Consider the following 115343-nt stretch of genomic DNA (forward strand, 5'->3'; position numbering starts at 1 on the left):
CGGGCACCATCGGCACCGATCTGGGTCACACCGTGACCGGCACGCTGGGCGATGTCGGCGCGACGGTGGGCACCGTGGTCTCCGGTGTCACCGGGGCTGTGGGCACCACCACCGGCGATCTGGGTTCGGCTCTGGGTGGCGCGCTTTCCGGCGTCACCTCGGCGCTGGGCGGGACGACCAGCACGGCGACCGACGCTGCTCACGCCGCGACCTCCACGCTGGGTAGCACGCTGGGCGATGTGGGCACGACGCTGGGCAATGTCGTCACCGGCGTGACCGGCGCTGTCGGCACCACCACCACCGATCTGGGCTCGGCCGTGGGTGGCACGCTTTCGGGCGTCACCTCGGCGCTGGGCGGGACGACCAGCACGGCGACCGATGCCGCTCACGCCGCGACCTCCACGCTGGGCAGCACGCTGTCTGATGTGGGTTCGACGCTGGGCAATGTCGTCACTGGCGTGACCGGCGCTGTCGGCACCACCACCACCGATCTGGGCTCCGCCGTGGGTGGCCTGCTTTCGGGCACCACCTCCGCGCTGACCGGAACGACTGGCACGACCACCGGCACCGCGACCGATGCCGCTCACGCCGCGACCTCCACTTTGGGCAGCACGCTGTCTGACGTGGGCTCGACGCTGGGCAATGTCGTCACCGGCGTGACCGGCGCTGTCGGCACCACCACCACCGATCTGGGTTCGGCCGTGGGTGGCCTGCTTTCGGGCACCACCTCGGCGCTGACCGGAACCACTGGCACGACCACCGGCACCGCGACCGATGCCGCTCATGCCGCGACCTCCACGCTGGGCAGCACCCTGGCCGATACCACATCGGCGCTAGGCAGCGTGGTCACCGGCACGACCAGCGCTCTGGGCACGACGGTCAGCGATGTGGGCTCCACGCTGGGCAACCTGCTGGGCGGCACCACCTCGGCGCTGACCGGCACGACCACCGGCACCGATGCCGCCCATGCGGCGACATCCTCGCTGGGGTCGACGCTGGGCAGTGTCCTCTCGGGCACCACCAGCGCGCTGACGGGCACGACCACGGGGACAACCGCCACCGACACGGGCTCCACCCTGTCGAGCTTGCTGTCGGGCAGCACTTCGGCGCTGTCTGGCACGACGGACACCTCGCATGCCACCACCTCGCTGAGCGGGCTGCTTTCGGGCACGACCTCGGCGCTGAGCGGCACCGCCGCCAGCACCGGCACCACCGGCACGGCCACCGATACCAGCTCGAGCCTTTCGAGCCTGCTGTCGGGCACCACCGGTTCGCTGGCCAGCGGCGCCACTGGCGCCACCAGCGGCACGACGTCCTCGCTGACCAGCTCGCTGCTCAGCGGAACCTCCGGCGTGGTCAGCCCGGCCAATGACACCAGCAGCCTGTCGCATGCCACCACCTCGCTCCTCGGCTCGACCACGAGCGGGCTGACGAGCGGTCTGGGCAGCACGACCAGTTCGCTGGGCAGCAGCCTGCTGACCGGCACCACCGGCAGCGCGCTGGGCACCGGATCGGTGGCCAGCAGCTCGACCAGCGCCTTGACGGCCATCACCAAAACCTTGGCGACCACCAAATCGCTCATCGGAGTCTAGCGGGGTCACGAATGCAAAGATTAGTGCTTGCCAGCCGGCCATCGCGCGCGGTTCTGTTCACTGCCACTCTGGTCATCAACCTGACCGCACTAACCCTGCCCATGGTGGCCCGCCAGATCATCTCTCGCGGGCAGCAGAACCCCCATGGGTCCACGGTGATCGTGCTGGTAGCACTTGTCATTGCCGCGGCCGCCACCGAAGGCGTGCTGAAACTCAACCGGAATCTGGTGATCGCGCATACCGATCGCCTGTTCCTCACCCAGCGGTTGCATTGGCTGATCGACCGGGTGGTGCGGGCGCGGCGGCTGGAGTTCAAATCCGCCGCCGCGGCCAGTCTCGATTACTCCGGGGCGATCCATCAGCTCAAGGGCATCGCCAATGGCGAGGTTCTGCTGGCCAAGGCCGAGATCGCTTTCGCCCCGGTGATCCTGCTGCTGATCTATGTGATCTCATGGCGCAGCGGCATTGTCGTCACGGTGTTTCTGGGCTGTCTGGCCGCCTTCACCTGGCATTCGGCCCATCGCTATTCGCTGATCGCGGAAAACAGCCGCGACGCCATCGAACACCGTTTCGACATGCTCTTCACCATTCTGGAGCGCATGCATCTGGTCAAGGCCATGGCCGTCGAGCCGCAGATGGTGCGCGTTTATGAGCAGGCCCATGGCGAGGCCATGCGCAACAATCTGGAGCTGGCCAATTCGGCCTCTCGCCTGACCCATTCCAATGCCATCGCCGGCATGCTGCTCAACATCGTGCTGCTCTTCAGCTGCGCTCTGGCCGCCGAGCGCGGCGCGATGAATCTGGCCATGGTGATCTCCACCATCCTGCTGGCCAGCCGGTTGATGGAACCCATCCAGCGCGCCGTCTTCATGCATATTCAGGCCCGCGACCGCGATGCCGCTTTCGTGAAGATCCGCAAGCTGGACGAGGACACCCGCATGGACGCCCCCGCACAGGGCGGCGCTCATTTCGAAACGCTTCGGCAATATCGGCTCGATGGCGTCGTGCTGGCGCCTGTCTCGCACACCAGCACGGGCCCCGTGCCCCTGCCCGCGCCCATCGATCTGGTAATCGAGCCGGGCGAATGCATCGCCATCTCCTCGCCCAGCCGCAAGGAAGCGCGCGCCCTGCTGCGCGCCATGGCGGGCCTCGACGAGCTGGCGGGCGGCGCGGTGAAGATCAACGATCTGGCCTTCGAGGCCTATGGACCTGCGGATCGCAACCGCATCCTGACCTATCTCTCTTCCGACCACCGCCTGTTCGACGGCACCATTCAGGACAACATCACCCGCTTCGGCGAAGTCTCGGTGGAGGGGGCCTATGAGGTCGCGCGGTTGCTGGGGATCGACAAGCGGCTCGATGAGCTGCCCGGCGGCATGCAGACGCCGGTGGGCGATTCCGCGGGCGGCACGGTGGCGCCGGGCCTTGAACGCCAGATCGCCATTCTGCGCGCGCTGACGCATCGCCCCCGCATCATCCTCTTCGACCATGCAGATCAGGGGCTGGACCGCGACGGCTATGCCCGCCTCATCAACTTCTTCAGCCAGGTGCGCGGCATGGCCACCGTGGTGATCGCCAGCGAGGACGCCAACCTCGCCTCGCTGGCCGACCGCGCCTTCCGGCTGGAAGACGGGGCGCTCTCGCCCTGCGACACGATCGTGCCCTTTTCCCTTCCCTATCGCTCGCTGGTGCTGTGATGCAGACGACAACGGTTTCCAATACGGCGCTGACGTCCTCGGGCGCTCCGACAGCCGCTTCGTCGCTGGCCACCATGCTCAGCCGTTCGGCGCATGGGGCGGATCACGATCCGGCCTTCTTCAACCTGCTGGCCCTGCTCTGCACGCGCTTCATGCCCAATGTGCAGATCAAGGATGTGCTGGGCATCGTGCCGCGCAACCATCATCGCGGCACCGGGCAGCGCCTGCTGGCCGCCGCGATGAATCTGGGCTTCACCGTGCGCGAGCACAGGTTCAGCCTCGACCAGTTGCGCCCCTGGGACTGCCCGGCGCTGCTCATCACGCAGGACGGGCAGGAAGCCTTCCTGCTGCTCTCCACCGAAAGCACGATCACCGCGCTGGATGGCGAGGGCAAGGAGCGCGATCCGGGCAGCCTGCCCAAGGGCAAGATCCGCAAGCTGCAGCTTGAGCCCGCCGCCAACCCGCTTTCGCCCGAAAGCCGCAAGCATACCGGCTATAGCTGGCTGCGCGCGCTGGTCAGCTCCTTCGGCTCGATGCGATGGATCGTGGTGGCGACCACGCTGGCGGTGGTGATCGTGACGATTGCCCAGCCTTTCGTGATTTCTGCCTTCTATCGCTCGGTGTTCACGCGTGGCGACGAGCTGGCCATGCCATGGCTGCTGGCGCTGCTGATGGTGCTGGTCGTCACCATGTGGGGCATGCTGGCGTTGCGATCCCATGCTCTGGCGTGGTTCGCGGCAAGGCTCAACTATGTGGTCGGCTGCGCCACCTTCGACAAGATGATGCATCTGCCCGCCTTTCTGACGCAAAGGCTGGATGCGAAAGACCAGTCATCCCGCGTGCGATCCTTCGAGAACGTCAGCGACTTTCTGACCAGTCCGCTGGCGGCGATCCTGCTCGATCTGCCGGTTTCGGTGCTGGGGCTGATCGCGGTGCTGTGGATGATGCCGCCAGCCGGCATCGTGCTGGTGGGGGCGGCGCTCTGCTATGGCGGGCTGTTCTTCTTCTGCGACCGCCGCATGGGCGTGCTGACCAGCATGCTGGCCGATCAGGCCACCGAACTGCAGCATGTGATGGTCGAAACCTTCGAGAAGCGCGATCTGATTCGTGAATGCGGCCTTCAGCACCGCTGGGCCGATCTGCAGCAGCGCCGCATCGAGCGTGCGCAGATCGTGCAATATGCCATGTCGCGCCTGATGGCGATCGTGGAGGGCATGGCCAGCTTCTTCTTCGCCGTGGCCTTCATTCTGGTGATCGGCGCGGTGGCCCTGTATTCGGTGAAATACGAGCTGGGGCCTGCCGAACTGCTGGGCGTGGTGCTGCTGACCTCCAGCGTGCTGGCGCCGATGCATGCCTTGTGCCTTGCCCTGCCCCGCTTCGAGCAATGCGGCAAATCGGTCGAGCAGATCAATGCCTTCATGGATCTGGAGACCGAGGCCGTCACCGATGTGCAGCGCCGCCGCCTGCCCCAGATCCAGGGCAACGCCACCATGCGCAACATCACCATGCGGATCGGCAATGGCCGCCCCATGCTGTTCGGGCTCGATCTGGACATCAATGCGGGCGATCTGATCGGCATTCACGGCTCGGCGGGCACCGGCAAATCCACCATACTGCATCTGCTTCAGGGGCTGACCCAGCCCTCCTTCGGGGTGGTGCAGATCGAGGGCGTGGATATGGAGCAGCTGCCCGTGCGCACCCTGCGCAGCGCCATCGGCTACATCCCGCAGAACCCCAGCCTGCTGCCCGGCACCCTGCGCGACAATCTGGATATGGCCAATCCCGTGGCGTCTCCGGCGGATATCGAACGTGTTCTGGCGGCGGTCGGCCTGCAGAACATCGCGCTGGATGACATCGTCATCACTGAAAACACACAACTTTCCGAAGGTTTCATCTGGCGCTTCGCCCTTGCTCAAGCCTTGCTGTCGGGCAGCGGACTTCTCCTGATAGATGAAATCCCGAATGCCGTGGTTAATGCCGGTTTTGACAAGATATTCCATAATGTTCTTCGCTCAGCGAAAGGACGTGTCAGCGTGGTCTTTGTTTCCGGTCGGTCCGATCTTCTTGCCCTGGCTGACAGGGTGGTGGTGCTGCGCCAGGGCCGCGCGCCCGTGGTCACCTCGCCCGAAGCTCTGGCGGATGCTGCCTGATGCCGGCCCGCCTGCATCTCGTTCAGGCTTCGAAAGAAGCCTTTCCCGGCACCGACACATCGGGCGACGCTTCGGAGCTGCCCGAACTGCTGATGCCGCTGGGCGCCAGCGACGCCCATTCCGGCCGCATCCTGCATGGCACGCTGATTGCGATCAGCGCCGCCGTGGTGGTGGCCATCGGCTGGGCCGCCGTGGCGCAGGTCAGCGATGTGTCGCAGGCCGTCGGCACGCTTGAGCCCGACGCCCATGAGCGCCGGATCGAACATGTCGATGGCGGCCAGATCTCCCGCCTGCTGGTGCATGAGGGCGACAAGGTGGTGGAAGGCCAGCCGCTGATGGAGCTGGATGGCGCTCAGGCAGCGGGCGATGTCGCCTATGCCAAGGAGCGCGTGGCGATGATCACCAGGCAGCTGAGCACGGTCAACGCGCTGGAAAACAAGGGCGCCGCCGTGAAGGGCGACACCGCAGAAAGCCAGCGCGCCGCCTTCCTCGGCGCGGAGAACCGTGCCGCCGCCGCCCGCGCCCAGCAACAGGCCGCCAACATCGCGCTGATCCGCGCCCAGCTCACCACGGCTGAATCCGCCGCTAAAATCGCCCGCGACGACCGCGACCGCGCCCAGCGCCTGTTCTCCGCCGAAGCCGTCACCCGCTCCTCGCTCAACCAGCGCGAACAGCAGCTCAACGATGCCGATGGCCGCGTGAATGCGTTGCGCCAGCAGCTCTCGGTGGCCAGCGGCGGCTTCGAACAGGCCACCAGCGAGGCGGCCAGCGTGCGCTCGCGCCAGGCGGTCGATCTCTATCAGGAGGGCAACACGCTGGCCCTGCAGGGGATCGAGGCCAATGTGCTGCTCAAGCGCGCGCAGGACCGCACCAACCGGCTGGTGGTGCGCAGCCCCGTCACCGGCATGGTCAAGGCTCTGACCATTGCGCCGGGCAGCGTGGTCGCGCCTGGCGGCCTGCTGGCCGTGGTGGTGCCCTCCAATGAAAAGCTGATGATCGATTCGCAGATCCCGGCCAGCAACATTCATGATGTGCGCGCCGGGCTCGATGCCCATGTGCGCATCAACGGCTTCGACCTGCCCGGCAAGGGCTGGATCGACGGGCAGGTTCATTCGGTCTCGCCCTCATCCTTTGGCGACGATCGCGGCAACCGTTTCTACAAGGTGCGCATCGCGATCACCGACAAGGATCTGGATCGCCGCACCATGGCCTCTTTGACCCCGGGTCTTGAGGCCCATGCCGACATCATCACCGGCCATAAATCCGTGCTGTCCTTCCTGGTCAGCCCCGTCCGCCATGGGCTTGACGCCGCCCTGACCGAAAAGTGAGGCCAGCATGAGCGCTCTGCCCGACTTTCAAAGCTTCGATGCCGCCGTTAACCATGGGCTGGACGTGCCGCAGCCGCTGCCGGAAGCGCCCCCGCAGCCTGCCGCTGTCGCGCCCCGGCCGGGCGGCAGCCCTGGCATGCGCGTTCTGCTGGTCGAGGATGACCGCATGGCGGCGATGATGGTGTCGTCCATGCTTAGCGATCTTGGTTATCAGGTGGAAACCGCCCAGAACGGGGCCGAGGCCTATGCCCTGCTGCGCGAGGCCCCCACCCGCGCCGATATGGTGCTGACCGACCGCTTCATGCCCGCGCTGGACGGTCTGGGCCTGACGCGCCGCCTGCGCCGCGAGCCCGCCACCCAGCATATGCCGATCATCATGCTGACCGGCACCGGCGATTCCGCCTCCATCGCGGAAGGGATCGAGGCGGGGGTGCAGCAATATCTCACCAAGCCGGTCGATCCCAATCTGCTGCAGCAGGTGATGCAGGCCACCACCCGTCAGGTCGAGCAGCGCCGCGCCGCCGCGCGCACGCTGCAATCGCATCAGGCGGGGTTCAGCAACATCCAGCGCATCGATTTCCACCTGCGCACCATGGCCGAGATCGCGCCCGTCGCCAGCCTGCTGGCCAGCCTTGCCGACAATCCGGAAAAGGTTCTGGTGGGGCTGCGCGAGCTGCTGACCAATGCGGTGGAGCATGGCATCTATCGCCTCGGCGGGCAGGCCAAGGCGCAGCATCTGACCAATGGCACGCTGGACGCCGAACTCGCCCGGCGCGAGGCTGACCCGGCTTATGCGGGCGTGGCCGAAGCCGCCGCCCAGCGCCTGCCCGACGGCATCAAATTCGCCTTCCGCGATCCCGGCCCGGGCTTTGCGTGGCAGCGCTTTATCCGCCCCGATCCGGCGCAGGGCATCGGCCTGACCGGTCGCGGCATCGCGCGGGCCGCGCTGATCTTCAACAAGGTGGAATTCCACGGCACCGGCAATCTGGTCACCGCCACGCTGGCCTCGCGCGCGGCGACCATATGGTGACTCTGCCCGGGCGCTCCACCTCTTCCGCCCAGCCATCCGGTTTTCTCCCAGCAGGCAGCCCCATGAGCATCTTCTTCAAGCGCCATCTGATGGCCATCGTGCTGGGCTTTGTCGGCCTGCTGGCGGTGATCTTCACGGCCTCGGCGCTGACGGGCATGAACCGGCTGGGCCGCGCCCAGTTCCAGGCGCAGGCGCAGGCCCATGAAACCGAATTGCGCACCCAGATCGACCATCTGGTGGTCCGGCTGAAAGACGCCGCCAATTACGTCGATGCCGGTGTCGAGACCTATCCCGCGCCCAAGCTCTCCGGCAGTCTGACAGGCACGCCCTATGTGCTCGATCAGGGCTATCTGGCGGTTGCCGATCACCTGCGCCATTCCGGCATGAACCATGGCGCGGCGCCGTCCGAACAGGCGACGGGCGAAATCGAGCATCTGCGCGCCATGACGCAGGCCACCCCGTCCTTTGTCCATGCGGTGGCGGCCAAGCAGTTCCCCGCCCTGTTCGGCATGGAAAAGCCCGATGCGCTGGTGCTGCTGCAAAGCCAGCCCGTGCCCGGCCCCGCCGACCGGCTGACCTATGTCGTCTTCGATTTCGCGCGCCTGTGCCGCGATCAGGCGCGCCGCAGCGATTTCGCCAACAGCTGGTCGATCCGCGCCGTCAGCACGCCGGGCAGCGAGGCGGTGGATGTCGGCTGCGCCACCCCGCGCGAGAATGCCTCCGCCGGGTTTTTCATGCCTTCCGAAGACATGATCCACACGCTGCCGCTCACCCGCGGCGTGGGGTTTGAAATCCACACCGAGCGCCTGCTGCCGATGAAGGGCAGCGTGGTGACCATGTTGCTGTTCAGCCTGATCGCGGTGGCCGCGATCGCCGTGGCCGCAGTGCTGTCGCGCCGCTGGCAGCATCAGGCCTCCGCCGAGCTGATGGAGGCTGTCCACACCGCTCAGGCCGCCGCCGCCTCGAAGGACGAATTCCTCGCCAATATGAGCCATGAGATCCGCACGCCCCTCAATGGCGTTCTGGGCATGGCCGAGCTGCTGGGCCGCCGCAACCTCTCCGAGACCGACATGCGCTATGTCGACCAGATCCGCAATTCGGGCTCGGCGCTGCTGGCGATTTTGAACGATGTGCTGGATCTGGCCAAGATCGATCAGGGCATGCTGGCGATCGATCCGATCCGCACCAATCTCTATCAGCTGCTTCAGGATGTGCTGGGGCTCTATGCCGGCAAGGCGCATGAGAAGAACGTCAGCCTGATGATCGATGTCGATCCGCAGGTGCCCAAATGGGCGATGATCGACCCCACGCGCCTGCGCCAGATTCTGGGCAACCTCGTCTCCAACGCCGTGAAATTCACCGAGAATGGCGAGATCATGGCGCAGATCGCCACCACCGCCTCACACGGACGCGAATGGCTGACGATCTCGGTGCGTGACACCGGCATCGGCATGACGCCCGAACAGCAGGCCAGCCTCTTCGAACGCTTCACGCAGGCGGAAGCTGGCACCGCGCGCAAGTTCGGCGGCACGGGTCTGGGGCTTTCCATCGTGCGCCAGCTCTGCACGCTGATGGGCGGCGAAATCTCGGTCGAAAGCCAGTATGGCCGGGGCTCGACCTTTATCGCCCGCCTGCCGCTCGACCGCCTCGACGGCGACACCGCCAGCCAGCCGATGAGCGCGCAGGGCGTGGGCCTTGTCACCCCCTCGCCCTTTGTGCGGCAGGTGGTGGAGCGCGTGCTGGCGAAAGCCGGGCTGCGCCTGCAGGCCTTCGCCTCGATGGATGAGGCGGTGCGCGCTTTGGTACCCGGCAACAGTCTGGACCTCTCCGGCCTGATCCTCGATGAGGCGCAGGATGTGCATGCCGCCTATGATGGCTGGACGCGCATCGCCGCGCAGCATGTGCTCAATGGTCAGGGCTGGGCGATCCTGCTGGCCGACAAGCAGATGCACCAGCGCTACAGCGGTTTCGACAAGGCGCTGTGCAAGCCCTTCCTGCCCGAGGATCTGGAGCGCGCGCTCAGCGTGCTGATCCAGCGCGGTGGCGGTGCTGTGGCCCCCGCGACCCCTGCCGTAGCCACGCCCGCCGGCCCGGAAAGCTGGCCCACCGTGCTGGGCCCCGATGCCAACAGCACCGTGCGTTTCGACGGCAAGACCTGTCTGGTGGTGGACGACAACACCGTCAACCAGCTGGTGATTTCCGAGCTGATGCAGGATTTCGGCTTCGCCATCACCACCGCCAGCGACGGGCGCAAGGCGCTCAACGCCGCGCAGGAGCAGAAGTTCGACATCATCCTGATGGATTGCCGCATGCCGAACATGGATGGCTACGACGCCACCCGCAACCTGCGCCAGATGATGAAGGCGGGCACCGTGCCGCACACGCCCATCGTCGCCCTGACCGCCAACGCCATGAAGGGCGACAGCGAGAAATGCCTGGCCTGCGGGATGGACGCCTTCCTCTCCAAGCCGGTGCGCGTGCCCGAGCTGATCGACGTGCTGGTCTGCCTGCTGCCGCTGACCGATGACGCCGCCTCGGGCGATGTGATGTGGCTGGATGCGCCCAGCCCCGCCCCGGCAGCGGCTCCTGTGGCCGCGCCTGCCGCCCCAGCTTCGGTCTTTGCCGCGCCGCAAGCGTTGACGCCTGCCGCTCAGGCCGCGCCGCCGGCCTTTGCGCCGCAGCCTGCCGTGGCGCCTCTGGCGCCGCCTCCGCCCGTGGCCGTTCCAGCGCCTGCCCCGGTTCAGGCCCCGCAGCCAGTGTTCACCCAGCAGCCCGCGCCCGTGACGCCCGCTCCGGTGTTCGCAACACAGGCTGCCCCTCCTGCTGCGCCCGCCCCGGTGTTCGCGGCCCAGCCCGCGCCTGTTGCCCCGGCGCCGATCTTCGCCGCGCCGCAGCAGCTGACCCCTGCTTCGCCATCTTTTGCGCCACCGCCTTTGGCCGAGCAGCCCCCTCTGGAGATGACGGAAGCCATGGTGCTGCCGCCCATGGCTCCGGTTCAGCAGCCCGCTCCCGCGCCGATCCAGCAGCCGCGTCCGGTCCTGCAGGCGGTCGTGCCGCCGCCTGCTCCGGCCCCCGTTGCGCAGATGCGGCCTGCGCCCGCCCCGGCGCAACCCGCGCCGCAGTCCAACTCCGTGTCGCTCTTCGACGAGGCCACCTTCGAAACGCTGCGCACCACCATGCGCAGCTTCCCGCAGCTGATCGCGCTCTATCGCACCGATACGCTCGATTATCTCGATCAGATCGAGAAGGCGCTGGCGCTGGGCGAGAAGGAAGAAGCCGTTCTGCCCGCCCACACGATCAAGAGTTCGAGCAAGATCGTGGGCGCCAGCGGCATGGCGGCCCTGTCCGAGGTGATGGAAAAGCGCCTGCGCACCGGTCAGGGCGACAGCATTGCCGAAATGACCGAGCTGCACAGCCGCATGAAGACGGTCTATGGCCAGACGCTGCAATGCATCGACATGCTGCTGGCCCGTCAGGGCGGCAGCCCGCCACCGCCCCGGGCGGCAGCGGGTTAAGGGTCAGGCACCCAAAAAATCAGGCGGAAGCCATCGCCCCCAGACGGGCGGCCACGGCTTCGGCCTGAGCCATGATGCGGGCGATCAGCTCGGCGCAGGTCGGGATGTCGTGGATCAGGCCCTGCGATTGCCCCGCCCAGACAAGGCCACCTTCGATATCGCCGCTTTCCAGCGTCTGGCGGCCTTTTTCGCCCGCCACATAGGGGCGCAGCATCTCGAAGGTCACATCGCTCTGGCGCTGCAACTCCACCACCTTGCCCGACACCGGCGTGAAGGCCACACGCCCGGTGTTGCCGATGCCGCGCAGGATGAGGCGGGTATCGCGCTCGTCATTGTTCAGGATCACCTGTTTGACATTGGCATGGATCGGCGCCTCCTGCGTGGCGCAGAAACGCGTGCCCATGGTGATGCCCTGAGCCCCCAGCGCCAGCGCGGCGGCCAGCCCGCGCCCATCGGCAAAACCGCCGCAGGCCAGCACCGGGATCTGCAGCGCATCGACCGCCGCCGGGATCAGCACCAGACCGCCGACATCGTCCTCGCCGGGATGGCCCGCGCATTCGAAGCCGTCGATGGTGACAATATCCGCCCCCATTCGCTGCGCCGCCAGAGCATGGCGCACCGAGGTGCATTTGTGGATCACCGTGATGCCATGCGCCTTGAAATCGGCGATATGCTCATGCGGGGAGTGGCCGGCGGTTTCCACCACCCTGATCCCGCTCTCGACGATGGCGCGGCGGTATTCGGCATAGGGCGGCGCGCGGGTGATCGGCATCAGGGTGAGGTTCACGCCGAAGGGCTTGTCGGTCAGGGCGCGGGTGGCGTCGATGGCGCGGCGCAGCTCATCCGCCGTGGGGTAGATCAGCGCCGTCAGCAGGCCCAGCGCGCCCGCATCGGACACCGCCGAGACCAGCTCCGGCTTGCCGATCCACATCATGCCGCCCTGAACAATCGGATGGTCGATGCCCAGCATCTGCGTGATCCGGGTGGAGATGGGCATGGCGTTTCAAACCTTTGACTGATGTTCGGGAATGGGCTGGACGATCAGCGTGGAGGTGGCCGTCGCCAGATCGCGGCCCTGCGCGTCGCGGATGACGCCCTCGGTGACAACCACCTGACGCCCGCCCTTCTGCACCTGCCCGATGATGTCGAGCGGGCCGCTGCTGGCATCGATGGCGCGCAGAAAGGCCACCTTGATTTCCAGCGTCAGGCAGTAATGCCTGCCGTCCAGCACCGAATGCGCCGCCGCCCCGCAGGCATTGTCGAGCAGGCTGGCGATATAGCCGCCATGGGCGATGCCCACCTGATTGTCGAAACGGTGGTCAGGCGTGGCGCGCATCACCACCTCGCCGGGATGCGCGGAGATCACCTCAACCTCCAGCAAACGCATCATCGGCGAGCGGGACATCACCTCTTTCAGCGCCAGCACCTGATCCACACCGCTCATCAGAAATGCGCCTCATCCAGCGCCATCATCGAAGCCTTGCCCGATTTGATCGCCAGATAGCAGGCGGCGGTCTGCGGCAGGATGCGGTCGTAGAAGAAGCGGGCCGTGGTGATCTTGGACTGGTAGAAGTCCTTCTCCGGCGTGCCGCCGGCCAGAGCCTCCGCCGCCAGCTTGGCCGATTGCGCGAAGCAGAAGGCGATGGCGGTGAGGCCCAGCTGGCGCAGATAATCGGTGGCGGCGGCGCCTGCTTCCTCGGGATCTTTCAGGCCCCGCTGGGCGATGATCGCGGTGGAGCCCTGAAGCGCCTCGAACGCCCGCTTCAACCCGGTGACGAAGGGCTCGATCGGGCTTTCCCCGGCATTCTCCTCGATAAAGGTCGAGACCGGATGGAAGAAGCTGCGCAGATAGCGGCCCATATGGGCGCTCAGCTTGCGGCCGATCAGATCGAGCGCCTGAATGCCGTTGGTGCCCTCATAGATCATGCTGATGCGGGCATCGCGCAGATACTGCTCCACGCCGCTTTCCACGATATAGCCATGGCCGCCATAGACCTGCACCGCATGGCTGGCGCTTTCCAGCCCCAGATCGGTGAACATGGCTTTGACCACCGGCGTCATCAGCGCCACGAAATCCTCGGCGCGCTGGCGGGTCTCGGGATCGGCGGCATGCTTTTCAGCATCGAGCGCCCGGCTGATCCAGCCGGACAGAGCGCGGCAGCCTTCGTTGTAGGCGCGCATCGTCATCAGCATGCGGCGCACATCGGGGTGGACGATGATGGGGTCTGCCGCCTTCTCGGGATATTTCGGGCCCGAGAGGCTGCGGCCCTGCAGGCGGTCCTTGGCGTACCACACGGCGGATTGGTAAGCCGCCTCGCCGATGCCCAGACCCTGAATGCCCACGCCCACGCGCTCGGCATTCATCATGGTGAACATGGCTTCCAGGCCCTTGTTGGGCTCGCCCACCAGCCAGCCGAGCGAGTCCTCGAACTGCATCTGGCAGGTGGCGGAGGCCTTGATGCCCATCTTGTGCTCGATGCCGGTGCAGGCCACGCCATTGCGGATGGCGGGCTGGCCATTGTCGTCCAGCAGCAGCTTGGGCACCAGGAACAGGCTGATGCCCTTCACGCCCTTGGGCGCATCGGCCAGACGCGCCAGCACCAGATGGACGATGTTGCCCGACAGATCATGCTCGCCCGCCGAGATGAAGATCTTCGCGCCCGAGACCTTGTAGGTGCCATCGCCCTGATCCACCGCCTTGGTGCGCAGCAGGCCCAGATCGGTGCCGCAATGCGATTCCGTCAGGCACATCGAGCCCGACCATTCGCCCGAGACCATCCTGGGCAGCCAGGTCTGCTTCAATTCCTCGCTGGCATAGGCGGTGAGCGCCGCAATGGCCCCGCTGGTCAGCCCCGGATAGAGGCTGAAGGCGACATTGGTGGCGCAGACCATCTCCTCCACCATCTTGCCGACAGCTTCGGGCAGGCCCTGACCGCCCCATTCGGGCGGGGCCACCAGCGAGGACCAGCCGCCCTCGACAAACTGGCGATAGGCCTCCTGAAAGCCCTTAGGCGTGCGCACCACGCCATTTTCGAAATGGCAGCCCTCGGCATCGCCGGAGGCGTTGAGGGGCAGCAGAACCTGCTCGGTAACGCGGGCGGCTTCTTCCAGCACGGCGTCGATCAGGTCGGGGGTGAACTCCTCGTGGCCGGGCAGATTGCCGAAGCCATCGCCCTGATGCAGCTCATGAAGCACGAAACGCATATCGCGCAGGGGAGCGGTGTAGACTTGCATGTTGATCCTCTCCGGCGGGCTGCTGCCCGCTCGACTTCAATTTCGCGCCTTAGTTTCTCAGGGGTTTGCCGGTGGCCAGCATCGTTTCGATGCGCGCCAGCGTGCGCGGGTCGCGCACCAGCGCCACGAATTGCCCGCGTTCCAGCTCCAGCAATTGCTCCTCGGTGACGGTGTCGACCAGATCGGCCTCGCCGCCGCTCAGCACATGGGCCAGCCGGCCCGCGACAACCTCGTCATAAGGCGTGGCAAGGCCCCTTGCCCGGAAGCCCTGCACCGCAAGATCCAGCGCGGCCTTGCCCCCGGCGCCCGGCAGGCGGAAGACCGGCGGCACGGGCGGCTGATAACCTTCCGCCAAAGCCAGAGCCTTCGCCTTGGCGTCAGCAAGCAATCGGTCGCGGTTCATGGTGATGCCGTCGGAGGCGCGCAGATAGCCCACCTCCTTGGCATTGGCCGCCGATTTGGCGACGGTGGCGGTAGAGATCGTCTCGAAGGCCTTGGCCACGGCGGGCATCGGGCCCTTGGGCAGCTTGGCGTTTTCGGCGAAGCGCTGCATCATCTCGCCGCAGCCGCCCCAGCCGGGGATCAGCCCCACGCCGCATTCGACCAGACCGATGTAGGTTTCGGCATGGGCCTGCACGGCGTCGGCATTGAGGCAGACCTCGCAGCCGCCGCCCAGTGCCAGCCCGAAAGGCGCAGCCACCACCGGGAATGGAGCATATTTCAGCGCCTTGTAAGCCTGCTGGCCACCGGCCACCAGTTTATCGACCTCGCCCCATGCCGCGATGTTGAGCGCGAAGAGCGCCAGCCCCAGATTGGCCCCGGCGGAGAAGTTGCGGCCTTCATTGTAGACCACCAGCGCCTTGTACTGGCTGGCTACCAGCGGGATCGCCTTGCCGATCAGCGTCATCACATCGCCGTCCAGCGCGTTCATCTTGCCGGTGAACTCCAGCGCGACAACACCGTCGCCCACATCCCACAGCGCCGCCGAGCCATTCTTCAGCAGAGGCTTGGAACCGGCCTTGATGTCCTCCAGCAGCAGCACGCCTTCGGGACGGGTGATGGCATGGTAGTCGCCATCCAGCCCGAGGAACTGGCGCTGGCCACCTTCCACACGGTAGAACGGGCGTCCCGCCGCGATGCGCAGGATTTCGGGCACCGCGATGCCCTCGGCCTCCAGACGCTTGGCGAGGGCTTCGCTGCCCAGCCGGTCGATCAGCTCGAAGGGGCCGTAGCTCCAGTTGTAGCCCAGCTTCATCGCCGTATCGATGGCGAGGACATCATCCGCCGCCTCGCCCACCAGAGAGGCCGCATAGGCCAAAGTTGGCCCCAGCACGGCCCAGGCGTAAGCACCCAGCTTGCCCGGCAGGCTGACCAGCGCGCGCAGATCCTTCTGCGCCGCGCCCGGAATGGAGACCGGCTTGGCGGCCTTGCGGTACTCGCCGGTCGCCAGATCGATGGCTTCCTTCACCTTCCCCGCCTCGCGGTTGATGCGATAGAAGCCGCCCTTGCCCTTGCGCCCGGTGTAGCCATCACCGATCATTTTCAGGATCAGCGGATGATCCTTGGCGATGGCCTGATAGGGGTCATCCTTGGGCAGGCTGCGCGTCAGGCTGGTCTTGAGGTAAGGCATCAGATCGATGCCCACCAGATCGACAAGCCCGAAGATGCCGGTCTTGGGCACGCCCATCGGCTTGCCCGCGATGGCATCGGCGTCCTCCACCGAGACGCCCAGATCGAAGGCCGCATTGATCGCCGACTGCAGCCAGAAAGTGCCGACGCGATTGGCGATAAAGCCCGGCGTGTCGCGCGCCGTCACCACGCTCTTGCCCAGAGCGCGATCGGCGAAGGCGCTGATCCCGGCGACCAGCGCGGGATCGCTCTGCGGCCCGGCGACCACCTCCAGCAGGCGCATATAGCGCGGCGGGTTGAAGAAATGGGTGATCAGGAAATCGCGCTGGAAGGCCTCGCTGCGGCCCTGCGTCAGCACGGCCAGCGGCATGGTCGAGGTGTTGGAGGAGACCGCGCTGCCGGGGCGGCGCACCGCCTCCAGCTTTTCGTAGAGCGCCTGCTTGGCCTCAATCTTTTCGATGATGGCCTCGATCACCCAGTCACACTCCGCGACCTTGGCCAGATCGTCCTCGATGTTGCCGACCTCGACCAGCTTGGCCGCCGCTTTGCTCATAAAGGCAGCCGGTTCGGCCTTGCCCAGCTTCTCCAGCGCCTTGCGGGCCACCACGCTGCGGTCGGGGCCTTCGGTCACCATATCGAGCAGCAGCACCGGCACGCCCGCATTCGCGACCTGAGCGGCAATCCCCGCCCCCATCGTCCCTGCGCCAATGACGCAGACTTTTGACACGCCGCTCATCACACCGCCTCCAGAACCGTGGCGATGCCCTGCCCGCCGCCGATGCACTGCGTCGCCAGAGCATAACGCCCGCCCGTGCGCGCCAGCAGCGAGGCCGCCTTGCCCACGATGCGCGCGCCCGTGGCGCCCAGCGGATGGCCGATGGCAATCGCCCCGCCATCGATGTTCATCTTCGAGGGATCGAGACCCAGATCGGCGATGCAGGCCAGTGCCTGGCTGGCGAAGGCCTCGTTCAGCTCGATCACATCGAGATCGGCGGCGGTGATCCCGGCGCGCTCCAGCGCCTTCCTGCTGGCCGCGACCGGGCCGATGCCCATGATCTCCGGGCTGCAGCCGCTGATCGCCACCGCCTTCACGCGGGCCAGCAGCGGCAGATTATGCGCCCCTGCAAAGGTGCCGCTGGTCACCAGCACCGCGCTGGCGCCATCGGTCAGCGGCGAGGCGGTGCCAGCTGTCACGCTGCCGGTGGCGCTGAAGGCCGGCTTCAGCCCGGCCAGCGCTTCCGCCGTGGTGCCTGGGCGCAGGCAGCCGTCCTTGTCGACCACGCCCGCCTTGGTGGCGATGGGCACGATCTCATCACTCAGGCGTCCTTCGGCCTGAGCCTCGGCGGCCTTGCGCTGGCTTTCCACCGCGAAGGCTTCCTGCTGCTCGCGGCTGATGCCGTATTGTTTCGCCACATTTTCAGCCGTATCGCCCATGCCGATATAGGCGGCGCTGCGCTTAGCCAGCTCGGCATTGGGCAGCGGGTTGAAGCCCATCATCGGCACACGGCTCATCGATTCGACACCGCCGCACAGGAAGGCCTGACCTGCGCCCAGAGCAATCTGCCCCGCCGCATAATGGATCGCGCTCATGGAAGACCCGCAGAAGCGGTTCACCGTCATCCCGCCCACCGAAAGCGGCAGATCGGACAGCAGGCCGACCAGACGCGCAATGTTGAAACCCTGCTCGCCCTCGGGGAAGGCGCAGCCCAGCACCAGATCCTCCAGCGCGGCGGCATCGATGCCCGTCCGCTCGACCAGCGCGCGCACCACGGCGGCGGCCAGATCATCGGGGCGGGTACGGGCCAGAGCGCCCTTGCCCGCCAGATGGAACGGGGACCGGGCATAACCGGCAATCACAACATCCTGGCTCAACTCAGCCATCACATCTCTCCACATGGCGTCCGTGAGTCGCATGCTCCGGACCATCTGCATTAATGGTGCCCAAATTGACCTATACGTCAACACAGTTTTGATGCATGATGTGATTCGCCAATTCGGAAAGTTCTGGCACAAAGCGAAAGGGGGCGATCACAGCCCTCTCGCTTAAGAGGATGGAGATACCCATGAGCCTGATGCTGATGGCAGCAGCCCTGATGGCCCAAAGCGCGGCGCCAGCAACCGCGCCCACCGCCGGCACCGCCAACACGGCGATTGGCCGCTGGGCCACGCCGACCAAACAGGGCGTGGTGGAAATCCGCCATTGCGGCCCTTCGATCTGCGGCACGCTGGTCGATTCCGAAGGCATTCGCGCCAATTCGGACCTGCGCGACATCTACAACAAGAACGAAGCCCAGCGCAGCCGCGTGCTCAAGGGCATCGAGATCCTGCGCGATTTCCGCCAGATGCCCTGGGGCTGGGACAAGGGCACCATCTACAACGCCGATGACGGAGGCACGTACAAGGCCACGATCACCGTTATGGATTCCGATACGCTCAATGTGAAAGGCTGCATCGTCTGGCCGCTCTGCAAGAGCCAGACCTGGAAACGCATCAAGTAAATCAAGGTTTTGGGTGAGCCCGGGCAACGGGCCACCCCCATATTGGGAGAAGAATGATGAAGGCATTTGCCACCCGTCGGCGCAAGCCGACCTCTGACAATCGCCGTCTGCTGCTGGCCGGCAGCCTTGTGGGCACCATGCTGGGAGCAACCCCCGCGCTGGCCGGGGGCTTCTATCTTCAGGATCAATCGACCAAAGCTTCAGGCCGCGCCTTTTCGGGCGAAGTGGCCGATCAGGGCGCGGAAAGCCTCTGGTGGAACCCGGCCTCCATCGGCGGGCTGGAAGGCGGCAGCGCGGCGATCAGCGTCACGGCCATCCTGCCCCGCGCCGATGTCACCAACACCGGCACGCTGATCGTGCGCCCGGGTCAGGCGCCTGCCGCCGTGGGCGGGGACCAGACCACGCATAATCCCATCAACAATGGCGTGCTGCCCTCTGGCGCCATCGCGCATGGCATCGGCTCGCATCTCTCGCTGGGTCTGGCGATCACCGCGCCCTACAACTTCACCACGCAATATTCGACGACCAGCTGGGCGCGCTACACGGCGATGACCACCCGCCTGCGCACCATCGACATCCAGCCCTCCATCGCTGTCGAACTGGCCCCCGGCTTCAGCCTCGGCGCCGCCGCCAATCTGGAGCGGGCCAGCGCCTATCTCAGCAATGCCCTGCCCAACCTCTCACCGCTGCTGCCCGATGGCAGTCAGGCGCTGAAGGGCAGCGGCTGGGATGTCGGCTATTCGCTGGGCGCGCAGTATCGCCATGGGCCGCTGAGCCTTGGCGTCAGCTACAAATCCTCTATCACCCATACGCTGGATGGTTCGGTGACCATCGGCGGCCTGCTGGGGCCGCTGGCCGGGCAGAACACCACGCTCAACACCACCGCCAAGTTCAGCACGCCATGGCAGCTCAACATGGGCGCACGCTACAAGATCACGCCGGGCCTGACCCTGAACGGCAGCGTGACGCGCTTTGGCTGGGCCAAGTTCCAGAACATCTATCTGGGCTCGCCGCTCAACACCGCCATGCCCGAGAACTATCGCAACACCTGGAGCTATGCGGCGGGCTTCGATGCCGATCTTTCGCCCACATGGACGGTGCGCGCCGGCGTGCAGCGTGACATGACCCCCGTGCGCGGCGAGCAGCGCGACGCCCGCGTGCCCGACAGCAACCGCTGGAATTTCGCGGTGGGCGGCACCCATGCGGTGGGCAAGGCCTTCAAGATCGACGCGGCCTTCAATTACCTGACGCTCGACAATGCGCCGGTCAACCGCACCACCGCCGCCTATGCGGGCACCGTGGTGCAGACGCCCATTCTGGTGAGCGGCGCGGTCAATTCCCCGCATGTCTTCATCTTCTCGCTGGGCGGGCGCGTCAGCTTCTGACGCCTCCACCTCACACAGCATAGCAAGGCGATTCCCCCAACATGGCCACCAAAGCCCCTCTTCCCCAGGTCGAACCCATCCCGCACAATTGGGAGTTCGAGCCCCGGCTGGTCACCGATTTTCTCGACCATGCCGTGCTCGAACATGCCGAGCGCCCCGCCGTCGATTTTCTGGGCCGCACATGGGCCTATAAGGACATCGGCATTCTGGTGGAGCGCACGGCACGCGGCCTGCAGGATCTGGGGCTGGCCAAGGGGGATCGCTTTGCCCTGTGTCTGCCCAACACGCCCTATTTCATCGTGCTGTACTTCGCGGCGCTGAAACTGGGCGCGGTGATCGTGAACATGAACCCGCTCTACACCGAGCGGGAGATGGAGCATATACTGCGCGATTCCGGGGCCCGCATGGTGGCCGTACCCGATATCGCCTCCATCCATGAGAAGCTGCGCAATGTCGGCCCCGGCGCGGGGGTCGAGAAGATCATCATGTGCCCGATGGCCGCGATCCTGCCCGCGATGAAGTCCCTTGGCTGGCGCGTGCTGAAAATCCGCGAGCATGCCCATTTCACCGAGGATGGCCTCCATGTGGCTTACAACCGGCTGGTCGAGCGGCGCGAACCCCACGATCCCGTCGAGGTGCTGCCCGATGATCTGGCGGTGCTGCAATACACCGGCGGCACCACCGGCATCCCCAAGGGCGCGATGCTGACCCATGCCAACCTCACCGCCAATGCCCTGCAGCAGCGGGCGCATATCGGTCAGGGGCTGAAGGGGCCTCAGCGCACTTTGGCGGTCCTGCCGATGTTCCATGTCTTTGCGTTAACGGCGGTGCTTAATTTCTCGGTGGAGATTGCCGCCGAGCTGGTGCTGCTGCCGCGTTTCGAGATGGGCCAGTTCCTCGAAACCATCAAGCGCAAGCCGCCCTCTCTGTTCTTCGGCGTGCCGACGCTGTTTATCGCCCTGAATGCCCTGCCCGAGGAGCAGCGGCCCGATTTCTCGGGTCTGCGCGCCTGCATTTCGGGGGGCGCGCCGCTGCCGCTGGATGTGCGCCAGACCTTCGAGGAACTGATGGGCGCGCATGTGTGCGAGGGCTATGGGCTGACCGAGGCCTCGCCCATCGTCGCCTGCAATATGGTTGACGGCTTGGTGAAGGAAAACAGCTGCGGGCGGCGCTTCCCCGGCACGCTGATCGAGATCCGCGATATGGAAGACCCCAGCCGCGTGCTGCCCGTGGGCGAAAAGGGCGAGATCTGCGTGCGCGGTCCTCAGGTGATGGCCGGTTACTGGAAGAAGCCCGAGGAGACCGAGAAGGTCTTCGTCGATGGCGCGCTGCGCACCGGGGATATCGGCTATCTCGACGAGGACGGCTATCTCTTCCTGATCGACCGCATGAAGGACATGATCCTGTGCGGCGGCTACAATGTCTATCCCCGCGTCATCGAGGAAGCGGCCTACCAGCACCCCGCCATCGAGGAGGCCATCGCCATCGGCGTGCCCGATCCCTATCGCGGCCAGGCGCCGAAACTGTTTGTGAAATTGCATGAGGGGCAGACGATCACCCCGCCGGAAATCCGCAGCTTTCTGGAAGGCTGGCTCAACCGCATCGAGCTGCCGCGCGAGGTGGAAATTCGCGAGAAGCTGCCCAAGACGATGGTCGGCAAGCTGTCCAAGAAGGAGCTGGTGGAAGAAGAGCGGCTGAAGCGCGAGAAACCGGGCTGATCTGTGCCCGAAAACTGCGCATTGACGCTTAGGTTAACCACCTTTACGGCATCGATCAGGCATGGAAGGGACGCCATGGACGAGATTGCCCATACATCCGGCACAGCGGTGCCATCCACGCGCGGCCCCCGCTCTGCCTCCTCGCTGCGCGGCATTCAGGAGGTCGCCGAGCATCTCGGCGTCACCCATCGCACCTTGCGCTTCTATGAGGACAAGGGGCTGATCGAGCCGCAGCGCGTGGGCAACACCCGCATCTATGCCAAGCGCGATGTGGCGCGCATGCAGCTGATCCTGCGCGGCAAGAATCTTGGCTTTTCGATCAAGGAGATCAAGGACTTCCTCGATCTTTACGATGCCGATCCCCAGCATATGGAGCAGAACCAGATGTTGCTGGGTCAGGTCCGCAAGCGCATCGCCCAGCTGGAGCAGCAGCGCGAGGCCATCGACAAGACGCTGGCCGAACTGCGCGCCATCGAGGCGGAAAGCGACGCCTACAGCGGGCAATAGCCGGAACCCGGGCCGGCGCCTCAGACTTTCTCCTGCGATGACTGATCTTTCCGCCGCCTTCTTCGACCGCGATTCACCCTCTGTCGGGCGCGATCTGATCGGGGTGACCCTGCTGGTGAAAGGCGTGGGCGGCACGATCGTCGAGACCGAGGCCTATGACCCGCTCGATCCGGCCAGCCATGCCTTTCGGGGCCCCACGCCGCGCACCGCCAGCCTGTTCGGGCCTGCGGGACACACCTATATCTACCGCAGCCACGGGCTTCACTGGTGCCTGAATATGGGCTGCGGCAAGGGACGCGGCGTGCTGATCCGCGCGCTGGAGCCGCTCTTTGGGATAGAGGCCATGATCGAGCGGCGCGGCTTTGCCGAAAAGCGCCAGCTCTGCTCCGGACCGGGCAAGCTGACTCAAGCGCTGGGGGTGGATCACAGCCTCTATGGCCGCCCGCTGGACCAGCCACCGTTCCGTCTGCTGGCCGGGGAACCGGTGGAGGTGATCGCCGGGCCGCGCATCGGCATCAGCAAGGGCGTGGAAACGCCGTGGCGCTTCTGCCTGAAGGGCTCGCCATGGCTGAGCAAGCCCCATCTTTAAGCAGCTTCAGCCCAGCACCATCCACAGCGCCATCGCCACCATCATCACATTCTCGGTCAGCGAGAGGAAACCCAAAGGCACGGTGCTCGATCCGCCGACACAGGCGCATTTCAGCTCGCGCTTGTCGACATAGACCGCCTTGAACACCGAGATCGCGCCGATCCCGCCGATAAACAGCGCGATGGGCGCGGAGAGCCATGTCAGCACGCCGCCGACCATCAGCACGCCCGCCAAACCTTCCGCAAAGGGATAGATGCGGCCATAGGGCACCCACTGCCGCGCGAGCAGATCGTAATTGAGGAACATCGTCGAGAAGCGCTCGATATCCTGCAATTTCAGCAGCGCCAGAACGCACATCGAAAAGCCGATAAACCATTGCACCGCCTGCATCGTGAACGGCGTGCCCGAGACCGCCTGACTGACGCTCAGCGCCATCAGGGCCGTCATCGCGAAAAGGGCGGCCACAGGCCGATAGCTGGTTGCCTTGGGATCGGGCACGGAGAGGCCCAGATGGCGGCGCAGATCGTCATGCCCACCGATGCGCTGGCCACCGATGAATATCTGCGGCGTGGTCTTCACATCATGGGCGGCTTTGAAGGCATCGGTCTCTTCGCGGGTGGTCAACCATTTGTCCTCCACCACATAGCCTTTGCTGCGCAGCAGATGGCGCGCCTTCAGGCCGAAGGGGCACATATGGCCGGGCATCACCATGCGATAGAGCGTGGCCACCGGAGCAGATGAGCGGGCGGAAGAGGACATGGCACGGGTCTTTCCTGTTAGACAGGCCTGCCTTATACGCCCCGTACCATGGTACGGAGTCAAGCACATGAGTGACATGACGATTTCAACGCTCGCCCGCGCGGGCGGCGTCGGCGTGGAAACGGTGCGCTTCTATCAGCGCAAGGGCCTGCTGGAGGTCCCGCGGCAAGGCCCCGCGCATGGCCATGGCGGCAGCATCCGCCGCTATGGCGCGGCAGATGCGCGGCGGTTGCGCTTTATCCGCCAGGCGCAGGCGGCGGGCTTTACGCTGGAGGAGATCGGCGAGTTGATCGCGCTGGACAGCACGCAGGACCGGGCCCGGGCCCGCACCATGGCGCAGGGGCGGATTGCCGCGCTCGATGCGCAGATCGCTCAGCTGACGGCGGCGCGCGATGCGCTTTCCCGGCTGGCGCATGATTGCGAGCATGGCGATGCAGGCCCCTGCCCGATCCTCGCCGCTTTCGAAACGCGGCATTGCGAGACAGCGCTTGGCGAAGATCACGTCCGTTGATAGAAAAGCCATGAAAACGAAAGGCATGACCATGCGCGGATGGGGTTTGGCACTGGCTGCCGTGGCGGCGTTCGGCGCAAGCTCGTCAGCCATGGCGAAACAGGGGGTGATCGCCTCGGTGAACTGGCCGGGCTCGGCATGGCGCCTCACCGCGACGCAGGGGCCCGATGTGCCCGATCCGGTGATGGATGGCGATCCCATCCCCGGCGTGATCCGCCTGTGCCTCAGCAAGGATGGCGGGCGTCATTGCTCCCCCGCCCTGCCCGATCTGCTGGCAATCTCTGCCGACATTTCTGCCAACAAGGACGATATCTACAGCGAGGCCCATGATCTCCATGACGCGCGCATCGTTTACCCGCGCGAGGGCAGGCCACTGCTGCTGGTGAAGGTCTCCAGCGTGCGGTCCGTCGATGGTGACCAGCGCGTGGGTTTCGCGGCGCTCGGTTATGACAAGGCCAAGGATGGCTTCACTCTGGCCTATCGCGCCAACACCGGGCACAACAACAATCAGGAAATCCGCTATATCGAAAGCGGCCCCCTGCGCGGCGCCATCATCCGGGCCGAGCCGACATCCAACGCCCCCTTCGGCTTCTGGATCACCGTCAGCAAGCTGGGGCCGACGGGCACCTATGTGCAAGCCCTGCGCTATCGCAGCGCCACCCGCTATGGCGACGGCAACCCGCTGGCGGTGATCGATTCCGAAATGCCGAATCTGATGGGCAGGCTGGGCCTGTGGCATGCGGGCCAGAAGCTGCCTGCTCCGGCGAAATGCGCCAATCCGCATCTCAAGGCGCAGGCCCTGTGGTGCTAAGGCTCAGCCGAAAGGCGCCGCCGCAATCTCATCGAAAGCGCGCACCTTGTGGCGCTTATGCACGTCAATGTCATGGCCAAGTTCATCGCGGACCTTCTTGATTTCATACATCATCCGGTCGGCGGCGTTGATGACTTCCTCCACCGAGGCCGTGGTGCCCGGCATCAGCACCACCGCGCCTGAACTCACCCCCACGCGCCAGTCGGCATGGGCGATGCGCGCGGCGATCGCGTCGTTCAGGCGGCGCAGAATGCCGTCGACATCCTCCATCCCAGCACCGGGCAGCAGCAGCACGAACTCGTCCCCCGCGATGCGATAGAGCGTATCGCCCGCGCGGATCGCGCCCTGAATGCCCTTGGCCACCTCGATCAGGCATTCATCGCCCACCGCATGGCCCAACCGGTCATTGACCTGCTTGAAATGATCGAGGTCGAGATAGGCCACCGCCAGGCTGCGCGGCGCATCGGGCAGCCCCCCCATCTCGGTGGCGAGGCGCTGCAGCATGGCGCGGCGGTTGGGCAGGCCGGTCAGCGCATCGCGCAGGGCAAGGTTTTCCGCCTCCTTGCGCTGGGAGATATCCTCCACCACCGCGAGGTAGAAGTCGGGCGTGCCATCCTCCAGCGCGACCATCGAGACCGTAAGGTAAGTCCAGATCGCGCCGCCATCGGGCAGCAGATAGCGCTTTTCCAGCTGGTAATGGTCGATCTCGCCCGCCGTCAGCGCGGCCATCTGCTCCAGATCGATGGACAGATCGTCGGGATGGGTGATGTCGCGGAAATTGCAGGCGCACAGTTCCTCGGCGCTGCGACCGGTTACCGTGCAGAAACGCTCGTTGACGCGCAGGAAGCGCCCCGCCGTATCGACATGCACCATGCCCACCGCCGCCTGATCGAAGGTCGCCTCGAAACGGCGGGCCAGCGCCTTGTGGCTCTGCGCGGTTTCAAGCTGGGCGGCGCTGGCGATGGAGCAGGCGATGGGCGCCACCAGCAGCCGCGCCACCAGCACATCGTCCTGCGAGAAGGCCTCGGGCGCATCGGAAAACACCTTCAGCACGGCGACATTCTCGCCCTGAAAGGGGATCGGCACCACCACCATCGAGCGGACATGCGTGGCCCGGCACGCCTCGCGGTTGACGCGGTTGTCGGTCTCGCTGTCATGGCACAGCTGCGGCTCGCCGCTTGTCAGGCAGGTGCCCGAAAGGCTGCCCGCCAGCCGCAGGCGCAGCCCGATCTTGTCCTTCAGCATGGCGCCGCTGGCCGCACGATAGACGATCTCGTCACCGTCGCGCATTTCGATCACCGCGCCCGAGGCTTGCGGCATCGCCACGAAAGAGCCTTTGACCACCGCTTCGAATGCCGCATCGATCTGATCCGCCACGGCGATGATCGAGGCATGGGCATCGAGCAGGCGGTCGATCTGGTCTTGCCAGTCTTTCACCTGTTTACTCCATATCCCTCCACCCCCGGCCATGCCCGTTAAGTGGTTAAATCGAACCATCGGAGTGTGATTAACAGCATGGCAGGGGTTGCGGATCAGCCACTTGCGCTTGGCATGCCAATCCCTCACAGCGGGAAAAATCGCGATTCTGCGGAAAACAGAGGCTTGGCTCATGGTGTGGCTGGAACGCAGAACCCCCGAAACGCCCAAAAGCTTCGATGCGCGCTCGGCGGGCGATGTCGATTACGGGCGGGTGGTGCATTCGGCCTCGTTCCGGCGGTTGCAGGGCAAGACGCAGATCCTCAATCTGGGCGACAGCGATTTCTACCGCACGCGGCTGACCCATTCGCTGGAGGTGGCGCAGATCGCGGGCGGCCTCATCAAGCAATTGTGCCACAACCATCCCGGCCACCCCGCGCTGGAGCATCTGCCCGAACATGCGCTGATCCAGGCCATCGCCTGCACCCATGATCTGGGCCATCCCCCCTTCGGCCATGGCGGCGAGGTGGCGCTCAACTATTGCATGCGCGACAATGGCGGTTTCGAGGGCAATGGGCAGACCTTGCGCATCCTCTCCCGGCTGGAGAAGTTTTCCGCGCAGCATGGATCGAACCTGACGCGCGAAACCATGCTGGGCGTGCTGAAATATCCCGTGGCCTACAGCGCGGTGGCCAATCCGGCGCTGCGCCCGGCAATGCATGACAACACCAGCGGCACGCCTTTGCTGGACCGCGATGCCTCGGTGCCGCCCAAATGCTATCTCGATGGCGAAAGCGATGTGGTGGACTGGGTGCTGGCCCCGCTCTCGGCCGATGATCGCGCGCGCTTCACCGGCTTCGATCCGCGTGAGGGCAAGCATGGGCGGGCGCGGCACAAATCGCTGGCCTGCTCGATCATGGATCTGGCCGACGACATCAGCTTCGGCATCCATGATCTGGAGGATGCCCTGGCGCTCAGGCTGGTGGATGCCGCGCAGTTCCACCAGCATCTGCCGCCCGAGCGCTGCCGGGGCCTGCTCGACTACCTCGCGACGCAATATCCCGGGCAATATGGCAATGATGTCTACAAGGCGCTCAGCAAAAAGCTGTTCGGCGATGGAGGCACCCGCAAGCACCAGATCAACCGCATCCTCAATTTCGTGATTCCCAAGGTCTGCTTTGCGCAGGATGACGCTTTCGAGGAACCACGCCTGCGCTACCGCGCCGCCCTGCCCCGCCCGGTGGCCGAGTTCCTTCATGCGGTGACGGCGTTTGTCTATCAGACCGTGATCCGCAGCCCCAGCGTGCAGCATCTGGAGTTCAAGGGCCAGCAGATGGTGATCGCCGTCTTCGAGGTGATGAAATCCGAACCCGCCGCATTCCTGCCGCTCGATACGCAGAAGAAGCTGGAGCACGCCGCAGACCCGCTGCGCGTGATCTGCGACTATGTTTCGGGCATGACCGATGCGCATCTGCTGCGCACTTATGAGCGGCTGTTCGCGCCCCGCATGGGATCGGTCTTCGACAAACTATAGCAAGGCTTTCGGCGTAAACCGCGCCATGGCCACCGCGCCATGGAAATGGTCGACATCGTTCAGCCGCGCCCCCACGCTGCAGCGCCCCGGCCCTTGCGGCGCGAAAGGAAGCGCGGTTTCCATCTGCAACGCGCCATTGACGAAGCTGCGGTAATGCTGCCCGTCGAAGCTCTGCGCGACATGGTGCCATTGCCCCAGCGGATAGAGCTTTGTCGGCACGATCAGCGTCTGCTTGTAACCCGGGCCGGTGGCGAAAGCATCGAGATACCAGCCCCCATCGGTGACGCGGATTTCGAACAACATGCGCGTGGTGCCGCTGCCCGGTTTCAGCCCCGGCTCGGTCAGGCTTTCCAGATGGAACCAGCGCTGGGCGAATGCGCCACCATCGGGGCGGAACAGAGCCTCGAAGGTGAAGGTCTTCGCGCCCGCCAGCGGGTGATTGTCGATCAGCAGCGCATCCCTCACGCCGTCGAACAGCACGGCCTGCCCCCAGGGGCTGGCGGTCAGGCGCGGCTGGCCCACCGGTGTCACCGCATGGCCGCCGATCCGCGCCAGATTGTCGAACCGCCATTCCTGAGAGGCAGGCGCCGGCAGCGCCCTTGCCGCAGCGGGCATCATTCCCAAGGCGGCACCTCCCAACACCACATCGCGACGGTTCACGCGCACAGTCCCTCTCCCCGATCTGTTATAGACACCGGTGGACAGTGATGGCGCAAAACGGCCCGGCGATCCAGTCTTTCAGCGCCGGCTGTAGCGCAGCACCAGCGCCACCACCGCAATCGAGAGCCCCAGCGCCAGCGCCGTCGCCCCCACGCCGTAACGCGCCGCCGCCTGCTCCAGCACCGGCCCCAGCGCATAGCCCAGAGAGGAAAACAGGGTTCCCCAGACCGTGGCCGCCACGATGTTCAGCGCCACGAAATGCCGCGCGGGCATGCGCGAGCTGCCCACCGCCACCGCCGTGATCGCCCGCAGCCCATAGGCGAAACGGAACAGCAGCACGAAGCGCGCGGGATGCCGCTCGATCAGCCCCAGAGCGCGGCGAAACGAAGCCCGCTCGACGATGACGCGCACCACCCGGCTGCGCTGGGCGTTGCGGGCAAGATGGAACCAGAATTGATCCACCAGAAAGGAGCCCGCGATCGCCGCCGCCATCACCGCATAAGGCGACAGCCAGCGCCGATGCGCCAGCACCCCGCCCGCCAGAGCGAAAGGTTCTCCCTCGATTCCCGATCCAAGACAGATCGCGATCAGGCCGTAACGGGCAATCAGGGCCTCCAAGTTCGTCTCCTTCAAGGAAGACAGGCCGTTAGCATCCGATCCTGCGCCTGCGAAGCGCCGAAGCGACAATCCGTGCGATGTTTCACCGTCACGAAACCGTCACACCATGGTGTGAGAGGCTCACCACTGTCATGAGCGCAATCAGGGTTCTTGTGGTCGAGGACGACCCAGCCATTGCCGGGCAAATCTGCCACGGCCTGATGGCGCGCGGCTATGCCACCGATCTGGCCGCCACCGGAGAGGCCGCCTTCAAGGCCTGCACCGGCGGGCAATTCGACGCCATCGTGCTGGACCGCATGCTGCCCGACACCCATGGCGATGCCCTGCTGGCCCGTCTGCGCGAGGCGGGCCCGGTGCCCGCCGTGTTGATGCTTTCCGCGCTGGGCTCGGTGGAGGACCGCGTGGAGGGTCTGGTGGCGGGGGCGGACGATTACCTCGCCAAGCCCTTCGATATGAGCGAGCTGAGCGCCCGCCTGGTGGCGATCTGCCGTCGCGGCACCCGCAAGGCGGAGGAAAAGGCCGAGGACAACAGCGAACAGGGGGGCGACCTCACCGTGGGCCGCCTGCGACTGGAAAGCGCCAGCCACCGCGCCAGCTTCGGCGGCGAGGCGATCGAACTTAACCGCAAGCAGTTCTCGCTGATGGCCTATCTGATGCGCCATGCCGACAAGGTGGTCACCCGCGCCATGCTGATCGAGAATGTCTGGGCCTACAGCTTCGATCCGGCCACCAACATCGTGGAAAGCAACCTCTCGCGCCTGCGCACCCGCCTGCAACTGCTGGGCTGCGACCCCATCGAGACGCGGCGCGGCGAAGGCTATGTTTTGCGGGCTGATCTGTGTCGCTAGAGCATCGCGCGAAAAAGTGGGCACCGGTTTTTCGCAACAGCGATGCGACAACCAACTCTGCCGCCCTTCCCGCCACCCCGCCGCGCATCGGGCGTCTGGCGGTTCAGGTTGGCCTCGCCTTCGCGCTGGCGATGGGCGTGGCGGGCGGCATCGCCTTTCTCGCCGCGCGCTACCAGCTGATGCAGGAGGCCGATGAGGCGCTGGCGCATGAAAGCCGCAAGCTGATCCTCAAGGGCTATCCCAATGACAGCGCCACGCTGGCGCAGCGCGTGATCGCCCGGCGCGCCCAGAAGATCCTCGCGAGCCGGGGGCATATCGTTTACGCCCCCGATGGCCGCCTGCTGGCCGACGGGCTGGACATTCCACCCCTGCCCGATGGCTATGCCGAAACCATCTACCGCGATCATTCGCGCAAATGGCATCAGGGCCGCGCGCTCAGCCTGCGCCTGCCCGATGGCGGCCATCTGGTGATCGTCGAGCACAGCGAGGTGGATGCCACCATGCGCGAGATGATGCTGATCGGCCTGATCGCACTGATCGTGGTCGGCGGGCTGGCCGGAGTGACCGCCGCATGGGTGCTGACCCGCCAGATCGCCCAGCGGCTGGATCTGAGCGTGGGCGCCGCCGATGCCATCGCGCAGGGCGATCTCTCGCGCCGCATCTCGCTTGACGGGCTCGACGGGATCTTTGCCACGCAGGCGGGAAGCCTCAACCATATGCTCGACCGGATGGAGCAGATGGTGCGCAGCCAGCGCCATTTCGCCAGCCATCTGGCGCATGATCTGCGCACGCCCCTCACCCGCCTGCGCGGCCTGCTTCAGGCCGAGGCCGATGCAGCCACCACCGACCGCCCCCTGCTCGACAAGGCGGAGCGCGAATGCCGCTCGATCATCGCCATTTTCGATGCGCTGCTGCGCCTTTCCGAGATCGAGGCCGGGCGCCGCCCCACGGCCATGGCCCCACTGGCGCTCGATGAGGCGATCCTCGATGTCGCCGAGACCATGGAGCCGGTGATCGCCGACGCTGGCAGCCAGCTGGCGCTTGCCCCCCTGCCCCCGGCCACCGTGTTGGCCGATGCCGGGCTGGTGCAGCAGCTGCTGGTCAATCTGCTCGACAACATCGCGCTGCACACGCCCGCCGGCACGCAGGCCAGCGTCGCCCTCGCCGTGGAGCGCCACGAGGCCACCATCACCATCGCCGACAACGGCCCCGGCATCCTCCCGCCGGAGCGCGAGCGCGTGGTGCGCCCCTATGAAAGCGGCAAACCCACGCCCCGTCGGGATAACAGCATGGGCAGCGGGCTGGGTCTGGCCATCGCGCAGGCCATCATGCGCTTTCACAATGGCGCGCTGGAGCTGGTCGATAATCGCCCCGGACTGATGGTGCGGCTGCGGTTTCCGGTCAGCAACTAGGCAAGGAAGAGAAATGCGAGGGGGTTACACCCTCGCGCTCCCAGAGCGTCTCCCGGCGATGGGGTAGCGGCGCCCCACCCTTGCACCGGAACTCACCACCTGCGGCTGACAGGGCGCGATTGAAACGCCAAGCCCTGTGCAGCCGGAAACACCTCACATTGCGCCGCCACCCCTCCCAACATTCTAAACATGCAATGTTGGGCCTTCCCAAAGCCATCGTAATACAGCCGTCACATGCGCTTCCTACCCGCCACTCAACGTTCCGCAGGCCATAAAGGCCCGGAAAGTCGAATGGGGTTTTCATCACGATGCGTGCCAGACTGTTGGCGGCGGCTGCTTTTGCGGCCTGTTGCCTTGCACCCTGCGGATCTCCGCTCTCGGCCAAGACCGAGGCCGATCATCTGACCTATCTCGATCCGGCGCTTTTCGCGCCCGGTCTCAACGTGCCCGCTCCGCCGCCGCGCGGCTCGGCCGAGGAAAAGCGCGAACTCGACGCCCTGCACCGCCTGATCGCCGGAGCCACTCCGGAGCGCATCGCCCGCGCCAGGGCCGATGGCAAGACCGAGAACCCCTCGCTCTACAACGATGCCGTCGGCGTCGATCTGAAGAGCCTGCCCGCCACCTGGGATCTGCTCACCACGGTGCAGCGCGAGGGCGAGGTGCTGACCGACGAGGGCAAGACCTTCTTCCACCGCACCCGCCCCTACCGCGTCGACCCCACGCTGGCCGTCTGCGGCCAGAAGACCGACAGCAGCAAGCCCGCCGACCGCGCTTACCCTTCGGGCCATTCCATGCTGGCCTATTCGGTGGGCTGGACGCTGGCCCGGCTGATGCCGAAGAAGGCCGATGCCATTCTGGCCCGCGCCCATGATTATGCGCTCAGCCGCCAATATTGCGGCGCTCACTTCGCCAGCGACACCGAGGCCAGCCATGTGATCGGCACGCTGGCCGCCGAGCAACTGTTCAACGATCCGCGTCTGGCCAGCAAGATCGCTGCCGCGCGGGCCGAACTCTCCAAACTGTGACCTTATCCAATCCGGGGGATACCTTGATGACCACGTCCTATCGCCGCGCTCTGCTGCTGAGTGCCTGCGCCTTTACGCTCAGCCTTGCCGGCACGGCCCATGCCGCCACCGCTCCAGCTGCGCCCGCCGCCGGAGATCCCACTGACGATCAGATCCGCAACACCGACGACATTCTCGTCACCGCCACCAAGGTGAACGAGAGCACGCCGATCACCGCCTCGGTCCACACCTTCGAGCCGCAGGCGATCGTCTCGCGCTCGATCATCGAGAATTCGGTCGCGCCCACGGCGGACATCTCGCAGGTGGTGATGCTGACCCCCGGCGCCTCGCTCACGCCCAGCAGCGGCAATGGCGTGGGTCTGGCCGACAGCAAGATCGTGCTGCGCGGCTTCCAGGACGGCCAGTACAACATCACCTATGACGGCGTGCCCTTCGGCGACTCCAACGATCCCACGCACCACTCGACCTCCTACTTCCCCAACGGCACCTATGAGCGCATCATCGTCGATCGCGGTCCGGGTGGCGCCACCGATCTGGGGCAGGCCAGCTATGGCGGTCAGGTCCATATCGTCAGCCGCGAACTGTCGGACAAGTTCTTCATCGAGGACCAGTTCGTCTATGGCAGCTTCAACACCTTCATGGACCGCTTCACCGTCAACTCGGGCCGCATCGACAAGCTGGGCGGCCTGAAAATCCTCGGCATTGCCGAATACAAGCAGACCGACGGCGCGCTGACCAACCAGGGCGGCTCGTGGGTCAACGGCTTCGTGAAGGCCGAACTGCCCATCGGCAACAACGCCAAGTTCTCGGTGCTGTCCAGCTTCAACAAGAGCCCCTTCCACTCCTCGGACGCCGCCGGCGGCGTCACGGCGGCGCAGATGGCGGCCTATGGCAAGAATTACGGCGCGATCAGCCCGGCTCAGGCCAATGGCTCGGGCTGGACGAACGCCCGGTCCGACTGGAACTGGGCGATCAAGACCACCGATTTCGAAATCGCGCGCCTGCAGTGGGATGTGGCCCCCAACATCACCATCGACAACAAGGCCTACACCTACTTCTACAAGAACTTCACCCTGTCCACCGAAGACGCCACCACGCCCTGCACCACGCTCTCCACGCTGGATCAGTGCAGCGGCACCGGCTATTCCAACGTGAAGGCCATCGGCACCGGCGCTGGCGGCGGTGGCGGCAAGACCATCGCGGGTGACATCCCCGGCTATACGAAGGTCAACCAGTATCGCAACACGGGCGACATCTTCACAGTGAGCTGGAAGAACGCGCTGGGCATCCTGAAGGGCGGCTTCTGGTACGAGCATTCGCAGTCGCACCGCTATCGCTGGGATTATGATTTCACCACCGCCAGCCGCGCGGGCGGGATCAGCAATTACAGCTTCGATTTCAGCATCATGAACAACGGTTCCAACTACAACTACAAGGAAACCGACAAGGCCGCCAACGTCATGCTGAACGGCCAGTATGTTCCGGCCTACATCAAGTATGAAGAATACACGAGCTGGGACCAGATCCAGGGCTTTGCCGAATATGCCTTCAAGCTGTTCGACGACCGCTTGACCCTGACCCCGGGCGTGAAGGCCATGGACTTCACCCGCAAGATCAACACGCCGGTCGCCGCGCAGAGCAGCCGTCAGGGCATCGCCGCCCAGCAGAGCTACAAGCCCGTGCTGCCCTATGCGACGGCCAACTTCCTGATCAGGCCTGATTTCTCGACCTATTTCCAATATGCCAAGGGCTTTATCATCCCCTCGCTCTCGGCCAGCCTCGAAACCGCCGGGTCCAGCAACGCCGCCGTGCCGCTGAACCCGCAGCCCACCAAGACCACCAACTATCAGGCCGGTTTCGTCTTCGCGCGTGACCGTCTGAACATCGACGCCGATGGCTATTACATCCAGGCCAGCAACTCGACGACGATGGACCCCACCACCAATCTGGTGACCATCAGCGCCAATCCGGCCACCTACAAGGGCCTTGAAGGTCAGGTCAGCTATGTGCTGGCCAAGGGGCTGACCGGCATCGTCAACGGCACGGTGATGTCCTCGCTGGATGACGTCACCCATCTGTGGCTGACCAAGGCGCCCAACTACACCGCCATGACCGGCCTGATCTTCGGCGACGGCCCCTTCAAGCTGAGCTATCTGCACAAGTTCACCGGCCGCCAGTGGGCCGATGCGGCCAACACGATCCGCATCGCGCCCTACAGCTTCGGCGTGCTGTCGGGCAGCTATCGCTGGCGCAATCTGACGGCGGGCATCACCATCAACAACCTGTTCAACACCACGCCGATCGTGGCCCGCTCGGGCAGCGGAGACGCCACGCAGTACATCTTCCAGACGCGGCGCAGCTATCAGGCCTCGCTCAAGGTCCGGATCTGATCATCCTGTCCGCCAGTGCCCTTGCGGCGGATGGAAGGGCCGGGAGCGATCCCGGCCCTTTTGTTGGGCGCGGATCAGGCCAGGGGAAATGTCACGCTGACCTTGAGACCGGGCCGGGCATCGCCGATCTCCAGTTCGACACCATGCAGATGGGCAATCGCATGAGCCATGGCCAAACCAAGCCCTGCGCTGCCCGCGCTGCGGCTGGGATCGGCCTGATAGAAACGCCGCACCAGATGAGGGCGCTGCTCCGACGAGACGCCGGGGCCATTGTCCGCGATGCTCAGGGCCACGCGCGGGCCCTGAACGCTCACTGCCACGCTCACCTGCGTTCCGGCGGGGGTGTGGATGATGGCGTTCTCGATCACATTGGCCAGAAATTGGGCCAGCAGATCGCCATCACCCAGCACCATGGCCCGATCCGCGCCGATCCGGGCGACCAGCGTATGATCGCTGTCACTGGCGACCGGCTCATAGGTTTCCACCAGCGCGCAGGCCAGCCGCCCCAGATCGACCGAGGCGAAAGGCGCGCGGCTGCCTCCGCCCTCGACCTGCGCCAGACGCAGGATCGCGCGGAAGGTGCCCAGCACCTGATCGGTCTGGGCCAGCGCATCTTCCAGCCCGGCTTCGATACCGGGCTTGCCGCGCGCCTCTTCCTGCAGACCTTCCAGATGCTGGCGCAGGCGGGTGAGCGGCGTGCGCAGATCATGCGCCACATCGGTGGAGACCTGACGCAACCCGGCCATCAGCCCGTCGATCCGGTCCAGCATGCGGTTGAGGTTGCGGGCCAGATCGTCCAGTTCGGGCGCGAAGCCGATCATCGGCAGGCGCTGCTCGGTGCGACCGGCCATGATGCGGGCGATGGCGACATTGGCGTCCGCGAGCCGCGCGAGGAAAAACCACCCCGCCACCCAGCCGCCCAGCAGCGCCAGCACCGTCACGCTGATCGCCCACAGCTTGGTGAAGCGCGCCATATGGCCGCTCAATTTGTCGATGTCGAAAGCGTCGGTGGCCACCACCAGCAGCGATCCGTCGCTCAGCCGCGTGCCCAGCATGTGCAGCTCTTCAGGCTCGGCCACGCGGCGCGCCAGAGGCCCGCGCTCGAGCATCGTCACCTTGCCCCATCCGGCATGGGCAGCGGTCGGCGAAATGGTCCCCGCCACCTGCCGCCCTTGCGGATCGAGCAGCAGATAGGAAAATGTGCCCCCGCTGTCCGCGCCGATGCGGCGGCGGATTTCCTCGGCCAGATCGGTCTTGTGGGCCAGCAGCGTGCGGGTTTCGGCGGTCAGCGATCCGGCCATGGCCTCATGCGCGTAATGGCCGACCTGATGCCGCACCATGCCCAATAGCAGCATGGAGGCCAGCGCGAAAACCCCGGCAATGATCAGCGCAAAGCGGAAGGCCGCGCTGTTGAAAGGGCGAAACCTGCGGCCTAATCCCATCAGCGCCAGCCCGTCATCGTGCAAGATCGTCGATACGATAGCCCGCGCCGCGCACGGTCTGGATCAATTCCTGACCGAAGCCGCGATCCACCTTGGCGCGCAACCGGCTCATATGGCTTTCGATCACATTGGTGCGCGGGTCGAAATGGAAGGACCACACGTTTTCCAGCAGCATGGCGCGGGTGACCACCTTGCCCTCATGGCGCATCAAGTAATCGAGCAGCTTGAACTCCTGCGCCTGCAGATCGATGCGCTTGCCCGCGCGGGTGACGGTGCGCTTCACCCGGTCCAGCGTGAGATCGCCGATGGTGCTGACCACCAGCTCCTGCGCGATCGGCGGGCGGCGAGACAGCGCCGTCACGCGGGCCAGCAGTTCGGCAGAGGCGAAAGGCTTGACCAGATAATCATCAGCGCCCGCTTCCAGCCCCTCCACCCGGTCATCGATGCCATCCATCGCGGTGAGCAGCAGAGCGGGCGTGCGCACCCCCGCCGCGCGCAAGGCTTTCAGCACCGAAAGCCCGTCGATCCCCGGCACCATGCGATCCAGGATCAGCACGCCGTAATCGCCCTGGGTCGCCAGAAAGATCGCGTCGGGGCCATTGCTGCACTCCTCCACCACATGGCCCGCGGCGGCCAGCTGGCGCGCGGCCTGGGTGCGGGTGGCATCATCATCTTCCAGCAGCAGCAGTTTCATGAGGGCCTCTTTGCAGGCCTGTGCCCATGCCTCTTGTGCCCTGTTCCGCGCAAGTTGGCGATTCCCAATGTTGCCCCAACTGGCAGGCAATGTGGCGCCCGCCATAAGGCGCCCGAAAGGAAAACCCGTGTCACGATATCCTTTGCTGGTTTTGGCCGGGCTGGCCCTGCTGCCCTCCGCCTGCGCCAGCTATCATCCAGCGCCGCTGCGCAAGGCCAACGCCGTACTGGCCGATCCCGACCGCGCGGTGCTCTGCGCCGATGCGGCGGCGCTGAAGCGCCCCTATTTGAGCGCGCAGAGCATCGATCTGGAGGCTCCCCTCACTCCCGATGCGCTGGCGCTGATCGCTCTGCTGGAAAATCCCGATATCAAGGCCCAGCGCGTGGCGGTGGGCGTCACCGATGCGCAGGCCTTTGCCGCAAGATTGCTGCCCGACCCACAAGTGCAGGGCAGCATCGACAAGCTGATCGCCGGCCCCGACCCCTATAACGCCTATGGCACGCAATTCGCGCTGGACCTCAGCCAGTTGCGCAGCGCCCGCGTGATCCGCCAACAAGGCGAGGCGAGCAAAAGGCAGGTGCGGCTCGATCTGGCCTGGGCCGAATGGCAGGTGGCAGGTCAGGCCCGGCTGCAAGGCGTGCGGATCGCCGCGCTGGAAACGCAGCTGGGGCTTGCAGAACAAAGCGCCCAATCCGCCGAAGCGCTGCTGACCAGCGCCATGCAGGCCGCATCGCGCGGCGATCTGGGCGGCGCGGATGTCGATACGCGGCGTCAGGCCGCGCTGGATGCGGGCGCCAAGCTGCGCGCCGTGCAAGGCGATCTGCTGACCGCGCGCGGAGAGCTCAACCGCCTGCTCGGCCTGCCGCCGCATCTGGTGCTGAAGCTGGCTGCGGTGAGTGATCCCCGCCCCGCCCCCGATGCCGATGCGCTAGTGGCCAAGGCTCTGGAGCAACGCCTCGATCTGGCCGCCCTGCGCGCCGGTTACGACAGCGCCGAGGCCAGCGTTCACAAGGCCGTGCTGGACCAGTTTCCCAACCTGTCCATCAGCATGAGCGCATCGCGCGACACCAGCGCCAACACCACGCTGGGGCCATCCGTGGGCTTCACCCTGCCGGCGTGGAACCGCAATCGCGGCGGCATCGCCATCGCCAAGGCCACCCGCGCCCAGCTTCAGGCCGAGTACGAAGCGCGCCAGTTCCAGACCCGCGCCGAGATCACCGCCGCCGTGCGTTCGCTGGCCAATCTGCGCCGCCAGAAGGCCGATCTGCTGGGCCGCATGCCCGCCATCGCGGCTTTCGCGCAAAGCTCGCAGCTGGCCGCCAGCCATGGCGACCTGGCCCGCGCCACCGCGCTGACGGCCCTGCAGAGCCTGCGCGACCGCCAGATGGCGCTGGCGCAGATCGACCAACAGATCGCCGAACAGACCATCGCCCTCGAACTGCTGTCGGGCGGGCTTATGGCAACCGGCCCGACAGCATCGGACAAGCTGCAATAAGATTTTGTTTTACCGCGTTTTCCGAGCCGCCGGGTGAAATACCCGGTTCGAAAACGCTCTAGCCAAGGTTGGCAAGCATGAAACAGATTTTCGCCCTTATCCCGCTGGCCCTGCTGGCTGCCTGCGGAGGCGCCGCTGCCGATGACGAGGCAGGCGCCAAAAAGGAAGACCCCACCGCCGCCGTGCGCACCGCTGTTGCAGGCATGGGGGCTATCGGCGCCCAGACCCCGATCTATGGCACGGTGGAACCCGGCCCGGGCGGCGAGTTCTCGCTCGTCACCCCCGCGGAAGCCGTGGTCGAACACATTCTCGCCCCCAATGGCACCCAGGTTGCGGCGGGTCAGGCCATCGTCGTGCTCAAGCCCAGCCGGGCGAGCGCGGGCGATCTGGCCAAGGCCTCCAGCGATGCCGCCGCCAGCGGGGCCGCCTATCAGCGCGCGCAAAGGCTGCGTGCCCAGGGGCTGGTCAGCGATGCCGATGTGGAAACCGCGCGCGCCGCTGCGCAAGCTGCCCAGGCTGCACTGGCGCGTTTCGGCATGGGCACGGGCGGCCTAACCCTGCGCGCACCGCATGCAGGTGTGGTGCAAAAGCTCACCGCACGCGCGGGCGACCAGCTTGCGGCGGGCGCCCTGCTGGCCAGCGTGGCCACCGGGCATGATCTTCAGGCGCGCTTTGGCGTCGACCCCGCGCTGGCCCGCCAGATCCATCCCGGCCAGACGCTCAGCCTTGCCAATCCCAGGGCCGGTCTCACCGTCAGCGGCGTGGACAGCCAGCCCGATCCGGCCACCCATCAAATCTCGCTCTATGCACGCGTTCCTGCGGGCCTTGCGCTGGTGTCTGGTCAGACGATCACAGCCGCGCTGGGGCTTGGCCATGCCGAACAAGGCGTCAGCATTCCCTATGCGGCGCTGCTCGACGATGGCGGCAAGAGCTATGTTTTCGTCGTGCGCGGCGGGCAAGCGCATCGGCAGGATGTATTGCCGGGCAATTCCTCGGGCGAGACCATCCAGATCATCAAGGGGCTAGCGCCGGGCGACCGGCTGGTGATCGAGGGCGCCTCGGGCCTTGATGACGGCATGAAGGTCCGTGAACAATGAGCAGCTGGATGGAAACCCATCGCCGCTCGATCTGGCTGGCGGCGATGCTGGTCACGCTGGCCGGGCTGGCGGCGGCGCTGAAGCTGCCCGTCGCGCTGTTCCCGCATATCGACTACCCGCGCATCGTCGTCTCCATCGACGCGGGCGAGCGCGATGCCGCGCAAATGGCCGCGGACACCACCCGCCCCGCCGAAGTGGCGCTGCGTGAAATCCCCGGCGTCACCACCTTGCGCTCCACCACCAGCCGGGGCGGCGCCGAGATCGCTCTGGGCTTTGGCTGGGGGCAGGATATGCCCGCCGCGCTGCTGGCAACGCAAGGCGCGCTGGCCACGATCCAGCCCGATCTGCCCGCAGGCACCCGCTTCCGCGTGCGCCGTTCCGACCCGACGATCTTCCCGGTGATGGGCCTCTCGCTCACCTCGCGCAAGATGGACGGGGTGGCGCTGGCGCAACTGGCCAGACTGCGGCTGCGCCCACTGCTCGCCTCGGTGCCCGGCGTCGCCGGCGTGGACGTGCTGGGCGGCGCGGCCCCCGAAGTCGAGGTCGAACCCGATCCCGCGCGCCTCACCGCGCTGGGCCTGACGATGAGCGATGTCGCCAGCGCCGTCACCGCCGCCAACACGGTGGCCGCCGCCGGACGGATCGAGGACCGCCACCGCCTCTATCTGGCGCTGGTCGACAACAAGATTTCCAGCGAGGCAGAGCTGGCCGCCATTCCGGTGAAGGCCGCATCCGGCGTGGTCACGCTGGGCCAGATCGCCACCATCCGCCGCGCCCCCGCCCCGGTGTGGACGCGGGTGACGGCCAATGGCACGCAGGCCGTGCTGGTCAACATCCGCCAGACGCCCAATGCCGATGCGGTGAAACTGGTGCAGCAGGTGGAAGAGCGGATGAAGGCCGCCGGTCTGCCCGCCGATGTGCAGGTCTCCACCTTCTACGACCAGTCCGAACTGGTGACCGGCGCCGCCAATGCCGTGCGCGATGCCATTCTGCTGGGCGCGGTGCTGGCGGGCGTGGTGCTGTTCCTGTTCCTGCGCTCATGGCGGCTGATGGTGATGACGGCGCTGCTGCTGCCCGCCGTGCTGGCCGCCAGCTGTCTGGCGCTGCTGTGCCTTGGCATGAGCTTCAACATGATGACGCTGGGCGGCATGGCCGCCGCGGTCGGCCTTGTGGTCGATGACGCGGTGGTGATGCTGGAGCATCTGATGCGCCGCCTGCAAGAGGCCGAGGGCGAGGCGCACAATGTTTCCGGGCGCCCCTCCATGCTGGAGGCCGCGCGCGAGATGGGGCGGCCCCTGCTGGGCTCCACCATGGCGACGGTGGTGGTCTTCCTGCCGCTGGGCTTTATCTCGGGCGTGACCGGCGGGTTCTTTCAGGCGCTGGCCGTCACCATGGTGGCCGCGCTGGGCGTCTCGCTGATCTATGCGCGCTATGCCCTGCCCCTGCTGGCCGACCGCTGGCTGACCTTGAAGGACGCTCACGCCGCCGACCGCGCGGGTCGCATGACCGATGCGCTGGGGCGTGGCTATCTGCGCCTTGGCAGCAGGGCCATGGCACGGCCCGCGCTGGTGGCGGGGCTGGTGGCCACGCTGCTGGTGGCGGGTGGCGCGCTTGCCTGGGCGCATCTGCCCAGCGGCTTCATGCCCGCCATGGATGAGGGCGGCTTTATCATCGACTACAAGGCCCATCCCGGCGTCGCCCTCTCCGACACCGATCATCTGCTGCGCGAGGTGGAGACGATCATCCGCCAGACGCCGGAAGTCGCCAGCTATTCGCGCCGCACCGGCGCGCAATTGGGTGGCGGCTTGAGCGAGGCCGATGAGGGCGATTTCTTCGTTCGCCTGAAAGGCGGCAGCCGCCGCTCCATCGACGAGGTGATGGCCGAGATCCGCGGCAAGATCCAGACGCAGGTGCCCGGCCTTGAGATCGAGACCGCGCAGCTGATGGAGGATCTGATCGGCGACCTGACCGCCGTGCCCCAGCCCATCGAGGTCAAGCTCTATGGCGACAATGCCGAGGAGCTGGCCGGATCGGCAAAGCAGGTGGCGCAGGCCATCGGCAAGATCGACGGCGTGGTCGAGGTGGTGGATGGCCTGCGCGTGGCGGGCGACGCCATCGATATCCGCGTCGATCCCGGCAAGGCGGCGATGGCGGGGCTGACGCCCGACGCGGTGGCCCAGCAATTGGGCGGCGCGGTCGATGGCACGATCGCCACCCATCTGCTGGTCAATGAGCAGGTGATCGATGTGCGCGCGCGTCTGCCTCAGGATCTGCGCGGGCGGGCCGATGCTTTGGCGCGGCTGACCTTGCGCGCTGCCGATGGGCGGGTGACCGCCCTGGGCAGCATCGCTCAGGTCGGCATTCTGGCCGGGCAGCGGCAGATCACGCGCGAAAATCTGGCGCCCTTCATCGCGGTGACCGCGCGGCTGGAGGGCAAGGATCTGGGCTCGGCCATGAGCGAGGTGCGTTCTACGGTGGCAGGACTGCATCTGCCTGCCGGCGTGCGCGTCGATTACGGCGGGCTTTACGCGCAGCAGCAGCAGTCCTTCCACGATCTGGCCACGGTCTTCATCGCCGCCCTGCTGCTCTGCGCCCTGCTGCTGACGCTGATGTTCGAGCGCTGGAGCTACACGCTGGCGGTGCTGGCCACGGTGCTGCTCTCCACCGGCGCGGTCTTTATGGGCCTGTGGCTGACGGGCACCCAGCTCGACATTTCCGCGATGATGGGGCTGACCATGGTGGCCGGGATGATGACCGAACTGGCCATCTTCCTGCTGGCCGAACTGCCTGAAGGGCGCGCCATAACCAAGGCCGATCTGCTGGCGGCGGGTCAGGCGCGGCTGCGGCCCATCGTGATGTCGGCGCTGATCGCCATTCTCACCCTGCTGCCGCTGGCGCTGGGGCTCAGCCGGGGGGCCGGGCTTCAGGCGCCGCTCGCCACTGCCATCATCGCCGGGCTCGCCATTGGCGCGCCGCTGGTGCTGGGCCTGCTGCCGCTGCTGCTGGCGCTGGGCCAATCGACAACAAACACCTCATCGGGAGAACCTTCATGAACGCCTTGCATATGCCGCGCGTATCCCTGCGCTATTGGCTGACGATCACCATGGCCAGCCTGTTTGGCACCAATATGGGCGACCTCTATGCTCATGAGCTTAAGCTGGGCATCGTGACGGGCGTGGCCGTGCTGGCCGCGCTGGCCGCCGTGGTCTTTGTGGCCGAAAAGCGCGATGCCGCGCCGCGCCTGCTCTATTACTGGCTCGTGATCGTGATCATCCGCACCGGCGCCACCAACATCGCCGATTATGAACGCCACCATATCCGCTGGCCCGAACTGTTGGTGTGTTTTGCTCTGGCCGTGTTGATTGCGGGTTTCGGGGCGCTGTCTCTGAAGGGCAAGCCCGCGAGCGGGGACGGTTCGGCCATGCCCAGCACCGGCGCGGCCTATTGGGTCGCCATGCTGGGCGCGGGCATCTTCGGCACGGTGTTGGGCGATTTCTGCTCGCATGCGGTGGGCCAGGGGCTGGCCTCGCTGGGGCTGGGCGCGGTGCTGTTGCTGCTGGTGGCGCTCTGGCAGATCGGCGAGCCGCTGCGCTTTACGCTCTATTGGGTGGTGGTGGCCGTGGCCCGCACCGCGGGCACATCGATGGGCGACTGGGTGGCCGAGAACGATATGCTGAACATCGGCCTGCCGCTCTCCACGGCGCTCACCGGGGCGGCGTTTGTGCTTTGCACGCTGGCGGTGGCGCGGCGCCAGCGTGCGCTTGCGGCGGCTCCGGCGGCCTGACGGGCTGGACCCGGGCCTCCGCACAAGGCAGAAGCTGTTTGACCGAACTCTTCGAGAAAGCAGCCTTATGCCTCACCCCGTCAAGATCGTCGCCGTGTTGACCGCCCTGCCCGGCAAGCTCGATGCCCTCAAGGCCCTGCTGGACGGCATGCTCGCCCCCAGCCGGGCCGAGGCGGGCAATCTGCGTTACGACCTCTGGCAGGATCAGGCCGATCCCGCGCGTTTCGTGCTGGATGAACTCTATGTCGATCAGGCGGCGGTCACGTCTCATCGCGCCACGCCGCATTTTCAGGACTATCTCTCGCGGATCGGTGATGTGGCGGAGCGCGGCGCCTTTGTGCTCGATCCTGTGGCGATCACCGCTTGAAGCATCAACAGTAAAACGCGCGCCAATCTCTTTTGCTTTTGTAAGAAACCTGCCAGAAATTCATCTCGACCGATGGTGGGGCAGGATCGCATGATGAAGAGATTGGCGCTGTTGGAGCGCAAGCGCCGACTGGCCTGGGGCACGGCGACACTGGCCGGCGCCGGCTTGCTGGCCGGGGGCGTGGCCTGGGCCTGCGCCGATTCATCCTGCTACCCGGACTGGCGGCTGAGTCTGGCCTCCTATGACTGCGCCGGGCAGGCCATGCTGAGCCCGGGCAACGATACACGCGTCAACATGCTCTGGCTGATGCGCAGCCTGAGCGAGACCGCGCCGCGCGGCCCAGCCCCGACCCCCTCCGACGAACGGCAATTCGGGCAGACCTGGCTCTCATGGAGCGGGCTGCGGGCTGCCCTGTGGCCTGCGCCAGAGGCCAAACCTGCCGAGGATGCCCAGCCCGCCTCTTCCTGCCAGACCTTCGCCACCGCCGTCCCCGCCTTCAATGAAGCGCTGGCCGCCGACAAGGGCGTGCCGGAGGCCGAGCGCAAGGCTTTGGGTCAATGGCGCGCCAAAGTGGGCTGCGGCGATGTCGCATGGGACGGCCCTTCCATCGCCAGCCCTGCGGGGCGAGATTATCTGGCCTATCTGAAAGCCTCCCAGGCCTTTTACAGCAGCGACTGGGCCGGAGCGCGGCAGGGCTTCGCCCCGCTGGCCCGCTCGAAAAGCCGGTGGATCGCGGAAACCGCCGCCTATATGCCGATCCGCATCGCGCTGCGCGCCGCCATCGCCGGGGCGGTGGACAAATATGGCGATTTCGCGGGGACGGATAAGGTCGATCCCGCCAGCGTGGCTGCCGCGCGTGAAGCGATTGCCACCTATCTCAAGGCCTGGCCGCAGGGGCGCTATGCTGCCTCGGCGACCGGATTGCTGCGCCGCGTGGCGTGGCTGGGCGGCGATGATGCGGGTCTGGCCCAGACCTATGAACAGATGCTCGCCACCACGCCGGGCGACAGCGAGGCCGCTGCGGACCTCGCCGAAGAAATCGACATCAAGCTGTTCGAACGCCAGAATGCCGATGCCATCCTCGACAGGCTGAACAACGCGCCGCTGCTGCTGGCCGTGGCCGATTTCAAGCGCATGCGCCGCTTTGATGATGGCACGGCAAGCACCAAGGGCGGGTTGCCGGACGGGCAACTGGCGGCCCAGAAGGGGCAATTCGCCCAGCATCCCGATCTCTATGGACTGCTGGAGGCGACCCGCGCCTTTTACGCCGGCGACAATCCACGGGGCATTCTCACCATGCTGCCCGATGCGGCGCGGGCGAAAAGCTTCACGCCCGTCGCCTTCAGCCGCCAGATGCTGCGCGGCATGGCGCTGGCCAAGGCCCATGATCCCAATGAGGCCGGTTTCTGGCAAGAGCTGCTGACCGGCGCGAGCCCCTTCTACCAGCGCCCGCTGGTGCAGATGGGGCTGGTGCTGCGCTGGCAGCGCGATGGGAAACTGGCGCAGGTCTTCGCGCCCGGCTCGCCCATCACGGACAGCATGACGCGCGAAATCCTGCTGCAGACCATGGCCACTCCGGCGATCCTGCGTGGCAGCGCGCAGGATGCCTCACGGCCCGCGCATGAGCGCGATATCGCCCGCTTCACCTTGCTCTACAAGGATCTGGCCAAGGGCGCTTATGGCGATTTCGGCGGCGATCTGGCGCTGGTGCCCGCCCATGCTTCCGCCGAGGACCATCTCTGGAATTTCTCGATGCAGGAGACGATCCCGGTCGGGCTGTTCAGCAAGGGCAAGTGGGCGGACGGCAACATCGCCTGCGGGCCGCTGAGCCAGACGGCGGCGGCGCTGGCCCGTTCGCCGGTGGACCGCAAGGCGCAGCTTTGCCTTGGCGAGTTCTATCGCCTGAACGGTTTTGATGGCTTCTCGCTGTACCGGCCTGACCCCAAGCGCCCCGGGCTGGGCAGCGGGCCCGAAGGCTTCCCCGGCAGGCTGTTGTCGCGCGGAGAGCTTTACGCGGCGGTGATCGCCGATCCCAAGGCGCTGCCCGATGAACGCGCCTATGCGCTCTATCGCGCGGTGATGTGCTATGCGCCCTCCGGCTACAATGGGTGCAGCGCCTCGGTGTCGACGAACTCACTGCCGCCAGAGGTGCCCAAGGAGCAGCGCAAGGCGTGGTACAATGAGCTGAAGCAGCGCTATCCGGCCAGCACATGGGCCAAATCCCTGCGCTATTACTGGTGAGACCGAGGCGCTTTTCCAGCGCCCTGCTGCTGGCGTTCTGCCTGCTGCCGGGCTGTCATCGGCAGCAGAGCGCGGATGGGCCGCCAGTTAAGGCTTCCGCCTATGATGCCTTCTATCTCTGGCCAGGGGTGCGCCCTGCCGAGAGCCTGCATCCACGCATGTTCTACCTGCTCGACGGCGAGGTGCGGCGAGGCGGCCCGCCCCGGCTGAAGGCGCTGCGCATGGGCACGCCGCATCTGCCCGATCAGGCACTGTGGCTGGTGGTGCGCGCCGACCGGCTGGACTGGAACGAGGCGACGCGCGCCGCCATCCTGAGCGATCTGGGAAGCTGGCGGAAGGCGGGCAACACGGTCATTGGCCTGCAGGTGGATTTCGATGCGGCGACCAAGGGCATCGGCCATTATGCCCAATTCCTGCGCGATCTGCGCCGTCGCCTGCCTCAGGAATACCGCCTCTCGGTCACCGGGCTGATGGACTGGAGCGCGCATGGCGATCCTGCGTCGCTGGCCTCTCTGGCGGGCATTGTGGATGAGGTGGTGGTCCAGACCTATCAGGGCCGCAGCACCATTCCCGGTTACGAAGACTATTTCCGAAGGATGGAGCATTTCCCCATCCCCTTCCGCGTCGCTCTGGTGGAGCATGGCGCATGGCAAGCGCCACCCATGCTGGCGCACCATCCCCAATTTCGCGGCTATGTGGTGTTTCTGCTGAAACCGGCCAGCCGTTAAAGAGAGGCCGGGCAAACTCTGTCGCCCGGCCTCAGGCAGGTTGGAGCGTTGAAAGATCAGAACTTCTTCGAAACCTCCACCGTCAGGATGCGCCCCAGAATGTTGTGGGTGTTCAGATCCACCGCCGTGGGCAGCCCGTTCTGCGTGTTCAGGCTGTTGAGCACGATGGGCGGCGCCTTGTCGGTAAAGTTGCGCGCGCTGATGGTCAGGCGCGTGCCCGCGAACATGCTGGTGCCATCCACCTTCGGCGTGAAGCTGAGGTTGAGATCGAAGGTGGTCCAGGCCGGCACGTTCTGGTTGGGCAGCTTCACGCCATTCACCGTCGGCGTCTGGTTGTTGAGATAGCCGCCGATGTAATTGGCCGCGATGTTGCCGTTGAAGGCCCCCTTCTCCAGCCCCAGCGAGAAGCGGCCCCGCTTGCTCACCTGCTCGCCGATGGTGTCGAGCGCATCATACATCGGCGCGCCGGGCAGCAGATTGCGCTTGAGCTTGAGAATATCGGTGAAAGCGCCATCCACACTGACAATCGCGAAGTTCAAGTCATGCCGATAGTTCAGCGTGAAATCGAGCCCGCTCTGCTCCACCCGGCCAAGGTTCAGCGTGGCGGCATTGAGGATGCCCACCAGCTGGCAGTCATTCGCCGTGGTCGGAGGGTAGCTGCCCGGCGCGTTGAGATAAGGCAGATAGGCCGGATTGTAGGTGGCATATTGCGGCGTCCCCGGATTGCCATTCACCGAGCCGTTCACGCAGCCCGCAGGCTGCGGCGCCACGGTGAAGAAGTTCTTGTAAAGCGCGTAATTGGCCGGGCTCGACAGGGCGATGGCCGAATTGGGCAAGGTCGCGATACGGTCACGATAGTTCACGCTGTAGAAGGTGACGCCGAACTTCAGCCCCGGAATGTAATGCGGCGCATAATCCGCCCCCAGCGAGAAGACATTGGCCCGCTCGGGCTTCAGAGGCGTGAAGCGGAAAGTGGAAACCAGCACCAGCGAGGTGCCGTTCGAGGTGTTGCTCACCGGAATGGTGGGGTCGTTCAGATTGTTGGCGATAAAGGTGCGGTTGGCCGCGCCCACCACATTGAAGCTCGATTCTGCCAGCGTCGGCGCGCGGAAGGATGTGCCGTAGGAGCCGCGCAACTGCAGGTCGTCGATGGGCTTCCAGGTCAGGCCGAACTTGGGGTTCAGCGTCGAGCCGAAATCGGAATATTTGTCGTAACGCACCGCGCCCGACAGATCGAGCCGCCGGAAACCGGGGATCGCATTGTCCGGCCCGAAAATCGGCACATAGGCCTCGCCGAACAGCGAATAGACGTTGCGATGGGTGGAGGTGTAGCGGAAGGTCGTCAGCGTGGTGGTGGGGTTGAGCGTGTAGTCGGATTCCTGCTGGTAGTAGGTGCGCGTCCATTCGCCGCCGATGGCGATGCGCACCTTGCCGCCGGGCAGGCGGAACAGGCTGCCGTCGATCTTGGGCAGGAAGTCATACATCTCATTGTGGCTGTTCTGGATGAACACGCCGAAGATGCCATTGGCCCCCGCCTGAGTGCCCTGCTGATAGGGGTTGAACAGGGAGGCGGTCGTCGGTCCGGCGATGGTGCTGGTGAGGATGGTGTTGGGCTGGGGCTGGCACACCGCGCAGCCCGTCGAGGTGCCCATCCCGCCCGAAGCGGTGAAGCGCAGATCGCCCACCAGCCCGAGGTGATAGTCGAAGAGCACGTTACGCGTGTTCTCGAAATCATGGCGGTCCAGCGCGCGGCCCGGATTGTTGAGGCGGAAATTGTAGACCACCGATTCACTGCCGGTGCCCAGCCCCGCCACATAGTATGGGCTGGTGGAAGGAATGGCGACGGCGATGTTCTGGAACGCCCCGTCGCCCCCGCCGATGGCATCATTGGTGCGGCGGTTGAACATGCCGGTCAGCGTCAGATCGCCATAGGTGCCGAAATCCTGCTGGGCGCGCACCACCACGCTGTATTGCGCGCGGCCCGTGTAGTAATCGGCGTAATCCGACAGATCGGTCAGCTGCGGATTGCCCTTGAGCGCCAGCACCTCCGCCGTGGTCGGCGTGCGGCCATTGAGGTTGGCGGGCAGGCCATAGATCGTGTTGCCCACGATCAGCGCGCCATTCGGGCCCACCGAATTGAAGACCGTGCCCTGCAAGCGGCTGTCGAGCCCGCCATAGCGGCTCAGATCGGCGCGCAACTGCGGGATCGTTCCCTGAATGACCGGCGTGTTGCCCTTGTAGCTGGCCGCCACCACAATGCCGCCGCCATCCCATTTGCGCCCGAACACGCCATCGACAGCCTGCTCGTCATAGATGGTGTGGGTGTAGTGATAGGTCAGCTCCGCGCCATTGAAGGGGCGGCGGAAGATGTAATTGACCACGCCCGCCACCGCATCCGAACCATAGACCGCCGAGGCGCCATCGGTGACGACCTCGACCCGCTCGATGGCGCCGAAGGGGATCGTGTTGGGATCGGGGATCAGGTTCTGTACGCCCTGCGTGACGGTGCGGTGCCCGTCGAACAGCAGCAGCGTGGCGTTGTTGCCAAGGCCGCGCAGATTGACGCCGCCCGAGCGCCCGCCGGTGTTGGCCAGCGTCGTGCCCTGCGAGGAGCCCTGCGGCATGTTCGAGATCAGCGATCCGGCATCGCGCACGCCGGATTGCACGATGTTCTCCCGCCCTATGTTGACTGTGGCCGACCCCACCGGCGCCACGCCGCGAATGGCGGTGCCGGTCACCACGATCTCGCGGTTCTGCTGCTCGGCATCGGCGGGGGCGGTGTTGGCGCTGGCGGGCAGGCCTGCGGAAGGCGCGGCAACCGGGGGCGTTTCAGACCGGGCGGCATCGGCCTGCGCCCGCGCCGCGCCCGGCACCGCCAAAACCGAAACAACGGCAAGAACCGATGCCCCCCAGATCATGCTGGAACCCTTGATCGACATGGTCTCACTCCCCCTTTGGCAGGATCGCTGACCGCTTGATCGAGAGTGCCCCTCGCCCGGTCGCGCCTGTTTGGCTGTTGGCCTTTATCCTAGCCGCCAAATTCACCCAGACCATGCCCCAGTGACTTGAACCACCCGGGCCAGTTCAAGCATTGTTCTTCATTTTCATGAGGTTGATCGATGGATGTTCACTTCCAGCCAGAGAACTTGTACATCACCAGTCCATCCGGAGGCGGCCAGCGCGCCATCGCCTCCACCGATCGCAGCAAGAGGGGCCGGCAAGAAAATCTTCATCTTTTTGCCATCCCTTCGCGCTACCCGAATGCAGCAGTTTTGCCGGCCACCACAGCAGGGGAAATGACAAGACTATGAGCATCTTGCGTCGCTTGACGGGCTCGCGCCCGGCGCCCCAAGCCAGTGCGTTGCAGCTTGATGGCCCGCTTGCGCAGCGGCACCGCCTGCGCGTGGTGGGCGAAGGGCCCGACCTGCTGGTTTTTTCCCACGGGCTGGGCACGGATCAGACCATCTGGAACCCCATTCTGGAGGGCCTGCCGGACCGCTATCGCGCCGTGCTGTTCGACCTGCCCGGCGCCGGGCCGCTGCTGCCCGATGATTTCGATCCCAAGGCCTATGACACGCTCGACCGCTTTGCCGAGGATCTGCTGGCGCTTTTTGCAGAGGTGGGGATCACCCGCTGCCGCTATGTCGGCCATTCGGTGTCCGGCATGATCGGCGCGCTGGCCGCGATCAAGGCGCCCGATCTGTTCGAGCAACTGGTCTTCCTCAATGCCTCACCGCATTACCTCAACGACAATGACTATGTCGGCGGTTTCGAGCCGGAGGATATCGAGGGGCTGCTCCTGCGCATGTCGGGCCATTACGAAGGCTGGGTGACCGGTTTCGCCCCGCTGGCCATCGCCTCCGACCTGCCCGAGGCGATCCGCGAGTTCACCGCCGGCCTGCTGGCCATGCGCCCGGATGTGACGATCCAGATCGCGCGCACCATCTTCCTCTCGGATGTACGATCGAGGCTGGGCAAGCTGAAGGTGCCCACCGTGCTGATCCACTCCCATGGCGATATCGTGGTGCCCGATGCGGTGGCGCATTATCTCAGCCGCGCGATCAAGACCAGCCGGCTGGTGTGGATCGCGGCGCGCGGACACCTGCCGCATCTCTCCGCGCCCGAAGAGATACGGCGGGTGCTGCACGTTCACCTGAGCTGAAACGCGCGGCTAGGCCGCCTCCAGCGCCTGAGCCAGATCAGCGATGATATCGTCGGGATGCTCGATGCCGATCGACAGGCGCACAGTGGAAGCCAGCACCCCCATCCGTTCACGCATCTCCAGCGGCACGCCGGAATGGGTGTTGGTGGCCGGATGGCTGGCGAGGCTTTCCGTGCCGCCAAGGCTCACCGCCAGCTTGAAGATCTGCAGCGCGTTGAGGAAACGGAAGGCCGCCTCCAGCCCGCCCGCAATGTCGAAGGAGAAGGTCGATCCCGCCCCGCTGCATTGCGCGGCATAGGTGCGTTGCGCAGGCGAGCCTTCGGGAAAGAAGGCCGGATAGGCCACACGCTCGACCTTGGGATGATCCCTCAGGAAAGCGGCGACAGCGGTGGCATTGGCGTTGGCCCGCTCCATCCTCAGGCCCAAAGTTTCCAGCGAGCGGCTGAGCATCCAGCAGCTGTGCGGATCGAGATGGGTGCCGAAAGCGCCACGCAGCATGCGGATCTCGCCGATCACCTTTGCGGAGCCCAGCGCCGCCCCCGCCACCAGATCGCTATGCCCGCCGACATATTTGGTGAGCGAGTACAGCGAGATATCCGCCCCATGCCGCAAGGGATGCTGAAACACCGGCCCCAGCAGCGTGTTGTCCACCGCCAGCAAGGCGCGGCTGCCCTGCTGCTTTTCCAGCTCGTCACAGATGCGGCGGATCATCGCGATATCGACGAGGCTGTTGGTGGGATTGGCCGGGGTTTCCACCAGCACCATCGACACCCGGCCCAGAGCGGCGGCCTGCTGCGCCGCAGCCCGCACCGCCTCCTCGCTCAGCCCATCGGCAAAGCCCACGGCCTTGATCCCGAAGTTGGCGAAGGTTTTGGCCAGCAGCGTTTCGGTGCCGCCATAGAGCGGCTGCGAATGCAGGATCACATCGCCCGGGCGCACGAAAGCCAGCAGCGCCGTGGTGATCGCCGCCATGCCGGAGGAAAAGACCAAACCCGCCTCGGCCCCCTCATGGATGGCGAGGCGATCCTCGACGATCTCGGCATTGGGGTGGTTGAAGCGCGAATAGACAAGGCCCCGCCCCTGCCCCGCAGGAGGCTCCTTGCGGCCGGAGGCATAGTCGAAGAAATCGCGGCCATCCTCGGCGGTCGGGAACACGAAGGTGGAGGTGAGGAACACCGGCGGCTTGACCGCCCCTTCCGAAAGCGCCGGATCATAGCCGTAATTGAGCATCTGCGTTTCAGGATGCAGCTGATGGCTGCCGATATGGGTCTTGCTGTCACGGGGCGCGGTCATCCGGGTTCTCCTCGATCACGGGCTTTTTGTCATCCGTCTCCGGGGGCGAGCGTAACAGCAATCGCGCAGCAGGTTGTGGCGAAAATTTCCCTGTTTTGGAAAGAAGTTACCCCACGGAACAACCCAGCGTAAGAATACGACAGCCTATGAGACAATCCGAGTCGGCTCTGCTCAGCGGATGTAGAACTCGACCGGCACAACCAGTTCGATGGTTTCGCCCGGCCTGTCCTCGGGCGGCCTGGGCAGCGGCTGCGCGCGTTTGGGCAGGCTCAGCGCCTCGCGGTCAAGATCGGGGACGCCGCTGGACCGCTCGAGGCTGACCGACAGCACCTTGCCCTGACGGTCCATCACGAAGCGGATATAAGGCACGCCCTGCTGATGGCGGGCCATCGCGCCCATGGGATAATGGCGCTTTTTGCTGAGCTGCATCAGCACGCGGCCTTCCCATGTATCCGGCCCGTTGCTGGCGATGCGGGGAGCCGGCGGCGCGGGGGTAGTTTTGGGCGCGGCGGTATCGGGCTCCTTCGGGGCGGGCTCGGCCTGCCTGGGGACGATCACCGGCACCGGGGCGACAACCGGCGAAATCGAGACCTTCATCGGCGGCAGCGGATCGACCTGCACCGGCTGCCGGATCGCCACCTTCTTCTCGACCGGTCTGGGCGAATCCTTCGCCTTGGGCGGCGTTTCGGGGGGCGAGGCAGGGGCCTGCGCGTTCATCACCGTCAGCGCCTGAGGCGGCGCAGGTTTCACAAACGACACCGAGATCGAAAGCAGCAAAACCCCCGCCACCACGCCATAGATCGAGGCCGTGGCGGCAAGGCTTTTCCAGCGGCCGCCCGCAGCGCCATAATCGCGGCGCGGGGCGGGCGTGTAGCAGATCTCCGAGGCAGCAAGGCGCGGGATCTCCGGCACGCCGAGACGGTCGGCCATCAGCAGATCGTCGATACGGCGCAATCCGGAAGCAGAAGAAGTCATCACAGCACGTCCACCAAGGCCCGACCCGCGCGGCATATCAGAAATGAGACCGCCTCGCATTAGCCATTCAACAAGGAGACGTTTGAGCGGCTGGAATTTTCAAGGAAGTGAGGAAAAAATCATGCGAGGGTCATCACCCTCGTGCTCCCTTTACTGTCCGCGTCGCGCATCGGGTTCGGCGGCAGAGCAACGTCGCAGCGCCGCAGGCAGGGCTTGCGGCGGGGCGCGACGATGCGGCACGAGGGCCTGGAGAGATACGACCAACAAAGGAGACCCCTCGCATCTTTCCTAAGGTCTCCTATCTCTTACTGAAACAGCAATACCCCTGATTCAAGGCACACGCGATCGATGAACACCCAGCGCCGCTCATTCCTGACCTCCAGCGCCGCCCTGCTGGCCGGAGCGCTGACCGCCGGACGAGCGCTGGCGGGCCAGCCCATCCCGACCAGCCCGGCCACGCCCATCCCCGTGCCGCCCGGGCCGGGGCGCACCACCGATCTCAACTCGCGCCGCCCCGCGCCGGGCGACCGCAAGTTCACCAGCCCCGCTGTCGAGGAACGCATCAAGCAGGTCTCGGCGCAGATCGCCGACCCCGAACTCGCCTGGATGTTCGCCAATTGCTATCCCAACACGCTGGATACCACCGTCCGCATGGGCACGGTGGACGGCAAGGCTGACGCCTTCGTCATCACGGGAGACATCCCCTGCCTGTGGCTGCGCGACAGCAGCGCTCAGGTCTGGCCCTATCTGCCGCTGGCCAAGGGCGATCCGCAGCTTCAGACGCTGTTCAATGGCTTGATCGCCCGTCAGGCGCGCTGCCTGCTGATCGATCCCTACGCCAACGCCTTCATGCAGGATCCTGCGGCGCGCACCAGCCTGTCATGGGCGCAGGGCGACCGCACCGACATGAAGCCGGGCGTCGCCGAGCGTAAGTGGGAGCTGGATTCCCTGTGCTGGCCCCTGCGTCTGGCCGCCGGATACTGGCAGGCCACCAAAGACAAGCGCCCCTTCGACAATCTCTGGGCCGATGGCGCCCGCGCCGCGCTGCGCACCATGCGCGAGCAACAGCGGCTGCAGGGCAACGGCCCCTACAGCTTCCAGCGCCTCAACAACGGCAACGCCACCGAAACGCTGATGTTGGGCGGCTATGGCGCGCCCAGCCGCAAGGTGGGACTGATTCATTCGATGTTCCGCCCTTCCGACGACGCCTGCACCTTCCCCTTTCTGATCCCCTCCAACCTCTTTGCCGCCAGCGCTCTGAAAGGGCTAGCCAAGGTGGCTGCCGAGGCGCGGGGCGATATGGCGCTGGCCCGCGATGCCTCGGCGCTGGCCGCGCAGCTGGACCGGGCGCTGCTGCGCTATGGGCGGATGGCCGGGCCGGGCGGATCGCAGGTCTGGGCTTATGAGGTCGATGGTTTCGGCAATGGCTTCTTTATGGATGATGCCAATGTGCCGGGCCTGTCGTCACTGGCCTATCTGGGGGCGGCGCCCCGCAATGATCCGCTGTTCCGCCGCACCGAGGCGCTGGCATGGTCCACGCGCAATCCCTATTTCTTCAAGGGCAAAGCCGCATCCGGGATCGGCGGGCCGCATGCCGGGCTGGGCATGATCTGGCCGATGTCGCTGATCATCCGCGCCCTGAGCAGCGACAGACCCGCCGAGATTCTGAACCTGCTGCGCAGCCTGCGCGCCACCCATGCCGGCACCGGCTTCATGCATGAAGCCTTCAGTCAGGATGACCCCAAACAATACACGCGCTCATGGTTTGCGTGGGCCAACAGCCTGTTTGGCGACCTGATTCTGGATGTGGCGCGGCGCTATCCCACGCTGTTGGCGCAGAAACTGGGATAGAATGTCTTGCCGGGCAATCAGAAAAGCGATCTTGCTAATGAGATTGACTCGCAAGAAATTCCCTTCTAGGCCAGCGGGAGGGCCGCAAGCACGGTCCTTCCCACCCCCCTAGCACTGGCGCCGGAGGCTCTATGTACCAATTCCTCGATCGCAAACTCGATGAACTGGACGCCGCATCCCTCTTTCTGCTAAGGGAAATTCGCGAATGGGTCAGTTCGGTGCAAGCCGGGCGCTGCCCCTGCCGGACAACCGCACGCAATTTCGCCACAGTCGGGCTGGAAAGCATCGCCGAGGATTTCGGCATGGCGCTCTTCACGCTCAACAGCGATGGGTTGCAACAGCTGCAACTTGCAAAACCGGGCTGTCTGGCCGTAAGGGACGATGAAGCGCGGCTGCTCGCTCTGTTTCAGAGCGCGGCGGACGGCGATGGTTACCGGCTGCAACAGCTCGCGGCAACCCTGGTCGAGGAACCGGCCATGGCGCGGCTGATGCAATCAGTCTCCGTTACCGCCGCGCATATCGCCGCTACCCATGTTTCTACCCGATTCGACTGAACGGAATTGTCCTCCCATGAATGTCCAGGTCCAGCAGCCGCGCCTTCTTGAAGATCTGCCCAATTTCCACACCGCCACCGTGCGCTGGGTTCGCCACTGGAACGAGCACCTCTTCAGCTTCGGCATCGAGCGCCCCGCCTCGCTGCGCTTCCGCTCGGGCGAGTTTGTGATGGTCGGGCTCGACAACGGTCCCCGCCCGCTGATGCGCGCCTATTCGATCGCCAGCCCGGCCTATGCCGAGGAGCTGGAGTTCCTCTCGATCAAGGTGCAGGACGGCCCGCTGACCTCGCGCCTGCAGAACATCCGCGAGGGCGATCAGGTCTATCTCTCGCGCAAGCCCACCGGCACGCTGGTGTGCGACGCGCTGCTGCCCGGCAAGCGGCTGTTCCTCTTCTCCACCGGCACGGGGCTGGCGCCCTTCCTTAGCCTGGTGCGCGACCCCGAGGTCTATGACCGCTTCTCGCAGATCGTGCTGGTGCACTCGGTGCGCCGCGTCAGCGATCTGGCCTATCATGACGAGCTGACCGCCCAGCTGGCCGATGATCCGCTGGTGGCCGATCAGGCGCTGCTGCAGTTCCATTACGTGCCGACCGTGACGCGCGAGCCCTTCCGCAACACCGGCCGCATCAACACGATGATCGATGACGGCAGCCTGTTCGCCGCGCCGCTGACCGGCCCGGCCAAGCTCGACCCCGAGAATGACCGCGTGATGCTCTGCGGCAGCACCGACATGATCCGCGATTTCGCCCGCATGCTCGACGAGCAGGGCTTCGAGGAAGGCTCGAACGCCAAGATGGGCAGCTATGTGATCGAGCGCGCCTTCGTGGATTGATGCTCTGGGCCCCGCGGCCCGGTTCGACCGACAGAACGACGGAGGGGTGGCCATGCCATCCCTCCGTTTTTCGTTTATGCAGGGCTGAAGCCTGCGCGAACACCCTGCCCTTTAACGCCCCTTTTGCCCCGCCAAGAAAACCGATTGACAAGGAAGCGGACTAGGCATTTCATACGTATCCATTCGGGAGCGCTTGCCTGAGCCGTCGCAAAAGACGGCCTGCGCAAGCTGGGGAAAGGAAGGCTGTCATGGTCTTGCAAGCACTTGTTTCGGAAAACATTGTTGGGCTCTGCCGCGTGCTGGCCGCAACGCTGGTGTGCTGGTCTTGGGGGACCGGCTTCAGGCTTCTGGTCGACTCGGAACGCAAGCCGGTGCTGCATCCGGCTCTGCTGGTCACCGGCTACGGCCGCTACTGACCCTTCGGCAGGCGACACAAACAGTCAAAAGGCGCAGAACTGCGGGGGCGGTTCCGCGCCTTTTGCGCTTTGGAACCGGTTGCTCCTGAGGCGCAGCCACCCTCATTCACACGCCAGAGCGCCCAATAACAAAACCCCGTCCCGGAGGTTCAATCCGGAACGGGGTTCGTTGTATCGGCAGGGATCAGAGAGCCCCGGTCATGCCATCAACGGCAAAGGACCGGGAAAACCCCCTCCCCTTAACCCGTCTTACTTGCCGCCTGCCTTGTTGGCGACCTGCACCAGCCACAGCTGAGCCACGCCCGAACGCGGGCCTTCCACAGCAGTGAAGGCAGCCTTGGCGCCGGCATAGTCAGCCGCGTCATAGAGCGCGATGCCCAGACGGGTGTTGAGCAGCGCCTTGTCGGCATCGGGCTTGGTCAGCGCCAGCTTGTACATTTCGGCAGCCTTGGCGGGCTGCGAGAAGCCGAGATAGGCGTCGCCCGTGCCTGCGATCAGCACGGTCTTGGCGTTGGCGCCGCGCGCGCTCTTCTCCAGCTCGGGCAAGGCCGCCCTGTCGGCATTCATACGGCCCGAGGCGATGCGCACCGCATCGGCCACGAAAGGCGTCGCCGCCTTCAGCTTGCCCGCGGCGATGCCCTTGTCGGCAGCAGCCTTGACCTCGGCGGGGTTGCGGATGGGATCGGCGGCCTCGATGTAGTCGAGGTAGTCACGCTCGGTCTGCAGGGCGTCCAGACGCGACTGCAGGCGCAGCACGTCCAGCGTCTCGGGCAGGCCGTACTTGTGGGTGTCGCGCACCACGGCGGCGGCCAGCGCCCAATTGGCGGGCGTGCCATAGTCCTGAGCCAGACCGGTTGCGAAGAAGGTGCCATATTCGGGGTTGGTGGTGTCTTCCGCACCGCCCAGACCGCGGCGATACCAGGCCTCGTCCACCTTCACGCCGCTGGCGCGGGCATGCTCGATGACGGTCTTGAGCGCAGCCAGACCCTGCGGGATGTTCTTTTCCTGGAAATAGGTGTCGGCGGCCAGGATCTCCAGCTGCACGTCCTTGTAACCAGCGGCCTGAGCCGCCGCGACGCGGGCGCGCACATCGGCGAAGTCCTTGGCGTCATAGGCGAACTGCGCGGCATAGACGTTCAGCTTGCCGACCATGTCGGCGGGCGCCTTGCCGCTGTCCAGCTCAAGGATGATGCCCTTGCGCTGCAGAGCGGTGTCCTTGGCGGCCAGACCGATCGCCACGAGCAGGCCACCGGCGCCGAACTTGTCGTCAGGCGACTTGGCGGCGGCGATCAGCGGATCGACCTGCTTGACCAGATCGGGCACGGCAGCGGGATTGTCCTTGGCCTTGGCCACAGCGGTCTGCAGCGGGCTGGCCACCTGCAGGAAGCCCGGCGAATACTGGGGCTGACCGCCACTGGCCTTCTCCTTCGCCGCGAAAGCGGGCGAGGAAACGCCGAGCGAGGACACCACGCCCAGCGACAGGGCAGCGGCCATGGCGACACGCGCGAGGAGCGGTCCACGCTGGCGCGAGCTGGTCCGGTTCATGCATTCAACTCCTGTTATGCCCCCGGCCTGCGCACCCTGCGCAGCCAGGCAGAATTGGTAACGGCTTAATCCTGTGCAAAATCGACAAAGACCTTGCCTGTTCCGTTTTAGTGCAAGGGATTCGCCAGATTGGCAACCGGGGAATATGTCGACCATGGCGACTGAACCCCATTTGAACCCGCCCCGTCGCACCGCTCCATCGCCCCGCCGCATAAGCAGAGCATATGGGCCTATGCGCTTCATGGGCTTGTGGAAAAACCGCAACCAACAGGGCCCGTGGCACCAGCAGCGCTGGCCATGGCGCGCATCCTGCCCTAGAGCGGACCATCGACCTTTCTGCTAACAAAGCGAAACACCCAGCGCGTGAGCGACGAAACCACCTTGACCGATCCGAGCCCCATGGGCGAATTCACCCGCGTCGACATCGTCGACGAGATGAAGACCAGCTACCTCGATTACGCGATGAGCGTGATCGTGGCGCGCGCCCTGCCCGATGTGCGCGACGGGTTGAAGCCCGTGCACCGCCGTATCCTTTACGCGGCGCAGGAAGGCGGCATGGTCGCGGGGCGGCCCTACCGTAAATCGGCCAAGATCGTGGGCGACGTGATGGGTAACTATCACCCGCATGGCGACAGCGCGATCTATGACGCGCTGGCCCGCATGACCCAGGACTGGTCGATGCGCCTGCCGCTGATCGACGGTCAGGGCAACTTCGGCTCGATGGACCCCGATCCGCCGGCCTCGATGCGTTACACCGAGGCGCGTCTGGCCCGCGTGGCCAACAGCCTGCTGGACGATCTCGACAAGGACACCGTCGATTTCGTCGACAACTATGACGGCAGCCGTCAGGAGCCTTCGGTGGTTCCCGCGCGCTTCCCCAACCTGCTGGTCAATGGCGCGGGCGGCATCGCCGTGGGCATGGCCACCAACATCCCGCCGCACAATCTGGGCGAGGTGATCGACGCCTGTTTCGCCACGATGGACAATCCGGCGATCACCACCGACGAGCTGATCCAGATCGTCCCCGGCCCCGATTTCCCCACCGCGCCCCTCATTCTGGGCATGGGCGGGGCACGCAACGCCTACAACACCGGGCGCGGCTCGATCATCATGCGCTGCCGCCATGTGATCGAGACAGGCCGCAACGACCGCCGCTCGATCGTGCTGACCTCGATCCCCTATCAGGTCGGCAAGAGCGGCCTGGTCGAGAAGATCGCCGAGGCCGCCAAGGACAAGCGGATCGAGGGCATCAGCGACATCCGCGACGAATCGAACCGCGAAGGCGTGCGCGTCGTGGTCGAGCTGAAGCGCGATGCCACGCCCGAGGTGGTGCTCAACCAGATCTGGCGCAACACGCCCGCGCAGTCGTCGTTCCCGGCCAACATGCTGGCGATCCGAGGCGGCCGCCCCGAGGTGCTGGGCCTGAAGGACATCATCACCAGCTTCATCAGCTTCCGTGAAGAGGTCATCACCCGCCGCACCAAGTTCGAGCTGAACAAGGCGCGTGACCGGGCGCATATCTTGCTGGGTCTGGTGATCGCGGTCACCAATCTGGACGAGGTGGTCAAGATCATCCGCGGCGCGCCCAACCCCGCCGCCGCCCGCGCTGCGCTTCTCTCGCGCGAATGGCCGATGGGCGAGATCGCCTCCTACATCCGTCTGGTCGAAGCCATCGAGGAAGACGCCGCCGAGCTTTCGGCGCCGACCTATCGCCTGTCGGAAATTCAGGTGAAGGCCATTCTGGACCTGCGCCTGCACCGCCTGACCGCTCTGGGCCGCGACGAGATCGGCGACGAGCTGGAAGGTCTGGCCAAGGCGATCAACGAGTATCTCTCGATCCTGGCCGACCGCGTGAAGCTTTACGGCGTGATGCGCACCGAGCTGGAAGCGGTGAAGGCGCAATTCGCCACGCCGCGCGTCTCGGAAATCGTCCCCGCCGGTGACAGCATCGACGATGAGGACCTGATCGAACGCGACGATATGGTCGTGACGGTCACCATGGATGGCTACATCAAGCGCACGCCGCTCAGCACCTTCCGCGCTCAGGCGCGCGGCGGCAAGGGCCGCGCGGGCATGGCCACCAAGGAAGAGGATGCCGTGGCGACGATGTTCGTCACCACCACCCACAATCCGGTGCTGTTCTTCAGCACGGCGGGCAAGGTCTACCGCATGAAGGTCTACCGCCTGCCAGAAGGTGGCCCGGCCACGCGCGGGCGCCCGATCGTCAACCTGCTGCCGGCTCTGGATCAGGGCGAGACGATCCAGACCGTGCTGCCCCTGCCCGAGGATGAGGCCGCCTGGGGCGACCTCTCGGTGGTCTTCGCCACCGCCAAGGGCAATGTGCGCCGCAACAGCATGGATGCCTTCGCCAACATTCCCTCGAACGGCAAATTCGCCATGAAGTTCGATGAGGAGGACGAGGATCGCCTGATCGGCGTCGCCCTGCTCGATGTGGGTGACGATGTGCTGCTGGCCACGCGCCAGGGCAAGGCGATCCGCTTTGCCGCCGATGAAGTGCGTGAATTCACCTCGCGCACCTCGACCGGCGTGCGCGGCATGACGCTCAAGGGCGAGGATGAGGTGATCTCGCTCTCGGTGCTGAAGGGCAGCAATGCCACGCCCGAAGAGCGTGAGGATTACCTGCGCTTCGCCCCGTGGAAGGGCGAGAAGGAAGGCGAACCCACGCTGAGCGCCGAACGCTACGCCTATCTGGCCGAGCATGAGCAGTTCATCCTGACCGTCTGCGCCAATGGCTATGGCAAGCTGTCCTCGGCCTATGAGTATCGCCGCACGGGTCGCGGCGGTCAGGGCATCACCAACATCGACAACATCGCCCGCAACGGTCTGGTGGTCGCCAGCTTCCCGACCGTTCAGGCCGAGCAGCTGATGATGGTGACCGATCAGGCCAAGCTGATCCGCCTGCCGCTCACGACCCTGCGTGTCATCGGTCGCGGCAGCGCGGGCGTGCGCCTGTTCAACGTGGCCGATGAAGAGCATGTCGTTTCCGCCGTGCGCCTCGCCGAGGAAGAAGAGGGCGATGAGGGCGAAGCACCTTCGGCTGCCCCCGAGGGTGGTGCCGAGGCGTGAGCGATCTGCCTTCTGTCGCCTGGAAGATCCTGACCGGCCCCCAATGGGCGGAGCTGTCTGAAAAGGGCAGCTTCGCCGGGGCGCCGGTCGATCTGGCCGATGGGTATATCCATCTTTCGGCGCAGGATCAGCTGGCGGGCACGCTGGCCAAATGGTTTGCCGGGCAGGATGATCTTTACCTCGCCGCCGTCGATCTGACGGCGCTGGGTGATGCGGTGAAGTGGGAAGAGGCGCGCGGCGGCGCCCTTTTCCCGCATATCTATGCCGATCTCCCCCTCTCCGCCGTGGTGGCGCATGGCCCCCTGCAATGGGACGCTTCGGGCGCGCCGATCCTGCCAGCCTTGCCCTGAGCCCCGGCTTGGGGCAAAGGCGCCCCATGACCTCTGACACTTCTTACGACGTTCACATCATCGGCGGCGGCCTCGCGGGCAGCGAGGCGGCATGGCAGCTGGCCCGGCGCGGCTTTCGCGTGCGCCTTTCCGAAATGCGCGGGACCGGAGAGCGCAGCCCCGCCCATCAGACCGACAATCTGGCCGAGCTGGTCTGTTCCAACTCGCTGCGCTCCGACGATGATACGTCCAACGCCGTGGGCCTGCTGCATCACGAGATGCGCGCCTGCGGCTCGCTCATCATGGCCGCCGCCGACAAGGCCCGCGTGCCCGCCGGCAGCGCCCTTGCCGTGGACCGCGAGGTGTTCTCCCACGCCATCGAGGAGGCGCTCACCAGCCAGCCCACGCTGACTCTGGTGCGCGAACGCATCGACGCCCTGCCCCAAGCAGGCCTGACCATCGTCGCCACCGGCCCCCTCACCGCCGCATCGCTGGCCACCAGCATCGGCGGCGCGACAGGCGCGGACAGCCTCGCCTTTTTCGATGCCATCGCCCCCATCGTCTACCACGAGTCCATCGATATGGACGTGGCATGGATGGCGGCGCGCTGGGACAAGGGCGGCAAGGATTACGTGAACTGCCCGATGGACAAGGACCAGTACCTCGCCTTCCGCGAGGAGCTGCTGGCCGGGGACAAGACCGTCTTCAAGGAATGGGAGGCCAATACCCCCTATTTCGACGGCTGCATGCCCATCGAGGTGATGGCCGAACGCGGCGAGGACACGCTGCGCTTCGGCCCGATGAAGCCCGTGGGGCTGGACAATCCCCGCACCGGCCGCTGGCCCTATGCCGTGGTCCAGCTGCGACAGGACAATGTGCTGGGCACGCTGTGGAACATCGTCGGCTTCCAGACCAAGCTGAAATATGCCGAGCAGCAGCGCATTTTCCGCATGATCCCCGGCCTTGAAAATGCCGAATTCGCGCGCTTCGGCGGCCTGCACCGCAACACCTTCCTCAACTCGCCTACGCTGCTGGACCGCCAGATGCGCCTGAAATCGGCGCCGCACATCCGCTTCGCCGGTCAGATCACCGGCTGCGAGGGCTATGTGGAAAGCGCCAGCGTCGGCATGCTGGTGGGCATCATGACCGCCTGCGAACTGGCTGGCCGCGATTTCGTCAGCCCCCCGCCGACGACCGCTCTGGGCGCGCTGCTGGCCCATATCACCGGCGACGCCGAGGCCGAGACCTATCAGCCGATGAACATCAACTTCGGCCTGTTCCCGCCCGTCGATCCCAAAACGCCCGAGGGCCGCAAGCGCAAGAAACCCGAGCGCAAGGTGGCCTATACGGAGCGGGCTAAAGTCGATCTGGCGTCGTGGTTACCGGGTTCAGGGGCAGAAGGGTAAAAAGGAAATGCGAGGGCCATCGCCCTCGCGCTCCCTTTAATGTCTACGTTTTTGCGCAACCTATCCGTCAGGCATGGATTCATAGCGCCGCAGGCTTTGAAATCGCCAGCGCAACGCTTGAATGATAGGATTAAACTGCCTGCGGCGCTTCGCGTGGCACCGGTGGAGAGCCGGGGCACCCCGCTTCGGCGCCCCTGTCCTTTCGTCGGGAGACGTCATGGGAGTTTGAGGGCATAACGCCCTCAAGTTTCTCTCTTAATCTTCTTCCCCTTCTGAAGGCGCACTGCTGCAAGAACACTGCATCGCCTTGGCCGCAGCCCGCTGCGCCTTCGCCGCCTCCTGCGCCGCGTAAAAAGCGTTCAGCTCATCGCGCGATATGATCCCGTCGCTATCGCGATCCACCGCCTTGAACCGCTCCGAGGTTTTCACCGCCCATTCCTCGAAGGTCAGCAGATTATCGTGATTGGTGTCCAGCTTCTGGAAGGCCTTCACGCGGGTGGAGAGCATCTCGACGCGGGTGATCTTGCCATCGCGGTTGCGGTCGAAGCGGTTGAAGCGCCGCTCTTCAGGTGATTGCTTGGGGCGCTTCTTGGTCTTGAGATCGGGCAGGCCTGGCCCGCGACCATGCGAATCGGCGCTGGGCAATTCAAGGGGCGCCTCGGCATGGCTTCCTGAAAGATCGGGCGGCGGAGCGCCGCGTTCGACCTCCGCGCGGCCCTGCCACCAGAAAAAGCCAGCGCCCGCCAGCAACAGCGCAGACACCGCCCCCAAAGCGATCCGGTTCATCCTAGCCCCTCTTCAACCAGAGAAGCCAGCCTAACCTAGATGCCGAAAATGCCAAGCCGCATGGCAGACAGCAGCGCCATGGGGGACGCAGCATCCCCGCCCTTGCTCTCCCGCCGCGCCAGCCCGTGCAGCACGGTGAGCGGACGCATCGCCTTGGGCAGGCGCCCTGCCTTCCAGTCCAGCGCCGCGACCTTGGCCATGGCGGTCTCACGCTCGGCAGGGTCCCCCAGATGGCTGGCCAGATCCATCGCCGCCCAACAGTGGGCCATAGGGGCGATGCGGTCATGGGCCACGCCCAGAACCCGCGCCAAGGCTTCCACGCCCGCAACCCTGCCTTGTGTCAAAGCCTCCAGCGCCGCGCCGCCGTCCCATTCGTCCAGCAGCACTTCCCAGCCATCGACCAGTGGGACGAGGCCTTTGGCCTCCCCGCCCCAGCCCTTCAGCATGGCCAGCAGAGGCTCGCCCTTGGGCCATGTCGCGGGGTCGGCGTTCAGGCGGTCGCGCCACCAGGCCAGCTTCATCTGGCCCAGCATCGGCTCACGCGCGGCGCGCACCACGCCCGCCAGACGCACATCCAGCGCCAGGAAGGAGAGCCACACCTCACGCGCATCGCGCGGGGCATAGGCCAGCGCCAGACGCCATGCCGGCGGCAGGGTCTCAAGCTGCGTATCAAGCTGGGATATATCGCTCATGCCCGCGCCCATACAGCAGATCGGGCCTCAGGACAGCCCCATCAAAAAGGGCGCCCCGGCATGACCGGAGCGCCCCTCTTGTTCACACCCGAAGGCGAAGATCAGCGATAGGTGACCTTCTTCACGCCAGCCACAATGCGCGAGGCATCGATCAGCGCGGCCTTCTCGAGGTTGTTCGCGTAAGGCAGCGGCACGTCCTCGTTGCAGACGCGGACCACCGGAGCGTCCAGATCGTCGAAGCCGTCTTCCATCGCGATGGCCGCGATTTCCGAGGCGATCGAGCAGGTCGGCCAGCCTTCTTCGGCCACCACGATGCGGTTGGTCTTCTTGAGCGAAGCCAGCACCGTCTCCTTGTCGAGCGGACGCAGCGTGCGCAGATCGATCACCTCGGCGTCGATGCCCTCGGCGGCCAGCGTCTCGGCGGCTTCCAGGGCCAGGCCCACGCCGATCGAGTAGCTGACGATCGTCACGTCCTTGCCTTCGCGCATCACGCGGGCCTTGCCGATGGGCAGGACGTGGTCGTCCAGCTCGGGCAGCTCGAACGAACGGCCGTAGATCAGCTCGTTCTCAAGGAACACGACCGGATCTTCGCTGCGGATGGCGGCCTTGAGCAGGCCCTTGGCGTCCGAAGCGTCGTAAGGCGCGATCACGATCAGGCCGGGGACGTTGGCGTACCACGGGCCGTAGTTCTGCGAGTGCTGCGCACCCACACGGCTGGCAGCGCCGTTGGGACCACGGAACACGACCGGGCAACGCATCTGGCCGCCCGACATGTAGTTGGTCTTGGCCGCCGAGTTGATGATGTGGTCAATCGCCTGCATGGCGAAGTTGAACGTCATGAACTCGACGATGGGGCGCAGGCCGCCCATGGCGGCGCCGGTGCCGATGCCGGCAAAGCCATATTCGGTGATCGGCGTGTCGATCACGCGCTTGGGGCCGAATTCCTCCAGCAGACCCTGCGTGACCTTGTAGGCGCCCTGATACTGGGCGACTTCCTCGCCCATCACGAAGACGCGCGGATCGCGGCGCATTTCCTCGGCCATGGCGTCACGCAGAGCCTCGCGCACGGTCGAGGTCTTCATGTTGGTGCCATGGGGGATTTCGGGCTTGGCGGGCGCCTTGGGAGCGGCTGCGGGAGCCTCTGCCTTGGGAGCCGGGGCCGGAGCAGCGGCGGGCGCGGCAGCAGCCGGAGCCGAGCCTTCCACATCGCCCTCACCGATGGTGGCGATCACGGTGCCGACCTTCACGCCTTCGGTGCCCTCGGGAACCACGATCTTGCCAATCGTGCCTTCGTCGACGGCTTCGAATTCCATGGTGGCCTTGTCGGTCTCGATCTCGGCGAGAATATCGCCGGACTTGACCTCATCGCCTTCCTTGACCAGCCAGCGTGCCAGCTTGCCCTCTTCCATGGTGGGCGACAGCGCGGGCATCTTCAGTTCGATTGCCATCTCAATAGGTCTCCACCAGAACGTCGGTATACAGTTCAGACAGCTCCGGCTCGGGCGAGCTTTCGGCGAAATCAGCGGATTCCGACACGATCTGACGGATCTTCTTGTCGATCTCCTTCAGCTTGTCTTCCGACACGCCGCGCTTGATCAGTTCGGCCTTGGCGCCCTCGATCGGGTCGTGATGGTCGCGCATGTCCTGCACTTCCTCACGGCTGCGATACTTGGCCGGGTCCGACATGGAGTGGCCGCGATAGCGATAGGTGTTGAGCTCCATCAGCACCGGGCCATTGCCGGCGCGGACATATTCGACCGCCAGATTGGCCGCCGCGCGCACTTCCAGAACGTCATTGCCGTTCACGTTCATGCCCGGGATGGTGAAGGCCGCGCCGCGCTTGTGGAAATGGGTTTCGGCCGAGGAGCGCTTCACAGCGGTGCCCATGGCGTACTGGTTGTTTTCCACCACGAAGATGATCGGCAGCTTCCAGAGCGCCGCCATGTTGAAGCTCTCGTAGACCTGGCCCTGGTTGGCCGCGCCGTCGCCGAAGTAGGAGACGCACAGGCCGCCATCTTCATTGTACTGGTGGCTGAAGGCCAGACCCGCGCCCAGCGAGACCTGCGCGCCCACGATGCCGTGGCCGCCGTAGAACTTGTGGCTGGTGCTGAACATGTGCATCGAGCCGCCCTTGCCGCGGCTGATGCCAGCCTCACGGCCCGTCAGCTCGGCCATGATGACCTTGGGATCGATGCCATAGGCCAGCATGTGGCCGTGATCGCGATAGCCGGTGATGACGCTGTCATGACCCTCTTGCAGGGCCGACTGGATGCCCACGGCCACCGCTTCCTGGCCGATGTAGAGGTGGCAGAAGCCGCCGATCAGGCCCAGGCCGTAGAGCTGGCCGGCACGCTCTTCAAAGCGGCGGATCAGCACCATCTGTTCGTAGAAGTGCAGCAGCTCGTCATCGCTCGCGGCATAGAGCCGGTCGGCTTCGTAAGCTTGCTGAAGGTGATCCAGCCCGTTGGCATCAGCAGCGGGCGAGGCGTTTTGGGTTTTGCCGGTTCTGGCCAAGACGATGTTCCCCAATGGAAGGCCGATTTTTCGCGACCGTCTATAGGCGCAGACTCTGCGCCCGGAAACACTCGAATACGAAATTTGCGGCGAAGGGCAAGGCCTGACGCGCATGGCCCCATACGGATGCATAGTAGACTTTAGTGCACCATCATGATCACGTCGTCAGGATGCGCCACATTCAGGTTGCGGCGCAGCAATTCACCAGCCAGATCGGGGTCCGTGTGACGTGGATCGAGCAGGGTGACGCGGTTCTTCAGCTCATTGCGCTGCAGCGTAAGCTGCTTGATGCGCTGCTGGCGTTCAGCCAAAGCGTGGTGATTTTCGCTCCAGGCGAGCAGACCGCTGGGCCCGGCGACCGACCAGGCCAGCATGCACAACAGGCAGCCGAGGGCCAACCATTGGATCATGGTTTCCTTCGCCATCCGGTGCATGTTGCGGACATTCTTCATGGGAATCACTAGAATCACAGATGATTCGCGGATTCAAGCGATTTCGCATGGTTTTCCAGCATATGATGCAATCAGCGCCTCGCAAATGCGCCGAATCGTTGAACCCTGCAGCAACCCCTTATGTAAAACTGCGGGCCAACCCCTCAAACCTTGCTTACCCGGGACATTCTAAACGATTGCATGGATCCGTGGGGGCGCGGCTCTCCGTCTGGAGTCGAGATCATGGCCATCGTCGAAAAACGCCACAGCTTTCGCGACAATCTGCTGATGCGGACGCAATGCCGGATCCGCGAAACAGGCGCCGAAATCCTGGTGAAGCTGCGCAACATTTCCGCGCAAGGGCTGATGGCCGAGGGCGAAGGCGCGCCTGCCAAAGGCGCCGAGGTTGCGCTCGAACTGCGCAATCTGGGCTGGGTCGAGGGGCGTGTCGCCTGGGTGCAAGACCAGCGCTTCGGCATCGTGTTCGCGCAGGAGATCGATCCGGCCCGGGTGCGCCAGCCGCTGGCCGACTCCGCCGCGGCCACCGCACCCGCCACCATGCTGCGCCGCCCGCTGGCGCTGCTGCTGCGCGAGATCAAGGACAACCCCAACGCGCTTCGCCGGGTCTGAACCACGGCTGCTCCCCCAGGTGATGGGCTGGGGCGGTAAAGCGATGGCACTTATGCTCTTTTTAGGTGCGGGCCACCGGGTAAATCCATAGTCCCGACAGCGGAGCAAAAGAACACAACATCCATCCCACCGGGACGCTCTTCTATAGACGTTCCGCTGCCGATGCACCTTCGGCCGCCCTCTGTTTCATCCTATCCCTAAGCGATTCACGGGCGGCCAATTTATCCTGACCGCCCTTAAGCCCCCTGCGCTCAAGCCGCCGGGGTCTCCCCTGCTTCAGGCCCGGCATCCGGCACCGCCATCAGGCGATAACCCACGCCCGGCTCGGTGACGATCAGCGTCGGCTCGGAGGGGTTCTCCTCCAGCTTCTGGCGCAGCATGCCCATATAGACGCGCAGATATTGCGGATCTGCCTCGCTGCGGCCCCAGCCCGCCGCCAGCAACCGCCGCTGGGTCACGACCTGACCCGCGCTCTGCGCCAGCGTGCGCAGCAGATTGTATTCCTTGGGCGAGAGCCGCAGCGTCTCGCCACGCAGGGTCACCACGCGGGTGGCGAAATCGATATGCAGCGGGGCGGCATCGAAGGTTTCCAGCGGCTTGACCAAAGCCTCGCGCCGCCGCAGCGAAGAACGCACACGGGCCAACAGCTCACCCAGCACGAAGGGCTTGTCGACATAATCGTCGGCGCCTTCGTCTAGAGCGGCGATCTTCTCACCCTCCTGATGGCGGGCGGAGATCACGATGATCGGCGTGGTCGATGTGGCGCGGATGGCGCGGATCACATCCTTGCCATCCATATCGGGCAGGCCCAGATCGAGCAGCACCACATCGGGCTCCTCCAGCGCGAAGCTGGCAAGGGCGGCGGTGCCGTCGCTGGCGACGGTCACAGCATGGCCCACGGCCTTGAGCACGGGGCGAAGGGCATTCACGATGGCGGGCTCATCATCGACAAGCAGGATATGGCCGGACGTCATAGTGCGTTCTGTTCTGGCTCACTTCGGGCGATGGGCAGGCAAATGGTGATGCAGGTGCCTTTTCCGTCGCGCAAGGGGGATGAAAGATGAATGGTTCCTGACGAGGCTTTCACGAAACCGCGCGCAATGGCAAGCCCCAGTCCGGTGCCACGGGGCGCTCCATCCCCGCGAGCAACACGGTAGAAACGTTCGAACACATTTTCCTGCTCTTCAGGCGGCACGCCGACGCCCTCGTCGCTGATGGCGATCTCGCACATCGTGCCCTTGGCGCGGCAGAGAATCTCAACACTGGTGCCGGGCGCGCTGTAGCGGCAGGCGTTCTGGATCACATTGGTGAGCACCAGATCATAAAGCGTGGCGTCGGCGATGATCGGCACCTCGCCATCGGGGGCGTGAATGTGGAACTGATGCCCTTCGTCCACCCTCATCTGCCGGGCGATGACATTGCGGATCATCTCGACAGCGGGCAGCACGCTGCGCGAAAGGCCGCCGGGGCCTCCCTCCAGCCGGGTCATCTGCAGCAGATTGGTGGTAAGGTGATTGAGCCGATCGGATTCCTCGACGATGCCGCTGAGCAGGCCTTGCGAGGTTTCCGGATCGAAATGCTCGCCATAGCTCAGCAGGCTGGCCGCCGCCGTGTTGATCGCGGTGAGCGGCGAGCGCAGATCATGGCTCACCGAGGAGAGGAGCGCGCTTTTCAGCTCCTCGGCGCGGGCGATGGCATGGGCTTCGGCCAATTGGTCGGCCAGATGGATGCGCTCCAGCGCCAGAGCAGTGATGCGCGCCAGAGCCAGCGCGAAATCATGATCCAGCGACGTGCCCTCCGGCCGGCGCGCGAGCAGCACGCCCAGCGTCTGCTGCGCCGTCGCCAGCGGAAAGGCCGAAAGCGAGCCCTCCTCCACCCAGTCGCGCCCGGAGGCCAGCGCGTCATGCGCCAGAGCGCTTGCGCCCGCCTCCGGTTCGCCGGGGGCCTGAAATACGGCGTGAAGCGCCACGGCGATGCCGGTCTGGGCCTCGACGCTGTCATGCAGCGCCAGAGTGACCTCATGCACGCTGCTGGCGCGCTGCAGGCCCCGGCTGGCTTCCAGCAGGGCTTCCAGCTGGATGTTGCGCTGGCTGACCTGCCGCGCCTCATCCTTGAGCCGCCCGGAAAGGACGCCCGAGATCATCGCGCTGAAGGTGAAGATCAGGGGCGTGGTGATGTCATTGGGGCGGCTGAAGCTCAGCTCCCATTTGGGCTCGCCAATGAAATAGTCGAAACCCAGCGCCCCCACCGCCGCGCAGACCAGCGCCACGCCCAACCCGTAAAGCGCGCCGATGATGGTGATGGCCATCACGAAGATCAGGCTGATATAGCCCTCTTCCAGCACGCCATCGAGCTGAACGCCCAGCGCGGCGGCGATGACCAGCAGGCCGAAGCCCCGCACAAGCGAGCCGGGGGCGAGATGATACCAGGCCGGTGACGGCGCAAAGGGCGAGGCAGCAGTGTCGGCCATGCCCCGCTTGTTCCAGAAGCAAGGGCCCCGGGCAAGTGCCCGGGGCCCCGACTTGACGATACCTTATAGTTAAGGTGTCAGATCGTCGGTTAAATCGCCATGGCCATGGTGGACATGCCGTTGCGGCTGCCCGCCAGCTCGCGGTTGAGCCACAGCGCCGTAAGCGTGAGGATCGAACCCGAGAGCAGATAAAGGCCCGAGGCGACCACGCCATACTCATGCGCCAGCTTCAGCGCGATCAGCGGGGCGAAGGCCGCGCCCACCAGCCATGCGATGTCGCTGGTGAAGCACGAACCGGTGTAGCGGTGCGAAGGCGTGAAGCTGGAAGCCACGGCGCCCGAGCTCTGCCCGAAGGACACGCCCAGCAGCGCGAAGCCGGTGACCATGAAGATGATCTCGCCAGCCATGCCCGCGCTCAGCATCTGCGGACCGAAGCCCGAGAACACCGCCGTCACCACCGCCGAGCAACCCAGCACCACGCGGCGTCCGACCTGGTCGGCCAGACGGCCCGAGGCGATGATCGCCAGCACGCCGATGAACGCGGCCACGATCTCGATCAGGAGGAACTTCACCGGCGTTTCGGTGGTGTTGAGATAGACCCAGGACAGCGGGAACACCGTCACCATGTGGAACAGCGCGAAGCTGGCCAGCGGGGCGAAGGCGCCCAGCAGGATGGTCTTCCATTCGCTGCGCAGCGTTTCGGCGGGCGGCTCGGGAGCCAGATCGCGGCTCTCGAACAGGCGTTCGAACTCGGCGGTGCCGACCAGACGCAGGCGGGCGAACAGCGCGACCACGTTGATGGCAAAGGCCACGAAGAAGGGGAAGCGCCAGCCCCAGCTCACGAACTCCACCTGAGGCAGGGTCGAGAGGAAGAAGGCGAACATGCTGCTGGCCACGATCAGCCCCAGCGGCGCGCCCAGCTGCGGGATCATCGCATACCAGCCGCGATGCTCCTTGGGCGCATTGAGCGCCAGCAGCGAGGCCAGACCGTCCCAGCTGCCGCCAAGGGCAAAGCCCTGACCCAGACGGAACAGCGCCAGCAGCGCGATCGCGCCCCTGCCCATTTCATCATAGCCCGGCAGGAAGGCGATGGACGCCGTCGACCCGCCCAGCATGAACAGCGCCACCACCAGCTTGGCGGTGCGCCCATAGGCCAGATCGATCAGCATGAAGACGAAAGACCCGAAAGGCCGCGCGATAAAGGCCAGCGGGAAGATCGCGAAAGAGTAGATGGTGCCGGTAAAGGCGTCGGCGAACGGGAAGAGCAGCTTCGGGAACACCAGCACCGAGGCGATGGCATAAACGAAGAAGTCAAAAAATTCCGACGTTCGACCGATGATCACGCCAATGGCGATCTCACCGGGGGAAACATGGTCGTCGCGCTCCGGAGCAGTGCCGGCGCCGGGAGGGGTGATGGCACCCCCCTTGTCGTAAGTGGCGGTGGTCATGTTCAGGCATCCCATGTCGTACAGATTGTTTCTGTACTGTTATACCTAATTCAGAGAGGTTACCGGGGTTCCCGGCAAAAGCGCTGAATTGCGTTGTTTTGCAGGCTGCACCATAAAGCGACCCATGACAATCCCAGCGATGGGACAAAATGTCCAATCGCAGCTGCAGCATCGGAGGCCTACGCGCGCGTTCCATGAGCCTGCATCTCCCACCCCCCCTTCGCCATTGGCGCAAGGCCAGCGCATTGGTCTTGCCGCTGATTTTGTCTGCATGTCAGTCCGATGTGATGAATCCGGCGGGCGATATTGCAAAGCAGCAAGCGCATCTGGTGATCGTCGCCACGCTCTTGATGCTGATCATTGTCGTGCCGGTCATGCTGCTGATCGTGCTTTTCGCCTGGCGGTATCGCGCCAGCGCGAATGCGCATTACGAGCCGGAATGGCACCATTCGACTCAGCTGGAACTGCTGATCTGGTCGGCCCCGCTGCTGATCATCATCGCGCTGGGTTCGGTGACCTGGGTCACGACTCACCTGCTCGACCCCTTCCGCCCGCTTGACCGGGTGAAGGAAGGCCACCCCATCGCCGCCGGCACCAAGCCGCTGGAGATCGAGGTGGTGGCGCTCGACTGGAAGTGGCTCTTTATCTATCCCGAACAGGGCGTGGCCAGCGTGAACGAAGTCGCGCTGCCGGTGGATCGCCCGGTGCATTTCTCGATCACCGCCTCCTCGGTGATGAACTCCTTCTACATCCCGGCCGTCGCCGGGCAGATCTATGCCATGCCGGGCATGACCACCCAGCTCAACGCCGTGATCAACAAGACCGGCAAGTATGAAGGCTTCTCGGCCAATTACAGCGGCGCGGGCTTCTCGCACATGCGCTTTGCCGCGCTGGGCGTGAACCAGGGCGATTTCGACGCGTGGGTGTCCAAGGCCAAGGGTGAAGGCGGCAACCTCGACGCAGCCACCTATCTGAAGCTGGAGCAGCCTTCGGAAGCCGATCCGGTGCGCCACTTCGCCGCCGTGCAGGGTGACCTGTTCGACCGCGTGGTCAACCTCTGCGTCCGTTCGGGCAAGATGTGCGTCAACCAGATGATGGCGCTGGATGCCAAGGGCGGCACCGGCAAGGCCGGCACCTTCAACGTGGCCCAGCTGACCTATGACAAGAACGGCCGTGAAGCCATCACGCCGATCGTGCCCGGCCAGCAGGCCGACCTCGACAAGGCTTTCGTGCGCGCCATGTGCGATCCGAACGCCAAGATGGCCGGCCCGCTGCTGCCTGAAGGTCAGAAGCCCGCAAACGCCTCCACGGCGCCTGCCAAGGCGCCCCGCCAGTCGGAGCTGAGCCTGCTCGCCCCGGCCCGCTCCACTCATTCGTGATTGTGAAGCCCATGCTATTAGAAGCACCCTCCACGCATTCGCACTGGACGCCCCTGCTGGGCCGTCTGGGCTTCGATGCGTTGCCCACCGAACCGATCGTCATGGTCACCTTTGCCGGCGTCGCCCTTGGCGGCATCGCGCTGGTGGCCGCGCTCACCTATTTCAAGCTCTGGGGCTATCTCTGGAAGGAGTGGTTCACCAGCGTCGATCACAAGAAGATCGGCGTCATGTACATGGTCCTGGGCCTTGTCATGTTCCTGCGCGGCTTTGCCGACGCGCTGATGATCCGTTCGCAGCAGGCGCTCGCTTTCGGCGGCTCCGATGGTTACCTCAACTCTCACCACTTCGATCAGGTGTTCACCGCGCACGGCGTGATCATGATCTTCTTCGTGGCCATGCCCTTCGTGACCGGGCTGATGAACTATGTGGTGCCCCTCCAGATCGGCGCGCGCGACGTGTCCTTCCCCTTCCTGAACAACTTCTCGTTCTGGATGACGGTGGGCGGCGCGGTGCTGGTGATGGCCTCGCTGTTCATCGGTGAGTTCGCCCGCACCGGCTGGCTGGCCTATCCCCCGCTCTCGGGTCTGGCCTACAGCCCTGACGTGGGTGTGGACTATTACATCTGGTCGCTGCAGGTGGCCGGTGTCGGCACCACGCTTTCGGGCGTCAACCTGATCGCCACCATCCTCAAGCTGCGCGCGCCCGGCATGACGCTGATGCGCATGCCCGTCTTCACCTGGACCGCTCTGGTCACCAACGTGCTGATCGTGGCCGCCTTCCCCGTGCTGACCGTCGTTCTGGCCCTGCTGGGTCTGGACCGCACCTTCCACACCGACTTCTTCACCAACGATTTCGGCGGCAGCGCCATGCTGTACGTCAACCTGATCTGGATCTGGGGCCACCCCGAGGTCTACATCCTCGTCCTGCCGGTCTTCGGCGTCTTCTCCGAAGTGACCGCCACCTTCTGCTCCAAGCGCCTGTTTGGCTACACCTCGATGGTCTACGCCACGCTGGTCATCGGCATCCTCTCCTACCTCGTCTGGCTCCACCACTTCTTCACGATGGGTTCGGGCGCCTCGGTCAACTCCTTCTTCGGCATCACCACCATGGTGATCTCGATCCCCACCGGCGCCAAGCTCTTCAACTGGCTCTTCACCATGTACCGTGGCCGCATCCGCTTCGAACTGCCGATGATGTGGACCATTGCCTTCATGCTGACCTTCACCATCGGCGGCATGACCGGCGTGATGATGGCCGTGCCCGCAGCCGACTTCGTGCTGCACAACTCGGTGTTCCTGATCGCCCACTTCCATAACGTGATCATCGGCGGCGTGGTGTTCGGCGTGTTCGCCGCCATCAACTACTGGTGGCCCAAGGCCTTCGGCTTCAAGCTGAACGTGTTCTGGGGCAAGGTGCAGTTCTGGTGCTGGGTCGTCGGCTTCTGGCTGGCTTTCACCCCGCTCTACATGCTGGGCCTGATGGGCGTGACCCGCCGTATGCGCGTGTTCGACCACAGCTTCGACGATCTGCGCATCTACTACATCGTGGCCATGCTGGGCGCTCTGCTGATCGCCGCCGGCATCGGCGCGATGTTGCTGCAGTTCGCCATCTCGATCTGGAAGCGTGAAGAGTACAAGGACGTCTCGGGCGATCCGTGGGATGGCCGTACCCTGGAATGGGCGACCTCCTCGCCCCCGCCGGAGTACAACTTCGCCTTCACGCCGATCGTCCACGATCTGGACGCCTTTGCCGACATGAAGAAGGCTGGCGTGCCGCGCCCCACCTCGGGCTTCGCCGACATCCATATGCCGCGCGGCACCTGGGCCGGTGTGGTGCTGGCGGGTCTGGCCACGGGCATCGGCTTCGCGCTGATCTGGCAGGTCTGGTGGGCGGCTATCGCGGGCTTTGCCGTGCTGGTTGCCACCGCGATCTTCCACACCTTCAACTATGACCGCAGCTATCACATCCACGCCGCGCATATCGCGCAGGTGGAAGACCAGCGCACCGCGCAGCTGGCTGCGCTCTCCAAGGAAGGAGCCGCCGCGTGAGCACTCCTAAGACACCCCTGAACAAGTCTGGCGACGATCTCGTCGCCAGCTACTACGACCTGCATGAGCATGCTCATCCCGATGGCTACAGCACCAATCTGGGCTTCTGGATCTATCTGATGAGCGACTGCCTCATCTTTGCCATGCTCTTCGCCACCTTCGGCGTGCTGGGCGGCAATTATGCGGGCGGCGAGGGTCCGAAGACCCTGTTCAACCTGCCGCTGGTGGCGCTCAACACCTCGATGCTGCTGTTCAGCTCGATCACCTATGGCTTCTCGATGATTGCGATGCAGTCGGGCAAGAAGAACGCCACGCTGATCTGGCTGTTCGTGACGCTGCTCTTCGGTCTGGCCTTCCTGACCATCGAGCTGACCGAGTTCCACGAGCTGATCGAAAGCGGCAATGGCCCGCAGCGCAGCGCGTTCCTCTCCAGCTTCTTCACGCTGGTGGGCACGCACGGCCTGCACGTCACCTTCGGGTCGATCTGGCTGGTGACGCTGATGGTGCAGGTGGGCCGCTTTGGCCTCACCGCCGCCAACCAGCGCCGCCTGCAGTGCCTCTCGCTGTTCTGGCACTTCCTTGACGTGGTGTGGATCGGCGTTTTCACCTTTGTTTATCTGATGGGGACGCTGCGCTGATGGCCGACCACTCTCACCATGACGATCATGGCCACGATTCGGGCTTCCACGCCTCGATGAAGGACTATGTGATCGGTTTCGTCCTGTCGGTGATCCTCACCGCCATTCCCTTCTGGCTGGTGATGACCGGGGCGCTCCACAGCCCCGCCGCCACGGGCCTTGTCATCATGGGCTTTGCCGCCGTGCAGATCGTGGTCCACATGGTCTACTTCCTGCACATGAGCCCCAAGGTCGAGGGCGGGCAGAACCTGCTGGCCCTGATCTTCACGCTGATCATCGTGATGATCGTGCTTTCGGGCTCGATGTGGGTGATGTTCCACCTCAACCAGAACATGATGCCGATGCCCGCCACCATGGACGGCATGGGCTGATCGCGACATGACCTTGGACTTGCCTCTGGCAACCGAGGGCAAGACAGGGGGGCGGCGCCAGTTCATGCTGGTGGCCGCCCTTCTGGCTTTTGCGGCCCTCTTCGTCGCACTCGGCGTGTGGCAGGTGAAACGCCTGGCCTGGAAGGAAGCGCTGATCGCGCGGGTGAATGAAGGCCTGAGCGCCACGCCCCAGACGATCGACGCCGTGCCGACCGGCCTGCCCGGCGAGCTGCTCAAAGCCGCCGAATACCGCCGCTTCATCCTCCATGGCCGCTGGATCGCGCAGGGCACCACGCTGGTGACGGGCGCCTCGGCCTATGGCACCGGCTATTGGGTGCTGACCCCGCTGGCGACGGACTCCGGGCGCATCCTCTATATCAACCGCGGCTATGTGCCGATGGGCACCACGCGCGACGCCGTGATCGCGGCGACACCCGCCGTGCCGGTCGAGGTCACCGGCCTGCTGCGCCTCACCGAACCGCATGGCGGTTTCCTGCGCGGCAACGATCCAGCCGCCGACCGCTGGGCTTCCCGCGACATCTTCGCCATTGCCGCGCATCGCCATATCGCCGCCCTGCCCGACTGGTTTATCGATGCGCAAAGCATGCGCCCCGATCAGCCTGTCGATGCCGCCATCACCGCCCATCAACCTATGGCGGGCTTGACGGTGGTGAGCTTTCCCAACAATCACCTGGGCTATGCAATCACCTGGTTCACGCTTGCGCTGCTGTCTCTGGGCGCCATTGTTCTGGTGCGGCGCCAACGCGCCTAATCCTACCGGGGGCGTGCGCGCATGAGCGACACGCCTCCATGGGATATCGCCCCCGCCTCCAAGCGCAACATGATGCTGCTGATCCAGTTGCGCTGGATCGCGGTGGTGGGTCAGCTGCTGACCATCTGGTTCGCCGCCGCCGTGCTGCATGTCCATCTGCCGATCTTCGAGATGATGACGGTGCTGGTGCTGCTGGCGCTGGTCAATCTGGTGACGCTGGTGCTGAGCATCGGACGGCGCGGCTTTTCCTATATCGAGCTGCTCGGCTCGCTGATGCTGGATGTGTCCGCGCTGGCCTGGCAGCTGTACCAGACGGGCGGTGGCACCAACCCTTTCGCCTTTCTTTTCCTGCTCCAGATCGTGATCGGCGCGATCCTGCTCCCCCCGCGCTGGAGCTGGATCATCGCTGTGCTGGCCGGTTGCGACGCCACCTTCCTCACCTTCTTCTTCCAGCCGCTGACGCTGCCCAGCGTCTATGAAGGCGTGCATTTCCAGCTGTACCTGATCGGCAGCCTGCTGTGCTTCCTGCTGATCGGATCGCTGCTGGTGTTCTTCGTGGGCCGCATCGACCGCAACCGCCGGGCCAGCGATGCCCGCCTTGCCGCGCTCAGCCAGCGCGCCGCCGAGGAGGATCATATCGTCCGCCTTGGCCTGTTGGCCAGCGGCGCGGCGCATGAGCTGGGCACGCCGCTAGCCTCCATGTCGGTGATCCTTGGCGACTGGGCGCATCACCCCAGCGTCAAGCAGGACAGCGATCTGGCCGAGGATATCGCGCTGATGCAGGGCGAGTTGAAGCGCTGCAAGGCGATCCTTTCGGGCGTGCTGATCTCGGCGGGCGAAATCCGGGGCGAGAACCCGCAGGTCACATCGCTGCACAGCTTCCTCACCACCTTCATCGAGGATTGGCGCGAACGCTCCCCCTGCCCCATCGCCTTCACCGAAGAGATCGGCGAGGACATCGACATCGTGGCGGACCCCGCCCTGCGTCAGGTGCTGAGCAACATCGTCGACAACGCCATCGACGCCTCCCCCACCGGCATCGCCATCGAAGCGCGGCGTGAGCGCGACTGGCTCAGCATCGTGACGACCGATGAAGGGCCCGGCTTCGCGCCGCAGGTGATCGATCAGATCGGCAAGCCCTATGTCTCCACCAAGGGGCGCGATGGCGGCGGGCTCGGCCTGTTCCTGGTGGTCAATGTGGCGCGCAAGCTGGGCGGGCGGCTGAAGGTGGAGAACCGCGAGGAAGGCGGCGCTCAGGTCAGCCTGACGATCCCGTTGTCGGCGCTGGCCTTTCAGGGCAAAAGGGCGAAATGAACGATCCGGCACCCCCATCCCCGGAGTCTTCGATCTCACCCTCGCTGGTGATCGTCGAGGACGACCCCGCTTTTGGACGCACCCTCAAACGCTCCTTCGAACGGCGCGGCTATGAGGTGCAGCACGCCACCAGCCCCGAAGAGCTCGAAGCCCTGCTCGGCGACGACAGTTTCGATTACGCCGTGGTGGATCTGAAACTGGGCACCGCCTCTGGCCTGACCTGCGTGCAGATGCTCAGCCAGCATGATCCGGCGACCTGCATCGTGGTCCTCACCGGCTTTGCCAGCATCGCGACGGCGGTGGAAGCCATCAAGCTGGGCGCCGCGCATTATCTCGCCAAGCCCGCCAACACCGACGACATCGAAGAAGCCTTCGCCCAGCGCGAGGGCAATCCCGAAGTGCCGCTCGAAGGCCGCAAGACCTCGATCAAGACGATGGAATGGGAATATATCCACTCCACGCTGGCCGATTGCGATTTCAACATCTCCGAAGCCGCGCGGCGGTTGGGCATGCATCGGCGGACTTTGGCGCGGAAGCTGGAAAAGCGGCAGTTGAAGTAAGGTTGAGAAGGACAATGCGAGGGGGTTACCCCCTCGCGCTCCCATACCGTCTTCCGGCGAGAAGGCAGTGGCGCCGAAACGAAGCGCACTGTCTCTCCACCTGTGCAGGCACAATGTCAGCCTGCGGCGCGGCGACGTTCAGCAAAGCCAAACGCCGCTCATACATTACGCCAGCTTGTCGCGCACGATGGCCAGCGCTTGCTGGTTGATCGCCTTGGCCTGCTCCACCGTATCGCTTTCGGAGTAGCACCGCAGTTCCGGCGCATTGCCCGAACGACGCAGATGGATGATCGCCCCCTGCGCGGTGGTCATACGGATGCCATCCGTCAGATCCAGATTGGTCACCGCCCCGGCAATACCGCCGAAATGCTCGTCCAACCGCGCGATCTGAGCGTCCCTGTCACCCTCCAGCAGCTTGGCGAAAATCGCCTCGCTCTTCTCGGTGGCGAAGTTCTGGATGCGGTCGGAATAGGTCACGCGCGGCGGCAGCTCCTCAATCAGATCGCGGATCTTGCCCGGACGCGAGGCCACGATCACCGTCAACACCGGCAACACCGCATCGCGCGTCGGCAAAGGCTCCAGAGAGCCCAGCTTGGTGCCCAGCAGAAAGCCGCCATTGGCTTCATAGCCCACCACCGGTTGCTCACCCTTGGCCAGATGCGCATTCATCGCGGCAATCACGAAAGGTGAGCCGATCCGCGTGCGGTCCGTTTCGGCAAAGGCGCCGCAACGTTCCAGCACCGTGTTGCTCGACACCGGCGTCACCACTGCATAGGCCCGCAGCGCTCGGGCGCAGAGCACGCCCAGCACATCGCCGCGCAACCACTCACCCTTGTGGTCGGCCAGCAGTGGGCGGTCCGAATCCCCATCCGTCGAGATGATCGCATCGAAACCGAACTCTTCCGCCCAGCCCTTGGCCAGCTCGACATCCTCGGGGCGAATGGCCTCGGTATCGACCGGAATGAACTGCGTGGCACGGCCCAGCGCCACGGCCTTGCCGCCCAAAGCCTCGACCACCTCGACCAGCACATCGCGGCCCACCGCCGAGTGCTGATAGACGCCGATCGTCAAGCCGCGCAGCGCCTGAGGCCCGAAATGATCCACATAACGCTGAATATAGGCCTGCGCGACTTCGGTCACCTCAGGCAGCGGCGTCGCGGCCTTCAACATGCCGTGATCGTCAAAAATCGCCGGATCGGTGGCGATCACCTGACCGCGCATGCCAGCTTCATCGTCTTTCAGCACCTCCCCCTTGGGGCGGTAGAACTTGATGCCGTTGCGGTCGGCGGGGATATGGCTGCCTGTCACCATCAGCGAGGGGATGCCTTGCCCGAAAGCATAAAGCGCCAACGCGGGCGTCGGCACAAAGCCGCAGAACACCGGCTCGCCGCCGGCATCGCGCACGGCCTGAGCGCAAGCCGCCATGATACGCGGCGTGCTGGGCCGCAGATCGCCCGCCACCGCCACGCGCATGCCGGGCGAAAACTCGCCAAGGCTGGCCAGATGCTGGAGAAAACCGGTGGTATAGGCATGGCAGACCTGATCGGTCATCGCCACCACCTCGCCGCGCGCGCCACTGGTGCCGAATTGCACCCCGGAACGCGCCATCACGGCATCGACCGTCAAAGGGGTGGTCTGGGCGTCCTGCTGGGTCATCGAAACAATTCCTGGCCTGTTGGGGAACCTGGCCCCCATCTATCGCGTCCGCCGTGCGGGGACCACCCCCTGCTCGACGGGAATTTCGCAATACACTGCAATGCTTAACGCCGGTACGAAGGAAAGGCTCCAAAGTCGATCCGTCCCCGCTTCGGGCCGTGACGAAAACACGATAGCGCAGGCGACATGATTGCACCGGTGCATATCGACCGCCTGTGGAATGCAGGACTGATGGCCGTGCTGGCTCTGGCCTGCGCGCTGGTCGGCTACGCCAATTGGGGCATGGCGGAAAGTTTTGCCGGGCTGGCCCCGGGCCTGACCGAGGTCCTTCAGCCAGAACCAGCAACAACCACCGAACCACCTGTGGATTCCTTTCTGCCGCAACAGATTCAGAATCTTGGCCGCGATCAGGCGCATGCCTACAACCTCGCCTCACCGCTTGAGGCGATCAATCCCGCGCCGCCCGCTTTCCATGCCGAATGGCTTTCCCCGCCCGAACTGGACCGCGCGACCGACTGCATGGCCAGCGCCATCTATTACGAAGCCGGCAGCGAGAGCCTGACCGGGCAGTTGGCGGTGGCTCAGGTGATTCTCAACCGCTTGCGCCATCCCCGCTATCCCAAGACGGTCTGCGCGGTGGTCCATCAAGGCAGCGAACGGGCGACGGGATGCCAGTTCACCTACACCTGTGACGGCGCCCAGTCCCGCCCGCCCGATGCCGCCCGGCTGCAACGGGCCAGACTGGTGGCGCAAGCCGCGCTGCATGGCGCCACATCCGCGCAAGCCGGGCAGGCCACGCATTACCATACGGTCTGGATCGTCCCGGTCTGGGCCAAGGATCTGCGCAAGGTGGCGATCATCGGCAATCATGTGTTCTATCGCCCGCCCGGGGCCTATCCCGGCTATCCGATGCCCAGCCTGCCGATTGCCCCGGTCATCGCAATGGAGCGGACCGTTGGGGCAACACCATTCCCCCTCACCGCCACAATCGAGATTCATCCTGCCCTGGTGGCAGCGGAGAAACCGCAGCTGTCGCTCGCGAATGTGGAAACCATGGGTGTGCCGACCATCGCCGGTCCTGCCGCGGCACCATTGGCTGCGGCAACGGCATCCCAAAACCCACAGAGCAAAGAGAGAAAGGCATTCCGCTTTGGGCATCCCCATCGAGACAATGGATCAATTCCTTTGACCGGCCTGTAAAATAAATATCAAAATCTACAAATCATCACTTAGATCAGTTTCAGATATTTCTCCGATGACTTGCAACGAATTTGGACAGATCATCGATTTGACGTACCGCTATTTTGAATAGGCTGCACCACAGCATAGGCTGCAACAAGGTGCATCATGGCCAGTTTGCCGGCGACATCCCCCCTCGCTTCCCTTCGCCTTCGTTCTCCCTCCGAATGGGACTGGATACGCTGTCTCGATGTTGCCCTGGCGCTCGCGGCGCTGGCCTTCATTCTGCCGCTGCTGCTTCTGGTTGCCGTGGCGATCCGCAGCACCAGCAAGGGGCCGGTGCTGTTCATCCACAAACGCATCGGCCGCAACGGAGAAGTCTTCGGATGCTGCAAATTCCGCACCATGCAGGTGGATGCCGACCGTCGCCTCGCCGAATTGCTGGAGCGTGATCCCCAGGCCCGTGACGAATGGCAGGGCAGCCAGAAATTGCGCAAGGATCCGCGCATCACGGCCATCGGCCACTTCCTGCGGCGCAGCAGCATCGATGAACTGCCGCAGCTCTACAATGTGCTGAACGGCACGATGAGCTGGGTCGGCCCGCGCCCCATCGTCCATAGCGAGATCACCCGCTACGGCCATCATTTCAGCCATTATTGTCAGGTAAGGCCCGGCATCACCGGCCTCTGGCAGGTCAGCGGGCGCAGCAACACCAGCTATCGCCGCCGCGTGGCGATGGATGTGGTCTATATCAGGCGGCGCACCATGATGCTGAACGGCATGATCATGGCGCGCACCCTGCCGGCGGTGCTGCTGCAACGCGGCTCCTGCTGAATGGGCTTTCCGAGGTCGATGAAGCGCATTTTTACGCAGGACAGGTTTCACCACCTCCTGTCGAACAGCAATCGTCGCGGAACTTATGGCCTGACTTCGGCGCGTGCCTCCCCCCGATTGTTGGCTCAAGCCGCCGCGCTGCTGACGATCAGCGCGGCCCTGCTGGGGGCGGCCAACAGCGGCCTCCTCACCACCCTTTTGTCACTGGGCCAATGCCTGTTGGCGGGCGTCATTTTCACGCTGCTTCCCGGACATCGGGATTGGTGGCGCTCGGTATGGCCTGCAGCGGCGCCCTGTCTCTTGCAACTGGGTTGGGCCAGCCTGCCCTCGCTTCATCTTCAGGAGATAGCACCGCCACTGTCGCCCGATCTCTATGCGCTGAACCTTGTTGGGCTCTATGCTCAGGTGATGCTTTTTCTCGCCATGGCGCGGTTGGGGCAGGAGCGCGATACCAGTCGACACTTTGCCGAAGCCATGACCGTTCTTGCAGGCCCTGCCATTGCGCTCTCACTGGCGGCGGTGCGGCTCGAATGGATCGACCCGGCGGTGTTGGGGCTGGAGATCGGGCAGAAGCTGCGTTTTTCCGCAGCGATCGGCAATCCCAATGTGGCGGGTGTGATCTTCGCCATGATGAGCCTGATGGCCATGGGCGTGACGATCACCCGCTTTCGCGATTGGCAAACCCGCCCTTCGGATCGAAATTTGCTGTTACTGGCCTGCTGCGCAACGAGTTGCGCGCTCTGTCCGGTTCTGGCCGCAGCGACGCAATCGCGCAGCGCCATTCTGCTGCTGGTCCCTTGCATCACCCTGCTCTGCCTTGGCCGCGTCATGATCGCGGGCGTGCATCGCTTTTATCTGCTGGGCGGTCTTGCCGCACTGGTTGCGCTTGTGCTGTCCATCGGCTTTGTTTTCGACCGGCTGGAGGATCTGCCCCAGGATGGCGCCGCCCGTCTGGCGATCTGGGCCCGGTTCTGGACCCTGGCTCAGGCCGCGCCATGGTCAGGCTATGGGTTGGGTTCCTTTATCGAGATCAACCAGCACACCCTGACAGCCCATGATGCACTGACTATGTGGGATTTCGGCGCAGCGCATGCCGCGCCGCTGCAAATTGTTCTGGAACTGGGATGGCCGGGGCTTGCGCTGGCACTGGCATGGTTGGGCGCGATAGGCTGGCGACTGCTGCGGCATATCGGCATCCTCAAAAGCCCTGTCGCGCGGTCCATGATGCTGGCCATCGCGCTGCCCTTATGCGCATCACTGGTCGATATCGCGATGAATGCGCCTGCCGTTGTGGGACTCGTGATGGGGCTGTCGGGTCTGCTTTATGGCCGTGCCGCACAGGCCCCTTCAATCCGCTGACGGGATATTTCCTACGGTCATGCGGAATTGATAGGCCATGCCTGCAGCACTATCGCCCAACAGACGCTCAATCGCGGCGCGCTGGCTGCTATCGAAGCGGGTCAGCCATTCAGCCTCGTCCAGCATGTTTTGCTGCGCCGCATCGGGCAGCCGATTCCACGCGAAAGCGCCATAAGCGATGCGCCAACGCGCCTCCCGCATCAGAAAAGGCGCAGCACGATAGCTGGCAACATAGGCCGCCACACCGCGCGACGAGGCAGATGGATACGCCAGAAGATCGGCCTGAGCCGTCAGGATTTGCGTGGTCGCCCAGCCCGGACGGGAATGGCTCAGGGGCTCGATCTGCCGCCGAGCCCATGCCAGATCAAGCTGCCGCTCCCCCCGTGTGGAGGCCTGCCCCGCCGAGATCAACGCCAACTCTGCCAGACCGGCCTTGGCCCTGTCTCCCAAAGCCTCGGGCAGGTCATCGGCGTGATCGACCAGCACCGTCTGCCCTTTATCCTGAGAGGACCGCATGGCCATGACGATGGTTTGGGTGGTCCACTCACGCGCAGACAGAGAGGCAGCCCATGCCGTGCCAGCAAGACAGAGCATGGGCATCACAATGGATAGGCGGGCATCCCTCTTACCGATCATAATAGGCCACATAGCGGCGCGAGTAATAGAGCGCCCCCACCGCCTCAGCTCGAGGATTGACCATGGTCAGCACCGCGCCGATGATCGGCACATTGTCATGCTCCAGCCCGGCGAGTGCAGCATCGACCGCAGCAATCGGCGTGCCGCCCCATTTGATCATCAGCACCACGCCATCGCTCAGCTTGGCGATGCTGCGCGCATCGGTGACACCCAGCACCGGCGGCGTATCGATCAGGATGTGATCGTAATGCGGGCGCAATTGCTCCAGCATGCTGCGCATCCGGGCGGGATTGAACAGATCGGTGGGGCTGAAGGTTGATTTGGCCACCGGCAGGATCGAGCAACCCGCGACATGATCCTCGATGATCGCCTGAGCCAGATCGACCTCACCATTCAGCACCTCGATCAGCCCGCATTCGGGATGAAGGTTGGCCAGCCGCTTGATGCTGGGCCGCCGTACATCGCCGTCGATCAGCAGCACGCGCTCGCCAGCCATGGCCATCACGCGCGCCAAGGTGAGCGAGCTGGAGGTCTTGCCCTCTCCTGGCACGGTGGAACACAGCGCCACAACCCTGGCCGCTCCCCCATCGGCCCGGCGGATCGAGCTGCGGATGGTGCGATAGGCCTCCGCATAGGCCGACATCGGACGCAGGATCAGCGTATCGGCAGGCGAGCAGCGTTCGCTCCCCTCGCCCCGCAACTGCTTGCGCCCCAGACGTGGCACCGAAGCGAGAAAGCGCAGCCCCAGCAGCACCTCCACATCATCGGCATTGCGCACCGTGCCCTGCATCGTCTCGGTGACCATGGCGGCGATCACGCCCAGCACCAGCCCGGCCAGCACGCTGGTCGCGGCCATGGCGGGGCGGTTGGGAAAGGCAGGCAGGCTGGTGACGACCGCCTGCTCGATCAGCCGCGCCTGAGGCTGGCTGGATTGCTCGACCTGCGCTGTTTGCTGCACCGAGCTGGCAAGGTGGTTGTAAGCCCCGGTTGCAGCATCGGCGCTGCGCTGCAGGCTTTCCGCTTTCACGGCAGCGCTGTTGTTGGCGGCGATTTCGCCTTTCAAACTGCCCAATTGCCCACGCAGACTGGCCGCCTGAGCGGTGGCCGCCCGCGCCTCGCTGCGCAGGCCCTCAATGATGCGGCTCTGCTCTTCACGGATCTGGCGGTCGAGGGCGGCGATGCGTTCATTCCCCTCAATCAGAGCGGGAAACAGCGGACCATAGCGCGAGGCCAATTGCGAACGATCCGCCTCCGCCACCGTGCGCTGCCGCCGCAGATCAGCAATCACATTGGAGGACAGCACCGCCGACACCGCATCCGGACCCGCCGAAGCGACCTGCTTTTCCGCCGTCTCCAGATTGGAGCGCGCCGCCGCCGCCTGAGCCTCCGCCGTTGCCACCTGCGTGGAGAGCGGCGCGATCTGCTGATCGTTCACCGTCGCGCCATTGGCGCCCTGCACAATCCCCGTGGAGGCGCGGTAATGCGCCACATCGGCGGCGGCGACTTCGGCCTGACGGCTGAGCCTTTGCAGCGCGGCCTGACCTTCATCGGCCTGACGCGCCGCCGTGCTCATCATCACGTCGGCGGTGCTGTTGATGTAGCTTTCGGCAAAGCTGTTGGCGATGCGCGCGGCCTTCACCGGATCGCGCGATTGGAAGCCGATCGCCAGAATGTAGCTCTTTTCCTGCTGCTCCACCGCCAGCCGGTCCAGCAAAGTGCTGATCGCCGCCTCCACCGCGCGGGCGTCGGCCAGATCGCCCTTGTCCTTGCGCAGGCGGGCCGACACGAACTCTGGATCATGCTGCAAGCTGTTGGCCAGCACCACGCGCCGCGCAATATCGCGCGAGCGGATCGTGGCGATCTCGGTGCTGAGCAGCGACTGGTCGAGCGGGCCGTGCCCTCCCTCGCCATCGGGCGCCACCACCAGCGGGCGGTTGGGGGTAATGCGCAGCCGCGCGGTGGACTGATAGCGCGGCGTGATCGCGAAGCTGGCCCCCACCACCAGCAGCATGGTCAGCGCCAGCACGCCTGCCACCAGCTTCCAGCGCCAGCGCAGAACCTGCCCCAGCGCCCCGAAAGACACGGAGCGGCGCCCGATATGGCGCGACTGATCGAACCGGCTGACCGGCGTGAGCGGCGTGGCCAAAGTCACGGCATTCATGGACGGTCTCCTGTCATGTCTGGATGATTATTTCTGGATTACCAGGCGCAGCATCACGCGCGTTTCCGAATAGGGTGAAATCAGCGCGGTGTTATGGGCCCGGCGCTGGTCATGTTCGACCGACAGGCCGAATCCCAGCACACGCGTCGCCATGTAGCGCACGCCCGCGCTGGTCTTGAGAATGTCGAGCGAGGCCGGCGTGCCCTTGAAGGCATCATGCTCATAGCCCGCCTGCGCATCGAGCAGAATGTTGCGCCGCAATTCGTGATCCACCCGCAGCGCCACCGAGCTGTTGATATAGCCCCCCAGATCCAGCAGCGTGGCATCCTGAGCGATGCGCCGCGCCGTCAGCGTCACAGTGGTCAGGGCCGAGGCGAAGTAATCGACCCTCGCCTCGGCGGTCAGATCGGCGAAATTGCGGTAAAGCGGCGTATCATAGCGGTGCGCCATATAGCCAACGCCCACCGCCCCGCGCACCAGCGTCGCCAGATCGAAGGTTGCGCCCGCCAGAACGCGATAGGTTTTTGAATCGCGGTTGGGCACGCCGGGGGCCAGCCGATGCAGATAGGTCGCCCGATCGAAACTGCCCTGAAGGAACAGCGACGTATCGGGCGAGACGGCATATTCGCTGCGCAAAATGCCGCTATGGGCATGCGAATTGCGGTTGGCCTGATTGATCAGCGCGCCCGAAAAGCTGCGCACCGGATCGAAAGCCGTGCTGGAAAAGCTGTAGGATCCCTGCAGCTTCATCCGCCCCAGCGTGGCTGTCGGCGAAATCTGCCCCACCGCCGTAAGATATTGCGAACTTTCCGCAGCCGCCGTGGGATAGGCGGCAGAGGTCGGTGGCTCGGCATCCTTGCGCACCCGCGCGGAAGCGGCGATGGCCACATCGGCGGTGGCATCGAAGCGGCCTTCCAGAGCGCCATTCCAGCCATCGCGATTGCGCCGCCCCTGCGTGAAATAGCGGTACAGGCTGGCGCCGCCGCTCGCCGTCAATTCATGCCGCGACCAGTGGGAAGACACCACGCCGGAAGGCGAAAACACCACATAGCCGTCGCCCTGATCGCTGGCGTTCTGGTAGGCGTTGGTGGTGTAACCCACGCCCAGCTCCGCCTTGGGCTGCAGCGTAAAGCCGCCCAACGGAATGCCCTGCGCGGTGTATTCCGGCCGGGGCCGGTCCAGCACGCCCATGTTGCGCCCCCGATCGAACTCCAGCGGCAGGCTGGGGGTGACCATATTGTCATCTGTGCCCTGCGCATGGAGCCCATCGGCCGAAGTGGCCAGCAAGAGGCCCAGCATCTGGCGTTTCCAGTGTCTCAAGGCCACGTCCCCCCGCTGCATGATCGTTACGGCGCGCTCAGATAGTTGGACCCGCCCGAGGCCAGTCCCAGCGTCGTCCCCTGCTGGAGCAGGCCGAGATCGCCGTTGGCGGGGCCAATGCCCGCAATCGACCCGCCGATGCAGCTGCGCGCCAGCGTGTTGGCGCGAGCCACCGCCGCGCGGACCGGTGGCGCATTGCGCAACACCGCCTGTTGCAGACGGCTCAGCGCCATCTGGCTGACCGTGCAGCTGACCTGCGCCTGACTGATCGCCAGCATCAACTGGCCTTCCACCTGTGTCATGGACGCCCTCGGATTGGCCGCAATCGCCGCCAGCAGGCGCGCCAGCAGAGCATCAGCCTGCGCCTGATCGCTTGAAGTGCCCGCCATGCTCTGGCCGGAGGGCTCTCCGGCCAGCGCCATGCCCGGCGAGCCCACAAGCATGCAGGCCAAAGCACCTGCCAGAAGGCGCCGCCTTGCCCTTGCTGTCCGGATCATGCCGTTGCCGTCTTGCGTCATCATCGCTCTTGTCCATGATTTCCTGGCGAAGCGTTCCACGGGGGCACGCTCTTCGCAAATGCAGAAAGATCGGCATTGAAGGCATCTGCCATCGCGCAGACCGGAAGGGGGCATCACCAATAGCGCTCGCCGATGCGGATCGTGTCGCCGGGCATGACCTTGAGGTCGGGGCTCAGCTCCACCCTTTCCGGCTGATCGTCATTGATATGGCGAACGAACACCTTCTTGCGGTTGGCGCGATAGGTGAAGCCCCCCGCCAGAGCCACGGCGGCATCCACCGTCAAGCCCGTGGAATAGGGATATTCGCCCGCCTTGTTGACCTCGCCCAGAATGTAGAAGGGGCGGAAGGTCAGCACATCGATGCTGACGCGCGGCTGCAGCACATAGCGGCCCTTCAACTGATCGGTGATGGCCTGCGCCACCTGATTGAGCGTCTTGCCCCGCGCGGTCACATCGCCAATCAGCGGCAGGGACAAAGCCCCCGCGGTGTTGACGAAGAACTCGCCCGACAGGCTCGGCTCATTGAAGACGATGATCCGCACCTTGTCGGCCGCGCCGAGCTGATAGTCGCTCTCCACCGCCGCCGGGGCGGTATCGGGCGCGGCAATCGGCGCCTGAGGCGCCGATTGCGCCCAACTCGCGGCCGGCAAGGCCAGCAGCAAACAGGCTGCTCCCAAAAGCGCGGCACTCAAGCCTTTATCAATCTTCTTGCTGTAGGGCATGGCCACAAGTTCCCGTGCCTGCGCGCTCTGGCCAACGCGACTGAACATGACGTCTCATGGCTAAACACGCTTTCGGGCGGACCCTAATGTTTGTGCAACCAGTCTGGAGCCAATCCGGACAAGCAAGGATCAGCCTTTCCCATGTCCTTCGTGTCTTCGCCCCCTCCCTGCGCTCTCACATCGGAGCCGTTGTCTGGCGGGGCGGACGACCTCTGGCCGCGCGCGGTGCGTCTGGGCACGATTGGCGTGCTGTCCCTGGCCAGCTGGGGCCTGCTGTTGGGGTTGGGTTACGGCCTGCGTAATGTTCTTGGCTGAGACCCACGCATTGTCCTCGGGTCTTTGAGCGCTCCTTTGTTCACCATGATCGCAAACCGGACGCCAAGCCGCTCTTGCTAGACAGGGCGCCATGCGCAAGACCGGTTTGACATTGCTGATGGCTGTGGCCACCGCCTGCGCCGCGCAACCGGCCCAGGCGCGCGAGGTCGATCTGCGCGCCCAGGCGCGCGACGCCGATCTGCGCGCCCAGGCGCGCGGGGCCGACACACGTTTCCTCCATTTCGGCGCCGAGACCGAGCCGCCGCGCGGCTACACCGCAATGTGCCAGACCCAGCCGGATCTGTGCCGCCTTCCCACCGAAGAAAAGCCGGAAGCCCCCGGTGGAGACGGTTGCGCCGATTTCGCCTGCCTGATGACGCCGCTCCCCTCGCCCACGATGTTTCGCATCGAGGTCACATCACAAGCGAAGATGCAGCCCCCGCCGCCAGCCATCCGGCCCGCCGCGCTGGTTCAGGTGATCCCGCTGTTCCGCGCCATGCCATCGGTTCGGATGATGCCGTCGGCTCCGATGCTGACGGACGATCATCTCTGGCTTGAGCGGATCGCCCGGATCAACGCCCATGTGAATCGCCATGTCAAACAGGTGGAGGATCTGCAAAGCTACGGCAGCGACGATGTCTGGCGCCCCGCCGGAACCGGCCCCGGCGCCACCGGCGATTGCGAGGATCTGGCGCTGGAAAAGCGTCAGGAGCTGATCGCGGCAGGCTTCCCCGCCAGCCGCCTGTTCATCGCCATCGCCTTCCGCCAGGAGACCGGCCTGCATGCGGTGCTGGTCGCCCGGCTGGCTGACGGAGACCGCGTGCTCGACAGCGGCAACGCCTTCGTGCGGCCCGTGGCCCAGACCGGCTACGCCTGGCTCAGCCTGCAACGCCCCGAAACGCCGGACCGCTGGTTCTACCCCGCCTGACAGCACCGACTTCGGGGTCATTGGCTCCATTCCCGATCCGTCACCCCACACGCTAACGCGCTGATCCGCCTAGACTGCTGCTCGACAGCAACAGGCAGGATCAACCCCATGCGAGTGGCCATCATCCATTACTGGCTGGTGCAGATGCGCGGCGGCGAACGCGTGCTGGAGCATCTGTGCGACATGTATCCGGATGCCGACATCTTCACCCATGTCGTCAACCGGGCGAAACTCAGTCCCAAACTGGCCGCGCGGACCATCCACACCAGCTGGATCAGCCGGCTTCCTTTCGCCACGCGCCATTACCAGAAATACCTGCCGCTGATGCCCGCCGCGCTTGAGGCGCTGGACCTCTCCGCCTATGATCTGGTGATCAGTTGCGAGGCCGGGCCCGCCAAGGGCATCATCACGCGGCCCGATGCGGTTCATGTCACCTATTGCCACTCGCCGATGCGCTATATCTGGGACCAGTATCACCAGTATCGGCGCGAAAGCGGCATGGGCGCGCGGCTGATGATGCCTCTATTCGCTCCGCGCCTGCGCCAGTGGGATATGGCCAGCGCGGCCCGTTCCGACCGGATTCTCGCCAATTCCGCCTATGTCGCGGCGCGCGTGCGCAAGTTTTGGGGGCGGGAGGCGCAGGTGGTGCATCCGCCGGTCGAGACCTCGCTGTTCGCCCCGGCCGACGATGTGAGCGACGAATACCTGTGGGCCGGGCAACTGATCCCCTACAAGCTGCCCGATGTGGCGGTGGCGGCCTTCACCGCCTCGGGCCGCAGGCTGCATGTGGTGGGCGCAGGGCCGATGTTGCCGCGCCTCAAATCCATGGCCGGGCCAAGCATCCGCTTTAGCGAAAGGCTGGATTTCAAGGCGTTGAGGCAAGCCTATGCCACATGCAAGGCGCTGGTCTTCACCTCTGAAGAGGATTTCGGGATGATCCCGGTGGAGGTGATGGCCAGCGGTCGCCCGGTGATCGCCTATGGACGGGGCGGCGCGCTGGAATCGGTGGTCGCTGGCCGCACCGGGCTGTTCTACCACGGCAGCAGCCGCGATGACCTACTCGATGCACTGGACCGGTTCGAGGACTGGTTGCCCGGCTTCGAGCCACGCGATGCCATGTCACGCGCGGCAGACTTTGCCCCCGCGCGGTTCCGTGCCGCGATCGCCGGCCATATCGATGCCGCGCTGACGAAGCATGGCGCGCAACAGGCGCCATGGCCGGTGTCGGCGCCGCAAGACCAGCCTGCGCTGGCCTGAACGCGGGCCAATGGGCCCAGAACGGATATGTCCCCGTTTCCCGCCGAAGACCGGGCTCGACATAATCCGGCCTGTCACCCTCACCGGATGGGATCGCCATGACCAAACCTGCCCCCAAGATCGTTCCCAAAATCGCTGTCGTCATCGCCAGCAAGGGCCGCCCGGAAGAACTGGGCCTGTGGACCGCCCATATGCGCCGCCAGAGCCGCCAGCCGGACCTGCTGCTCTGGGCCGTAACCGGAGAGGCCGATCTGCCCCAGGGCCTGAGTGAAAGCGATGGCCCGATGGTGTGCATCTCCGCCCCGGGCCTCTGCGCCCAGCGCAATGCCGCCCTGCGCGCCCTGCCCGCCGACATCGACCTCATCGCCTTTTTCGACGATGATTACGTGCCCTCCTCCCACTGTCTGGCCGGCGTTCTGGCCTTTTTCGCCTCCACGCCCGGCATTGTCGGCGCCAGCGGGCGGCTGCTGGCCGATGGCATCAACTCACGCGGGATCAGCATCGAAGAGGGACTGGCCATGGTGCAGGCGCATGATCTGGCCATCGGCGCCAAAGTGGACATGTCCACCCGCCCCATCGTCGGGCTCTATGGCTGCAACATGGTCTTTCGCCGCGCCGCGATCGAGGGCGAATGGTTCGATGAAAACCTGCCGCTTTACGGCTGGCAGGAGGATGTCGATTTCGCCCGAAGGATCGAACGACACGGCAAGCTCTGCGGCACCAATGCCTTTATCGGCGTGCATCTGGGCAGCCGGCGCGGGCGGGTGAATGAATGCCGCCTCGGCTATTCGCAGGTGTCCAACATGCTTTACCTGATCCGCAAGGGCAGCATGCCGGCGCATTACGGGCTCAAGCGGATGGTCTTCAACATGATGGCCAATCACGCCCGCGCCTTCTTCGCCGAGCCATGGATCGACCGCATCGGGCGCGCCAAGGGCAACTGGCTGGCGCTGGCCGATTTACTCCGGGGCCGCATCACCCCCCAACGCGTGCTGGAGCTGTAACCCATGCGCGCCGGGCCTCCCCCCACCCAGCCGCGAAACCTGCCGTTCCGGAGGATCATTCCATGCTGATCATCAACGGCAAATTCCTTTCCACCAAGGGCACCGGCGTTTCGCGCGTCGCCTTCGAACTGCTGACCCAACTGGGCAAGCATGAGGAGGAACTGACGCATCTCTTCGGCGGCCCGCCCATCATTCTGGCCCCGCGCGGCGCCAAGGGCGTGGGCCGGGATCTGCCCTTCCCCCTGCACAACCGCAGCCTGCTCACCTGGCAGTTCTGGGAGCAGCTTGAACTGCCGATCCGGGCCCGGCGCGGCGTGCTGCTCAGCCTGTGCAACCTCTCGCCCATCGTCCATGGCCGTACGGTGACGATGGTGCATGATGCGCAGACCTTCTCCAGCCCGAAATCCTATGATTTCGCCTTTCGCAATTTCTACCAGTTCATGCTGCCGATCATTGGCAAGCGCTCGCTGCGCATCCTGACCGTCTCCGACTATTCCGCCGGCCAGCTTGAGCATTATGGCATCGCCCCGCGCGGCAAGATCGAGGTCATCCATAATGGCGCCGACCATTCCGACATGGCCGAAGCCGCCAGTGACGCCTCGCAGCGGCTGGGCCTGACCCCGCGCCGCTATGTGCTGGCGCTGGCCTCGCCGCAGGTTCACAAGAACATCGGCGTGCTGCTGCGCGCCTTTGCCGATCCCGCCATGCGCGATCTCAAGCTGGTGCTGTTCGGCCATGGCCATGCCGAGGCCTTCATCGAACAAGGCTACACGGTGGCCGACAATGTGATGTTCTGCGGGCGGATCGACGATGCCACGCTGGCTGGTCTGATGCAGCAATCCTTGTGCTTCGCCATGCCCTCGCGCACCGAAGGCTTCGGCCTGCCCCCGCTGGAGGCCATGCTGCGCGGTACGCCCGCGATCATCGCCCCTTGCGGCGCCCTGCCCGAGGTCTGCGCCGACAGCGCCCTGCGCGCCGGCGTGGACCGCCCCGAGGAATGGCGCGCAGCCATCCGCCGCCTGGCGGATCTGCCTGTTGAGCATGAAAAATGGGCTGCCTCCGGGCTGAAACAGGCCCGCCGCATGAGCTGGAACAACGCCTGCGACAGGCTGATGATCACACTGAGACAGATCGCCACAGAACTCTACGCGCGGCCAACCGGCAGGATGACCATGCAGCCATCGAGGTCTGCATGACTGAGGCCACCATCAGCGGCGCGAAGATCAACGGGCTGGAGATGAACGGGTTGGCCCGGCGCACCGCGCTGGGGGCAGGTCTGCTGATCCTTTCGCGGCTGGGGGCCAAGCTGATCGATCTGATCACGCTGATCGCCCTGACCCATCTGCTGACGCCCGAGGATTTCGGGCTGGTCGCCATCGCCATGACTCTGGTGCAAATCTGCGAGGCGATCTTCGAACTGCCGGTGGCGCAGGTGCTGGTCCGCGCCGATGAGGTCACCCAGCCGCTGCTGCATACCGCGATGACGTTGGGCGCCCTGCGCGGGCTGGTGTTGGGGGTGTGCCTTGCCTTGTCGGCATGGCCTTTCGCCATGCTCTATGGCGACGCGCGGATCGCCCCGCTGATCTGCTTTCTGGCGCTGGCGCCGATCCTGCGCGGCTTGGCCAGCCCGGCGATGGTGCATTTCACGCGGCGTATGGATTTCCGCCCCGATGTCAGCGGCGAGATCATCGGCAAGGCGCTGGCGCTGCTGGTGGCGGCAGGCGTGGCTCTGGCGACGCATTCCTATTGGGCCATCGCCACCGCTTCGGTGGCATCGCCGCTGTTTCTGGCGGTGATCTCCTATCTCTGGGCGCCGATGCGGCCCGGGCTGCGGCTGGCGGACTGGCGGATGTTCGCCCGTTTCCTCAGCTGGACATCGGCGGCGCAATTGTTCAGCGCGCTCAACTGGCAGGCCGACCGCCTGATCCTCGCCCGCTTTATCCCTCGCGCCGCTCTGGGCCTGTTCAGCATGGCCAGCGATCTGGCCGCCCTGCCCGATCAGGCCCTGCTCAAGCCGACGATGCGCACCTTCCTGCCCGCCCTCTCACAAAAGAAGGACGACCCAGAGGCGCTGACCGAGGCTTACCTCTCGCTCACCTGCTGCGTCTTCGCCATGGTCGCGCCGGTGGTGGTGGCGCTCAGCCTGCTGGCCGAGCCGATCGTGCGGCTGGTGCTGGGCGCCAGATGGCTGGGCGTGGCGCCCTGCCTGTCGATGCTGGCGCCGGTGCTGCTGCTGTTCACCATCTACAATCCGCTCAGCGCCCTGGCGATAGCCGTGGGCAAGCCGGAAGCCAGCCTGCGCCTCACGCTGGTCGAGTTTCTGGTGCGCATCCCGCTGACCTTGCTCGCCGCATGGTGCTGGGGGCTGACCGGCGCCATCGCGGTGCGGGCTGTCGTGGGGGCCATCGCTCTGGGTAATGCGCTGATCCTGCTGCGCGCGCTGATCGGTCTGCATCCGGCACGGGTGCTGGTCGCCCTGGCCCGCCCCATGGCGGCCGCTTGCGCCATGGCCATGCTGCTGTTGATCGCCCGCCCATGGCTCGGAGGATTGGGGCCCTGGCCGCTGGGAGCTGGACTGCTGCTCTGCGGCGGCGCGGGGATGGCCTTCTACGGTCTGGCGCTGACGGGCCTGTGGCACGGCGCAGGCTGCCCCACCGGCGGGGAGGCCCGGCTGATCGCCATGGGCTCAACCGCCTGCCGCAAGCTCATGCAACGCGGTGCGGCAGCGATGGCCTGATCCCGCATCCGCATCCTTCCCGATCCCCGGCGCAAGGCTGCGTTAGTCTTTCTTGCCGATCCTGAAAGACCAGCCCTGTTGCAATGCGTGCCACGCCACAGGGCTTTGCTAAAGAGCCATGGTTTATGCCCATAGGTCTGATGAACCGGACGAACAGCGCATACCACTCGGCGCCCTGGCCAGCGCCTCTTTCGTCCTGCGCCAGCAGGCTGGAATGAGCCGCGCCGACGCCTTCGCCCACAGCGCCGGTCAGGCGGACCGGTTCCGCACTCTGGCGGGAATCGCGCTGGCGGGTCTGGCGGTGCTGCTGATGACGGCGGCCTTTGTCGTCAACCAGTTCGACACGGTGGCTTATGAGACCCAGTTCCAGATCGCCCGGCAGAACTACCATACCCGCATCGTCCATATCGCGCGGGCCATCGCGCCGCTGACCACGTCGGCGGAGACCGCGCAGCATCTGACCGATCCGGACTGGATCGACCAGCACCTGGCCCGGCATCTGGCCAGCGAGCATGAGATGGAGCGGCTCTTTGTGCTCGATGCGCAGGGCCAGCCTATCTATGCCGCCACCGATGGGCAGCGCACCAAGCTGGCCGATTATCACCCCTTCGCCCGGGCGGTGAGCGATGTCCTGCCAGTTCTGAGCGCAGCACACGCGCAAAAATCCTCCGTCATGGGCAGCAACATCCTGCGGCACGATGGCCAGCTCTATCTGCTGACGATCACCGGCACCGGCCCGCCGGGCGGCGCCACGATCATCACCGGTCTGCCTTTCGACGATGCGATGCTGCGCAAATTCGGCCTGCGCCATCTGGCCGATGAGCTGACCATCACCGACAATCCCATGCCGGAAAAGGGCTATCACCTGCTGCCTCTGGCCGATGCGCAGGGCAAAGTCATCGCGGCCATCCGCTGGAAGCAGCAAAGCCCGGCGGCCATGGTCTTTGGCCGTTTGCGGATGACCCTGGCGGCGGCGGGCGCCATCGTGCTGCTGGTCGGCTTCCTGCTGCTGCGCCAATCCGCCGCCATCGCCCGCCATCTGATCGCCAGCGAGGCGCAGGCCCGCTATCTGGCGCTGCATGATGCGCTGACCGGCCTGCCCAACCGCACCTTGCTGCTCGAAAGGCTGGCCAATTGGCAGGCCATCGCGCGTGACATGCCGGTGGGGATCGCGCTGCATTGCCTCGATCTCGACCGGTTCAAGGATGTCAACGATACGCTGGGCCACCCCTCGGGCGACGAGCTGATCCGGGCTGTGGCCGACCGGCTGGTGACGCTCTGCCGCGAGGGCGATACGGTGGCGCGCATGGGCGGCGATGAATTCATCATCCTGCAGCCTCAGGCCGATGCCTCCGCCGCCATGCTGCTGGCCGAGCAGGTGCTTGAGGCGCTGCGCCAGCCCTTCCAGCTCGACGCCGGGACGACCAGCATCGCCTGCTCGATCGGCATCGCGCTGGTTCATGACAGCAAGGCCGATGCCGCGGACATGCTGCGTCAGGCCGATCTGGCGCTCTATCAATCCAAGGAGCGGGGCCGCAACCGCGCCACCTTCTTCGAGCCGGAGATGGATGCCGCCCTGCGCCTGCGCCGCCGCATGGAGCAGGATCTGCGCGATGCCATCAACCTTGGCCAGCTGCATATGGTCTATCAGCCGCAGGTCGATGAAAAGCGCCGTCTGGTGGGCATGGAGGCGCTGATCCGCTGGGACCATCCCGAGCGCGGCCCCATCGGCCCCACCCTCTTCGTGCCGCTGGCCGAGGAGGCCGGGATGATGGCCGAACTGGGCGAATTCACGCTGCGCACGGTGTTTCAGGAAACCGCCGACTGGCGCGGGGCTCCGGTGGGAATCAATGTTTCGGCGCTGCAATTGCGCACCCCCGCCTTTATGGCGACGGTGACGCGGCTGGTGGCGGAATATTGCATCGATCCCGCGCAATATCAGATCGAGATCACCGAAACCGCCATGCTGGGCCAGGATGGCGCGACGCGCGACAACATCGATGTGCTGGCGCAGGAAGGCTTTTCCATCGCGCTGGACGATTTCGGCACGGGCTTTTCCAGCCTGTCTTCATTGCATCGCTTCGCCATCGACAAGATCAAGATCGACCGCAGCTTCGTGCGCAACCTCGATGCGGGCGATGTCGACAACCGCAAGCTGATCAATGCCATCATCCGTCTGGGCCGGGCGATGGATCTGGAGGTGATCGCCGAAGGAGTGGAGACCGAAAGGCAGCACAGCCTGCTGGTGATGGCGGGCTGCACGCGTTTTCAGGGCTATCTCTATGGGCGGCCCGTGCCCGCCGCGCAGATGCTGGAGCGTTTTCAGGCCGGATGACATCACCCGGCCGCAACGGCCCACGGCGCGATGCCCCGTGAGCCTTGCGTCCCGGACTTAGTGGTTATCGCCGTTAGGGCGGATATCCTTGAAAGCATTGTTGAAATTGCCGCTGCTCTGGCCGCTGTTGTCCACCGGCGCATCATAATGCGGGGTGCGGTAGGTCGGCGCGGCGTGCGAGGCGCTCTGGCCATAGGTCGCCCGGCGATGGGGGGTATAGCTGTGGCGCTTGTGGCGGCTGGTATAGCGGCTGGCGTGGTGCCGGCTGCCATAGCGGTGGCTGGTCGTGCGATAGGCATGGCGGCTGGACGCGTGATGACGCCCGGCATGATAGGCGCTCTTGCGATGCGAGACCACATGGCGCGAGGTCTTCACCGCGCCATGGTGATGCCGCGTGCCGTAGGCCGCAGCCTGATGCCGTCCCTGCGCCTTGCCGCGCAGGCGGGCGGCGTGGCTGCCGCGATGCGCGGCATAGGTTGCGGCATGGCGTCCCTGATGCCTTGATGCACGATGAGTCGAGGCCTGATGCGCCGAGGCATGGCGCGCCCTTTGCTTCACCGCCACCCGCGCATGATGGCTGCGGCGGGATTGAGCCGAGCCGCGCTTCGTCGCCTTGGCGCCATGCTTGCCGGTGGATTTGGCGCTCTGGCTGGTCGATGCCTTGGCATGATGGTGGTGCCGCGCCTGCGCAGGCGCTGCCAGCACCAGCGTCGTCGCCAGCATGGCAAGAGCAATCCGCTTCATCCTGATGTGTCCTCAAGCTTGATTCGCGCCCGTCTTGGGCAAGAGCCAAGGCCTAGAGCATCGCGCGAAAAAGTGGGAACCGGTTTTTCGCAAAAGCGATGCGGCAAACTGAAACGCAACACCCAAGCCCCCCGGCCAAGAGGCGCATGGGCCAGATTGCGCCCAGCGGAAATTTATTCCCGATTTCCGCTTAGTCGCGCCCTCCATTGGGCACGAAGCGCAGATCCTCATCCCCCGCCAGCACGCGGGCGGCGCGGGGGCGATCCAGATCGCCCAGCCAATGGCCCAGCACCACGCAGGCCACCGCATTGCCGATCATGTTCACCAGAGCCCGCGCCTCGCTCATGAAACGGTCGACGCCCAGCACCAGCGCCATGCCCGCCGGGGGAATGGCGGGCACGACGGCCAAAGTCGCCAGCAGGCCGATAAAGCCAGCGCCCGAAACCCCGCCCGCGCCCTTGGAGGTCACCATGGCCACGGCCAGCATCTGCGCCTCCTGCTGCCACGTGAGATCGATGCCCAGCGCCTGGGCGATAAACAGCGCGGTGATCGACATATAGATCGCGGTGCCATCGGTGTTGAAGACATAGCCGGCAGGCACCACCAGACCGACATGCTGGCGCGACAGGCCCAGATGCTCCATCTTCTCCATCAGGCCGGGCAGCGCCGCATCGGACGAGCTGGCGCCCAGCGTGATCAGCAATTCGGCTTTCAGATAGCCCAGCAGCTTGAGGATCGAGAGGCCCGTGGTGGCCATGATGAGCCCCAGCCCGACCAGCACGAACAGCGCGCCCGCCAGATAGAAGGTGCCCACCAGCCCGGCCAGCTTGCCCAGCGCGCTCAGGCCGAATTTGCCGACCGTATAGGCCATGGCCCCGCCCGCGCCGAAGGGGGCCAGCCGCATGATCAGGTTGATGACGCCGAAGACCACGCTGTTGGCCGATTCGATCAGATCGCGCACCGCCGCGCCGCGCTCTCCGGTCTGGGCCAGCACCGCGCCGAACAGCACCGAGATCAGCACCACCTGCAGGATCTCGCCATTGGCGAAGGCGCCCACCACGCTGTCGGGCACCATGCCGGTGAGGAAATCGACCAGTCCGTCATGCGCCTTGGCACCCGTGGTGTAGGCCGCCACGGCATGGGCATCGAGATGCGCGCGATCGGCCCCGAAGCCCACGCCGGGCTTCAGCAGATGCACCATCGCCAGACCCGCAACCAGCGCCACCAGCGACACCACCTCGAAATAGAGCAGCGCCACGCCCCCGGTCTTGCCCGCACCTTTCAGATCCTTCGATCCGCCCACGCCCGAAACGATGGTGCAGAACACGATCAGCCCGATCATCATCTTGATCAGCCGCACGAACGTATCGCCCAGCGGCTTCAACTGCACGCCCAGATCGGGCGCGGCAAAACCGATCACCGCCCCCACCACCATGCCCAGCAACACCTGCACATAGAGCGTGCCCAGCAGGCGACGCCACGCGGGGCGGGCGGAAACAGACGTGGTGCTGGCGGTCATCGGGTACTCCATGGCTGGCTCCGGCATGGCACGGGGCTGGCCGGGGAGCCAGAGCAAGTTGGCGCATTGCCCACAGGGGTGGCGATGGGTAATCTGGCGCGCCGCATGCGATGGAAGGGCCGTGACCATCCTCCACGGCAAATGCCTCCTGTAAAAATCATGTATAAATCGGCCTGGCGCTATCCATCTGTAATAGTATCCAAATAAATGTCGTAAACGCGTCATCAAGGCCCGCCAAGGCCGCCCCTGAGATTTGTACAGGGGACGTCATTTCATGCTCAAGATTTCCATGCTGCGCGCTAGCCTGTGGCTGGCGGGTTCATCGCTTTGCGCGCTGTCGGCGCCCGCTTTCGCCGCCGCTCCGGCGCCTGCCGAAGCGCCTGCCGCCGAAGCCGCCGAGACCGAGCAACTGACGGACATCATCGTCACCGCCGAAAAGCGCCCGCAAAGCCTGCAGACCACCCCCATCGCCATTTCGGTGCTGGGTTCGCAGGATATCGCCAACCGCCATGTCACCTCGCTGCTCGATCTGGGCGATGGCGCCATTCCCTCGCTCAAGGTCGCGCCCTTCTATTCGCGCAATTCGGCGCTGGTGATGAACATTCGCGGCATCGGCGTGCTGTCCGACAGCAACCAGCCCGCGCGCGACCAGGGCGTGGGCATCTATATCGACGGCGTCTATATGGGCCGCGCCCAGGGTCTGGGCACCGCGATCTATGATGTGGAGAACATCGAGGTTCTCAAGGGTCCGCAGGGCACGCTGTTTGGCCGCAACACCGAAGGCGGCGCGGTCAACATCACCACCAAGAAGCCCAGCGGCCAGTTCAAGGCCAACATGACCGCCGGTTTCGGCAATTATGGCTCCTACAAGGGCGAAGTCCACCTCGACCTGCCCGCCTGGCATGACATTGCCGTCAAGATCGACGGCGTGGTCGCCCATCGCGACGCCATGGTGAAGAACCCGCTGGAAGGCCAGTATGGCTTCAACTACTACAACAAGCGCGGCTTGCATGTCGAAGCGCTGTGGAAGCCGGCCCCCAATTTCAGCGCCGACTATGCCTATGACACCTCCTACGACGCCTCGACCCCGCTTTATCTCCAGCTGCTCTCGGCGCCGACGGCCAGCACGGTGAAGCTGGCCACGCTGGGCACCGTTCAGGCCACGCGCGCGGGCAGCGCCAATGTCGGCGTGCCTCAGCAGCTGAGCATCGGCAAGACCTGGGGCCACCGCCTGACGCTGGAATGGGAAGCGGCCCCCAAGATCACGCTGAAGTCGATCAGCTCCTACCGCAATCTGAACCAGAGCCAGTATGACAATGGCTCCGCCGCCACCACGATGGTCACCTCCACGTCCGGCAACTTCAACAATGCCAATTTCTCGCGCTATTCGCTGGCGCAGTTCCGCCAGAATCAGGTCAGCCAGGAGCTGCAGCTGATCGGCGAGATCCCGCATCTGAAATTCGTGGCCGGCGGCCTGTTCTATCAGGAAAAGGTGCAGGACAACGCGCAGGCCTTCTACACCAACCAGTTCACCAATGCCGCGGGCAGCGCCTATATCATCAAGACCTATGACATGAACACGGTCTCCATCGACCGCGCCAGCCATGTCACCGCCACCAGCCTCGGCGCCTTCGGTCAGGCGACCTACACCCCGCCCATCGCCAACGATCACCTGCATCTGACCGGTGGTCTGCGCTTCACGCGTGACAAGAAGGTCGGCCAGCTGTTCATCATCAACGGCACCACCCCCACGGTGAACGGCGTGACCCGGCCCCAGCAGCTCAATGCCGCCTGGACGCGCGTCGATCCGATGGTCAATCTGGCCTATGACCTGACGCGCGACATGCATGTCTATGGCAAGTGGAGCACGGGCTACAAATCGGGCGGTGCCAACTCGCGCTCGCTCACCTATGCGCCCTTCAAGCCCGAAACCGTCTCGATGTTCGAGATCGGCGCCAAGACCGAATTCCTCGACCGCCATGCCCGCCTGAACGTGGCCGCCTACACCGGCAGCTACAAGAACATCCAGCTCGACTTCCAGGCGAATTATCAGCAGTTCGACGCCAATGGCAATCTGATCACCACCGGCACCCGCACCACCATCGAAACCGCCAATGCGCCGGGCACCGGCCGCCTGAAAGGCGTGGAAGCGGAACTGACGCTGGTGCCGATCACCGGCCTGACGCTGACGGGCAGCTATGCCTATACCAAGGTGAAGATCCCCAACACCTCCAACCCCTTCCCGCAGGGCACCAGCCAGACCGTCAATCCGCTGCCGATCCCGATCTACGCGGTCTATACGCCCACCAATTCGGCCAGCGCCTCGATCACCTATGAGGTTCCGGCCCGTGGCTTCACCCTGCGCGGCCATATGGACTTCAATTACGACAATGGCTTCTATCAGGGCTACAGCGACCCGGTCTACAACGGCCCCGGCGCCGCCAGCAACGTCTATCAGCCCAAGGGCGACAGCGCCTTTATCGTCAACGGCCGCATCGCCTTTGCCGATATCGATCTGGGCCAGGGCGGCGCGAAGCTGACCGTTGCGGGCTGGGCGCGCAATCTGCTCAATGAGCAGCATGTCTTCTACAAGGCGTTCAGCACCACGGTGGGCACCAATGGCTTCTACAATGAAGCGCGCACCTATGGGCTGGAGGCCAACGTCCGCTTCTAAAGCCTTGAGGATGGTCTGAAATCCAGGGCCATCCTCGTTTTCTCAAGGCCGCCTGCTACGGAGTCTCCCCAGGATCCGTGCCGGGCGGCCTTCGCTTTTCATTGCTTAACACTGAACGGGCAGCGGACAGCGCCGTTTCGTTGGGCATTCGGCGCCCGAATGGCAGGCGATTTGCGCGTTTCCCCAGTCTCCGGCCAAGCCGATGTTAACCAGATCCGTGTAAAACACGTCGCGGCCAAGGCAAAGATACGGCACTGTCCCCGGGATCGAAAATCCTGTCAATATGCCTTAATAACCCTCTTTCCAGCTGCTTAAAGCTGTCGCAGGGTTAACACCATCAAGCACCTTAACAAGGCCGTCATAGCCACCATTGTAAAGGATTGTAAATTCTCTCACCTTTGCGCTTCTGCCAAGTGACAACAAGGTATATCTGGCGAGGGATACGGGATGGGGCATTGTGAGCCCTACATGAAGGGATCTCATGCGTATCGCAATTGCTGACGACGATGTGACCTTCGTCGATTTCATCAAGTCAATTACGGCAAGTGACGGACACAGCTGTGTGGTTTTCGGCGATGGACAGTCGATCGTCACTCAACTTCAGCGCGAAACCTTCGATCTGGTTATCCTCGATTGGCACATGCCGCGTATGACCGGACCCGAAGTCTTGGCATGGATGCAGCAAAACCTTGAAGTTCCGCCCGCCGTTATCATGCTGACCAGCCAGTATAACAAAAGCGATATCGCCAGAACGCTCAGCCAGGGCGCGGATGACTTTATCGTCAAGCCGGAAACCGCCGCCGTGATTTCCGCGCGGATCGATGCCGTGCTGCGCCGTTCCGGCCAGCGCGCCGCGCCGCAGCGCCATATCGATTTCGGCGCCTACCGCTTCGACCGGCTGGAAAGCACCGTCCATTTCGATGGTGATTCCCAGCGGCTGACCGCCAAGGAATTCACCCTGGCGCTGCTGTTCTTCCAGAACCTCAACCGCCCCCTGTCGCGCGGCTATCTGCTCGATACCGTGTGGAACAGCGTGGCGGGCCTGCCCACGCGCACGCTGGATGTGCATGTGTCCCATATTCGGGCAAAGCTGAAACTTGCTGTGGGCGGCAACTTCCGCTTGCAGACGATTGTAAGCTATGGCTACCGCTTGGAGGCTTGCGCGGAGGACGAATGAACAAGCACTTTCAGGCCCGTCGCATGCCCCGCATGATGCCGGGCATCGCCACGGTTCTGAATTTGGCTTTGCTTTGCGGCCTGCCTTCGGCGGTTCAGGCGCAAAATACGCCCTCCGAGGTGAGCTACCACACCCATCTGCATGACACGCTGATCGATCTGGCCCGGCGCTATTTCAACAGGGTCGAGGATTATCGCGTGGTGCAGCAGCTCAACCATGTGCCGATCCCGGAACATCTCCAGCCAGACATCGATCTGCGCATTCCCGTCAACCTGCTGCGCGGCGCATCGGTCACCGCGAGCGTCATCAGCTTTCGCGGCGATGTGCGGCTGGGCGAGGACCGCCACGCCGCCAGCCAGGGCGCGGTGCTGACCGAAGGCACGCGGATCGAGACCGGCGCCACCTCCTTCCTCAGCCTGCGCGCGGCGGATGGCTCTGTGGTGACCATGCCCTCGCAAAGCGTGGTGCGCCTTTCGCGCATGCGCCGCATCCTGCTGACCGGCACGCTGGACCAGCAGTTCAGCGTGGAGCATGGGCGGCTGGAAACCACCGTCGCCAAGCAGGTCGGCCCGGCCAGCCATTATGAGGTGCGCACCCCCATCGCCGTTTCGGCGGTGCGCGGCACGGTGTTTCGCGTCAATTACGGAGACGGCCCCTCGCTGACCGAGGTGCTGGGCGGCACGGTGGCCGTGGGCGCGCCCGGCGCGGCCCATCCCCAGATGATCCCGTTGGGCGAAGGCGCGGCAGTGGCGCCGGGCGGCGGCATCCATACCGAGCCTCTGCTGCCCGCCCCCGCCTTTGCCGAAGCCAACCGCCTTCAGGCCGGGCATGAGCTGCTCTTTTCGCTGGCCCCGGTTCCGGGCGCGGCCTCCTATCATCTCCAGATCGCGCGGGATGCCGGGTTTCAGGATATCGTCGCCGAGACCTCTTCAGTCACGCCCGAAGGCCATTTCGCCAACCTGCCCGAAGGCAACTGGTTCGCCCGTGCCACCGCCATCTCCAATACAGGTTTCGAAGGCCTGCCCGCCACGCAGGGCTTCGAACGGCGGGCCCATGCCCTGGACGCCGATATCGGCCGGCTCTCGGCGCATAGCTGGCGCGTGACGTGGCGCTATTCAGGCGATGCGGGCACGCATTTCCGGGTGCAGATGATCCCCATCGACAAGCATGGCGAGCCCTTGGCCAAACATCCGGGCAAGCTCGCGCTGGATGAGGACAATCTCCATGGCTCCGCCCTGCGGCTGGACGATGTGCCCCCCGGCCCCTATCGCTGGCGTGTCGGCGCGATCAGCAGCCCCGCGCGGGATGATGATCTGTGGACGCCATGGCGCGAGATCAGGATCGAGCGCTGAAACGCCCCTATCGCCGCCTGCTGCTGGAATGGAGCGTGATCCTCTGCTTTGCCGGCGGCATTGCGGCAGCGCTGGCGTGGACAGGCGGCGCGCGAAGGTTGGACAACCAGATCTATGACCGGCTGATCCGCTGGCGCGCGCCGCCGGTCGATCCGCGGATCCAGATCGTGGCCATCGATGATGACAGCCTGAAACGCCTTGGCGCATGGCCCTGGCGGCGCGACCTGCATGCCCGCCTGATCGAACGCCTCAGCCGCGCCGGGGCCACGCTGATCGCCTATGACGTGCTGTTTGTCGAACCCACGCCCGATGATGCCGCGCTGGGGCAGGCGCTGTCGCGCGCAAGCCCGGTGATCGCCCCCATGCTGTTTCAGGCGCCGGGCAGCAATGGCGCGGCGGTCGACGCCGTGCCCCCGATCCAGCAAGTGCGCGCCCATGCGCAGATCGGCCATGTCGATCTGGAGGCCGACAGCGACGGCCTGATCCGCCATATCGCACTCAGCGAAAGCGCCGGTGTCAGCGCCCCCGTGCCGCATCTGATGGAACTGGCCTATCGCCGGATCGAGGGCCATCCCTCGCCCGTCTTCACAGCCCATGGCGCCCCGGTGCTGCTGCCCTATGCCAGACAGACCGGCGCCTTTCCCACCGCGCCCTTCGCCTCTGTGCTGGCGGGCGAGGTGCCCGACGTCTTCCTGCGCGGCAAGATCGTGCTGGTGGGCGCCACCGCCACCGGCGTGGGTGACCGCTATCCCACCCCTCTGCCCGGCGGCGCTGCCATGCCGGGGGTGGAGCTTCAGGCTCATCTGCTCAACGCGATGCTGGCCGGGCGGATGATCCGCGCCGTGCCGCCGCTCTGGCTGGCGTTGATCTCGGTGCTGCCGGTGCTGGCGCTGATGCTGGGCTTCTGGCGCTGGACGCCCGCCATGGCGCTGCGCTGTTCGCTCGCGGCGATCCTGCTGGTGCTGGGCGGATCGGCGGCGGGCCTGCTGCTGGCGGGCTGGTGGGCGCCGCCCGGCGCGATGCTGGCCGGTCTGCTGCTGGCCTATCCACTCTGGGGCTGGCGGCGGCTTCAGGCGATCAGCGACTATGTCGACGCTGAAATCGCCCGTTTCGCCGCGGAAAAGGATCTGGCCCTCCCCCGCCGGGAACGCGCCCTCCCCACCGATGTGATCGAGGCCCAGACCCAGCAACTGGCCGGCGCGATCGACCGCATCCGCGACATCCGCCGCTTCGCCACCGACACCATCGAGCATCTGCCCGACGCCGTGCTGGTCGCCGGGGTGGATGAACGTGTCACGCTGGCCAATGCCGCCGCCATCGCCATGATGGGCGGCAATCTGGCGGGCTTTCTGCTCAGCGACATTCTGGCCGCCATCACGCTGGAACGCCATGAGGACGAGATCACCACCGCCGATGGCCGCCGCGTCGTCATCGCCCGCGCCCGGCTGGAGCATGCCAATGGCCAGCACAGCGGCTGGATCGTGCGCCTTGTCGACATCACCCCCATCCGCGAGGCCGAACGCACCCGCGAGGAGGTGCTGCAACTGCTGAGCCACGATATGCGCTCGCCCCAGGCCTCGATCATCACGATGGTCGAAGGGCCGCAGGGGGCGGATTTGCCGCGCGATCTGGCCGGGCGCATCGCCCGCCATGCGCGACGCACCATGACTCTGGCCGATGGCTTCGTGCAACTGGCCCGCGCTCAGGCCGCGCCGTTCGAGCCGGTCGAGATCATGCTGGCCGATATGCTGATCGAGGCCGCCGACGATCTGCTCCCACTGGCCCGCGAAAAGGGCGTTGGCATCGTTCTGGACGGCGCCGAGGAACCGGTTTTCCTGATGGCCGAGCCGCAAATGTTGCTGCGCGCCTTCACCAATCTGATCGACAATGCCGTGAAATACAGCCCGCAAGGCAGCACCATCACCTGCGCCATCCAGCCCGGCCCCGGCGCGCAGGAAGCGGAAGTCTCGATCCGCGATCAGGGCGAAGGGATGCCCGATGCCGTGCGGCGCAATCTGTTCGGGCGCTTCGTGGCGGGCAACGGCAAGGAAAAACGCAGCGCCGGACTAGGGCTGGCCTTCGTCAAGACGGTGATGGACCGCCACGGCGCCACCATCGCCTGCGAGAGCGGGCCGGGAGGCACGACCTTCACCATGCGGTTCGACACGCTGCCGGACGAACCCTTGCCTGTTGAGGATGAAGATTAGGTCCATGCCCTATCTCTTTTCATCCGAAGAGTTTTCTGGCTTTTTCACACCGCCCATGCGCGATGTGACGCAAAGCGCCGAGCCGGTTCTCGACATCTGGCCCTATGTGGACAGCATCGATCTGGAGGCTCTGGGCGTGACCGGCCTGCACGATGTGCGGCATCTCTATCGCGATGGCGCGCAGCGCTTCGACCATATCCTGATCGGCACGGAGCGCTTCAACACGCTGCTGGCCATCATCGTGGATCGAGACGGGAAAGCCGTGCTGGGCCATCATCTGCTCGATCTGAACAGGGCCTATCAGTCTTAGGCCGGACGCGGCGCCGCCAGCGCCTGCTCCAGCCTTGCATGGGCCGCCGTCAGATGATCGCGCAGCAGCGTGCTGGATCGCGCCGCATCGCGCGCTACCAGAGCATGGATCACCGCCCCCATCTCGCCCGCCGTTTCGCGCTGATCCTCGGGCCCGCGCCGTGCATGCAAAATGCGCAAACGGCGATGGAGCGACAGCATCGTCCCCGCCAACAGCGCATTGCCGCTGCCGATGGCGATCAACCGCTGCAAAGCGGCCAGCGCCTCGGCAAAGCGCCCCTGCCCGCCCTTTTGCGCGGCGGCGCCTTCCATCTCGCGCAGCATATGGTTGAGCCCGGTGCGGGCCCCCTCGCCCATATTGCGCGCAGCCTCGGCAGCGGCATGGGGCTCGACCAGCAGGCGCAGGGCGAAAGCATCGCGCAATTCCACCCCGCCCATCTCCGGGCAGGCGCGATAGCCGATGTTGGGCCGCTTGAAGACCAGCCTTTCGGCCTCCAGCTGGCTCAGTGCCTCGCGGATCGGGGTCTGCGACATGGCGAGATCGCGCGCCACACGATCGATGGCGACGCGCTCGCCCGGGGCGATGCGCGCGGTCAGGATCATCGCCAGCAGATGGTCATAGGCCCGCTGGACCAAAGTGGGCACGGCAAGGCTGATCATGCCGTCGCCCGGATTCTGAACGAGAAGACCACCACGCGTAACCGTTGCCACCACTCTGTCCTGCCAGCGCCCCAAAAAAGCCGCACGCCCCCGCGTGCAGCCTGTTCCGGGCGCCTAGCACAGGGGGCGAAGGGCCGCCATTGGCCAATTGCCCCCTGCGGCCGGGCGTGCTTACGCCCCGGTGCGCGCCATGGCGAAAGGCGCGAAGGCCTGCTGCACCGGCATGATCTCGATGGTGTTCACATTGAGATGCGCGGGCAGACGCAGCACCGCCTCGGCGGTATCGACCACATCCTCGGCGCTGAGCGGCTTCATGTTCTCGTAGACCTTGGCAGCCGCGCCATCGTCGCCCCGGAAGCGCACCTGCGAGAATTCGGTCTCGCAAGCGCCCGGCTCCAGCGAGGTGACGCGGATCGGCGTCCCCAGCAGATCGGCCCGCAGGTTGAGCGAAAACTGGCGCACAAACGCCTTGGTGGCCCCGTAAACATTGCCGCCGGGATAGGGATAGGTCGCCGCCACGGAGCTAAGATTGATGATATGGCCACGCCCGCGCTCCACCATGCCGGGCAGCACGGCGTGAGCGATGCGCACCAGACCGGTGACATTGGTCTCGATCATTGTCTCCCAGTCAGAGAGCTGCGCGCGCTGCGCCGGCTCCAGACCCAGCGCAAGCCCTGCATTGTTGAAGACGATATCGATGGCCTTGAACGCCTCGGGCAGATCGGCGACCAGCTTGTGACCGGCATCAGGATCACGGATATCCAGCGGCACGGCCAGCAGCCGGTCGCCGCCCTCGGCCTTGAGCGACTCCAGCCGTTCCGCGCGGCGGCCGGTGGCGATCACCTTGCCGCCCGCCGCCAGCACACGCCGCGCCATGGCCTGACCAAAGCCCGAGGTGGCGCCGGTGACCAGAGCGACGCGCCCCTCGGCCCAGAGATCGGAAGGGTTGCTCGGCATGGGGAACTCCTTGGAAATCTGCGGGATAATCACCAGGGAGCCTTAGCGCGCCTTGCCGCAGGCGTCCATGGCCAGACCGCCGCCGTTAGACTGAAGTATCGATCACCAGCCCCTGCGCCTCACGCGCGGCGGCCACAAAGGCGCGGGCAATCGCACCGACGTCGCCAGCGCTGCGCCCCGGGCGATAGAGCGCCGATCCCAGCCCGGCGCCATCCGCACCCGCCGCGAACCAGTCCGACAGATTGTCCACCGCCACGCCGCCAACCGCCAGCAAGGCCGTATCGGCAGGCAGCACCGCGCGCAGAGCCTTCACATAGGACGGCCCCACACCCTCCGCCGGGAACAGCTTCAGCCCCGTGGCCCCGGCATCCAGCGCGGTGAAAGCCTCGCTGGCGGTGAAAAAGCCCGGCAGGCTGACCATGCCCGCCTCGACACTGGCGGCGATCACATCGGTGTCGACATTGGGCGAAACGATCAGCCGTCCGCCCGCATCATGCACCTGCGCCACCTGGCGACGCGTCAGCACCGTGCCCGCGCCGATCAGCACCTGAGGCCCGAAACGACGCGCCAGACGGCCAATGGAGTCAAAGGGATCAGGCGAGTTGAGCGGCACCTCGATCATGCTGAAACCAGCCTCGACCAGCTGTTCGCCCACGGCCTCCACCTCTTCGGGGCGCACCCCGCGCAAGATGGCGACCAACGGACAATGGCTCATGGCGGCGGACAGATTGGCAATCGCACTCATCGGGCAAACTCCATCGCAGGCATACAACGGCAACAGCCGACAGGCCGCCACGTTCCGTGCAGGCTCGTGCAGGGGTTTCTAGTCGGACTAGAACGGAAATGCCACCGCGCGATGGGCATGAGCCTTCCTTGCAATTCAATCGCACTCGATTATATTGCGGGAATGAAGAACGAAGCCCCCTCCTCCGTCACCGGCACGCTGGACGATTTCCTCTGCTTCTCGGTCTATTCGACCGGGCTGGCGGTGAATCGCTTCTACAAGCCGCTGCTCGACCGGCTGGGGCTGACCTATCTGCAATATCTGCTGATCGTGTTGCTGCGCGAGAAAGACGGCCAGACCGTCAGCGAAATCGGCGAGCAGTTGTTTCTGGAATCCTCCACCCTCACCCCGCTGATCAAGCGCATGGAGGCCGCCGGGCACCTCACCCGCCGCCGCGACAGCAAGGATGAGCGCGTGGTGCGCGTATCGCTGACCGATCAGGGGCGAGAGCTGGCAACACAGGCTTCGTGCATTCCGCAAGAGGTGTTCGAGGGGCTGGGCATGTCGCTGGAGGAGCTGCGCTCGCTGGATGGCGCGTTGAAGATTTTGCGTAAGAGGTTGTTTCAGCAAGCCAGGTAAAAAGGGGAAATGCGAGGGTCATCGCCCTCGCGCTCCCTTTATTGCCTGCGTGGCGCTTCGGGTTCGGCAGCAGAGCAAAGTCGCCGCGCCGCAGGCAGATGCACGCGATTTATGCCTGCGGGGCCTGAGGTCCTGCAGGTGGAGCGGCTGGGCGCACCGTTTCGGCGCCACTGCCCATGAGCCGGAAGACGGAATGGGCGTGCGAGGGGGTACCCCCCCTCGCATCTCCTCTTCTTTCTTCTTATCAACTTTCCACCACAACCCCTTGAAACAACAAAAAAGGCGCCCGACCCCGAAGGACCGGACGCCTTTCCCGCTCTCATCCGGCCTGCGGGGTTAGCCGCGATGGCCGGAGCCCTCTCAAGCCTTGTAAGTCTTCTCCACGGCGGCGCGGAAGTTGGCCATATCCTGGGCCGAACCCACGGTGATGCGCGAGGTGGTCGGCCAGATCGGCCAATTGCGACCGATCTGCACCTTTTCGGTCAACAGCGCGGTCTGCATTTCCTTGGCGGGCTTCTTCCAGTTCACCATGAACATGTTGGCCTCGGCGCCCGGGTGATATTCGATGCCCTTCTTGCCGAGCCAGGCGAGGGTTTCCTCGCGGTTGGCGATCATCTCGTTGCGGCGGGCCTTGATGAGGCCGGCTTCGGTGTAGACCGCCGCGCCGCAGGCCATGGCGGTGATCGAGATGCCACCCGAAACGGCGTTGTAGAGGGCGATCTTCTGCTGCACTTCCGGCGCCGCGAAGGTCAGGCCCAGGCGGATACCCGCCATGCCGAACAGCTTCGAGAAGGTGCGCATCACGATGAGGTCCTTGCGGTTGCCAAGGAGCTTCAGAGCGGAAGGCGCTTCCGAGAAGTGGATATAGGCTTCGTCAACCAGCACCATCGAACCGGCGGGCTTGTTGTCGAGCAGCCACTGGATGTCGGCCAGCGAGGTGACCGTGCCGGTGGGGTTGTTGGGGGTGCAGATGTAGTAGAGGCCGGCGTTGGGGTTGGAGGCCAGCATGGCCTTGACGTCAGCACCCTTGCCGATGGTCTGCGGCGCCTTGGCGAGCGGCGCGCCCAGATAGGCAGCGGTGCGCCAGGCCGACTCGAAGGTGGGATCGACGGTGACCAGACCCTTGGTGGGCGAGCAGAAGGCCGCCACGATGCTGACCAGCGGACCGCCCGAACCCGGCCAGATGCGGACCACCGACTGGTCCACGCCCTCGGTGGCGGCGACGGTCGAGATCAGCTTGTCCTTCAGATCGTCGGGATCGTAGCGGTTGCCGGCGGCGGCATACTTGGCGATGGCCTGCACGCCCGAAGCGAAGGGGCCGGTCCAGCATTCGTTGGCACCGATGATCGTGCCGCCCTTGAGCGAGCGGGCGGCCTGCTGCTGGGCCGAGGCGGTGCCGATGAAAGCGGTGGGCGAAGCGGCGGCGGCGCCGAGAAGAGCGGCGATCTTGCCGAAGTTGCGGCGCGAGAAGCCGCGCTCGATCAGATCTTCCTGAGCGTTTTCCTGGAGTGACACGACCATAGTTGTCCCCTTCTGCCGGCCCTGTGCCAGCCTTGCTGAATATGCTGAACGCTCCGGTCCGCCCGCATTTGGCTATCGGATGGCCGGGGTCCCCCTTCCGCAATGATGGCTACAGGCTGAACGCGCCTTTGGGCATACGTCAGATCACCCCCCTCCGGGGCGAAGTCGCCGGGTATCAGGCCGCGCCGTCAGGGCCATGGATGGGAAAGCCCAGCCGGGCGACCACCCCGCCTTCGGGGCGGTTGGCCAGTTGCAGCACCGCGCCGAAACTGTTGGCCTGGGCCCGGGCGATGGTCAGGCCGATGCCGGTGCCGCCGGTGGAGCGTGAGCGGCTGGTCTCGCCGCGCACGAAGGGCTCGAACATTTCGGCGAGGCGTTCCTCGGGGATGCCGGGGCCGGAATCGGCGACGGCGATCTCCACCAGACCTTCGCGCCTGGCGCAGGTCACGCGTGCCTCGCCGCCATATTTGATGGCGTTGCTGATGAGGTTTTCCAGACAGCGGGTCAGCGCATCGGGCTTGATCCAGGCCGAAACGCTGCACTGGCTCGAAAGCGAGACCGGCGCGCCCATCTCGATATGATCCTCGACAAGGCTGGTGACCAGCGAGTCGATGTCGACCATCGACCATTCCTCGCGGTTCTCGCTGCTGCGGGCCAGATCGAGCCCGTCGCGCACCAGCGCCTGCATGGCCGCCAGATCGCCCACCAGCCGTTCCCGCAGGGGAGCGTCCTGCACATGCTCCAGCCGCAGGCGCAGGCGGGTGATCGGCGTCTGCAGGTCATGGGCGATGGCGGCAAGGATATGGGTGCGCTCACGGAAACCGTCGCGCACGCGCTGCTGCATCAGGTTGAAGGTTTCCAGCGCGACGCGCACCTCGCCCGGGCCGGTGACGGGGATCGCCTCGGGATCGATGGAGAGCGAGAAACGCTGGGCCGCCCCGGTCAGGCGGCGCAGCGGCACGGTGGTGAGCCGCGCGGCCCAGAGCGAAACCAGCGCGCTGGCCAGCACGATCAGGAACAGATAGATCGGATCGAGCGAGCCATTATGCGGGATCTCCAGAGCGAAGAGATCGATGGTGACCAGCCGGCGCACACCTCGCGCATCGGTGAAGCCCACCTGCCAGCAGACGATATCGAGCTTGCCCTTCACCCCCGCGATGCTGTTGCGGTTGACATAGGCGTCGCCGAAACACTTGTTGGTGATCCGCCTGACGGTGATGGCGGAACGCGGCCCCAGACTTTGCTCCAGCATATCGGCCAGCCGGGGATCGGCATCGCCCAGCACGGCATCGGGCATGGCATTGCGCACGCCGAAGAGTTCGCGCCGGTCGAGCTGGCCCTGCGTGGCCTGCGGATTGTGGACGAAACGGTCGGCGATGTCCGCCGTGCTGGCCACCACGCGTTCCAGCTGGAGATGCTGAAGCGCCAGAATGCGCAGATGATCGGCCACCACCAGCGAGGCGATCGAGGCGATGACGATGCCCAGCATCAGCAGCAGCGCGATCCGCCCGGCCAGAGACGCGGCGAAATCGCGGACCCGCCGCGGGAAACGCCTCACCGGCCCGGCCCGCGATCACTCATAGGTGACATTGGCGGCCAGCACATAGCCTTCGCTGCGCACGGTGATGATCAGATCCACCCCGCCCGGCTCGGCGGCCAGCTTCTGGCGCAGGCGGCTGATCTGCAGATCGATGGACCGGTCGAAGGCCACGGTGGCCTTGCGCTCGGGCGAGAGCGCCTCGCGGCCCAGCACCTGATTGGGCGCCTCGATCATGCGCGAGAGCAGGCGGTATTCGGCGGAGGAGAGCATCACCAGCCGCCCGTCGCCCGTCACCAGACGGCGCAGCAGCAGATCCAGCTTCCACGGGCCGATCTGGGCGAAACGGGCGTTGCGCGGGCGGGCCAGAGCCTCGGCGCTGGTCTCGCTGCCGCCGATCCGGCGCAGCAGGTTGCGCACGCGGGCCAGCAGCTCGCGCGGTTCGAAGGGTTTGGTGAGATAATCGTCGGCGCCCAGCTCCAGGCCCAGCACGCGGTCGATGGCGCTGTCACGCGCGGTGACCATGATGATCGCATCGGCATAGCCGCGCGAACGCAGATCGCGGCACAGGTTCAGCCCGTCGCCATCGGGCAGGTTGAGATCGAGCACCACCACATCGGCGGGCGCATCCTCCAGCGCGGCCAGCGTTTCCCCCACGCTGCCCGCGGCGCGCACGGTGAAATTCTCCCGCTCCAGCTGAGCGATGATCAGCTCGCGAATATCGGGATCGTCATCCACCACAAGCACGCTGCCGCCAGAAGAGCTACTGGAAGCAGAGCTGCCCGAAGGGCTGAAAGAAGCGGAAGGCACAGTCATCGCCTTGCGGCCTTATCGCCTGCGCACAGCCTTGTCCAACCGGGGCAGACCTTGCCTACAGACTGATACAAAGCCCTACGTTCGTCTACGCAGCGACAAGCGGGAGGACAAATTTTTACCGAAAAACTTGTGGCGTGTTGCAGCGCAAAAGAGCATTTGACCGGCATGCGTCATTTTGCCCCCCGCCCCCTCGCCCTGATGCCCGCACCTCTGGCTCTTGCGGCCGCGCTGGCTGCCTGTTCCGGCCAGAAAGCGCCCCCCACGCCGCCCCCCACCGATGTCGGCACTGTCGTGCTGCAGGGCACGCAGGCCGCGCTCAGCACCGAGCTGACCGGGCGC

General features: G+C 65.2%; 96 protein-coding genes (1 of these 96 running past the window's edge). 59 read left to right on the forward strand and 37 right to left on the reverse strand.

The features are described from left to right. From SR3_RS31755 to SR3_RS01465, 6 genes are all read left to right on the forward strand, one after another. On the forward strand, window positions 1-1592 hold a 1592-nt coding region (locus SR3_RS31755), incomplete at its 5' end, for a hypothetical protein (protein ID WP_218018747.1). A gap of 11 nt (window positions 1593-1603) precedes the next feature. Then, the gene (locus tag SR3_RS01445) at window positions 1604-3289 is read left to right on the forward strand and encodes an ABC transporter transmembrane domain-containing protein (protein ID WP_157098572.1); all 1686 of its coding nucleotides are present in this window, start codon (window positions 1604-1606) and stop codon (window positions 3287-3289) included. Then, on the forward strand, window positions 3289-5439 hold the full coding sequence (locus SR3_RS01450; RefSeq protein ID WP_157098573.1) for an ATP-binding cassette domain-containing protein: 2151 nt from the start codon (window positions 3289-3291) through the stop codon (window positions 5437-5439). The genes SR3_RS01445 and SR3_RS01450 overlap by 1 nt, the downstream gene beginning before the upstream one ends. Beyond that, on the forward strand, window positions 5439-6767 hold the full coding sequence (locus SR3_RS01455; RefSeq protein ID WP_068079930.1) for an HlyD family type I secretion periplasmic adaptor subunit: 1329 nt from the start codon (window positions 5439-5441) through the stop codon (window positions 6765-6767). Before SR3_RS01450 ends, SR3_RS01455 begins: the two co-directional genes overlap by 1 nt. Before the next feature lie 7 nt (window positions 6768-6774). Continuing rightward, window positions 6775-7797: an ATP-binding response regulator gene (locus SR3_RS01460; protein WP_068079933.1), complete on the forward strand. Its 1023-nt coding sequence runs from the start codon at window positions 6775-6777 to the stop codon at window positions 7795-7797. Between the two features lie 62 nt (window positions 7798-7859). Beyond that, window positions 7860-11312 carry a hybrid sensor histidine kinase/response regulator gene (locus SR3_RS01465; protein ID WP_068079935.1) on the forward strand — a complete coding sequence of 1151 codons (3453 nt, stop codon included), beginning with the start codon at window positions 7860-7862 and terminating at the stop codon, window positions 11310-11312. A gap of 19 nt (window positions 11313-11331) precedes the next feature. Here SR3_RS01465 and SR3_RS01470 read toward each other — a convergent pair whose 3' ends face one another. The 5 genes from SR3_RS01470 to SR3_RS01490 are packed head-to-tail and all read right to left on the reverse strand — an operon-like array spanning window position 11332 to window position 18056. Continuing rightward, window positions 11332-12309, reverse strand: coding sequence for an NAD(P)H-dependent flavin oxidoreductase (locus SR3_RS01470; protein WP_068079937.1), 978 nt, complete (start codon window positions 12307-12309; stop codon window positions 11332-11334). Window positions 12310-12315: 6 nt separating this feature from the next. Further along, complete coding sequence (locus SR3_RS01475) at window positions 12316-12756, reverse strand: PaaI family thioesterase (RefSeq protein WP_068079938.1); 441 nt, start codon at window positions 12754-12756, stop codon at window positions 12316-12318. Beyond that, a complete protein-coding gene (locus SR3_RS01480; protein ID WP_068079940.1) occupies window positions 12756-14546 on the reverse strand; it encodes an acyl-CoA dehydrogenase C-terminal domain-containing protein in 1791 nt (596 codons plus the stop codon). Before SR3_RS01480 ends, SR3_RS01475 begins: the two co-directional genes overlap by 1 nt. 49 nt (window positions 14547-14595) lie before the next feature. Continuing rightward, window positions 14596-16911, reverse strand: coding sequence for a 3-hydroxyacyl-CoA dehydrogenase/enoyl-CoA hydratase family protein (locus tag SR3_RS01485; RefSeq protein ID WP_068079942.1), 2316 nt, complete (start codon window positions 16909-16911; stop codon window positions 14596-14598). Next, window positions 16911-18056, reverse strand: coding sequence for a thiolase family protein (locus tag SR3_RS01490; RefSeq protein ID WP_068079944.1), 1146 nt, complete (start codon window positions 18054-18056; stop codon window positions 16911-16913). The genes SR3_RS01485 and SR3_RS01490 overlap by 1 nt, the downstream gene beginning before the upstream one ends. 182 nt (window positions 18057-18238) lie before the next feature. Between SR3_RS01490 and SR3_RS01495 the strand changes: the two genes are divergently transcribed. The 5 genes from SR3_RS01495 (at window position 18239) to SR3_RS01515 (ending at window position 22872) form a co-directional block, all read left to right on the forward strand. Next, window positions 18239-18673 (forward strand): DUF2147 domain-containing protein, encoded by a 435-nt coding sequence (locus tag SR3_RS01495; RefSeq protein ID WP_068079946.1) that lies wholly within the window; start codon window positions 18239-18241, stop codon window positions 18671-18673. 53 nt (window positions 18674-18726) lie between these two features. Further along, window positions 18727-20058 carry an OmpP1/FadL family transporter gene (locus SR3_RS01500; protein WP_245653697.1) on the forward strand — a complete coding sequence of 444 codons (1332 nt, stop codon included), beginning with the start codon at window positions 18727-18729 and terminating at the stop codon, window positions 20056-20058. Between the two features lie 41 nt (window positions 20059-20099). Continuing rightward, complete coding sequence (locus SR3_RS01505; protein ID WP_084454818.1) at window positions 20100-21776, forward strand: long-chain-fatty-acid--CoA ligase; 1677 nt, start codon at window positions 20100-20102, stop codon at window positions 21774-21776. Between the two features lie 75 nt (window positions 21777-21851). Next, complete coding sequence (locus SR3_RS01510) at window positions 21852-22283, forward strand: MerR family transcriptional regulator (protein ID WP_068079948.1); 432 nt, start codon at window positions 21852-21854, stop codon at window positions 22281-22283. 37 nt (window positions 22284-22320) lie between these two features. After that, a complete protein-coding gene (locus SR3_RS01515) occupies window positions 22321-22872 on the forward strand; it encodes a DNA-3-methyladenine glycosylase (protein ID WP_068079950.1) in 552 nt (183 codons plus the stop codon). Between the two features lie 6 nt (window positions 22873-22878). On the opposite strand, the gene SR3_RS01520 is transcribed toward SR3_RS01515, so the two are convergent. Continuing rightward, complete coding sequence (locus tag SR3_RS01520) at window positions 22879-23631, reverse strand: MauE/DoxX family redox-associated membrane protein (RefSeq protein ID WP_068079953.1); 753 nt, start codon at window positions 23629-23631, stop codon at window positions 22879-22881. Between the two features lie 67 nt (window positions 23632-23698). Here SR3_RS01520 and SR3_RS01525 point away from each other — a divergent pair, with 67 nt between their 5' ends. Both SR3_RS01525 and SR3_RS01530 read left to right on the forward strand, forming a co-directional pair. Further along, on the forward strand, window positions 23699-24142 hold the full coding sequence (locus SR3_RS01525; protein ID WP_068079954.1) for a MerR family transcriptional regulator: 444 nt from the start codon (window positions 23699-23701) through the stop codon (window positions 24140-24142). Between the two features lie 25 nt (window positions 24143-24167). Next, entirely contained in the window at window positions 24168-24953 is a 786-nt protein-coding gene (locus SR3_RS01530; RefSeq protein WP_068079957.1) for a hypothetical protein, read from the forward strand. A 3-nt stretch (window positions 24954-24956) separates the two neighbouring features. On the opposite strand, the gene SR3_RS01535 is transcribed toward SR3_RS01530, so the two are convergent. Beyond that, the gene (locus SR3_RS01535; protein WP_068079958.1) at window positions 24957-26390 is read right to left on the reverse strand and encodes a sensor domain-containing diguanylate cyclase; all 1434 of its coding nucleotides are present in this window, start codon (window positions 26388-26390) and stop codon (window positions 24957-24959) included. A gap of 172 nt (window positions 26391-26562) precedes the next feature. Between SR3_RS01535 and SR3_RS01540 the strand changes: the two genes are divergently transcribed. Next, window positions 26563-27903, forward strand: coding sequence for an anti-phage deoxyguanosine triphosphatase (locus tag SR3_RS01540; RefSeq protein ID WP_068079960.1), 1341 nt, complete (start codon window positions 26563-26565; stop codon window positions 27901-27903). Here SR3_RS01540 and SR3_RS01545 read toward each other — a convergent pair. Further along, a complete protein-coding gene (locus tag SR3_RS01545; RefSeq protein WP_218018748.1) occupies window positions 27898-28563 on the reverse strand; it encodes a LamG domain-containing protein in 666 nt (221 codons plus the stop codon). The genes SR3_RS01540 and SR3_RS01545 overlap by 6 nt on opposite strands. Before the next feature lie 78 nt (window positions 28564-28641). Further along, window positions 28642-29181: a DedA family protein gene (locus SR3_RS01550; RefSeq protein ID WP_068079963.1), complete on the reverse strand. Its 540-nt coding sequence runs from the start codon at window positions 29179-29181 to the stop codon at window positions 28642-28644. A gap of 131 nt (window positions 29182-29312) precedes the next feature. Here SR3_RS01550 and SR3_RS01555 point away from each other — a divergent pair, with 131 nt between their 5' ends. From SR3_RS01555 to SR3_RS01570, 4 genes are all read left to right on the forward strand, one after another. Then, window positions 29313-30029 carry a response regulator transcription factor gene (locus SR3_RS01555; protein WP_245653698.1) on the forward strand — a complete coding sequence of 239 codons (717 nt, stop codon included), beginning with the start codon at window positions 29313-29315 and terminating at the stop codon, window positions 30027-30029. Beyond that, complete coding sequence (locus tag SR3_RS01560) at window positions 30020-31441, forward strand: sensor histidine kinase (protein WP_068079965.1); 1422 nt, start codon at window positions 30020-30022, stop codon at window positions 31439-31441. Before SR3_RS01555 ends, SR3_RS01560 begins: the two co-directional genes overlap by 10 nt. Window positions 31442-31749: 308 nt before the next feature. After that, complete coding sequence (locus tag SR3_RS01565; protein ID WP_068079967.1) at window positions 31750-32466, forward strand: phosphatase PAP2 family protein; 717 nt, start codon at window positions 31750-31752, stop codon at window positions 32464-32466. 26 nt (window positions 32467-32492) lie between these two features. Further along, the gene (locus SR3_RS01570) at window positions 32493-34856 is read left to right on the forward strand and encodes a TonB-dependent receptor (protein ID WP_068079969.1); all 2364 of its coding nucleotides are present in this window, start codon (window positions 32493-32495) and stop codon (window positions 34854-34856) included. 74 nt (window positions 34857-34930) lie between these two features. Here SR3_RS01570 and SR3_RS01575 read toward each other — a convergent pair whose 3' ends face one another. Then, window positions 34931-36298: a sensor histidine kinase gene (locus SR3_RS01575; protein ID WP_068079971.1), complete on the reverse strand. Its 1368-nt coding sequence runs from the start codon at window positions 36296-36298 to the stop codon at window positions 34931-34933. Between the two features lie 13 nt (window positions 36299-36311). After that, window positions 36312-36992, reverse strand: coding sequence for a winged helix-turn-helix domain-containing protein (locus SR3_RS01580; RefSeq protein WP_068079973.1), 681 nt, complete (start codon window positions 36990-36992; stop codon window positions 36312-36314). A 127-nt stretch (window positions 36993-37119) separates the two neighbouring features. On the opposite strand from SR3_RS01580, the gene SR3_RS01585 reads away from it, so the two are divergent. From SR3_RS01585 to SR3_RS01615, 7 genes are all read left to right on the forward strand, one after another. After that, the gene (locus tag SR3_RS01585) at window positions 37120-38487 is read left to right on the forward strand and encodes a TolC family protein (protein WP_245653700.1); all 1368 of its coding nucleotides are present in this window, start codon (window positions 37120-37122) and stop codon (window positions 38485-38487) included. Window positions 38488-38564: 77 nt separating this feature from the next. After that, a complete protein-coding gene (locus SR3_RS01590) occupies window positions 38565-39584 on the forward strand; it encodes an efflux RND transporter periplasmic adaptor subunit (RefSeq protein WP_068079977.1) in 1020 nt (339 codons plus the stop codon). After that, entirely contained in the window at window positions 39581-42637 is a 3057-nt protein-coding gene (locus SR3_RS01595; RefSeq protein WP_068079978.1) for an efflux RND transporter permease subunit, read from the forward strand. Before SR3_RS01590 ends, SR3_RS01595 begins: the two co-directional genes overlap by 4 nt. After that, window positions 42634-43368, forward strand: a complete 735-nt coding sequence (locus SR3_RS01600; protein WP_068079980.1) for a COG4705 family protein — start codon at window positions 42634-42636, stop codon at window positions 43366-43368. Before SR3_RS01595 ends, SR3_RS01600 begins: the two co-directional genes overlap by 4 nt. Before the next feature lie 67 nt (window positions 43369-43435). Beyond that, window positions 43436-43735 carry a putative quinol monooxygenase gene (locus SR3_RS01605; protein ID WP_068079982.1) on the forward strand — a complete coding sequence of 100 codons (300 nt, stop codon included), beginning with the start codon at window positions 43436-43438 and terminating at the stop codon, window positions 43733-43735. 90 nt (window positions 43736-43825) lie between these two features. Continuing rightward, window positions 43826-45976 carry a hypothetical protein gene (locus tag SR3_RS01610; protein ID WP_245653702.1) on the forward strand — a complete coding sequence of 717 codons (2151 nt, stop codon included), beginning with the start codon at window positions 43826-43828 and terminating at the stop codon, window positions 45974-45976. Then, window positions 45973-46704 (forward strand): DUF3142 domain-containing protein, encoded by a 732-nt coding sequence (locus tag SR3_RS01615; RefSeq protein WP_245653704.1) that lies wholly within the window; start codon window positions 45973-45975, stop codon window positions 46702-46704. The genes SR3_RS01610 and SR3_RS01615 overlap by 4 nt, the downstream gene beginning before the upstream one ends. 56 nt (window positions 46705-46760) lie before the next feature. Here the strand turns inward: SR3_RS01615 and SR3_RS01620 are convergent, their stop codons facing one another. After that, the gene (locus SR3_RS01620; protein WP_068079987.1) at window positions 46761-49643 is read right to left on the reverse strand and encodes a TonB-dependent receptor plug domain-containing protein; all 2883 of its coding nucleotides are present in this window, start codon (window positions 49641-49643) and stop codon (window positions 46761-46763) included. A gap of 180 nt (window positions 49644-49823) precedes the next feature. Here SR3_RS01620 and SR3_RS31760 point away from each other — a divergent pair, with 180 nt between their 5' ends. Together SR3_RS31760 and SR3_RS01625 are read left to right on the forward strand one after the other, a co-directional pair. Then, complete coding sequence (locus SR3_RS31760) at window positions 49824-50015, forward strand: hypothetical protein (RefSeq protein ID WP_169805537.1); 192 nt, start codon at window positions 49824-49826, stop codon at window positions 50013-50015. Further along, entirely contained in the window at window positions 50012-50866 is an 855-nt protein-coding gene (locus tag SR3_RS01625; RefSeq protein WP_068079989.1) for an alpha/beta fold hydrolase, read from the forward strand. The genes SR3_RS31760 and SR3_RS01625 overlap by 4 nt, the downstream gene beginning before the upstream one ends. A gap of 9 nt (window positions 50867-50875) precedes the next feature. Here the strand turns inward: SR3_RS01625 and SR3_RS01630 are convergent, their stop codons facing one another. Together SR3_RS01630 and SR3_RS01635 are read right to left on the reverse strand one after the other, a co-directional pair. Beyond that, on the reverse strand, window positions 50876-52159 hold the full coding sequence (locus SR3_RS01630) for a cystathionine gamma-synthase family protein (RefSeq protein WP_068079991.1): 1284 nt from the start codon (window positions 52157-52159) through the stop codon (window positions 50876-50878). A gap of 171 nt (window positions 52160-52330) precedes the next feature. After that, window positions 52331-53134, reverse strand: coding sequence for an energy transducer TonB family protein (locus SR3_RS01635; RefSeq protein WP_068079993.1), 804 nt, complete (start codon window positions 53132-53134; stop codon window positions 52331-52333). A 348-nt stretch (window positions 53135-53482) separates the two neighbouring features. Here SR3_RS01635 and SR3_RS01640 point away from each other — a divergent pair, with 348 nt between their 5' ends. The 4 genes from SR3_RS01640 (at window position 53483) to SR3_RS31055 (ending at window position 56787) form a co-directional block, all read left to right on the forward strand. Then, the gene (locus SR3_RS01640; protein ID WP_068079995.1) at window positions 53483-54985 is read left to right on the forward strand and encodes a glycoside hydrolase family 125 protein; all 1503 of its coding nucleotides are present in this window, start codon (window positions 53483-53485) and stop codon (window positions 54983-54985) included. A gap of 131 nt (window positions 54986-55116) precedes the next feature. Then, window positions 55117-55539, forward strand: a complete 423-nt coding sequence (locus tag SR3_RS01645) for a hypothetical protein (protein ID WP_068079997.1) — start codon at window positions 55117-55119, stop codon at window positions 55537-55539. A gap of 16 nt (window positions 55540-55555) precedes the next feature. After that, window positions 55556-56371, forward strand: a complete 816-nt coding sequence (locus SR3_RS01650; RefSeq protein WP_068079999.1) for a ferredoxin--NADP reductase — start codon at window positions 55556-55558, stop codon at window positions 56369-56371. Window positions 56372-56619: 248 nt separating this feature from the next. After that, on the forward strand, window positions 56620-56787 hold the full coding sequence (locus SR3_RS31055; RefSeq protein ID WP_157098576.1) for a hypothetical protein: 168 nt from the start codon (window positions 56620-56622) through the stop codon (window positions 56785-56787). Between the two features lie 249 nt (window positions 56788-57036). Here the strand turns inward: SR3_RS31055 and SR3_RS01655 are convergent, their stop codons facing one another. Then, window positions 57037-58332: a hypothetical protein gene (locus SR3_RS01655; RefSeq protein WP_068080001.1), complete on the reverse strand. Its 1296-nt coding sequence runs from the start codon at window positions 58330-58332 to the stop codon at window positions 57037-57039. 363 nt (window positions 58333-58695) lie between these two features. Between SR3_RS01655 and gyrA the strand changes: the two genes are divergently transcribed. The 3 genes from gyrA to trmFO are packed head-to-tail and all read left to right on the forward strand — an operon-like array spanning window position 58696 to window position 63154. Continuing rightward, window positions 58696-61419, forward strand: a complete 2724-nt coding sequence (gyrA, locus tag SR3_RS01660; RefSeq protein WP_068080003.1) for a DNA gyrase subunit A — start codon at window positions 58696-58698, stop codon at window positions 61417-61419. Beyond that, window positions 61416-61769 (forward strand): DUF952 domain-containing protein, encoded by a 354-nt coding sequence (locus tag SR3_RS01665; RefSeq protein ID WP_068080005.1) that lies wholly within the window; start codon window positions 61416-61418, stop codon window positions 61767-61769. Before gyrA ends, SR3_RS01665 begins: the two co-directional genes overlap by 4 nt. 26 nt (window positions 61770-61795) lie before the next feature. Beyond that, window positions 61796-63154, forward strand: a complete 1359-nt coding sequence (gene trmFO / locus SR3_RS01670) for a methylenetetrahydrofolate--tRNA-(uracil(54)-C(5))-methyltransferase (FADH(2)-oxidizing) TrmFO (protein ID WP_068080108.1) — start codon at window positions 61796-61798, stop codon at window positions 63152-63154. A 255-nt stretch (window positions 63155-63409) separates the two neighbouring features. On the opposite strand, the gene SR3_RS01675 is transcribed toward trmFO, so the two are convergent. From SR3_RS01675 to SR3_RS01695, 5 genes are all read right to left on the reverse strand, one after another. Further along, complete coding sequence (locus tag SR3_RS01675; RefSeq protein ID WP_084454823.1) at window positions 63410-63940, reverse strand: EF-hand domain-containing protein; 531 nt, start codon at window positions 63938-63940, stop codon at window positions 63410-63412. 35 nt (window positions 63941-63975) lie between these two features. Then, window positions 63976-64632: a hypothetical protein gene (locus SR3_RS01680; protein ID WP_245653705.1), complete on the reverse strand. Its 657-nt coding sequence runs from the start codon at window positions 64630-64632 to the stop codon at window positions 63976-63978. 101 nt (window positions 64633-64733) lie between these two features. After that, the gene (locus SR3_RS01685; protein ID WP_068080009.1) at window positions 64734-66080 is read right to left on the reverse strand and encodes a pyruvate dehydrogenase complex E1 component subunit beta; all 1347 of its coding nucleotides are present in this window, start codon (window positions 66078-66080) and stop codon (window positions 64734-64736) included. A 1-nt stretch (window position 66081) separates the two neighbouring features. Continuing rightward, window positions 66082-67146: a pyruvate dehydrogenase (acetyl-transferring) E1 component subunit alpha gene (gene pdhA / locus SR3_RS01690; RefSeq protein ID WP_407668128.1), complete on the reverse strand. Its 1065-nt coding sequence runs from the start codon at window positions 67144-67146 to the stop codon at window positions 66082-66084. A 140-nt stretch (window positions 67147-67286) separates the two neighbouring features. Beyond that, entirely contained in the window at window positions 67287-67598 is a 312-nt protein-coding gene (locus SR3_RS01695; protein WP_068080013.1) for an FtsB family cell division protein, read from the reverse strand. Window positions 67599-67820: 222 nt separating this feature from the next. Here SR3_RS01695 and SR3_RS01700 point away from each other — a divergent pair, with 222 nt between their 5' ends. Beyond that, window positions 67821-68207 carry a PilZ domain-containing protein gene (locus tag SR3_RS01700; RefSeq protein WP_068080015.1) on the forward strand — a complete coding sequence of 129 codons (387 nt, stop codon included), beginning with the start codon at window positions 67821-67823 and terminating at the stop codon, window positions 68205-68207. Between the two features lie 251 nt (window positions 68208-68458). On the opposite strand, the gene SR3_RS01705 is transcribed toward SR3_RS01700, so the two are convergent. The 3 genes from SR3_RS01705 to SR3_RS01715 form a co-directional block, all read right to left on the reverse strand. Further along, window positions 68459-69181 (reverse strand): response regulator transcription factor, encoded by a 723-nt coding sequence (locus SR3_RS01705; protein ID WP_068080017.1) that lies wholly within the window; start codon window positions 69179-69181, stop codon window positions 68459-68461. Then, a complete protein-coding gene (locus SR3_RS01710; RefSeq protein ID WP_068080019.1) occupies window positions 69178-70677 on the reverse strand; it encodes an ATP-binding protein in 1500 nt (499 codons plus the stop codon). The genes SR3_RS01705 and SR3_RS01710 overlap by 4 nt, the downstream gene beginning before the upstream one ends. A gap of 89 nt (window positions 70678-70766) precedes the next feature. Beyond that, window positions 70767-72125: an MFS transporter gene (locus SR3_RS01715; protein ID WP_169805538.1), complete on the reverse strand. Its 1359-nt coding sequence runs from the start codon at window positions 72123-72125 to the stop codon at window positions 70767-70769. A 194-nt stretch (window positions 72126-72319) separates the two neighbouring features. On the opposite strand from SR3_RS01715, the gene cyoA reads away from it, so the two are divergent. From cyoA to SR3_RS01750, 7 genes are read left to right on the forward strand one after another with little or no spacing between them, the layout of a single operon-like run. Beyond that, complete coding sequence (gene cyoA, locus SR3_RS01720) at window positions 72320-73504, forward strand: ubiquinol oxidase subunit II (RefSeq protein WP_084454840.1); 1185 nt, start codon at window positions 72320-72322, stop codon at window positions 73502-73504. 11 nt (window positions 73505-73515) lie between these two features. Beyond that, window positions 73516-75552 carry a cytochrome o ubiquinol oxidase subunit I gene (cyoB, locus tag SR3_RS01725; RefSeq protein WP_068080023.1) on the forward strand — a complete coding sequence of 679 codons (2037 nt, stop codon included), beginning with the start codon at window positions 73516-73518 and terminating at the stop codon, window positions 75550-75552. Window positions 75553-75611: 59 nt separating this feature from the next. Beyond that, the gene (gene cyoC, locus SR3_RS01730; RefSeq protein ID WP_245653716.1) at window positions 75612-76190 is read left to right on the forward strand and encodes a cytochrome o ubiquinol oxidase subunit III; all 579 of its coding nucleotides are present in this window, start codon (window positions 75612-75614) and stop codon (window positions 76188-76190) included. After that, complete coding sequence (gene cyoD / locus SR3_RS01735; RefSeq protein WP_068080025.1) at window positions 76190-76561, forward strand: cytochrome o ubiquinol oxidase subunit IV; 372 nt, start codon at window positions 76190-76192, stop codon at window positions 76559-76561. Before cyoC ends, cyoD begins: the two co-directional genes overlap by 1 nt. Window positions 76562-76568: 7 nt before the next feature. Then, window positions 76569-77333, forward strand: a complete 765-nt coding sequence (locus SR3_RS01740; RefSeq protein ID WP_068080027.1) for an SURF1 family protein — start codon at window positions 76569-76571, stop codon at window positions 77331-77333. A gap of 21 nt (window positions 77334-77354) precedes the next feature. Next, complete coding sequence (locus tag SR3_RS01745) at window positions 77355-78647, forward strand: ATP-binding protein (RefSeq protein ID WP_068080029.1); 1293 nt, start codon at window positions 77355-77357, stop codon at window positions 78645-78647. Then, a complete protein-coding gene (locus SR3_RS01750) occupies window positions 78644-79207 on the forward strand; it encodes a response regulator transcription factor (RefSeq protein ID WP_084454826.1) in 564 nt (187 codons plus the stop codon). The genes SR3_RS01745 and SR3_RS01750 overlap by 4 nt, the downstream gene beginning before the upstream one ends. 165 nt (window positions 79208-79372) lie before the next feature. On the opposite strand, the gene SR3_RS01755 is transcribed toward SR3_RS01750, so the two are convergent. Then, the gene (locus SR3_RS01755) at window positions 79373-80863 is read right to left on the reverse strand and encodes a phosphomannomutase (protein ID WP_068080031.1); all 1491 of its coding nucleotides are present in this window, start codon (window positions 80861-80863) and stop codon (window positions 79373-79375) included. 186 nt (window positions 80864-81049) lie between these two features. Between SR3_RS01755 and SR3_RS01760 the strand changes: the two genes are divergently transcribed. From SR3_RS01760 to SR3_RS01770, 3 genes are all read left to right on the forward strand, one after another. Further along, window positions 81050-82063 (forward strand): cell wall hydrolase, encoded by a 1014-nt coding sequence (locus SR3_RS01760; protein ID WP_068080033.1) that lies wholly within the window; start codon window positions 81050-81052, stop codon window positions 82061-82063. A 147-nt stretch (window positions 82064-82210) separates the two neighbouring features. Continuing rightward, complete coding sequence (locus SR3_RS01765; protein WP_084454827.1) at window positions 82211-82876, forward strand: sugar transferase; 666 nt, start codon at window positions 82211-82213, stop codon at window positions 82874-82876. Window positions 82877-82894: 18 nt separating this feature from the next. Continuing rightward, a complete protein-coding gene (locus tag SR3_RS01770; protein WP_169805539.1) occupies window positions 82895-84235 on the forward strand; it encodes an O-antigen ligase family protein in 1341 nt (446 codons plus the stop codon). Here the strand turns inward: SR3_RS01770 and SR3_RS01775 are convergent. The 5 genes from SR3_RS01775 to SR3_RS01795 form a co-directional block, all read right to left on the reverse strand. Then, complete coding sequence (locus SR3_RS01775) at window positions 84224-84829, reverse strand: hypothetical protein (RefSeq protein ID WP_157098577.1); 606 nt, start codon at window positions 84827-84829, stop codon at window positions 84224-84226. The genes SR3_RS01770 and SR3_RS01775 overlap by 12 nt on opposite strands. A 31-nt stretch (window positions 84830-84860) precedes the next feature. Continuing rightward, the gene (locus SR3_RS01780; RefSeq protein WP_068080040.1) at window positions 84861-87032 is read right to left on the reverse strand and encodes a GumC family protein; all 2172 of its coding nucleotides are present in this window, start codon (window positions 87030-87032) and stop codon (window positions 84861-84863) included. Window positions 87033-87059: 27 nt separating this feature from the next. Continuing rightward, on the reverse strand, window positions 87060-88331 hold the full coding sequence (locus SR3_RS01785) for an outer membrane beta-barrel protein (RefSeq protein ID WP_068080042.1): 1272 nt from the start codon (window positions 88329-88331) through the stop codon (window positions 87060-87062). A 47-nt stretch (window positions 88332-88378) separates the two neighbouring features. Then, the gene (locus SR3_RS01790) at window positions 88379-88873 is read right to left on the reverse strand and encodes a hypothetical protein (RefSeq protein ID WP_157098578.1); all 495 of its coding nucleotides are present in this window, start codon (window positions 88871-88873) and stop codon (window positions 88379-88381) included. Between the two features lie 110 nt (window positions 88874-88983). Continuing rightward, complete coding sequence (locus SR3_RS01795; RefSeq protein ID WP_245653707.1) at window positions 88984-89640, reverse strand: polysaccharide biosynthesis/export family protein; 657 nt, start codon at window positions 89638-89640, stop codon at window positions 88984-88986. Window positions 89641-89733: 93 nt separating this feature from the next. Between SR3_RS01795 and SR3_RS31060 the strand changes: the two genes are divergently transcribed. The 7 genes from SR3_RS31060 (at window position 89734) to SR3_RS01825 (ending at window position 98168) form a co-directional block, all read left to right on the forward strand. Continuing rightward, a complete protein-coding gene (locus SR3_RS31060; protein WP_157098579.1) occupies window positions 89734-89907 on the forward strand; it encodes a hypothetical protein in 174 nt (57 codons plus the stop codon). A 118-nt stretch (window positions 89908-90025) separates the two neighbouring features. Next, the gene (locus SR3_RS01800; RefSeq protein ID WP_169805540.1) at window positions 90026-90835 is read left to right on the forward strand and encodes a transglutaminase-like cysteine peptidase; all 810 of its coding nucleotides are present in this window, start codon (window positions 90026-90028) and stop codon (window positions 90833-90835) included. A 108-nt stretch (window positions 90836-90943) separates the two neighbouring features. Beyond that, complete coding sequence (locus SR3_RS01805) at window positions 90944-92092, forward strand: glycosyltransferase (protein ID WP_084454830.1); 1149 nt, start codon at window positions 90944-90946, stop codon at window positions 92090-92092. 98 nt (window positions 92093-92190) lie between these two features. Further along, window positions 92191-93096 (forward strand): glycosyltransferase family 2 protein, encoded by a 906-nt coding sequence (locus tag SR3_RS01810; RefSeq protein WP_068080049.1) that lies wholly within the window; start codon window positions 92191-92193, stop codon window positions 93094-93096. A 62-nt stretch (window positions 93097-93158) separates the two neighbouring features. Beyond that, window positions 93159-94292, forward strand: coding sequence for a glycosyltransferase family 4 protein (locus SR3_RS01815; RefSeq protein ID WP_068080051.1), 1134 nt, complete (start codon window positions 93159-93161; stop codon window positions 94290-94292). Further along, window positions 94289-95833, forward strand: coding sequence for a lipopolysaccharide biosynthesis protein (locus SR3_RS01820; protein ID WP_068080053.1), 1545 nt, complete (start codon window positions 94289-94291; stop codon window positions 95831-95833). The genes SR3_RS01815 and SR3_RS01820 overlap by 4 nt, the downstream gene beginning before the upstream one ends. A 214-nt stretch (window positions 95834-96047) precedes the next feature. Beyond that, complete coding sequence (locus tag SR3_RS01825) at window positions 96048-98168, forward strand: putative bifunctional diguanylate cyclase/phosphodiesterase (RefSeq protein WP_068080055.1); 2121 nt, start codon at window positions 96048-96050, stop codon at window positions 98166-98168. 57 nt (window positions 98169-98225) lie between these two features. On the opposite strand, the gene SR3_RS01830 is transcribed toward SR3_RS01825, so the two are convergent. Both SR3_RS01830 and dctA read right to left on the reverse strand, forming a co-directional pair. Then, window positions 98226-98912, reverse strand: a complete 687-nt coding sequence (locus tag SR3_RS01830; protein ID WP_068080057.1) for a hypothetical protein — start codon at window positions 98910-98912, stop codon at window positions 98226-98228. A gap of 190 nt (window positions 98913-99102) precedes the next feature. Further along, window positions 99103-100431: a C4-dicarboxylate transporter DctA gene (gene dctA / locus SR3_RS01835; RefSeq protein ID WP_068080059.1), complete on the reverse strand. Its 1329-nt coding sequence runs from the start codon at window positions 100429-100431 to the stop codon at window positions 99103-99105. A 274-nt stretch (window positions 100432-100705) separates the two neighbouring features. Here dctA and SR3_RS01840 point away from each other — a divergent pair, with 274 nt between their 5' ends. The 5 genes from SR3_RS01840 to SR3_RS01860 all read left to right on the forward strand — a co-directional run bounded on the left by SR3_RS01840 (window position 100706) and on the right by SR3_RS01860 (window position 108151). Continuing rightward, the gene (locus tag SR3_RS01840; protein WP_068080061.1) at window positions 100706-103105 is read left to right on the forward strand and encodes a TonB-dependent receptor; all 2400 of its coding nucleotides are present in this window, start codon (window positions 100706-100708) and stop codon (window positions 103103-103105) included. Between the two features lie 481 nt (window positions 103106-103586). After that, complete coding sequence (locus tag SR3_RS01845; protein WP_068080063.1) at window positions 103587-104282, forward strand: response regulator transcription factor; 696 nt, start codon at window positions 103587-103589, stop codon at window positions 104280-104282. Continuing rightward, window positions 104279-105634 (forward strand): FecR family protein, encoded by a 1356-nt coding sequence (locus tag SR3_RS01850; protein WP_068080064.1) that lies wholly within the window; start codon window positions 104279-104281, stop codon window positions 105632-105634. Before SR3_RS01845 ends, SR3_RS01850 begins: the two co-directional genes overlap by 4 nt. Further along, on the forward strand, window positions 105607-107841 hold the full coding sequence (locus SR3_RS01855) for a CHASE2 domain-containing protein (protein WP_068080066.1): 2235 nt from the start codon (window positions 105607-105609) through the stop codon (window positions 107839-107841). Before SR3_RS01850 ends, SR3_RS01855 begins: the two co-directional genes overlap by 28 nt. A gap of 4 nt (window positions 107842-107845) precedes the next feature. Continuing rightward, the gene (locus SR3_RS01860; protein ID WP_068080068.1) at window positions 107846-108151 is read left to right on the forward strand and encodes a hypothetical protein; all 306 of its coding nucleotides are present in this window, start codon (window positions 107846-107848) and stop codon (window positions 108149-108151) included. Here SR3_RS01860 and SR3_RS01865 read toward each other — a convergent pair. From SR3_RS01865 to SR3_RS01875, 3 genes are all read right to left on the reverse strand, one after another. After that, window positions 108148-108861: a GntR family transcriptional regulator gene (locus SR3_RS01865; protein WP_157098580.1), complete on the reverse strand. Its 714-nt coding sequence runs from the start codon at window positions 108859-108861 to the stop codon at window positions 108148-108150. The two genes, SR3_RS01860 and SR3_RS01865, sit on opposite strands and share 4 nt — an antisense overlap. Window positions 108862-108981: 120 nt before the next feature. Further along, window positions 108982-109767 (reverse strand): SDR family NAD(P)-dependent oxidoreductase, encoded by a 786-nt coding sequence (locus tag SR3_RS01870; protein ID WP_068080121.1) that lies wholly within the window; start codon window positions 109765-109767, stop codon window positions 108982-108984. 85 nt (window positions 109768-109852) lie between these two features. Further along, window positions 109853-110512 (reverse strand): 2-dehydro-3-deoxy-6-phosphogalactonate aldolase, encoded by a 660-nt coding sequence (locus tag SR3_RS01875; protein WP_068080072.1) that lies wholly within the window; start codon window positions 110510-110512, stop codon window positions 109853-109855. Window positions 110513-110674: 162 nt separating this feature from the next. Here SR3_RS01875 and SR3_RS01880 point away from each other — a divergent pair, with 162 nt between their 5' ends. After that, window positions 110675-111130 (forward strand): MarR family winged helix-turn-helix transcriptional regulator, encoded by a 456-nt coding sequence (locus SR3_RS01880; RefSeq protein ID WP_068080123.1) that lies wholly within the window; start codon window positions 110675-110677, stop codon window positions 111128-111130. Window positions 111131-111490: 360 nt separating this feature from the next. Here SR3_RS01880 and SR3_RS01885 read toward each other — a convergent pair whose 3' ends face one another. The 3 genes from SR3_RS01885 to SR3_RS01895 all read right to left on the reverse strand — a co-directional run bounded on the left by SR3_RS01885 (window position 111491) and on the right by SR3_RS01895 (window position 115004). After that, window positions 111491-112651: a pyridoxal phosphate-dependent aminotransferase gene (locus SR3_RS01885; RefSeq protein ID WP_068080074.1), complete on the reverse strand. Its 1161-nt coding sequence runs from the start codon at window positions 112649-112651 to the stop codon at window positions 111491-111493. Between the two features lie 175 nt (window positions 112652-112826). Beyond that, on the reverse strand, window positions 112827-114209 hold the full coding sequence (locus tag SR3_RS01890; RefSeq protein ID WP_068080076.1) for an ATP-binding protein: 1383 nt from the start codon (window positions 114207-114209) through the stop codon (window positions 112827-112829). Window positions 114210-114224: 15 nt separating this feature from the next. Further along, on the reverse strand, window positions 114225-115004 hold the full coding sequence (locus SR3_RS01895) for a response regulator transcription factor (RefSeq protein WP_084454834.1): 780 nt from the start codon (window positions 115002-115004) through the stop codon (window positions 114225-114227). Window positions 115005-115169: 165 nt separating this feature from the next. Between SR3_RS01895 and SR3_RS01900 the strand changes: the two genes are divergently transcribed. Beyond that, window positions 115170-115343: the beginning of an efflux RND transporter periplasmic adaptor subunit gene (locus tag SR3_RS01900; RefSeq protein WP_068080126.1), read on the forward strand. It continues 966 nt past the right edge of the window; only the first 174 of its 1140 coding nucleotides appear in the window; it begins with the start codon at window positions 115170-115172; the stop codon falls past the right edge of the window.

The sequence above is a fragment of the Novosphingobium rosa NBRC 15208 genome (assembly GCF_001598555.1).
Taxonomy (GTDB): domain Bacteria; phylum Pseudomonadota; class Alphaproteobacteria; order Sphingomonadales; family Sphingomonadaceae; genus Novosphingobium; species Novosphingobium rosa.

What these genes read in the sequence shown, in the direction of transcription:
- SR3_RS01445 (WP_157098572.1), top strand. Translation starts at nt 1,604, where the DNA reads ATGCAAAGATTAGTGCTTGCCAGCCGGCCATCGCGCGCGGTTCTGTTC.
- SR3_RS01450 (WP_157098573.1), top strand. Translation starts at nt 3,289, where the DNA reads ATGCAGACGACAACGGTTTCCAATACGGCGCTGACGTCCTCGGGCGCT.
- SR3_RS01455 (WP_068079930.1), top strand. Translation starts at nt 5,439, where the DNA reads ATGCCGGCCCGCCTGCATCTCGTTCAGGCTTCGAAAGAAGCCTTTCCC.
- SR3_RS01460 (WP_068079933.1), top strand. Translation starts at nt 6,775, where the DNA reads ATGAGCGCTCTGCCCGACTTTCAAAGCTTCGATGCCGCCGTTAACCAT.
- SR3_RS01465 (WP_068079935.1), top strand. Translation starts at nt 7,860, where the DNA reads ATGAGCATCTTCTTCAAGCGCCATCTGATGGCCATCGTGCTGGGCTTT.
- SR3_RS01470 (WP_068079937.1), bottom strand. Translation starts at nt 12,309, where the DNA reads ATGCCCATCTCCACCCGGATCACGCAGATGCTGGGCATCGACCATCCG.
- SR3_RS01475 (WP_068079938.1), bottom strand. Translation starts at nt 12,756, where the DNA reads ATGAGCGGTGTGGATCAGGTGCTGGCGCTGAAAGAGGTGATGTCCCGC.
- SR3_RS01480 (WP_068079940.1), bottom strand. Translation starts at nt 14,546, where the DNA reads ATGCAAGTCTACACCGCTCCCCTGCGCGATATGCGTTTCGTGCTTCAT.
- SR3_RS01485 (WP_068079942.1), bottom strand. Translation starts at nt 16,911, where the DNA reads ATGAGCGGCGTGTCAAAAGTCTGCGTCATTGGCGCAGGGACGATGGGG.
- SR3_RS01490 (WP_068079944.1), bottom strand. Translation starts at nt 18,056, where the DNA reads ATGGCTGAGTTGAGCCAGGATGTTGTGATTGCCGGTTATGCCCGGTCC.
- SR3_RS01495 (WP_068079946.1), top strand. Translation starts at nt 18,239, where the DNA reads ATGAGCCTGATGCTGATGGCAGCAGCCCTGATGGCCCAAAGCGCGGCG.
- SR3_RS01500 (WP_245653697.1), top strand. Translation starts at nt 18,727, where the DNA reads ATGATGAAGGCATTTGCCACCCGTCGGCGCAAGCCGACCTCTGACAAT.
- SR3_RS01505 (WP_084454818.1), top strand. Translation starts at nt 20,100, where the DNA reads ATGGCCACCAAAGCCCCTCTTCCCCAGGTCGAACCCATCCCGCACAAT.
- SR3_RS01510 (WP_068079948.1), top strand. Translation starts at nt 21,852, where the DNA reads ATGGACGAGATTGCCCATACATCCGGCACAGCGGTGCCATCCACGCGC.
- SR3_RS01515 (WP_068079950.1), top strand. Translation starts at nt 22,321, where the DNA reads ATGACTGATCTTTCCGCCGCCTTCTTCGACCGCGATTCACCCTCTGTC.
- SR3_RS01520 (WP_068079953.1), bottom strand. Translation starts at nt 23,631, where the DNA reads ATGTCCTCTTCCGCCCGCTCATCTGCTCCGGTGGCCACGCTCTATCGC.
- SR3_RS01525 (WP_068079954.1), top strand. Translation starts at nt 23,699, where the DNA reads ATGAGTGACATGACGATTTCAACGCTCGCCCGCGCGGGCGGCGTCGGC.
- SR3_RS01530 (WP_068079957.1), top strand. Translation starts at nt 24,168, where the DNA reads ATGACCATGCGCGGATGGGGTTTGGCACTGGCTGCCGTGGCGGCGTTC.
- SR3_RS01540 (WP_068079960.1), top strand. Translation starts at nt 26,563, where the DNA reads ATGGTGTGGCTGGAACGCAGAACCCCCGAAACGCCCAAAAGCTTCGAT.
- SR3_RS01555 (WP_245653698.1), top strand. Translation starts at nt 29,313, where the DNA reads ATGAGCGCAATCAGGGTTCTTGTGGTCGAGGACGACCCAGCCATTGCC.
- SR3_RS01565 (WP_068079967.1), top strand. Translation starts at nt 31,750, where the DNA reads ATGCGTGCCAGACTGTTGGCGGCGGCTGCTTTTGCGGCCTGTTGCCTT.
- SR3_RS01570 (WP_068079969.1), top strand. Translation starts at nt 32,493, where the DNA reads ATGACCACGTCCTATCGCCGCGCTCTGCTGCTGAGTGCCTGCGCCTTT.
- SR3_RS01575 (WP_068079971.1), bottom strand. Translation starts at nt 36,298, where the DNA reads ATGGGATTAGGCCGCAGGTTTCGCCCTTTCAACAGCGCGGCCTTCCGC.
- SR3_RS01580 (WP_068079973.1), bottom strand. Translation starts at nt 36,992, where the DNA reads ATGAAACTGCTGCTGCTGGAAGATGATGATGCCACCCGCACCCAGGCC.
- SR3_RS01590 (WP_068079977.1), top strand. Translation starts at nt 38,565, where the DNA reads ATGAAACAGATTTTCGCCCTTATCCCGCTGGCCCTGCTGGCTGCCTGC.
- SR3_RS01595 (WP_068079978.1), top strand. Translation starts at nt 39,581, where the DNA reads ATGAGCAGCTGGATGGAAACCCATCGCCGCTCGATCTGGCTGGCGGCG.
- SR3_RS01600 (WP_068079980.1), top strand. Translation starts at nt 42,634, where the DNA reads ATGAACGCCTTGCATATGCCGCGCGTATCCCTGCGCTATTGGCTGACG.
- SR3_RS01605 (WP_068079982.1), top strand. Translation starts at nt 43,436, where the DNA reads ATGCCTCACCCCGTCAAGATCGTCGCCGTGTTGACCGCCCTGCCCGGC.
- SR3_RS01610 (WP_245653702.1), top strand. Translation starts at nt 43,826, where the DNA reads ATGATGAAGAGATTGGCGCTGTTGGAGCGCAAGCGCCGACTGGCCTGG.
- SR3_RS01620 (WP_068079987.1), bottom strand. Translation starts at nt 49,643, where the DNA reads ATGTCGATCAAGGGTTCCAGCATGATCTGGGGGGCATCGGTTCTTGCC.
- SR3_RS31760 (WP_169805537.1), top strand. Translation starts at nt 49,824, where the DNA reads ATGGATGTTCACTTCCAGCCAGAGAACTTGTACATCACCAGTCCATCC.
- SR3_RS01625 (WP_068079989.1), top strand. Translation starts at nt 50,012, where the DNA reads ATGAGCATCTTGCGTCGCTTGACGGGCTCGCGCCCGGCGCCCCAAGCC.
- SR3_RS01630 (WP_068079991.1), bottom strand. Translation starts at nt 52,159, where the DNA reads ATGACCGCGCCCCGTGACAGCAAGACCCATATCGGCAGCCATCAGCTG.
- SR3_RS01635 (WP_068079993.1), bottom strand. Translation starts at nt 53,134, where the DNA reads ATGACTTCTTCTGCTTCCGGATTGCGCCGTATCGACGATCTGCTGATG.
- SR3_RS01640 (WP_068079995.1), top strand. Translation starts at nt 53,483, where the DNA reads ATGAACACCCAGCGCCGCTCATTCCTGACCTCCAGCGCCGCCCTGCTG.
- SR3_RS01645 (WP_068079997.1), top strand. Translation starts at nt 55,117, where the DNA reads ATGTACCAATTCCTCGATCGCAAACTCGATGAACTGGACGCCGCATCC.
- SR3_RS01650 (WP_068079999.1), top strand. Translation starts at nt 55,556, where the DNA reads ATGAATGTCCAGGTCCAGCAGCCGCGCCTTCTTGAAGATCTGCCCAAT.
- SR3_RS31055 (WP_157098576.1), top strand. Translation starts at nt 56,620, where the DNA reads ATGGTCTTGCAAGCACTTGTTTCGGAAAACATTGTTGGGCTCTGCCGC.
- SR3_RS01655 (WP_068080001.1), bottom strand. Translation starts at nt 58,332, where the DNA reads ATGAACCGGACCAGCTCGCGCCAGCGTGGACCGCTCCTCGCGCGTGTC.
- trmFO (WP_068080108.1), top strand. Translation starts at nt 61,796, where the DNA reads ATGACCTCTGACACTTCTTACGACGTTCACATCATCGGCGGCGGCCTC.
- SR3_RS01675 (WP_084454823.1), bottom strand. Translation starts at nt 63,940, where the DNA reads ATGAACCGGATCGCTTTGGGGGCGGTGTCTGCGCTGTTGCTGGCGGGC.
- SR3_RS01680 (WP_245653705.1), bottom strand. Translation starts at nt 64,632, where the DNA reads ATGAGCGATATATCCCAGCTTGATACGCAGCTTGAGACCCTGCCGCCG.
- SR3_RS01685 (WP_068080009.1), bottom strand. Translation starts at nt 66,080, where the DNA reads ATGGCAATCGAACTGAAGATGCCCGCGCTGTCGCCCACCATGGAAGAG.
- SR3_RS01695 (WP_068080013.1), bottom strand. Translation starts at nt 67,598, where the DNA reads ATGAAGAATGTCCGCAACATGCACCGGATGGCGAAGGAAACCATGATC.
- SR3_RS01700 (WP_068080015.1), top strand. Translation starts at nt 67,821, where the DNA reads ATGGCCATCGTCGAAAAACGCCACAGCTTTCGCGACAATCTGCTGATG.
- SR3_RS01705 (WP_068080017.1), bottom strand. Translation starts at nt 69,181, where the DNA reads ATGACGTCCGGCCATATCCTGCTTGTCGATGATGAGCCCGCCATCGTG.
- SR3_RS01710 (WP_068080019.1), bottom strand. Translation starts at nt 70,677, where the DNA reads ATGGCCGACACTGCTGCCTCGCCCTTTGCGCCGTCACCGGCCTGGTAT.
- SR3_RS01715 (WP_169805538.1), bottom strand. Translation starts at nt 72,125, where the DNA reads ATGACCACCGCCACTTACGACAAGGGGGGTGCCATCACCCCTCCCGGC.
- cyoA (WP_084454840.1), top strand. Translation starts at nt 72,320, where the DNA reads ATGAGCCTGCATCTCCCACCCCCCCTTCGCCATTGGCGCAAGGCCAGC.
- cyoB (WP_068080023.1), top strand. Translation starts at nt 73,516, where the DNA reads ATGCTATTAGAAGCACCCTCCACGCATTCGCACTGGACGCCCCTGCTG.
- cyoD (WP_068080025.1), top strand. Translation starts at nt 76,190, where the DNA reads ATGGCCGACCACTCTCACCATGACGATCATGGCCACGATTCGGGCTTC.
- SR3_RS01740 (WP_068080027.1), top strand. Translation starts at nt 76,569, where the DNA reads ATGACCTTGGACTTGCCTCTGGCAACCGAGGGCAAGACAGGGGGGCGG.
- SR3_RS01745 (WP_068080029.1), top strand. Translation starts at nt 77,355, where the DNA reads ATGAGCGACACGCCTCCATGGGATATCGCCCCCGCCTCCAAGCGCAAC.
- SR3_RS01750 (WP_084454826.1), top strand. Translation starts at nt 78,644, where the DNA reads ATGAACGATCCGGCACCCCCATCCCCGGAGTCTTCGATCTCACCCTCG.
- SR3_RS01755 (WP_068080031.1), bottom strand. Translation starts at nt 80,863, where the DNA reads ATGACCCAGCAGGACGCCCAGACCACCCCTTTGACGGTCGATGCCGTG.
- SR3_RS01760 (WP_068080033.1), top strand. Translation starts at nt 81,050, where the DNA reads ATGATTGCACCGGTGCATATCGACCGCCTGTGGAATGCAGGACTGATG.
- SR3_RS01765 (WP_084454827.1), top strand. Translation starts at nt 82,211, where the DNA reads ATGGCCAGTTTGCCGGCGACATCCCCCCTCGCTTCCCTTCGCCTTCGT.
- SR3_RS01770 (WP_169805539.1), top strand. Translation starts at nt 82,895, where the DNA reads ATGAAGCGCATTTTTACGCAGGACAGGTTTCACCACCTCCTGTCGAAC.
- SR3_RS01775 (WP_157098577.1), bottom strand. Translation starts at nt 84,829, where the DNA reads ATGCTCTGTCTTGCTGGCACGGCATGGGCTGCCTCTCTGTCTGCGCGT.
- SR3_RS01780 (WP_068080040.1), bottom strand. Translation starts at nt 87,032, where the DNA reads ATGAATGCCGTGACTTTGGCCACGCCGCTCACGCCGGTCAGCCGGTTC.
- SR3_RS01785 (WP_068080042.1), bottom strand. Translation starts at nt 88,331, where the DNA reads ATGCTGGGCCTCTTGCTGGCCACTTCGGCCGATGGGCTCCATGCGCAG.
- SR3_RS01790 (WP_157098578.1), bottom strand. Translation starts at nt 88,873, where the DNA reads ATGATGACGCAAGACGGCAACGGCATGATCCGGACAGCAAGGGCAAGG.
- SR3_RS01795 (WP_245653707.1), bottom strand. Translation starts at nt 89,640, where the DNA reads ATGTTCAGTCGCGTTGGCCAGAGCGCGCAGGCACGGGAACTTGTGGCC.
- SR3_RS31060 (WP_157098579.1), top strand. Translation starts at nt 89,734, where the DNA reads ATGTCCTTCGTGTCTTCGCCCCCTCCCTGCGCTCTCACATCGGAGCCG.
- SR3_RS01800 (WP_169805540.1), top strand. Translation starts at nt 90,026, where the DNA reads ATGGCTGTGGCCACCGCCTGCGCCGCGCAACCGGCCCAGGCGCGCGAG.
- SR3_RS01805 (WP_084454830.1), top strand. Translation starts at nt 90,944, where the DNA reads ATGCGAGTGGCCATCATCCATTACTGGCTGGTGCAGATGCGCGGCGGC.
- SR3_RS01810 (WP_068080049.1), top strand. Translation starts at nt 92,191, where the DNA reads ATGACCAAACCTGCCCCCAAGATCGTTCCCAAAATCGCTGTCGTCATC.
- SR3_RS01815 (WP_068080051.1), top strand. Translation starts at nt 93,159, where the DNA reads ATGCTGATCATCAACGGCAAATTCCTTTCCACCAAGGGCACCGGCGTT.
- SR3_RS01820 (WP_068080053.1), top strand. Translation starts at nt 94,289, where the DNA reads ATGACTGAGGCCACCATCAGCGGCGCGAAGATCAACGGGCTGGAGATG.
- SR3_RS01825 (WP_068080055.1), top strand. Translation starts at nt 96,048, where the DNA reads ATGAGCCGCGCCGACGCCTTCGCCCACAGCGCCGGTCAGGCGGACCGG.
- SR3_RS01830 (WP_068080057.1), bottom strand. Translation starts at nt 98,912, where the DNA reads ATGAAGCGGATTGCTCTTGCCATGCTGGCGACGACGCTGGTGCTGGCA.
- dctA (WP_068080059.1), bottom strand. Translation starts at nt 100,431, where the DNA reads ATGACCGCCAGCACCACGTCTGTTTCCGCCCGCCCCGCGTGGCGTCGC.
- SR3_RS01840 (WP_068080061.1), top strand. Translation starts at nt 100,706, where the DNA reads ATGCTCAAGATTTCCATGCTGCGCGCTAGCCTGTGGCTGGCGGGTTCA.
- SR3_RS01845 (WP_068080063.1), top strand. Translation starts at nt 103,587, where the DNA reads ATGCGTATCGCAATTGCTGACGACGATGTGACCTTCGTCGATTTCATC.
- SR3_RS01850 (WP_068080064.1), top strand. Translation starts at nt 104,279, where the DNA reads ATGAACAAGCACTTTCAGGCCCGTCGCATGCCCCGCATGATGCCGGGC.
- SR3_RS01855 (WP_068080066.1), top strand. Translation starts at nt 105,607, where the DNA reads ATGGCGCGAGATCAGGATCGAGCGCTGAAACGCCCCTATCGCCGCCTG.
- SR3_RS01860 (WP_068080068.1), top strand. Translation starts at nt 107,846, where the DNA reads ATGCCCTATCTCTTTTCATCCGAAGAGTTTTCTGGCTTTTTCACACCG.
- SR3_RS01870 (WP_068080121.1), bottom strand. Translation starts at nt 109,767, where the DNA reads ATGCCGAGCAACCCTTCCGATCTCTGGGCCGAGGGGCGCGTCGCTCTG.
- SR3_RS01875 (WP_068080072.1), bottom strand. Translation starts at nt 110,512, where the DNA reads ATGAGTGCGATTGCCAATCTGTCCGCCGCCATGAGCCATTGTCCGTTG.
- SR3_RS01880 (WP_068080123.1), top strand. Translation starts at nt 110,675, where the DNA reads ATGAAGAACGAAGCCCCCTCCTCCGTCACCGGCACGCTGGACGATTTC.
- SR3_RS01885 (WP_068080074.1), bottom strand. Translation starts at nt 112,651, where the DNA reads ATGGTCGTGTCACTCCAGGAAAACGCTCAGGAAGATCTGATCGAGCGC.
- SR3_RS01895 (WP_084454834.1), bottom strand. Translation starts at nt 115,004, where the DNA reads ATGACTGTGCCTTCCGCTTCTTTCAGCCCTTCGGGCAGCTCTGCTTCC.